At 64.3% G+C, this 115,343-nt stretch carries 91 protein-coding genes, 1 pseudogene and 1 riboswitch (1 of these 93 cut by a window edge); of the genes and pseudogenes, 54 read left to right on the top strand and 38 right to left on the bottom strand.

Annotated elements, in window-relative coordinates:
* Window positions 1–152: 152 nt before the first annotated feature.
* Window positions 153–1,622: a hypothetical protein gene (locus VT84_RS29460; protein WP_082842021.1), complete on the bottom strand. Its 1,470-nt coding sequence runs from the start codon at window positions 1,620–1,622 to the stop codon at window positions 153–155.
* Window positions 1,623–1,834: 212 nt separating this feature from the next.
* Here VT84_RS29460 and VT84_RS29455 point away from each other — a divergent pair, with 212 nt between their 5' ends.
* On the top strand, window positions 1,835–2,749 hold the full coding sequence (locus VT84_RS29455) for a WD40 repeat domain-containing protein (RefSeq protein WP_082842020.1): 915 nt from the start codon (window positions 1,835–1,837) through the stop codon (window positions 2,747–2,749).
* Between the two features lie 42 nt (window positions 2,750–2,791).
* Here VT84_RS29455 and VT84_RS29450 read toward each other — a convergent pair whose 3' ends face one another.
* A complete protein-coding gene (locus tag VT84_RS29450; protein WP_082842019.1) occupies window positions 2,792–4,648 on the bottom strand; it encodes a helicase-associated domain-containing protein in 1,857 nt (618 codons plus the stop codon).
* A 215-nt stretch (window positions 4,649–4,863) separates the two neighbouring features.
* Here VT84_RS29450 and VT84_RS29445 point away from each other — a divergent pair, with 215 nt between their 5' ends.
* Window positions 4,864–5,382: a hypothetical protein gene (locus VT84_RS29445; RefSeq protein WP_082842018.1), complete on the top strand. Its 519-nt coding sequence runs from the start codon at window positions 4,864–4,866 to the stop codon at window positions 5,380–5,382.
* Window positions 5,383–5,646: 264 nt separating this feature from the next.
* On the opposite strand, the gene VT84_RS29440 is transcribed toward VT84_RS29445, so the two are convergent.
* Complete coding sequence (locus VT84_RS29440) at window positions 5,647–6,813, bottom strand: hemolysin family protein (RefSeq protein ID WP_082842017.1); 1,167 nt, start codon at window positions 6,811–6,813, stop codon at window positions 5,647–5,649.
* Between the two features lie 1,238 nt (window positions 6,814–8,051).
* Here VT84_RS29440 and VT84_RS29435 point away from each other — a divergent pair.
* Window positions 8,052–9,512, top strand: a complete 1,461-nt coding sequence (locus VT84_RS29435) for a TolC family protein (RefSeq protein ID WP_162271886.1) — start codon at window positions 8,052–8,054, stop codon at window positions 9,510–9,512.
* 27 nt (window positions 9,513–9,539) lie between these two features.
* On the opposite strand, the gene VT84_RS39005 is transcribed toward VT84_RS29435, so the two are convergent.
* On the bottom strand, window positions 9,540–9,812 hold the full coding sequence (locus tag VT84_RS39005) for a hypothetical protein (protein WP_157469962.1): 273 nt from the start codon (window positions 9,810–9,812) through the stop codon (window positions 9,540–9,542).
* Window positions 9,813–9,918: 106 nt separating this feature from the next.
* On the opposite strand from VT84_RS39005, the gene VT84_RS29430 reads away from it, so the two are divergent.
* The 3 genes from VT84_RS29430 to VT84_RS29420 all read left to right on the top strand — a co-directional run bounded on the left by VT84_RS29430 (window position 9,919) and on the right by VT84_RS29420 (window position 14,067).
* The gene (locus VT84_RS29430) at window positions 9,919–11,454 is read left to right on the top strand and encodes a hypothetical protein (RefSeq protein WP_082842015.1); all 1,536 of its coding nucleotides are present in this window, start codon (window positions 9,919–9,921) and stop codon (window positions 11,452–11,454) included.
* A gap of 178 nt (window positions 11,455–11,632) precedes the next feature.
* Window positions 11,633–11,728, bottom strand: a riboswitch (cyclic di-GMP riboswitch).
* Window positions 11,729–11,970: 242 nt separating this feature from the next.
* The gene (locus VT84_RS29425) at window positions 11,971–12,477 is read left to right on the top strand and encodes a hypothetical protein (protein ID WP_082842014.1); all 507 of its coding nucleotides are present in this window, start codon (window positions 11,971–11,973) and stop codon (window positions 12,475–12,477) included.
* Between the two features lie 54 nt (window positions 12,478–12,531).
* A complete protein-coding gene (locus VT84_RS29420; RefSeq protein WP_082842013.1) occupies window positions 12,532–14,067 on the top strand; it encodes a xylulokinase in 1,536 nt (511 codons plus the stop codon).
* Between the two features lie 12 nt (window positions 14,068–14,079).
* On the opposite strand, the gene VT84_RS29415 is transcribed toward VT84_RS29420, so the two are convergent.
* The 4 genes from VT84_RS29415 to VT84_RS29400 form a co-directional block, all read right to left on the bottom strand.
* On the bottom strand, window positions 14,080–14,475 hold the full coding sequence (locus tag VT84_RS29415) for a hypothetical protein (protein ID WP_082842012.1): 396 nt from the start codon (window positions 14,473–14,475) through the stop codon (window positions 14,080–14,082).
* A 93-nt stretch (window positions 14,476–14,568) separates the two neighbouring features.
* Entirely contained in the window at window positions 14,569–16,389 is a 1,821-nt protein-coding gene (locus tag VT84_RS29410) for a hypothetical protein (protein ID WP_082842011.1), read from the bottom strand.
* Between the two features lie 181 nt (window positions 16,390–16,570).
* Window positions 16,571–17,263, bottom strand: coding sequence for a hypothetical protein (locus VT84_RS41355; protein WP_239465497.1), 693 nt, complete (start codon window positions 17,261–17,263; stop codon window positions 16,571–16,573).
* A 537-nt stretch (window positions 17,264–17,800) separates the two neighbouring features.
* Window positions 17,801–18,775 (bottom strand): DNA integrity scanning protein DisA nucleotide-binding domain protein, encoded by a 975-nt coding sequence (locus VT84_RS29400; protein ID WP_082842010.1) that lies wholly within the window; start codon window positions 18,773–18,775, stop codon window positions 17,801–17,803.
* Between the two features lie 346 nt (window positions 18,776–19,121).
* On the opposite strand from VT84_RS29400, the gene VT84_RS29395 reads away from it, so the two are divergent.
* From VT84_RS29395 to VT84_RS29380, 4 genes are read left to right on the top strand one after another with little or no spacing between them, the layout of a single operon-like run.
* Entirely contained in the window at window positions 19,122–20,471 is a 1,350-nt protein-coding gene (locus tag VT84_RS29395; RefSeq protein WP_082842009.1) for a cystathionine beta-synthase, read from the top strand.
* Window positions 20,472–20,502: 31 nt separating this feature from the next.
* Window positions 20,503–21,243: a DUF4058 family protein gene (locus VT84_RS29390; protein ID WP_162271885.1), complete on the top strand. Its 741-nt coding sequence runs from the start codon at window positions 20,503–20,505 to the stop codon at window positions 21,241–21,243.
* A gap of 20 nt (window positions 21,244–21,263) precedes the next feature.
* Window positions 21,264–21,983, top strand: a complete 720-nt coding sequence (locus VT84_RS29385; RefSeq protein ID WP_082842007.1) for a hypothetical protein — start codon at window positions 21,264–21,266, stop codon at window positions 21,981–21,983.
* Between the two features lie 12 nt (window positions 21,984–21,995).
* The gene (locus tag VT84_RS29380; protein WP_082842006.1) at window positions 21,996–22,691 is read left to right on the top strand and encodes a DUF6629 family protein; all 696 of its coding nucleotides are present in this window, start codon (window positions 21,996–21,998) and stop codon (window positions 22,689–22,691) included.
* Between the two features lie 15 nt (window positions 22,692–22,706).
* Here VT84_RS29380 and VT84_RS29375 read toward each other — a convergent pair whose 3' ends face one another.
* Together VT84_RS29375 and VT84_RS29370 are read right to left on the bottom strand one after the other, a co-directional pair.
* A complete protein-coding gene (locus tag VT84_RS29375) occupies window positions 22,707–23,441 on the bottom strand; it encodes a TIGR02996 domain-containing protein (RefSeq protein WP_162271884.1) in 735 nt (244 codons plus the stop codon).
* Between the two features lie 72 nt (window positions 23,442–23,513).
* A complete protein-coding gene (locus tag VT84_RS29370) occupies window positions 23,514–24,386 on the bottom strand; it encodes a DUF1559 domain-containing protein (protein ID WP_082843444.1) in 873 nt (290 codons plus the stop codon).
* A 146-nt stretch (window positions 24,387–24,532) separates the two neighbouring features.
* Between VT84_RS29370 and VT84_RS29365 the strand changes: the two genes are divergently transcribed.
* Genes VT84_RS29365 through yidD form a run of 3 tightly spaced genes read left to right on the top strand, consistent with a single transcriptional unit; the run spans window position 24,533 to window position 26,439 of the window.
* Window positions 24,533–25,468 carry a DnaJ C-terminal domain-containing protein gene (locus VT84_RS29365; RefSeq protein ID WP_082842004.1) on the top strand — a complete coding sequence of 312 codons (936 nt, stop codon included), beginning with the start codon at window positions 24,533–24,535 and terminating at the stop codon, window positions 25,466–25,468.
* 25 nt (window positions 25,469–25,493) lie between these two features.
* A complete protein-coding gene (gene rnpA, locus VT84_RS29360; protein WP_082842003.1) occupies window positions 25,494–26,162 on the top strand; it encodes a ribonuclease P protein component in 669 nt (222 codons plus the stop codon).
* 28 nt (window positions 26,163–26,190) lie between these two features.
* Window positions 26,191–26,439, top strand: coding sequence for a membrane protein insertion efficiency factor YidD (gene yidD, locus VT84_RS29355; protein WP_157469960.1), 249 nt, complete (start codon window positions 26,191–26,193; stop codon window positions 26,437–26,439).
* A gap of 54 nt (window positions 26,440–26,493) precedes the next feature.
* Here the strand turns inward: yidD and VT84_RS29350 are convergent, their stop codons facing one another.
* Window positions 26,494–27,387 (bottom strand): ThuA domain-containing protein, encoded by an 894-nt coding sequence (locus VT84_RS29350; protein WP_082842002.1) that lies wholly within the window; start codon window positions 27,385–27,387, stop codon window positions 26,494–26,496.
* Between the two features lie 186 nt (window positions 27,388–27,573).
* Between VT84_RS29350 and VT84_RS29345 the strand changes: the two genes are divergently transcribed.
* The 4 genes from VT84_RS29345 (at window position 27,574) to VT84_RS29330 (ending at window position 31,838) form a co-directional block, all read left to right on the top strand.
* Window positions 27,574–29,124 (top strand): serine/threonine-protein kinase, encoded by a 1,551-nt coding sequence (locus tag VT84_RS29345; RefSeq protein ID WP_162271883.1) that lies wholly within the window; start codon window positions 27,574–27,576, stop codon window positions 29,122–29,124.
* Window positions 29,121–29,801 (top strand): hypothetical protein, encoded by a 681-nt coding sequence (locus VT84_RS29340; RefSeq protein WP_082842000.1) that lies wholly within the window; start codon window positions 29,121–29,123, stop codon window positions 29,799–29,801. Before VT84_RS29345 ends, VT84_RS29340 begins: the two co-directional genes overlap by 4 nt.
* 198 nt (window positions 29,802–29,999) lie before the next feature.
* Window positions 30,000–31,244 (top strand): hypothetical protein, encoded by a 1,245-nt coding sequence (locus VT84_RS29335; RefSeq protein WP_082841999.1) that lies wholly within the window; start codon window positions 30,000–30,002, stop codon window positions 31,242–31,244.
* Window positions 31,245–31,469: 225 nt separating this feature from the next.
* Window positions 31,470–31,838 carry a hypothetical protein gene (locus VT84_RS29330; RefSeq protein WP_082841998.1) on the top strand — a complete coding sequence of 123 codons (369 nt, stop codon included), beginning with the start codon at window positions 31,470–31,472 and terminating at the stop codon, window positions 31,836–31,838.
* A 69-nt stretch (window positions 31,839–31,907) separates the two neighbouring features.
* On the opposite strand, the gene VT84_RS29325 is transcribed toward VT84_RS29330, so the two are convergent.
* Genes VT84_RS29325 through VT84_RS29315 form a run of 3 tightly spaced genes read right to left on the bottom strand, consistent with a single transcriptional unit; the run spans window position 31,908 to window position 37,369 of the window.
* A complete protein-coding gene (locus tag VT84_RS29325; RefSeq protein ID WP_082841997.1) occupies window positions 31,908–32,339 on the bottom strand; it encodes a hypothetical protein in 432 nt (143 codons plus the stop codon).
* Between the two features lie 39 nt (window positions 32,340–32,378).
* A complete protein-coding gene (locus tag VT84_RS29320; RefSeq protein WP_082841996.1) occupies window positions 32,379–35,921 on the bottom strand; it encodes an efflux RND transporter permease subunit in 3,543 nt (1,180 codons plus the stop codon).
* 11 nt (window positions 35,922–35,932) lie between these two features.
* Complete coding sequence (locus tag VT84_RS29315; protein WP_162271882.1) at window positions 35,933–37,369, bottom strand: efflux RND transporter periplasmic adaptor subunit; 1,437 nt, start codon at window positions 37,367–37,369, stop codon at window positions 35,933–35,935.
* A 754-nt stretch (window positions 37,370–38,123) separates the two neighbouring features.
* Between VT84_RS29315 and VT84_RS29310 the strand changes: the two genes are divergently transcribed.
* The gene (locus VT84_RS29310) at window positions 38,124–38,606 is read left to right on the top strand and encodes a DUF1579 domain-containing protein (RefSeq protein ID WP_082841994.1); all 483 of its coding nucleotides are present in this window, start codon (window positions 38,124–38,126) and stop codon (window positions 38,604–38,606) included.
* A 115-nt stretch (window positions 38,607–38,721) separates the two neighbouring features.
* Here the strand turns inward: VT84_RS29310 and VT84_RS29305 are convergent, their stop codons facing one another.
* The gene (locus VT84_RS29305; RefSeq protein ID WP_082841993.1) at window positions 38,722–40,347 is read right to left on the bottom strand and encodes a M20/M25/M40 family metallo-hydrolase; all 1,626 of its coding nucleotides are present in this window, start codon (window positions 40,345–40,347) and stop codon (window positions 38,722–38,724) included.
* A gap of 149 nt (window positions 40,348–40,496) precedes the next feature.
* On the opposite strand from VT84_RS29305, the gene VT84_RS29300 reads away from it, so the two are divergent.
* From VT84_RS29300 to VT84_RS29285, 4 genes are all read left to right on the top strand, one after another.
* Window positions 40,497–43,181, top strand: a complete 2,685-nt coding sequence (locus VT84_RS29300; RefSeq protein WP_082841992.1) for a DEAD/DEAH box helicase — start codon at window positions 40,497–40,499, stop codon at window positions 43,179–43,181.
* Between the two features lie 24 nt (window positions 43,182–43,205).
* Window positions 43,206–44,042, top strand: coding sequence for an SWIM zinc finger family protein (locus VT84_RS29295; RefSeq protein WP_082841991.1), 837 nt, complete (start codon window positions 43,206–43,208; stop codon window positions 44,040–44,042).
* A gap of 132 nt (window positions 44,043–44,174) precedes the next feature.
* Window positions 44,175–47,084 carry a DUF1592 domain-containing protein gene (locus VT84_RS29290; RefSeq protein WP_082841990.1) on the top strand — a complete coding sequence of 970 codons (2,910 nt, stop codon included), beginning with the start codon at window positions 44,175–44,177 and terminating at the stop codon, window positions 47,082–47,084.
* Window positions 47,085–47,117: 33 nt separating this feature from the next.
* The gene (locus tag VT84_RS29285) at window positions 47,118–48,458 is read left to right on the top strand and encodes a DUF1552 domain-containing protein (RefSeq protein WP_082841989.1); all 1,341 of its coding nucleotides are present in this window, start codon (window positions 47,118–47,120) and stop codon (window positions 48,456–48,458) included.
* An 85-nt stretch (window positions 48,459–48,543) separates the two neighbouring features.
* On the opposite strand, the gene VT84_RS29280 is transcribed toward VT84_RS29285, so the two are convergent.
* Window positions 48,544–50,442, bottom strand: a complete 1,899-nt coding sequence (locus tag VT84_RS29280) for a G8 domain-containing protein (protein WP_052556522.1) — start codon at window positions 50,440–50,442, stop codon at window positions 48,544–48,546.
* 194 nt (window positions 50,443–50,636) lie between these two features.
* Between VT84_RS29280 and VT84_RS42530 the strand changes: the two genes are divergently transcribed.
* A complete protein-coding gene (locus tag VT84_RS42530) occupies window positions 50,637–51,161 on the top strand; it encodes a helix-turn-helix domain-containing protein (RefSeq protein WP_052552795.1) in 525 nt (174 codons plus the stop codon).
* Window positions 51,139–51,705, top strand: coding sequence for an IS630 family transposase (locus tag VT84_RS42525; protein ID WP_410000371.1), 567 nt, complete (start codon window positions 51,139–51,141; stop codon window positions 51,703–51,705). The genes VT84_RS42530 and VT84_RS42525 overlap by 23 nt, the downstream gene beginning before the upstream one ends.
* Before the next feature lie 125 nt (window positions 51,706–51,830).
* Here the strand turns inward: VT84_RS42525 and VT84_RS29270 are convergent, their stop codons facing one another.
* Entirely contained in the window at window positions 51,831–52,295 is a 465-nt protein-coding gene (locus VT84_RS29270) for a hypothetical protein (protein WP_052556520.1), read from the bottom strand.
* 141 nt (window positions 52,296–52,436) lie between these two features.
* Here VT84_RS29270 and purE point away from each other — a divergent pair, with 141 nt between their 5' ends.
* Both purE and VT84_RS29260 read left to right on the top strand, forming a co-directional pair.
* Window positions 52,437–52,985: a 5-(carboxyamino)imidazole ribonucleotide mutase gene (purE, locus tag VT84_RS29265; protein WP_052556518.1), complete on the top strand. Its 549-nt coding sequence runs from the start codon at window positions 52,437–52,439 to the stop codon at window positions 52,983–52,985.
* Between the two features lie 103 nt (window positions 52,986–53,088).
* On the top strand, window positions 53,089–54,183 hold the full coding sequence (locus tag VT84_RS29260; protein WP_052556516.1) for a 5-(carboxyamino)imidazole ribonucleotide synthase: 1,095 nt from the start codon (window positions 53,089–53,091) through the stop codon (window positions 54,181–54,183).
* A 131-nt stretch (window positions 54,184–54,314) separates the two neighbouring features.
* On the opposite strand, the gene VT84_RS29255 is transcribed toward VT84_RS29260, so the two are convergent.
* Window positions 54,315–54,881 carry a hypothetical protein gene (locus VT84_RS29255; protein WP_082841988.1) on the bottom strand — a complete coding sequence of 189 codons (567 nt, stop codon included), beginning with the start codon at window positions 54,879–54,881 and terminating at the stop codon, window positions 54,315–54,317.
* A 93-nt stretch (window positions 54,882–54,974) separates the two neighbouring features.
* Window positions 54,975–57,347: a heme-binding protein gene (locus VT84_RS29250; protein ID WP_082841987.1), complete on the bottom strand. Its 2,373-nt coding sequence runs from the start codon at window positions 57,345–57,347 to the stop codon at window positions 54,975–54,977.
* Between the two features lie 202 nt (window positions 57,348–57,549).
* Between VT84_RS29250 and VT84_RS29245 the strand changes: the two genes are divergently transcribed.
* A complete protein-coding gene (locus VT84_RS29245) occupies window positions 57,550–59,604 on the top strand; it encodes a hypothetical protein (protein WP_082843442.1) in 2,055 nt (684 codons plus the stop codon).
* A 157-nt stretch (window positions 59,605–59,761) separates the two neighbouring features.
* Here VT84_RS29245 and VT84_RS29240 read toward each other — a convergent pair whose 3' ends face one another.
* Window positions 59,762–60,406 carry an MBL fold metallo-hydrolase gene (locus tag VT84_RS29240; protein ID WP_082841986.1) on the bottom strand — a complete coding sequence of 215 codons (645 nt, stop codon included), beginning with the start codon at window positions 60,404–60,406 and terminating at the stop codon, window positions 59,762–59,764.
* A 157-nt stretch (window positions 60,407–60,563) separates the two neighbouring features.
* Here VT84_RS29240 and VT84_RS29235 point away from each other — a divergent pair, with 157 nt between their 5' ends.
* Window positions 60,564–61,367, top strand: a complete 804-nt coding sequence (locus VT84_RS29235) for a DUF1571 domain-containing protein (RefSeq protein ID WP_082841985.1) — start codon at window positions 60,564–60,566, stop codon at window positions 61,365–61,367.
* A 164-nt stretch (window positions 61,368–61,531) separates the two neighbouring features.
* Here the strand turns inward: VT84_RS29235 and VT84_RS29230 are convergent, their stop codons facing one another.
* On the bottom strand, window positions 61,532–61,813 hold the full coding sequence (locus VT84_RS29230) for a hypothetical protein (RefSeq protein WP_157469953.1): 282 nt from the start codon (window positions 61,811–61,813) through the stop codon (window positions 61,532–61,534).
* A gap of 183 nt (window positions 61,814–61,996) precedes the next feature.
* Between VT84_RS29230 and VT84_RS29225 the strand changes: the two genes are divergently transcribed.
* A complete protein-coding gene (locus VT84_RS29225; protein WP_082841983.1) occupies window positions 61,997–62,986 on the top strand; it encodes a phosphoglycerate dehydrogenase in 990 nt (329 codons plus the stop codon).
* Window positions 62,987–62,990: 4 nt separating this feature from the next.
* Here the strand turns inward: VT84_RS29225 and VT84_RS29220 are convergent, their stop codons facing one another.
* Window positions 62,991–64,790 (bottom strand): sigma-70 family RNA polymerase sigma factor, encoded by a 1,800-nt coding sequence (locus VT84_RS29220; protein ID WP_082841982.1) that lies wholly within the window; start codon window positions 64,788–64,790, stop codon window positions 62,991–62,993.
* 153 nt (window positions 64,791–64,943) lie between these two features.
* On the opposite strand from VT84_RS29220, the gene VT84_RS29215 reads away from it, so the two are divergent.
* From VT84_RS29215 to VT84_RS42520, 10 genes and pseudogenes are all read left to right on the top strand, one after another.
* Window positions 64,944–66,734 (top strand): RNA polymerase sigma factor, encoded by a 1,791-nt coding sequence (locus VT84_RS29215; protein ID WP_082841981.1) that lies wholly within the window; start codon window positions 64,944–64,946, stop codon window positions 66,732–66,734.
* 1,102 nt (window positions 66,735–67,836) lie between these two features.
* On the top strand, window positions 67,837–67,992 hold the full coding sequence (locus tag VT84_RS39000) for a hypothetical protein (RefSeq protein ID WP_157469950.1): 156 nt from the start codon (window positions 67,837–67,839) through the stop codon (window positions 67,990–67,992).
* A 10-nt stretch (window positions 67,993–68,002) separates the two neighbouring features.
* Window positions 68,003–68,377 (top strand): hypothetical protein, encoded by a 375-nt coding sequence (locus VT84_RS29205; RefSeq protein WP_157469948.1) that lies wholly within the window; start codon window positions 68,003–68,005, stop codon window positions 68,375–68,377.
* 689 nt (window positions 68,378–69,066) lie between these two features.
* Window positions 69,067–72,489, top strand: a complete 3,423-nt coding sequence (locus tag VT84_RS29200) for an ABC transporter permease (RefSeq protein ID WP_082841978.1) — start codon at window positions 69,067–69,069, stop codon at window positions 72,487–72,489.
* Window positions 72,490–72,539: 50 nt separating this feature from the next.
* Window positions 72,540–74,846 (top strand): GMC family oxidoreductase, encoded by a 2,307-nt coding sequence (locus VT84_RS29195; protein ID WP_082841977.1) that lies wholly within the window; start codon window positions 72,540–72,542, stop codon window positions 74,844–74,846.
* Window positions 74,847–77,459, top strand: a complete 2,613-nt coding sequence (locus tag VT84_RS29190) for a hypothetical protein (RefSeq protein ID WP_082841976.1) — start codon at window positions 74,847–74,849, stop codon at window positions 77,457–77,459. It begins immediately after the preceding gene.
* Window positions 77,456–78,814, top strand: coding sequence for a DUF4331 family protein (locus VT84_RS29185; protein WP_082841975.1), 1,359 nt, complete (start codon window positions 77,456–77,458; stop codon window positions 78,812–78,814). The genes VT84_RS29190 and VT84_RS29185 overlap by 4 nt, the downstream gene beginning before the upstream one ends.
* Window positions 78,811–79,902 carry a hypothetical protein gene (locus tag VT84_RS29180; RefSeq protein WP_082841974.1) on the top strand — a complete coding sequence of 364 codons (1,092 nt, stop codon included), beginning with the start codon at window positions 78,811–78,813 and terminating at the stop codon, window positions 79,900–79,902. The genes VT84_RS29185 and VT84_RS29180 overlap by 4 nt, the downstream gene beginning before the upstream one ends.
* Window positions 79,903–79,942: 40 nt before the next feature.
* On the top strand, window positions 79,943–80,464 hold the full coding sequence (locus VT84_RS29175) for an alpha-amylase family glycosyl hydrolase (protein ID WP_082841973.1): 522 nt from the start codon (window positions 79,943–79,945) through the stop codon (window positions 80,462–80,464).
* Between the two features lie 29 nt (window positions 80,465–80,493).
* Window positions 80,494–80,985, top strand: a pseudogene (locus VT84_RS42520) (alpha/beta fold hydrolase); the annotation flags it as partial.
* A 546-nt stretch (window positions 80,986–81,531) separates the two neighbouring features.
* Here VT84_RS42520 and VT84_RS29165 read toward each other — a convergent pair.
* Together VT84_RS29165 and VT84_RS29160 are read right to left on the bottom strand one after the other, a co-directional pair.
* On the bottom strand, window positions 81,532–82,086 hold the full coding sequence (locus tag VT84_RS29165; RefSeq protein WP_052554770.1) for a transposase: 555 nt from the start codon (window positions 82,084–82,086) through the stop codon (window positions 81,532–81,534).
* A gap of 16 nt (window positions 82,087–82,102) precedes the next feature.
* Window positions 82,103–82,594: a winged helix-turn-helix domain-containing protein gene (locus tag VT84_RS29160; RefSeq protein ID WP_082838205.1), complete on the bottom strand. Its 492-nt coding sequence runs from the start codon at window positions 82,592–82,594 to the stop codon at window positions 82,103–82,105.
* 64 nt (window positions 82,595–82,658) lie between these two features.
* Between VT84_RS29160 and VT84_RS38995 the strand changes: the two genes are divergently transcribed.
* From VT84_RS38995 to VT84_RS29150, 3 genes are all read left to right on the top strand, one after another.
* The gene (locus VT84_RS38995) at window positions 82,659–82,832 is read left to right on the top strand and encodes a hypothetical protein (RefSeq protein ID WP_157469946.1); all 174 of its coding nucleotides are present in this window, start codon (window positions 82,659–82,661) and stop codon (window positions 82,830–82,832) included.
* Window positions 82,833–82,834: 2 nt separating this feature from the next.
* Entirely contained in the window at window positions 82,835–83,368 is a 534-nt protein-coding gene (locus VT84_RS29155) for a hypothetical protein (RefSeq protein ID WP_157469944.1), read from the top strand.
* A 154-nt stretch (window positions 83,369–83,522) separates the two neighbouring features.
* Window positions 83,523–84,341, top strand: coding sequence for an RNA polymerase sigma factor RpoD/SigA (locus tag VT84_RS29150; RefSeq protein ID WP_052556481.1), 819 nt, complete (start codon window positions 83,523–83,525; stop codon window positions 84,339–84,341).
* Window positions 84,342–84,351: 10 nt separating this feature from the next.
* Here the strand turns inward: VT84_RS29150 and VT84_RS29145 are convergent, their stop codons facing one another.
* The 3 genes from VT84_RS29145 to VT84_RS29135 form a co-directional block, all read right to left on the bottom strand.
* The gene (locus VT84_RS29145; protein WP_082840381.1) at window positions 84,352–85,341 is read right to left on the bottom strand and encodes a transposase; all 990 of its coding nucleotides are present in this window, start codon (window positions 85,339–85,341) and stop codon (window positions 84,352–84,354) included.
* Between the two features lie 147 nt (window positions 85,342–85,488).
* Window positions 85,489–88,158, bottom strand: a complete 2,670-nt coding sequence (locus tag VT84_RS29140) for a PAS domain-containing sensor histidine kinase (protein WP_082841970.1) — start codon at window positions 88,156–88,158, stop codon at window positions 85,489–85,491.
* Window positions 88,159–88,357: 199 nt separating this feature from the next.
* Entirely contained in the window at window positions 88,358–89,620 is a 1,263-nt protein-coding gene (locus VT84_RS29135; protein WP_082841969.1) for a PQQ-binding-like beta-propeller repeat protein, read from the bottom strand.
* 451 nt (window positions 89,621–90,071) lie between these two features.
* On the opposite strand from VT84_RS29135, the gene VT84_RS29130 reads away from it, so the two are divergent.
* Complete coding sequence (locus VT84_RS29130; RefSeq protein WP_082841968.1) at window positions 90,072–90,698, top strand: thioredoxin family protein; 627 nt, start codon at window positions 90,072–90,074, stop codon at window positions 90,696–90,698.
* Between the two features lie 80 nt (window positions 90,699–90,778).
* On the opposite strand, the gene VT84_RS38990 is transcribed toward VT84_RS29130, so the two are convergent.
* The 5 genes from VT84_RS38990 to VT84_RS29110 all read right to left on the bottom strand — a co-directional run bounded on the left by VT84_RS38990 (window position 90,779) and on the right by VT84_RS29110 (window position 99,102).
* Window positions 90,779–91,213, bottom strand: a complete 435-nt coding sequence (locus VT84_RS38990) for a hypothetical protein (protein ID WP_204249661.1) — start codon at window positions 91,211–91,213, stop codon at window positions 90,779–90,781.
* A 270-nt stretch (window positions 91,214–91,483) separates the two neighbouring features.
* Complete coding sequence (locus VT84_RS29125; protein ID WP_157469940.1) at window positions 91,484–94,096, bottom strand: S41 family peptidase; 2,613 nt, start codon at window positions 94,094–94,096, stop codon at window positions 91,484–91,486.
* A gap of 504 nt (window positions 94,097–94,600) precedes the next feature.
* Window positions 94,601–95,737 (bottom strand): pyridoxal phosphate-dependent aminotransferase, encoded by a 1,137-nt coding sequence (locus VT84_RS29120; RefSeq protein WP_082841966.1) that lies wholly within the window; start codon window positions 95,735–95,737, stop codon window positions 94,601–94,603.
* A gap of 368 nt (window positions 95,738–96,105) precedes the next feature.
* Complete coding sequence (locus VT84_RS29115; RefSeq protein WP_082841965.1) at window positions 96,106–97,338, bottom strand: DUF3754 domain-containing protein; 1,233 nt, start codon at window positions 97,336–97,338, stop codon at window positions 96,106–96,108.
* A 240-nt stretch (window positions 97,339–97,578) separates the two neighbouring features.
* On the bottom strand, window positions 97,579–99,102 hold the full coding sequence (locus VT84_RS29110) for an MFS transporter (RefSeq protein WP_239465496.1): 1,524 nt from the start codon (window positions 99,100–99,102) through the stop codon (window positions 97,579–97,581).
* Window positions 99,103–99,341: 239 nt separating this feature from the next.
* Between VT84_RS29110 and VT84_RS29105 the strand changes: the two genes are divergently transcribed.
* Window positions 99,342–99,998: a DUF1080 domain-containing protein gene (locus VT84_RS29105; RefSeq protein ID WP_082841963.1), complete on the top strand. Its 657-nt coding sequence runs from the start codon at window positions 99,342–99,344 to the stop codon at window positions 99,996–99,998.
* Window positions 99,999–100,181: 183 nt separating this feature from the next.
* On the opposite strand, the gene csrA is transcribed toward VT84_RS29105, so the two are convergent.
* Window positions 100,182–100,394 (bottom strand): carbon storage regulator CsrA, encoded by a 213-nt coding sequence (gene csrA, locus VT84_RS29100; protein WP_052556462.1) that lies wholly within the window; start codon window positions 100,392–100,394, stop codon window positions 100,182–100,184.
* Between the two features lie 473 nt (window positions 100,395–100,867).
* A complete protein-coding gene (locus VT84_RS29095; RefSeq protein ID WP_082841962.1) occupies window positions 100,868–101,908 on the bottom strand; it encodes a hypothetical protein in 1,041 nt (346 codons plus the stop codon).
* 292 nt (window positions 101,909–102,200) lie between these two features.
* On the opposite strand from VT84_RS29095, the gene VT84_RS29090 reads away from it, so the two are divergent.
* From VT84_RS29090 to VT84_RS29075, 4 genes are all read left to right on the top strand, one after another.
* The gene (locus VT84_RS29090) at window positions 102,201–102,959 is read left to right on the top strand and encodes a hypothetical protein (protein WP_157469938.1); all 759 of its coding nucleotides are present in this window, start codon (window positions 102,201–102,203) and stop codon (window positions 102,957–102,959) included.
* A gap of 290 nt (window positions 102,960–103,249) precedes the next feature.
* Window positions 103,250–104,167 carry a DUF1559 domain-containing protein gene (locus VT84_RS29085; RefSeq protein ID WP_162271881.1) on the top strand — a complete coding sequence of 306 codons (918 nt, stop codon included), beginning with the start codon at window positions 103,250–103,252 and terminating at the stop codon, window positions 104,165–104,167.
* A gap of 7 nt (window positions 104,168–104,174) precedes the next feature.
* Window positions 104,175–105,158 (top strand): WD40 repeat domain-containing protein, encoded by a 984-nt coding sequence (locus VT84_RS29080; protein ID WP_082841959.1) that lies wholly within the window; start codon window positions 104,175–104,177, stop codon window positions 105,156–105,158.
* Window positions 105,159–105,397: 239 nt separating this feature from the next.
* A complete protein-coding gene (locus tag VT84_RS29075; protein WP_082838323.1) occupies window positions 105,398–106,684 on the top strand; it encodes an IS701 family transposase in 1,287 nt (428 codons plus the stop codon).
* Between the two features lie 9 nt (window positions 106,685–106,693).
* Here VT84_RS29075 and VT84_RS29070 read toward each other — a convergent pair whose 3' ends face one another.
* From VT84_RS29070 to VT84_RS29055, 4 genes are all read right to left on the bottom strand, one after another.
* Window positions 106,694–107,209 (bottom strand): TIGR02996 domain-containing protein, encoded by a 516-nt coding sequence (locus tag VT84_RS29070; RefSeq protein ID WP_082841958.1) that lies wholly within the window; start codon window positions 107,207–107,209, stop codon window positions 106,694–106,696.
* A gap of 4 nt (window positions 107,210–107,213) precedes the next feature.
* A complete protein-coding gene (locus VT84_RS29065) occupies window positions 107,214–107,708 on the bottom strand; it encodes a glutathione peroxidase (RefSeq protein ID WP_082841957.1) in 495 nt (164 codons plus the stop codon).
* A 51-nt stretch (window positions 107,709–107,759) separates the two neighbouring features.
* Window positions 107,760–108,779: a 3'-5' exoribonuclease YhaM family protein gene (locus VT84_RS29060; RefSeq protein WP_082841956.1), complete on the bottom strand. Its 1,020-nt coding sequence runs from the start codon at window positions 108,777–108,779 to the stop codon at window positions 107,760–107,762.
* Between the two features lie 78 nt (window positions 108,780–108,857).
* Window positions 108,858–109,547, bottom strand: coding sequence for a hypothetical protein (locus VT84_RS29055; protein WP_082841955.1), 690 nt, complete (start codon window positions 109,545–109,547; stop codon window positions 108,858–108,860).
* A gap of 173 nt (window positions 109,548–109,720) precedes the next feature.
* Between VT84_RS29055 and VT84_RS29050 the strand changes: the two genes are divergently transcribed.
* The 6 genes from VT84_RS29050 to VT84_RS29025 all read left to right on the top strand — a co-directional run.
* Window positions 109,721–110,545, top strand: coding sequence for a DUF72 domain-containing protein (locus tag VT84_RS29050; protein WP_082841954.1), 825 nt, complete (start codon window positions 109,721–109,723; stop codon window positions 110,543–110,545).
* A gap of 197 nt (window positions 110,546–110,742) precedes the next feature.
* Window positions 110,743–111,225, top strand: coding sequence for a hypothetical protein (locus VT84_RS41350; protein ID WP_239465494.1), 483 nt, complete (start codon window positions 110,743–110,745; stop codon window positions 111,223–111,225).
* A 76-nt stretch (window positions 111,226–111,301) separates the two neighbouring features.
* Window positions 111,302–112,144 (top strand): CPBP family intramembrane glutamic endopeptidase, encoded by an 843-nt coding sequence (locus tag VT84_RS29040; RefSeq protein WP_082841953.1) that lies wholly within the window; start codon window positions 111,302–111,304, stop codon window positions 112,142–112,144.
* Between the two features lie 122 nt (window positions 112,145–112,266).
* Entirely contained in the window at window positions 112,267–113,211 is a 945-nt protein-coding gene (locus tag VT84_RS29035; protein ID WP_082841952.1) for an ATP-binding cassette domain-containing protein, read from the top strand.
* 88 nt (window positions 113,212–113,299) lie between these two features.
* Window positions 113,300–114,346, top strand: a complete 1,047-nt coding sequence (locus VT84_RS29030) for an ABC transporter permease (RefSeq protein WP_052556441.1) — start codon at window positions 113,300–113,302, stop codon at window positions 114,344–114,346.
* 140 nt (window positions 114,347–114,486) lie between these two features.
* Window positions 114,487–115,343 carry the 5' portion of an SDR family oxidoreductase gene (locus VT84_RS29025; protein WP_082841951.1) on the top strand. 25 nt of this gene lie beyond the right edge of the window, so the window shows 857 of its 882 coding nt (coding positions 1–857); it begins with the start codon at window positions 114,487–114,489; its stop codon lies off the right edge, out of view.

Below are 115,343 nucleotides of genomic sequence, written 5' to 3'. Positions count from 1 at the left end.
GGAGCGCTCGGACGACGCAACATCGTCCTGCTGCAAAGCAGCGAGCTAAACCGATCCGAGAACATGCGAGCAAGGTAGCCGACCGGCGCGGTTACCGCAATCACGGATACGACAAACGGCCGGTGCATCGTGGCACCGACCGTTCTCGTGGGTTAGCGGCGGGTGCTTTTCACCAGGAACGAGATCCCGCCCTTCGATCCGCCGGCGGAGAGGTGCGCGGTCTGATCGAAGCCGTAAGCCTTCATCACGCGGACGATGGTTTCGCCCTCTTGGGCGCTCGCCACTTCAAAGACTTGCCGACCCGCGTCCGTGACCGCCCACTTGTTGTTGATCTGCTGAACCTTCAGGGCCGCGGGGTCGAAATTGCGGCCCTGGGCGTTGAACGGTGCGCGCGTGGGCGCCTTCTCGTTCGTGAGGAAGAACGTCACCCCGGTCGAACCGCTGAGCTTGCAGAACTCGGTGAACTTCGCGTCCCGGATCGTGCGCGCGGCCTCGCGCGCGGACCACTCCGTTGGCCCGAAGCGGCCCAGCACTTCTGGGCCGAACGCGACCACCCACTCGGCGCCGTCTTTTCGCGCTTCCACCTTGTTCGGATCGAGCTTCACCATCTCGCCGGTGAAGCCCACGCCCGGGATCGGGATACCGGTCCGCGAGAGGGCGTCGATTTGGGCGCTCAGCATCAGTTGACCGCCGGGCACGGCCTTCGGCTGTTCGAGCGAGACGAACAGGTAGCTCATGACCGGTTGGGTGGGCGTGCCGACCACGCCCATACGGTTGAACCCGTACTTCTGAATGGCCGCGCTCGCCTGTTCCGCGCCGCCCTTGTCGGTGCCGAAGTTGAGCAGAATGTTGTTCTCGTCGCGCACGCACCACACGCCGCGGATCGCCTCGACGCGGGTCGAGCGGAGGTCGATCTGCTGAACGAACTGCGCCGCGGTCGCGCCCATTTGAAGCGTGGTGCCGCTCGCGTTTGCCACGCTCCCGAAGTTGCCATTTTTGCTGTCTTTAGACTCAACAGGGGGCGTGCCCGAGACCGCCGGGCGCCCGTTGGTGAGGCCGTACTCGACGACCGGTTTCGTCGCGCCGACGGTGATCCATTCCGTCGGCCGGAGTTCGCGCATCACGCGGGCCACGTCGCGTGCGCCGGTCTCGTTGTCGCCGGTGTTGCGCAGCACGTGTTGCCCGGCCCAAACCTCCCACCCGCCCACGACGCGCTTGACGGCCACGTCCGTCGCACGCATCGCGATCTTCCGTTCCTGTTGTGGCAGCGGAAGTTCGGAGGGCGACACCGCCACGGGTGGTTTTGGCAGTACGGACGTCCCCGGGGCCGTTGTTGGCGTGCTCGGCATGAAGTTACCGGGCGCGCCGGGCGGGAACGTCGGTGAGGGCGCCCCAATCGGGAGCTTGTTCGGTGCCAGTGGCGGCAGTAATCCCGGTGCTGTCGGGGTGTTTGGGACTGTCGGAGATCCGGGGAACGCGGGCAAACCGGCCGGTGCGGGAAGCGTCGAGCCGGGCAGCGGGTAGGTCGCTGGCGGATACGTAGCCGGCGGAACAGGTTGCGCGCTGACGCTGGTTGTGCCGAGAAGTACCCCCAACCCCGCCGCCGCGATTCGCTTGCGCATCTGCTCACCCCCGAACGAGACGGATTACGGCTGCTCGGGTTGTATCGACCGCGCGGCGCGTAGGAATTGAGGAGAAGAATCGTCTGTCACGCGCACGTTCATCATGCTGCTGTGTGAATGCGTTCGGCTCCGATTTGGCGAAGAGCAACCGCGTTCCCGACCCGCAACTCGGTGTGCTACACTCCCCCTCTCTCCAAACACGAGGGCGGGCCATGATGGTGATGCGGGCCGGTGCGCCAAAAGTGCGGATCGACGAGCTACTCTTCGCCCCCACCGGGGCCACGCTGGTTACTCCGATTGGGGCCGCCGGGGTATCCCTTTGGCGGACGTTCGCGAACGGGGCAAAGGCCGAAATCCTTCACCCACCAGTTCCGTCCGCGAAGCGACTCGCGTTCGCTCCGGACGGGCGCACCTTGTTCGTCGGGAACGATCGCCTCTGCGCGCTCGACTTGGTCAGCGGGGCGGGTGTGCCCGTTGAGGTTCCGGCGTGGGCGTCGCTCTGGTTCGGTGTGTCGCCCGATGGGACGCGCCTGGTTATTGTCGAATCGCCGAAGCCGACCGAGGGAACCCGGTTAACCCTTCGGGCAACAAACGCTCTCGGCGCACCGACCCGCGAAGTGCTTTTTTCGTCGCTCGTTTACTCGCCCCCGCTCTTCCTGCCGACCGGGGACCATTTCGTGCTGTTGGAAGGGACGCTGCTGCCGTCCCGTCAGTGGGAATACCGGGGCGTCACTCGAATGACCGCGACCGGAGAGATGTCGGCGAGCACGGAGCCGTTTGCCGACGCCCCGGACCAAATGATACTGTCGCCGGACGGTCGGACCCTCGCGTGCCGGACGCGCGAAACGATTCGCCTCTACCCGATCGGTGGCGGACCGGTGACCGTGATTACGAACGACGGGAAGAAACAGTTTACTGGCATCGCGTACCACCCGTCCGGGGCGCACCTGGCGGCGACGAACAACGACAAAACGGTGAAACTGTACGCGGCGGCGACGGGGCAGATCGCGCGCACCCTGACCTGGGACATCGGCCGGATGCGGTCGGTCGCGTTCAGCCCCGACGGGGCACTGGCCGCAGCGGGTAGCGACACGGGAAAGGTCGTCGTTTGGGACGTGGACGAATAGCCGCGCCGGAACCGGATCGCGTGTCGGGGCGACACCGCACGGTCACTCGCCCGCGAGGGGCCAGACGTACCCGAGCTTGCGAATCGCCTTCCGCACGGCCGCGAGATCGGCTTCCCGGACCACGATTAACCGGTCCCCGGCCAGCACACACTTTCCCTTCAACTGTCGATCGTGCGCCAGTTCTGCGGCAACGTGTTCGGTCGCGCACTCGATCAACCGCGCCGGTCCGCCATCCTTTAACTGCCCGGCCTTCTGGTGAAGGTCGCTCAGAAACGTCTCGACCGTGGCCGGGAGGTCGTCCGCCGAGCGCGCCGTCAGGAACTCGCGCAACTCCTCGACGCGCCCGCCCTGTTCGACCACGCCCATGATCTTCGCCGCGGACAGTTTCCAGACCGCGGGGGAGATTTCGTCGGCGAAGCGCTCCAACATCAACCGGTCCGCGGCCGCAGCCGGCGGGCGCGTCGCGACCACGTCCAGATTCGCCAGGATACGGAGCGTGTCTGTTTTCTGCGGGGCTACGGGCTGGTATTCCTCAACAAGCCCCAAACACCACGCGCCGAGTGGGTTGATGCGAAAGAACAACAACCCGTCGTACCGGCTGAAGCACGACAGATCGTCGGCCCCCCATCGCTCCCGGAAATCGTCCCGGGCGCCTTGGGGTGGGATGAAGGCCACATCGAGTAACCCGACGGTCGCCGCGATCTCGAACAGGAACGCGAGAATGAACCGGCCCTGAAACTGCTCCCAGGCGTGCGTGTCGTCGTACCCGAGGCTGCCGTACTCCTGCTCCGAGAGGTAGAGTTCCCAGGCGTCCCGTTCCCCGACGAGCGAGAACCCGCGCCCGGTGCCGCGCATGAGGCGCCAGAAGTCCTCGATCGCGACCCACTCGCCCGGCGGACAGTCCTTTAGCACGTTGAGTACGGCCTTGCGCCGAGTGGCGACCGACGTAAAATCGACGCGCCCTTGGCCCTTGATGACGTCGATCCGCGCGAACTCGTCGATCAAGTGCGTTTTCTGCCACGCGGCCCAGACCTTGTCCAGTAGGTCGGCGGGCGGTTTGTTCAAGGCGTCACGCCCGGCCGCGGTGAGCTTCAGTGCGTCCCCGCGCTTCTCCGCGAGCCCCGCGGCCTGGACCAACATCGGCCACGCGAACGCCTTGATGGTCACGTCGTGGGCCGGGTCGTCGCGCTGCTCGTCTGCGTCCGCGGCCGTGTAGAAATCTCCGCCGGAGAGTACGCCCGTTATCGCTTTGCGTGTCGCCTCGGTCGGGACGTGCTTCTTGTCGGTTACACGAATTTTGCCGGCGTCGATCAGCCGGAGAACGGCGGGCAGGTCCGCTTCGGCTTCGCGGGCCGTTTCGCGCACGCGGATCGGAACCGACTCGTCCGATGGCTTCTCGGACCAGCGGGGCCAGACGAGCGCCCGGTCGGTCGGGAGTTCAACGCTCGTTCGGATCTGGAACGGGTCCGGGGTCGGCACGAACGTGAGCAAGATCGAGCGCACGTTCGTGGGCAAGTAGTCGTAGTTGGGGAAGAACAGGACCGCGTGGGTCGGGTCGCTGCGCTGGTCGTACCAACCCGACTTGCGCTCCGGCGCGGGTTCGTGCCAGGCCACCTCGCGGCCGTACTTGGCCACGAATCGGGTGCGCGAATAGTGCCCGTTCGGGTCGTGGGTCGCTTCACGGACCGCGAGTTGAGTGATGCGGTCGAGCTGGTCGTAGAGGGCACGCACACGGTCCAGGTCGGTCATCGCTCGCGTCAGGACGGCGACGAGGTCGCCCTTCTTCTTCGGCGGGTTCGGCGCGAGGAGCGCGACCAGTGGCCGAAGTCCGTCGATCGTCAGCCGGTTGAACTCCTGTTCCGCGGTCCGCGTCTCGTGGGTCTGCCCGGCCCGTGCCATAACGCCTCCCGTGTGATGGAGTTCCGGGCGTCATTGTAGGAACACCTGCCGCTCGTTCTCGGCGATTTAGTCGAGCGCCCTCCGTTACGAAATGGGCACGTTCTGTGGTCTTTTCCCGGTGCGGAGTGCTTTTTGGAAATTTGGTTGCAAGGTGCAACTGGTGACGCGGTAGATCTCTTCAGTTGCAAGTTGAAACCGACGAAACGGAGACAGCCATGACCGCCCTCACCATCGCACACACCGCCGTGAGCATCCTGCCGATCGGGTTCGGGCTCGTATCCTTTGCCCGGTACGGGAAGATCGACCCGAAGACCCGGCTCGGTAAGTGGTACCTCGGCACCATGCTGGCGGGCACCGTGTCCGGGTTCGGGTTCATCTTCACGCTCGGGTTCACCCCGGGACAGGTGTTCGGGCTCTTCACACTCGCGCTGCTCGCGATCGGAAGCCTGACGACTCGTGGGGCATGGCGCAAGGCCGGTTACACGCAGGCCGTCGCACTTTCGATGAGCTTCCTGATGCTCATGGTCTTCACCACGACCGAAACGCTGAAGCGGTTCCCGACCGGTCGGCCGTTCGCAAGCGGGCCGAATGACCCGTCGTTGATCCCGGTCCGGCTCGCGCTGCTCGCCCTGTTCGTGATGGGAGTTGCTTACCAGGTGCTGAAGATCCGCGCGGCCACCCGCCCGGCGGCCCGGCTCGAACGGGTGCTGGCCCAGTATCCCCACGCGGTGTAACCACACGAGATTCGGAGAGCGGGTTACGAGAAACGATCGAAGCGAGGCCATGTCGCACGCTCGGAACGGGGGAGACCTTGTTCCGAGCGTTTTCTGTAGCCGGACTCTGTCAACGAATTGCAAACGCGGAGTGTTTTGGGTCGTGCCTTCTCTAGCCCGGGGTTGAAACCCCGGGCTATTCCCGGTGACCCCATTTGGGGTCACAAAGGCATTTGGCCTGGTTGGAGCACAAACCCCATTCGTTGTTTTCGGACCCCGAAGGGGTCACCGGGAATAGCCCGGGGTTTCAACCCCCGGGTGTTGACTCAGCATCGGTCGGCGCCCGAGGCGCAAGCGGGGCGTCGGCCGGTCGTGTTCGTCTTCCAACTGGCCGACGATCTGTTCCAGCACATCCTCTACGGTAATGAGGCCGAGTACCTGACCCGTCTTGTCCCGCACCACGGCCAGCGGGCGCCGTTCCTTGCGAAACAGCTCCAGCGCGTCGGCCACGCAGTCGTTGGGGTCCAGGTACAGCGGCGGGTAGAGCGCGTCTTCCAGAACCACCAGTCCGCGCAAACTGAACAGGTGAAACAGATCCTTGGTGTTGACCACGCCGACCACTTTGTCGAGCGTGCCGTCGTACACCGGCATCCGTGTGTGGGCGCCGGACCGGACCGCTTCGAGTATGCGGTCCGGCGGGGTGCTGAGGTCCAGGGCCGCCATCCGCTCGCGCGGCACCATGCAGTCGCCCACCTTTCGGCCGGACAGCGTGAACACCTTGCGCACGAACTCGGCCTGTTGCGCCGAGAGCACGCCCGACTCGCGCGTCTCCTCGATCAGCATCGCCAGTTCTTCGACCGAGTGAACGTTGCTCTCGGACCCGGCGGGCGCGGAGCCGCACCACCGGAGGATCTGGTTGCCGGTGCCGTTCAGGAGCGCGACGAACGGTCGAGTCAGCCGGACGAACACGTTGAGCGGGGCCGCGACCCACAGTGACGTTTGGTCCGGGGTCTGAAGCGCGAGCGTCTTGGGGATGAGTTCCCCGAAGACGACGTGCATGAACGTGATGAGGGCGAACGCGAGGGTAAACGCGATGGCGTGGGCCGCGGTCGCCGCCCACGCGCCGGGCAGTAGTGCTTCGGTGAGCGGTTCGATCAGCCGGGCCAGGGCCGGTTCGCCGACCCACCCTAGCGCGATGCTGGCCAGCGTGATGCCGAGTTGAGTTGCGGCGATGGTGCGGTCCAGGTGGGTGACCGCGTCGAGCGCGGCTTTGGCGCCACTCGCGTTTCGGTTGACCAGTTCTTCGAGGCGCGTTCGGCGCACCGCGACGAGTGCGAACTCGGCGGCGACGAAGAACCCGTTTAGCGCAACCAGAGCGGGAACGGCGAGCAACCCGGCGACGGTCCACGCCCAGTGGGTGCTAGCCGGATCGCCGACGGCGAAACAGGTCATGGCTCTTCCTCGTTCGAGATTCGGGCCGTGGAACCCCGTGCCGGCTGGTCCGGTACGGGTGAGACGGAATGAGGGGGCCGACTAACAGCGAAGGTAGAACGGAGCCGATTGAAGGGCAGGGTGGGTGGAAGAGGAGAGCGATTGGGCCAGCGCGCAGTGCGCGTACAGTCGGACGGTGCGATAAGTTTGCGACTCGGCCGCATGAGGAGCTGCGTGCGTGACGCGCGTGGCCGTCGAGACCATTTCTGGCTCGGGGCCGCTTTCCTCACTGGAGGAAGTCGATTCGCTCGGAGCGGCAACGGTACCAAGGGCCGCGGACGGAAGTGTGACGACGCTCGCAAAGAGGTACGTTAAAACCACTGCGACGCTGACGTGTCGCGCCAGCACCGACCGAGAAACCGTTGTACGCGGTTGTACCTCCATGCTGTTTAGTATCGGTTTTTGCGGTCAATTGGCCACCGACCCGACGCCGGCGCGCTTCCGAGTCCACACCCGGGGTTGAAACCCCGGGCTATTCCCGGTGACCCCTTCGGGGTCCGAAAACAACGAATGGGGTTTGTGCTCCAACCAGGCCAAATGCCTTTGTGACCCCAAATGGGGTCACCGGTACATAGCCCGGGGTTTCAACCCCGGGCTGGAAGTCGTATGAAGTTCGTCGCCCACGACGGCCGATGAGTGTAGCGGTTATGCGGGCTGTGTGCCCCAGCGCCACCATTTGGGCGAATGGCAATGTTTCGAGCGATTGTCGCGTGGGTGCTGACGGCGGCTTTCCTGGTGACCGGGATGGTCACCGGGGCCGGTCTATGCCCGTGCCGTTTCGTGAAGGAGCTCAGCGAGCCGGCTTCTTCCGCGCCGGTCACGCTCAAGTGTAAGTGCTGCCACGCTTCTCACGCGAATGTCCCGAGCCATTCGGACGAGCACGCGCAAGAGCCGTCTTCGCCGTGCGAATCGCCCGGTGAACCGTGTGACCACCACACGATGGGGAACGCGGCCGTCGTAGCCGGATCGCAGCCGCGTTCGGATCACGGTCACGGCGACCAGAGCATTGATTCGCCGGTTTCCGATGAACGCGCCTTTGTCGTTGCGCCTCTAGTTGGCGCGACCTTCTTGTTTTCCGCCTCCACTTCATGCCCCGGGCGAGATGCTTTGCGGTACGCCCATTCCTTCCGCTGCTAGTTGGTTCTCACTCACGAATTGAGGGAAATCAATCTCTGCTAGAAGCACGCGGAGGGTTCGTCATGTGGGTATTCAGGCTCCGAGAACTACCGAAACGGTCACTCGTGTGGACCGGCGGGTTGGCGGCTCTTGCTTGTGGCTGCACGACACCCGAGACGCGGTCGCCGCTCACCGCGCCTGTGCCGGGACCGCGTGCGACCGCAACGCGACCGGTCCCCGCGGGGCCGATCCAACAAGCGGCGTACCAGAAGCCGGCGCCGCCGACGGGTTCCGATCAGCCTGTCGCCGCCGCTCCCACCGGGGTCGATGATTTCGTTCGGCTGGCGGTTGAACGGAACCCGCGCCTCGCGCGGGCTAATCTCGCTATCGACGCGGCGCGGGGGCGGCACGTTCAAGCGGGGCTGTATCCGAACCCCGAAGTCGCGGTTAACTGGGACGAAATCGGCGACCGGTCCAGCAGCGACCGCCTCGGTATCCTCACCGCTCCGAAACTCACGCAGACGATCGTGACGGGCAAGAAGCTCACGCTCGCGCAGGCGGTCGCGGCGCGGGAAATCGATCAGGCGACGCTCGAACTGGTCGCCGAACGGTACGCGATCGCCGGTTCGGTCCGATCCGCGTTCTACGAGGCCCTCGCGCTCCAGAAACGCGCCGAGATCCTCGATCATCTGGCCAAGCTCGCGGACGAGGCGGTTTCCAACGGGAAGACCCTGCTCGACGCGAGCCAGCTGGCGCGCCTCGACTACGTCCAACTGGAGATCGAGCGCGAGCGGTTCCGGGCCGAACTCCTGTCGGTGAAACGGGAACTGCCCGGTGTGTACCGGCGCCTGGCGGCCGTCGCGGGCGCGCACGCGGCGATCCCCGCGAGCGTTACGGGCACGTTCGAGGGCCTGCCCGAGTACGAGGCCGATGTGGTGCGCGAAGCGGTGCTGGCGTACCACCCGCAGGTACGTTCTGCGCACGTCGGGATCGAACGCGCGCGGGCGGCCGTGGCCCGTGCCGAAGCGGAACCGATCCCGAACGTGTCGGTCTACACCGGCTTCGTGCGGCAGTTCGAGAACAAGTCCTACGACGGCGCGGTCGGGATCGCGATGCCCGTGCCGGTGTGGAACCGCAACCAGGGGAACATCCAGGCGGCGAAGGCCGAACTCGGCATGGCGATTCAGTCGGTCGGCCAGGTCGAGAACGAGTTGGCCGCGCGCGTCGCGACCGCGTACCAGAGTTATGCGGCGGCCCGTGCCCGCGCCGCGGTGTACCAGAAGGAACTGATCCCGCGCGCGGAAGAAACGTACAAGTTGTCACTGGCCGCGTTTAGGGGTGGGCAGTTCGAGTACCTGAAGGTCATTCAGGCTCAGCGCGCGCTGGCCGAGGCGCAACTGGAAGCCAACCGCGCGCTTGGCGAGGCGTGGCGCGCTGCGGCCGAACTGTCCGGGTTGCTCCTGGAAGACTGGTGGCCCGGACCGCGGCCCGCTCCCGTGACGCCACCCGTTCCGCCGCCGGCCAAAAAAGACAAGGCGCCGTAACTCGCGCTTTGGTTACTCGGTGGGCGCTCAGCCGCCGAAGAAAATGCGCCACAAGTTGCGGATTAGCCCGCGCGGGCTGTCGTCGCGCGGCGGGTCGGCCGGGTCCACGGCACCCGTACCGGCACAGGTGAAGCACTTCTCTACCGCACCCTCCACGGTAACCTCGCGCGTCCCCGAACAGGTGGGGCAAACGAACGGCATCCACCCGCGCGGGCCGGGTTCGTACTCGTAGAACCTCCTCCCGAAACAGAGCCGACAGTCCGGCTCGCCCCGACAGGCGCAGCGGATGTGCTTGGGCACGGATTCGCCTCCGGTGCAGAGACAAGATCATTTTACCGGAAAATGCTCCGCCCAACACGACCGTAAAAGGGTTGATCGATTACGTGGTGTCCGCAATGCTGTTTGCATGATCCCCTACGACACCATTACCGAAACCGCCGACCGCCGGTGGACGTTCCGACTGCTCGACCGGTTTCTCGATCCCGAACTGTCCGCTCAGGAATTAGATGATCTCGTCGCGGCGCAGAATGCCGCGTCGGACCGGAGGAGTGTCCCGATTCTCGAACGGGTACTGGCTGATACCTCGCGTCCGACCGAGATCCGCGAAGCGGCCGGAACGGTCCTGCGAGACATGCTGTACCTCGACGCGGGTTGGTCGGAAGAAACCGTGCGGGGCTGGTGGGCCACGGGCGATCCGGTTCTCAGGCACCACGCCCTCCTTCGCATGGGCGCGGGTACGTGTCCGGACATCTTGCGGCGAGTGGCCACCGATCCGAACGATCCGCTCCGCGCGGCCGCGCTCGGTCGAATAACGTTTTTCTTCGATAGCCCGGCCGATTTGCGACTAAAAGTGGCCGCGCTGACGGACCCGGACCCGACGGTAAGAGAAGCCGCAGCGGCGCTCCTGTATTGGGACGAACCGGTAGCGGCCGAGAGTGCGTTAGTAGCGGCAACGGGCGATCTCGTTAAAGCGGTAGCGACCGAGGCCGCTGCTACTCTCCAGTATTATCCGTCCGTGCGCGTCATCCGTTGCCTACACGGGCTACTCGATCACCCGGCGGAGCAAATACGTGACACCGCCCGCCGGAGCCTAAACGAGATCCGCTACGACTGTTTGCTCCACGCTCGTGACGATAGCCCGAAAGTGGCCGCACACGTGCGCCGGTGGCTCACACCCGTCCGGGATCTTTTGGCCTTCACCGCCGAGGAATTGGCTCCGCCCGCTGAAGCGCCGTGCAAACCGTCCGCGGTTCAGGAAACACGACCACTCGCTTTACCCGATATCCTGCGCCTGCTACTCGATCCGGACACCTCCCCCAAGGTGATCGAGGAGCAGTTGTGGGCGCCTAAATGGAAGCACTATCCTGTCGCTGATCGCAGTCGACTCCGACCTGTTCTGCTCAATCACCCCGATCCATTAATCCGCCAACGGGGAACCACCCCGTTTCAGGAATGGTCCGACGCAAGTGCGTTGCTGGAATTGTTGAGTGACTCCGACGCCGGAGTCCGAAGGTCTGCGATGTACTGCCTCGAGCGACTCCCACAAGACCCGCGTATCGCGGCCGTTGCGTGGGACCACTTGCACCGGCCGAAGACGTTCGGAATTCACGCTTCCGAAACGCTTTCCACGTTCGCAGCCCACGCCGATCGGCGTGACGCGATCCCGAAACTCCTCTCCATCGCCACTGATGCGACCCGAGTCGAGCGCCTACGGGTATCGGCGGTTCGCGAACTTGCGGGCTTGGCTGCTATAGATGAAGTGAAGCAACTGACAACGCTACTGGCCCAACCTCCGGCGGTGACCTGGGGGTTTCACATTGCGATTCTCGATGCCGTCGCTGATTTCGAGCTGACGGTCGCGGAGGCGCCTCAATTACGCGACGCGGACAATTTGCACGTGCGCGTCGCGGTAGCCCGCGCGATTGGTGGTAGTGGCGATTGAAGTGAGACGTGTGGTTCGATTCTTACTGTGTATTGATGCTCAGATCCGACGTGCGTTTCTGAAATAGCGGGGCGTGCGTTGGCACCGGTTTATAAGCCGTGTTCCGCGACGCGGAGGCCGCCGGCCGGTGTGACCCGACCCGTGGCCCAGGGATGGACAGGTTTTCACCGCCAAGCCCTTCGGCAACCAGGCGACCTGCGGGTGGTTTGGTGGGGTACCCCGCAGGCCCGTGGCTTTGCGCCCCCGCCTCGCGGCGGGTTAGCCCTTTCGAGGATGAAAGGTGTGGCGCGCGGAACGCGCCGACGCACGCCCCCGATCGGGCACCCAAAACGCACCCGACCGTTCGCTGAGAGAAGATAGAACGCGATCGCCGGATACGCAAACGCGGCAGAACCAGAATCTCGATCTTCATTTCTCCTTCACCCGGTACCGCCGGTTCCTTGACTTTGATCTCCTGATCGGCTCAGCACTTCGGATCGCATTGAACTGAGCCCGCACGCGCCGCGTAACGCGGGTATGCGGATCTCGTTCGACCTCGACGATACGCTCATCTGCTACCACGCCGGTGCGAAGCACGAACCGAGCCGCGTGCGCTGGTGGTTGCGGCCGTGGGTCTATGAGCCGCTCCGACTCGGGGCGGCGGATCTGCTTCGCGAACTTGTAAAAGACCACGAGATCTGGGTTTACACCACATCTTACCGGGACCCGCGGACGGTTTCGTGGTGGCTCTGGTGCTATGGCACGCGGGTCGGGCGCGTCATCAACCAGGACCACCACGAGCGCGCGTTCGGGCGCCGCGGACCGAGCAAGAACCCCGGTCGGTTCGGGATTCACCTGCACGTCGACGACAGTTGGGGCGTGTGGGCCGAGAACCGCTTCGACCGGAACGTCTGCGTCGTTCTGCCGGACGATCCCGATTGGGCGGACAAAGTGCGCGCGGCCGTCGCGTGCGTCGGGCGGAATGCACCGCCACCACTTCCGCCCGACGTACCGGAGGAATACCGTTCGAGGGGATGGGCGTAAGTCGCTACTCTACTGGTAACGCACCCCGTTTCTCCACGCCGGAGCCTCTCTGACATGCCCGAATTATTGCGCTGCGTTCCGCCGAACGCGATCATCGTCGGTTACGATTTCAGCACCGGCGGCGTGAAGGCGCTCGCGTTCGATCTCTCCGGTAACACCGTCGCCCAGGTCCGGCTCCCTACCGATCTGTGGACCGAGGGCGGCGTTTCCGAACTCAATCTGATGCAACTCGAAGGACAGGCCCGCGCCGCGACCCGCGCGATTGCGGGCGCGCTGGGCACACGGGTGGCCGATTGGGGTACCGGTGGCTGCGGAATCTCGGCCACCCACCACACCGCGGGGCGGATCGATGGGCGCGGGAATCAGGTTCGTCGGGCGATCTGCTGGAACGATCAGACGCTCGCGCAGTACCACGCAGAAGGTTTAAAGCGCCTTGGTGGACAGGGCCGGGTCAAAGAGTTGACCGGCGGACCGTGGGCCGTTCGATATTCGCTCTCGCACCTAGTGAAGGACGAGCACGCTCTCAGTGAAACCGACTGGAAGCGCACCGATGGCGTCGTCCCACACGGCCCGCTCGCGGCGGGTTACCTCACGGGGCGGTTCGACGTCACGAGCGTTTCGTCGGCCGCGTCGACGGGCATCATGGACCTGCGCACGAACCAGTGGCGCAAGGAAATGCTCGACGCCATCGCGAAGCCCGAGTACCGCACCCTCGCGTGGGAGAGCCTCCCCGACATCATCGACATGAACCAGCCCGTTGGTCCGCTGTCCGACTCGGTCGGCCTCGACGCCAATCTTCCGGCCAATTGCCGCCCCCTTGTGTTCCCCACGCTCGACGACCAGGCGGCCGGGCTGATCGGCGGCGGGGCGGTCGAGGCCGGGCAAGTTGCGATCATCCTCGGTAACTCCGCAGTCGTGAACTCGTCGTCAGCTCGGCTCCCGCAATCGGGCACGCTCGACGCGATGAAACTCAACTGGGGGCCGTACCTCTGGATGCGCTGCTACTCCAACGGCGCCCAGTTCCTCGATGAGGTCGCGGGAAAGGATTGGTTCAAGGTCGAAGAGGCGGCCAAGGTTCCGCCGCTCTGCAACGGGACGTCCGTGCTGCCGTTCCTGCTGTCCGAACCGTCGGTGGGGGTCGAAGCGCCGCGTGTCGAGTGGCACCCGGCGAACACCGAGAACCGCGCGGTCAAGGTGCGGGCCTGCTTGGAGGCGCTCGCGTACCTGCTCGCCCGGGCCGTTCGCGAGCACGAACAGGCGGGGCAAATTGTGACGCGGGTCACCGTGTCCGGCGGAATGGCGAAGAGTCAGTTGATGTGCGAGATCCTCGCGAGCGCCCTGAACCGCCCGCTCGAACGGCTCGTGTCCGACGAAGGCCCAGCACTGGGCGCGGCAGTTGCGGCGCTGGCGGGATTGGAGAGCCACCTGCGCAAGCAACAGGGCGTCGCGGAGCCGTACACCGCGGCCGACGCGGTTTCCGCAATGGTTCGGTTCCGCGACCGCGTGGACCCGCGGCCGGAGTGGGTGAAGGATTACGCCCGCGGGCAAGACGTGTTCGAGCGCTGGCTGAACGGCCAGCGCCCGAGTTGAGGATCGTAACGGCTACTTCGCGTTGGTGAGTTTAACGGTGACTTCGGTCTTGGGTGCTGCTGCGCTGCGAACAACGACCGTAACGGCCGTGTTCGCCGGCACGTCAACGGAGAAACTGTCCGCTTGCCCTTGTTTAGAAACGAGGGCTTTTTTCGCGTCGATGATCGGTGCCTCTTCCAGATCTTTGATGTCTTCCTGCTTGAACACCAGCACGCGCACGTCTTTCTCTGAGGAAGAGAACTCCACATTAATCGTCTGTGGTTTCGACTGCGCGTCGAGTTGGATCGTCCCCGCGGAGGTCTTGGCGTCGAGCGTGACTACCGAGGTCTTGTTCAGTTTCCCGGGACCGCACCCGGTCGCGAGGAACAGACCGAGCGCGCACGCGGCGAGAGCGAATCGAGTGGGCATGGATGTCCTTTCTTAATGCGGCTGGCACTTGATGTTCGTCACTTCGCGTATCATCTTATGCCGACATTGCTCGATTCGCGAAATACGCACGCATTATTCAAGGTTCGTGAGCAACCCGGAAACGATCTTGCGCCCGGCGGCGAGCGCGGCCCCGGGGACGAACACGTTCAGGGTCGCGGTGTCGTCCTTGAGTGTGACCGCGACACCGATGAACGCGGGCGGGCCGCTCACCGGCGGCACCTTGCCGATCCGCGGGAACCCGGGGATCGTGTCCTGGAGCGCGCGCAGCGAATCGACCATCCCCGTCACCGCTTGGCCGACTTCCATCATCGTCAACACGCTGGCGTCGGTCGGGAGCTGTTTGCGCGTGAGCTTGAACCCGTCCGTCTCGCCGACCGGCTTCTTGTTATCGCGGTAACCGTCGATCGCTGCGGTCGTAGCGGCCCAATCCTTCGCGACCACTTGCACGACGGTCTTGCCGTCGGTGCCGACCCAGAGGGCCATTTTTTCGGGCACCGACCGCTTGAGTTGCTCCAGGGTAACTTCCTTCGCCCCTTCCGGAAGATCCTTCACTGTGGCCTCGAAATCGAACGCGAGTTGGACCTCGGCAAACGTGAAGCCCGCGTGCTTGCGCGCGTCCTTCTTCACCTTCGGGGCGTCCTTCAGTACGGCACTGTGGATGCGCCCGCCGGCGGCCATTGCCTCGTAGCACCCGAGCCGCGCGTCCACGGCCTTTTTCGGTTCCGCGTACTTGGTGACGGTGATCGACGAGTCCGCGCCGGCCGTCCCCGACACCTCGCCCTGCGGCCCGGCCGCGGCAATTTCGGCCCAGCGCTTTTCGATCGCCTCGTTCCCCTTTGCGTCGTCGTCCGCCGGGGCGAATTCCGGGTTCAGCCCGCGCACCGCGTCGGAGAACTTCGTGCCGACCTTCGAGGCGCCGTACTGCGCCAGCCCCGCGGGGAGTTTGCCAATGTCCACGAGCGCGCCGGGCATTTCGGCCTTCAGCAACTTCACGCTCTCGGTGTTCTCGGCGAACTGGGCCTGCACGCGCAGGTTCAAACCTTCCGGGCGGAACTCGGCACCCACCACCAGCCCGCGGCAATCACCGACGGCCTGGAACAACCCGTGGGCCATCGACTTCACGGCTTCGAGTTGCTTCTTGCCGAGGCCGGGTAACATGCCGCCCATCTGGGCCTGCTGGAACCCGAAATCGATCAACCCCTTGAACCCCCGGATCTGCTCGCCGTACACCTCGTTAATGACGTCGAAGTTGACGTACAGCCCCACATCGGACCCGACGAACGATTTGGCGAGTTCGACGGGCATTGCCGTGGTACTGGCCCGGGTGAACTTGGTCGCGTAGATCTCGGCGGTCGTCTTGTCCGGCGAGAGTGCGACGTATTCTTTTAGGTCCACCATGTGGACCGCGTGTTCTTCGCCCGCAACGGTCAGTTTCACCTCATCGACGCCCTTGCCCTCTTCAAATGTCTTTCGCTCGTCGGCGGTGAGGAACGTAGCGCGGAACTCCTTGTAAGAGGTAACCGGCACCAGCACCGATATCGCCGCGTTGTTCTCGGTCAGGCTCGCGATGTTGTTCACGACGAGGTACACGCGGCCGTCTTTGGGGACGGCCGTGAGCTTGCGGTCGGCGAGGAGTTCTTTCAGCGCGCCGTCGATCTGTTTGTCGATCTGGGCGGCGTCTGGGAACGCGGTCTTGAGCAGCGCGGAGAGGCGCTCGCGCGCGGCCCCGACGCCCGTGATCTGCACAACGATCGGGGCCTTCGCCGGGAACGGGAAGGTAACAGCCTTCCCCCCATCCGGCGGGACCGGAGCGGCGGCGGACGAAGCGGGCACAAACGCGGCAAACGTGCCGATGACGGCGGCCGCGACCGCGGCGCGGAACAGCAAAGACATGGCGTGTCCTCAAGACGGCGGGCGCATTGGCCCACATGTGCCCATCTTAACGGGACGCGCAACCTGTGACGAGTGACGACCAAAACGATGACGAGTGCGCTCGGCTCTTTTCCGAGATCACGTGTCGCGATGTCGCACGACCCGGTGTACTCCCAATGATGTTGCAGCGGACGTGTTTCGACTACGTTTTGCCCAACACCAAGTCCAATGCCCAACAGCCCCGGACGTGCGGGCCATCACTGCGAAGGTGGTTCAGAAGATCGTCGTTGGCGCATCCGGCGTCCATCAGCGCATCGGCGAGGATCGGAAGGCGGTCAAAGGCTTTTTCGGCGTAGATGCCGGTGGCGAGTGCGGTGACAGTGGACGTGAGCCAGGAGGATTCAACGGTGACAGGGCGGAAGGGATTGCCGAAGATGTCACGAAGGACGATTGCCCCGACAACACCAGCTTGTCTTGTAAATTTCTGCCTCGCCGATTTTAGAATTTCATCTTCGTCATCATCGTTGAGAACAGGGTACTGCTCCCGCCACAACTCGCCAAGACGATCGCTTACGAATAACATTACATCCGACACATTGTTTGAATCATAAGTGCGGTGATCGGAAGGGAAACAAACATCAAAGGGGAAAGTGGCGGGGATTTGGTCAACTCTGGTGTACGCTCCGACCTGACCGGCAAAGCTCGGATCGTCGGCGAAGGCTTCACCCAACTCAATAAATGCGGACTCCAGCTTATCGGAAAACAACTGCCACGTCAGCCGGTAGATTCCGCAACTCGCCAAACGGTATTTTCGGGGTCTACTTTTTGCGTTATCCCAGAGATATTCGTGGATCGGCTGGAAATCATCGGTTGAAATCCATTCCGTTTCGGTCATTTCGTCACCCTCTGAGTCGCTCCACCGCAAGGATACCGCATCCGGGGCGGGCACGAAACGACTGAACGGCACGGCATTGGGCTGCGAAGCGTTAACCCCGTGCGAAAGTCACGTTGGGCACAGCCCGATCTACAACGCTTCCGACTGGTAATCATCAACAAATTCGGTCCGCGATCTGCAGCCAAATTAAACTGGACATCTGTCCACAAATCGGCCACAATTGCGTTATTGGCGGGACGAACTCTACGCGCGAAAGATAGAGGTGTGTTCCAACAGTCAGAGGTGCTCGAAGACCAAATAGAGGGAATGTTAGTGTTTGTTAGTCGAGTGAGTCGCTTCGCAATCAACACGCGAATCACCGATCTCTCGAATGAATAACGACTTACGCCACACTCGACGAACCATGCGCCCCCAACGCCCTCTAGGAGCCCAAAAGGTTAGCAAAGGTTAGCATTCGGTCCCTAATCAGACGCAAATCATTACGAGAAAGCAACTTCCGAGCAATAACAATCGTGACACGCGAACACGACCGGTTACTCAAGAGACTTCGTCGCCGCTCTCGTCGGGTTCTGCTGGTGCCTGTTCCTGGTTTTCAAGTCGGAACGGCTGCCACACGTGCGGGCGCGCCAGCGGTTCGATGTGGAGCACCTCTTCGCCCCCCTGGAACACGCGGACGCTCCCACTCGACTGACTGACCGCGAACGCGACCGAGCTCGTCTGCTTACTGATCGCGGCCGCGGCCATGTGCCGACTGCCGAATCCTTTGCGGATGTTTACGCCGTCGCCGCGCCCGCCAAGGTGCAGGCACGCGGCTTCTGCGATCCCGTCGCGTCCGATCAGGACGGCGCCGTCGAGCTTGGCGATTTCCTTGATCTGCTCGCGCACGTCTCGTTTTCGGACGTCGCGCTCCGCGCGCGAGTACCCGCGGAACGGGTTGAAGTTCTGGAAGTGCGAGAGGCTGAGCACCTTCCGCGTGTCGCCGACGACGAGGATGGTGCCGATCGGCTGTCCCTCGCGCCCCTCGCGCCCGATCTCGGTCGCCAGGTCGACGACGGCGCGGAGCACGTCAATGGGGGCCGCGTCGCCGAGCACGCGGAGGTCCTGCGCGGTCATGCGCTCGAGGTGCTCGCCGAGGTGAATCACGCTCAGGCTGTCCACCGGTTCGGGCGCGTCTTCGAGGGTCGCGATCCCGTTGTAGATCGCGACGATGTGCGACCCGGGCTGGAGCAGGTCCTCGGTGACCGCTTTCAGGAGCGCCGCGTTCATCCGCTCCTGGGTGGGGAGCGGTTCGGGGTCGAGGTCGATGACGGTCCAGTCCGGGTTCTCGCGCAGCGACTTGGTGAGCGCCGGGTTCTCGGCCGCGACGAACAGCTTGCAGCCGGCCAGCATGCGCCCCACCTCGTCCCAGTCGATGGACGTTTCGGTGAGCAGCAGCACGGCGTCGGCCGGCAAACTCTTCACAAGGTCGCGTGCTGCTTGGAGCAGAGCGACGCTTTGGCTGGGCAAACTCATATTGGGAAGATTAGCGAATGAGTAGGTTCGGGTCGCGCGGTTCGCGAACGGTCGAACGGCCCAGAGCTTAAAGTCGTAGGGCCGGGTGCGGCCCCGAACGCGGGGCGCCGACTTTGCGACTTTCGAGCTTGCGACCGGTGGACTTCTCGCCGACCTTACGACTTGACACGACCGGAGCGGCAGCGCGGACCGTTGTGCCACTCTACGGCACGGGTGCGCGCGACGCCAACTGCGGATCGCAAAAAAGAACGAGATCGGCGGACTTGTCCAACTTCCCGCCCGCGCCCGACAATACGGTGTCGCGCGCCCGGTGGTTCGCCGCTCCCAATTGATTCTGGAGACACCCATGCTCGAATCCGTTCTCGATACCGTCGGCCGGACGCCCCTGGTGCTCCTCAACCGGCTCACCGAGGGGTTGCAGGCCAAGGTCGCGGTGAAAGTGGAGTTCGCCAATCCCGGTGGGAGCGTGAAGGACCGCGTGGCCCAGGCGATGATCGCGGACGCGGAACTGCGCGGCGCGCTCCGGCCCGGCGGCACCATCATCGAAGCCACCGCGGGCAACACGGGTGTGGGGCTGGCGATGGTCGCGGCGGTGAAGGGCTACCGCTGCATTTTCGTGCTGCCGGACAAGATGTCGAATGAGAAGATCCTGCTGCTGAAGGCTTACGGGGCGGAAGTCGTCATCACGCCGACGGCCGTGGCACCGGACTCCCCCGAGAGCTATAACGGCGTGGCCGATCGACTCGCGCGCGAGATCCCCGGAGCGTGGCGCCCCAACCAGTTCACGAACGCCGCAAACCCGGAAGTCCACTACCGCACGACCGGCCCGGAAATCTGGGAGCAAACCAAGGGCAAGGTAACCGTGTTCGTGTGCGGAGTCGGCACCGGCGGCACCGTGAGCGGGGTCGGCAAGTACCTGAAGGAGATGAACCCGAACATCAAGATCGTCGGCGCCGACCCGGAAGGCTCGGTGCTCTCCGGCGGGACGCCGAAGCCGTGGAAGGTCGAAGGGATCGGCGAGGACTTCGTCCCCAAAACGTTTTCCAGCAAGTACGTGGACGACTGGGTCCGCGTGGGCGACGCGGAGTCGTTCTTTGTCGCGCGCGAACTGGCCCGGCGCGAGGGCATGCTCCTCGGTGGCAGCACCGGTACCAACGTGGCCGCCGCGCTTCGCTACGCCCGCCGACTGGGGCCGGGCCAGCTCGTCGTCGCGCTCGGGTGCGACACCGGGCGCAACTACCTCAGCAAGTTCTTCGACGACCGGTGGCTGTCCGAGAACAACCTCACGTTCACGGAGGCCCCGGCGCACTCGGTCGGCGACCTGCTCAAGAAACGCGGAGATCGCAAACTGGTGATGATTACCCCGGACGCGACCGCGGAACAGGCGATTCAGCTCCTGGAGGCGACCGGCATCTCACAGTTACCCGTCATGGACGCGGGCAAGCCGGTCGGCAGCGTCCAGGAGGTGTCGTTGGCCCGCATTTTGCACGACGGCAAAGACCCGACGAAGGTGACGATCAGCGATCTGATGGCGCGCCCGCTGCCGACGCTCGACGTCCGCACGCACCTGGACGAAGCGTACCGGCTCCTGCTGGCGGGCTACACCGGCGTGCTGGCCACGAACGACGGCGCGGTCGTGGACATCGTCACCCGCATCGACCTGATCCACTACTGGGGCAGCAACCGCGCGAAGTAGAATGGGGCGGGTGTTCTCAGGAGAACGACCGATGCCGCTGCTCGACCACTTTCACGGACCGATTGCGCGCCGCCCGTGGCTCTCGTTTCATTCGCGTTGGGCGAGCGCGCTTTCGGACGATCTGAATCGCCGACTGCCGAAGGAGTTCGTTGCTGACGCCCCAATGTATTTGGGATCGAGCGTCTCGGCCGATGTCGCTGAGTACGAGCAGCGGAACGAGCACCGTGCCGCTAACAGTAATGGTGATGAGCCTACCGGCGCGGTCGCACTCGCGATCGAGACGTATGCACCGCCGGCCACCGCATTGAGCATGCCGGCGAGTTTCCCGACCGAGATTAGGGTGGAAGTCCGGGACGTGAGCGACGACTACAAGTTGCTGGCGGTCGTCGAACTAGTCAGCCCGTCGAACAAGAAAGAGGCCAACGAGCGAGGACAGTTCGCCGCGAAGTGTCTCAGCTACCTTGGTAAGGGGATCGGCCTCGTTGTGGTCGACATCGTGACGTCGCGGCACTGGAACCTGCACAACGAACTCGTCCGCTTGGCCGAGCACGACGACAAATTTCTGATGCCGGACGACCCGTGGATTTATGCCACCGCGTACCGCCCGGTGCGCCGGAACAAAGAAGACCTGATCGACCTCTGGACCTGGCCGCTCGCGGTCGGGACCGCGCTCCCGGCCGTGCCCCTGGCACTCAAGGGCTACGGGTGCGTGCGCCTCGACCTGGAAGCCACTTATGCGGAAGCGTGCACGCGGCTCCGTATTACTGAATAGCCACTATTAAAGGATACCTGATGCCACTGCTCGATATCGACTGGACGAAGAACGACCGCGACCCGTTCGCGTTCTTGGTGAATTGGTCCGCGTGCGTTGCCGACGCACTGAACGCGCAACTGCCGAACGCCGAGCGGTTTCGCGCGGAGCCACTCGATCGCACGCGCCTGAAAACGGGCGAGGAGATCGCGGGCTTCGCCCAAGGGCCGCCGGTGGTGAGCGCCGGCGGGCAGGACACGGACCAGAAGTACCCCGGGTTCGACGCACCGGCGCCGACGTTCGTTGCACCGGCCCGGTTCACCGACCGCGTGGGTGTGAACGTGTCCGACGCGCACCACGGTCGGCGCGTCACGGCCGTGGTGATGTTCGTGACTCCAGACAACAAGGCAGACTCTGATTCGTCGCTCGCGTTTGCGGTGCGCGCGGCCGCGCTCATGTCGCGCGGCGCGGGTGTGGTCATTGTGGACGCGCTGCCCGGTCCCGCGAGCTGGGCCACGCACCTGCACAGTTTGGTGGGGGTGTATCCCATCACTAAGCGGCCGCGCGGTACCGATGCCCCTGTACTCGTCGTTCACCCCCAAGTGCATAACGGCGCAGAACAGTTCGCGGTGTGGCACTACACGGTCGCATCGGCGTTCCCGTTGCCCACGGTCCCGGTCCCGATCCGTGGAGCGATGAACCTGAAGCTCGACCTCGAAGCCACCTACGCGGCGGCTTGCGAGCGCGGCACCGTTTCTTGAAGGGCCGCTGAAATGTGTTTTTCACCCGAAGCGAGTTTCGCGGTCGGAGGGGCGCTGATCCCGGCCGCGGGTTACTGTTTGCGCGCCGCGTGGCTGAAGAACCCGCGCTTGATCCCGATCGCGCTGATGCCAGCGGCATTCGCCGTCCAACAGATCGCGGAAGGGGTCGTGTGGCTCGGGCTGCACGCGAGCGATCCCGCTCAAATTCGTGCGGGGGCGCTCGCGTTCCTGTTCTTCGCGCTCGCGTTCTGGCCCTTCTGGTTGCCGTTGATCGCCGCGGTGAATGAGACACGTCCCGGCCCCAGACGGTTTTTCGTTGCGCTCACCGTGCTATCGTCCGGGTGGTTCTGGGCGTTCTATCTCCCGCTCCTGATCGGGCCGGACTCGCTTTTGTCGGTCCGGGTTGTTCACCACTCGATTTTGTACTCGTACTCCGATGCACCTCTACCGCGGAACGTTCCGCAGTTGGTCTTGCGCGTGCTGTACAGCGTGTCGGTGGTGGTGCCGCTGGTGCTCGGCCCGAAGACTTTGGGGCGGCTCCCGGGGCTTATGCTCCTCAGCGCACTGCTCGTTGCGGTGGCGGCTTACGAGTACGCCTTCGTTTCAGTTTGGTGCTTCTTCGCGGCCGTGCTGACACTCTCACTGTGCGTGTTCTTTTACCGAATGTCCGCGCCTGTGATGGCCCCGGGCGCTACAGCCCAAGCGTAGCGCCCGGATCTTGGGTTAGTCCGTCTCTTCCCAGCTCTCGCGATCGATATTGCAGCGCCGCGATCTGTTGGCGCTTCGGCGATTGAGGCGTTCTTCACGGCTCCGTTCTCTCAGTGGCACAGGCGCCCGCCCCCGTCCTCCGTATCTCTGTTCGGTCAAGACGGCGTAAGTGAAGCCCACCCGGGCTGCGAGCCATTCCGTTCGGCGCGCCCGATCACGTTCTTCTTCTATTTGTTGCCTTCGTTCGCGTTCTTCGGACGCGACAGGCGCGAACACGAGAGATAAATAAAGATCGTCGGAGTAATTTGCCAATGTAAGTGCTAGTGCGAAGCGAATTTCGTTCGTAGCGAGGTGTCGAGCTTCTAACAGCGAATCACAGTAATGAACGCAGTGCTGGCAGGTCTCGCAGTGGCGTATTTGGGGCGCCGCAGTCGGTGTAAGTAGCTTCCATTGTTTTGGGCACGTGTCAGGGTGCGTGGTGCGATGGGCTTCGATTGGGGGATTGCTAATCGTCGCGAGCCACAACGAATCGATTCGCGCGGCACGTTGCCGGAGTTGGTTTTGACCGTAGGTCCGGTCGAGACTTTGTTCGGGCGCGTCAGCAACGCGGAGTTCGAGTCGGATGAAGTCGGCTTTGATTTTGCAGTTCGGGTCGTCTTGTTCGTCGAGCCAGTCGGCGAATACGAGTCGGGCGGTGTTGTCGGCGGGCGATTGGCGGATCACGGACAGGAAACCGGCCTCTTCGTGCATACGCACTCCCGGGGTGTTGTGTTCGTGGACGGAGCCGTGCCGCACGGACACAACCATCGGGCCGCAGGTTCGTCAGTAATCCGCGCTGACGACCATCCCGTCCGCACGCCCCGCCAGCCACCGGAGTTGCGCCGGGTCGCTGGAATCCCGGAGGAGCCGCACGGAGCCGTCGGCGAACCCGAACTGCGCGCCGCCGCTGTGCCGCGAACTGAACGCTTGCGGGGCCGAGCCGTTGACACGCGACGTGTCGGCGTCCAGCCACCACATCGTGTCGCTGGTCTGCACGACCGCACTGGGCTGACCGCTCATCCCGGCCCAGATCGCGGCGCGCTTCTGCGTGGGCGTGTCGAAGATGCACTCGCCGATGAGCAGTGTGTTGGACGTGCCGTCGGTGATGTCCGTAATGCGCGTGCGGCTGTTCTGGTACATGATGCCGCCGAAGTCGAAGTTCATCTGGATCGTCGGGAGCGTGTACGGGCCGCACACCGCGCGGTAGTTCGAGGTCGCGTGGTTTTGTCGCTGTGGGTTGATCTCCGGGGCGCCGTCCGCCGGGCACAAGAACGTCTTGATTTTGACCTGACTCAACCCGCCCGGAACATCGGTTGCGTTAACGAGTACCAGACCGCCGCCGAATCGCGTGTTGGCGCTCACTCCGAGTTGCTTGTAGAGATTGTCCTGTTCGATGTACGGGAGCAAATATGTGGACCAGCTCCACGAGCCGTTGAAATCCGGCCCCGCGAACGCGGACGGAAACCGTTCGTTGTCTCCCGCGAAGGCGTGCAGCGCAAGTGCCGTCTGTTTCAGGTTGTTACTGCACGAGATGCGTGCGGCCGCGGCCCGCACTTTTTGCACCGCGGGAAGCAATAACCCGATAAGTACCGCGATGATCGCGATAACGACCAGTAATTCAATCAGTGTGAATCCGCGCGTCTTGTGAGGCCGCATGAGTTCCCCGATCCGAGGGGCGATACCCTGAATCCGAGCAGGCGCCGTACCAATCTAAACGAACGAGGTTTCGGTTCGGTTGGCCGGACCACTACAATTTACCAAGCCGCGCGGAGCGGCGCTTCATTCACCAACAGTTATCCCCAATGCCCCGCGATCCTTACGAAGTGCTCGGTGTCTCTAAATCCGCCACGCCGGACGAGATCAACAAGGCGTACCGGAAGCTGTCGAAGAAGTACCACCCGGACCGTAATCCGGGCGATAAGCAGGCCGACGCCAGTTACAAGGAAGTCCAGGCCGCGCACGACATTCTCGGCGACGCGAACAAGAAGTCGCAGTACGACCAGTTCGGGTTCGCTGGTCCGCAGAGTGGTTTTACTGGCGGCGGGTTTCCCGGAGGTGGGTTTCCCGGAGGTGGGTTCCCGGGCGCGGGTGGCGGCGCAATGGACCCGGAGGCCGCCCAGCGCCTCTTTGATATGTTCGGTGGGGGGATGGGCGGGCAGGGCGGTCCGGATTTGAGTGACATCTTCGGCGGCGGCAAGCGCAAAACCCGAACGCGGAGCCGACACGCCGAGCCGATCGAGTCCGAAGTGACGGTCCCGTTCGACGTGGCCGCGAACGGCGGGAGCGTCGCACTGGAGGTCGGCGGGCGCCGGATCGACGTGAAGGTGCCCGCCGGGATCGAAGAGGGGAAGCGGCTCCGCGTGCCGGCCGACGCAACCGGCGGACCCGAGGTGCTACTCAAAGTGAAGATTGCCCCGCACCCGTTCTTCCGGCGCGAAGGCAACGATCTCTATCTCGACGTGCCGCTCACGGTGGTCGAAGCGGTTCTCGGCGCGAAGGTGGACATTCCCACGCTCGACGGGAGCAAACTGGCGCTACTGACTGTCACCGTTCCGCCCGGAACGTCAAGCGGTCGGAAGCTGCGTCTGCGTGGGAAGGGGATCTCGGGCGGCGATCAGTATTTGGTCTTCAAGGTGGAAGTGCCGAGCGGGAAAGTCGACGACAAGAGCCGCGAACTGATCGAGGAGTTCGCGAAACTGAATCCACAGAATCTGCGCACGGAAGCCCCGTGGGTGTGATCCCCCTCGTGTAGCGAATTGAGATATGACCGCGCCCGACAAGCCACTGACGTTCCCGCAAACGCACCACATGAAGACTCCTGCGGAGTTCGAGCGGTGCTACGCGCGGAAGCGCTCGTCCGCGGACGGGCTGTTGATCGTGTATGCGTGCGAGAACGACCTCCCGCACCCGCGGCTCGGTTGCTCCGTGTCGCGTAAGGTGGGCAACGCGGTGGTGCGCAACCGCTACAAGCGCCTGTTCCGCGAGGCGTTTCGCCTGGTGCAACATGACCTGCCGCCGGGCGCGGACTTCATCCTGATCCCGCGCCCGGGACCGTACCCAGCCATCGACGCGCTCAAGGCGTCGCTGGTGAAACTGGCGAACCAGGCATCGCGGAAACTGCGAGATGGTCCGCGCCCCAGGCCGGGCCAACCTAACCCCCTAACCCCCTTCCCTAAAAAGGAAGGGGGAACAAAACCATCGGTGGTTTTAAGCCCCTCTCCCCGCTCCGGCCCGCGAGAAGCTCTGCTGACAGGGCCGGAGAGCAAGGAGGGAGGGGTTGGGGAGGGGTTACAGCCGCAACCTACCCCCCATCCCCCCTCCCTAAAGGGAAGGGGGAGAAAGAGCCCGCACGCCCATCAGACTTGGCATCAACCACAGAGGTGCCGAATGCCAGTTCCCCCTTCCCTTCAGGGAAGGGGGATGAGGGGGTAGGTTCTGCCTCCAACGAGGGCAGCCCCTCGTGAAATCTCTCTCCTGGATCTGGCGCGGACCGGCGCTTGCGGTCGGCGCGGTGATGATCGTGTGCGTGCGCGGGTACCAGAAGTTGATTCGCCCGATTCTGCCGCCGATGTGCCGGTTCTATCCGGGGTGCAGCGAATACTTCATTCTCTCGGTGAAGAAGCACGGCCCGATCTACGGGTGCGCGAAAGGCGCGTGGCGCATCTGCCGCTGCAACCCGTGGAATAAGGGTGGGTACGATCCACCGTAGGCGACCGGCCGGTGGGTACGCTCCTCTACCGGCCGGCTCATACCGGTCGTTCGCCTACTTCTTCCCCTTCGGGTCCAAGTTGGCGCGCATGTCCTCTTCGGTCACTTCGGATTTCACGCCGTCTTTCGGTACATCGAGTTTGCAGAGCCACACGAGCGCGTTCAGCACGACCTTGCGGTAGTTGTCGTCCTTCCAGTTGCGGTGGTGGTGCCCACCGGTAAACCCGACGCCGCGTCCGCCGTTCTCGCGTTCGAGCGCCCACATCATCGTTTCGGACCTCCCTTTCGCGTCTTGGATGTGCTTGTACGGCCCCGGCGGGTACACGTAACGACCGTCGCGCACGGTGTCGGCCGGTTTCGCAGAGAGAATGGGCGTGATGCCCTTCATCTCGTCGCGGAACCGCATGTTGAAGTACCACTCGTCCTTCACGCTGAAGGGCTTTACGCCGTTCGCGATCGGGTGCTTGGGGAACTCCTTGAACTCCGGGGACCACATCGGGTTGCACGAGTACATGTGCTCGTAGTACCCGCCGATCCAGTCCTTGAACTCCGGACCACCCAGGTCCTTCGGCACCTCGACGCCGTAGTGCGCGCACATCAGCCCGACGCCCTTTGCCATCAGTTTGCCGATGCGTTCGAGCCGCTTTTCGCGCACGAGCGGGTGGTTCGCCCCGCCGTCCGCGTAGCAGAGGATCGCGTCGGCGGTGTCGAGCGCGGAGTCGTCCTTCGGGTAGCCGTTGAGGAAGACCACCGTTTCCAGCCCCGGGTAATCCTTCAGACACTTATCGAGCAGGCGCACGCCCGCGTTGAACTCGTGGTCACCGGGACCGTGGCTCGGCGACCCCGCGATCATCACGAGCTTCTTTTTCTTGTCCGCAGCATGGGCAAGTGACGAATGAAGGGTGACCGCGGCGCTCGTGGCCAGGAACGCGCGTCGGGAGAGTGACATCGACATTGCTCCTTGAATAATGGCGGTACGCACGGGTTTCGGTCGCGACTGGAACCCGGCGCCCTTTCTCTGTGCCCTATTATGCGGCCGATACCGGCCCGGGGGCTACTCTATCTTTCGTGTGGGTAAGCGGCGCAAGTTGGACGGCGCACGCAGTTTCCTGGTATGAACGCGCACAGGAACCTTGTGAGTGATTCCGGACTCACTCCCGTGATGGGCGAAACGGACCGCGAGGCGGCCCGCGAGCTGAGCCTCCGCGGGATACACCCGCCGGCCAAGGTGCCGGGCTACGATCAGGAGCAGTTCCTCGGCCACGGTGCTTACGGCGAGGTCTGGACCGCGGTGAGCCGGAACAGCGGGCGCCGGGTCGCGATCAAGTTCTTCACGCGGCGCGGCGGGCTCGACTGGTCCGCACTCGCGCGCGAGGTCGAGAAGCTCCGCTACCTGTTCTCCGACCGCTACGTGGTGCAACTCTTCGAGGTGGGGTGGGAGTCTGACCCGCCGTACTACGTGATGGAGTTCATGGAGAACGGGTCGCTCGAAGACCTGCTCCGCACCTACCGCCCCACCGTTCACGACGCCGTTACGATCTTCCGCGAAGTCGCCATCGCGCTCGTTCACGCCCACGATAAGGGCATCCTGCACTGCGACCTGAAACCAGCGAACATCCTCCTCGACCACGAGCGCAAGCCCCGGCTCGCGGACTTCGGCCAGTCGCGCCTCACGAACGAGGTGGCGCCCGCACTCGGTACGCTGTTCTACATGGCTCCCGAACAAGCCGACTTGAGTGCGGCGCCGGACGCGCGCTGGGACGTGTACGCTCTCGGTGCGGTGATGTACCGGACGCTGACAGGCGAACCGCCCCACCGGAACGAACCGGGCGCCACGCACGTCACAACGGGCACGCTCGACGCCCAACTCGCGGCGTACCGCAAATTGATCTTTAGCGCGCCAAAGCCGCGCGCACACCGCGCCGTGCCGGGCGTCGATTCGGGTCTGGCCGCGATCATCGACAAGTGCCTGGAACCGAGCCCGAGCAAGCGCTTCGCGAACCCGCAAGCGGTCCTCGCGGCCCTGGATACGTGGAACCTCCAGCGTGTGCGCCGGCCGCTGCTGTGGGTCACCGGGTTCACGTTCGTGCTGCTCTTTTTCCTCATGGCGCTGCTGGGCCAGTACCTGTTCCGCACCACGGTGAACACGGCCGCACAAGGGGTCGAGAGTCGCGCGCTCGACGCGAACCGGTTCGCCGCACAAACGGAAGCGCGGCAACTCGGGGCACAGGTCCAGCTCCGGTGGGTGCAACTCGAAGCCGCGGCCCGTAACCAACAGCTCCGCGAACTGCTCCAGAAGGGCGAGCAGATGAAGGACATCCCCGGCGCGGGGGCGAAACTCGATCAACTGCTGGCCGAGCGCAAGGAGCGTGGCGACAAACAGTTCTCGGACTCGGAGAAGGCGTCCATCTGGTTCGCGGACGACGCGGGCGGGTACCAGCGCGGCACCTCCCGCCGTCCGAGCCGAGCCGCCACAAGTACCGCGGGTACCGGGACTACTTCAACGGAACGGGCGAGTTTCCGGAAACGGCGTCCGGTACTCCGCCGGGGATCGTCACGCGCCCGCACCGCTCGGTCGCGTACCGCCGCAAGCAGGACACGGGGGGAGCGTGTGGGCGGTGGCGTTCACGGTACCCGTCATGAGCGACGGCCCGAACCCGAAGCCGATCGGCGTCGTGTGGGATGACGATCGACCTTGCGGACGCCGCGCCCGAGGACGCGAACCGGTTCTCGGTGCTGATCGACACGCGGCCGGACTTCAAAACCGGGCGCCGCGGGTTGATCCTGCGGCACCCGTACTGGTCGGCAACGAAGGGTGAGAGTGACCCGCCGCTTTACTACGCGGACGCGGTAGTGAAGTGGGCCGACTCGATGCGCGATACCGGGAACGACGCTCTGCCGTTCGAGAGCAAGGCCGAGTACACCGACCCCGTTGCTGCGGGTGACGACGGCGTGCCCGGCCAGGCGCCTTACGAGGGCAAATGGCTCGCGTCGGCGAACCGCGTGCGCGTGGGGCCTGACAAGGTCGATACGGGTTGGGTGGTGGTCGTTCAGGAGCGCCGGGACGAGGTGCTCCAGCCCGTGCGCAACCTGCAATGGCGCCTCGGTTACGTTGGGCTCGTCGCGTGCGTGGTCGTTCTCGTACTGGTTGCGCTGATGTGGACCGGAATGGTGCTGGTCATGGACACATCGTCGCGGTCACCGGTCACGCGGCTCCTGCGCAAGTGGGCGGGCCTACCAACAAGTGCCACGAGCGGCGCCACGGGCACGTTCGCGCGAGGTAGCTCGCTCCCCGGAGCGGGTACCGCGCGATTGGGTGCGACGATCACCCCGGGAACCGACGGGCCGCGAACGCTCCGGTGAGTCCGCACCGGCGGGTGCGGATCCGCGCCTGTCTCGATCGCCACTTCGCGTACACCTTACCCATCTTTCGCGGTACTTCCCTCGTGCCCCATCAAGTTGGGTCAACCGGCGAATTCGGGCGAACCGATACCTCGCCTACGCACGGAAGCCCGATACGCCAAGGACGGCGCCGCGGGCACGGGCACGGAGGCCGAAATCATGTCACGTTGGTTGTGCAAGCGGTGGGCGTGGGCGGTCGTGGTCGGAGCCACCGTGACCGTCGGTGGCGCGACGAGAGCGGACGCGCCGCCCCAAAAGGTCGGAGCGGTCATCAGCCTGAACATTGATGGTAAGGGCGAGCGCCAGTTCAAGGTGCTCAAGTGCGAGAAGCAGTCCGACGGGTCTTACCAGTCGGAACTGAAGGACACCAAGACGGGCGAGACGATCACGCTCGTCGATCAGCCCGAAACCGCGCCGTCCAAGGGCGCGGAACCTTCCAAGACCCCTGTCAGCGAACCGTCGAAGGGTACCGAGCCGCCGAAGGGCACGGACAGCGGAGCGCCCAAAGCGAAGCCGCGCCCCACGGACGCGATGCCGGACGTGGCGAAAGACAAGGACAAAGAGAAGGACAAGGAAAAAGAGAAGCGCCCGCTCCTCCGCATGTTCGAGAAGGACAAGCCGTCGGATTCGAGCGAAACCAAGAAGCCGGGGATGCTGGCGCGCGTGTTCGGGAAGAAGCCGAGTGGCCCGAACATGGCCGCGCCCGTGACCGGTCCCGCAGTGAAGACGAGTTCGTCCACGCCGCCCCCGGTGTTGCCGGTCCCCTCCGGCGGGTTGGCCGGAGGCAGCACTGCCGAGCCGCCGCGCGTAATGCCCACGAAGCCGGTCACCGTACCGACTGTTCCCCCCGTGCAAACGGTCCCCGTACCGGCGCCGGTCCCGGCCCCCACGACGACCCCGACGCCCATTCCGACCCCGCTCCCGGGCCTCCCGACGCCGATGCCCACGACCCCGGTGCCGATCCCGCAACCGCTGCCGTCGCTGCCCCCGGCCGGGGGCGGGTTGCCGCCGATCCCGGTGCCGCCGAGCGGAACCTCATCGACCAAGCCGATCCAAATCGTGGTGCCGGCCGGGTACGTCCCGCCGCAAGTCGCGTTCGACCGCGAGGTGGAGCCGTTCGTGATCGCGCTCCAGTCGATGGAGTCGCCGTCGGGTCGACTGACCGCGGCGAAGGGGTTGGCCGAGGGCCGGCACGGTTCGACCGAAGGGGTCAAGACCGTGCTGTTCAAGGCCGCGCAAATGGACCCGTGCGGTGAGGTGCGGGCCGCTTGCATCACGCACCTGTGCAACCTCGGGTACTTCAACGGGAACTTTCTGGGTCACATCCAGACCGCGTGCGTGGACACGGACCCGATGGTGCGCGAAGCGGCGAAGGCCGCGTGCGCGAAGATGATCCGGAAGTAAATCTCCGGTAGCACTCCGAATCGACGCCGTGGCGCGGACTCAAATAGGGTCCGCGCCACGACGTCACTGAACCCGACAGCTTCACTTCAACCGCGAACTACATCGCTTCGCGTCTACGTTCGCCACCTGTTCTGCACCACCGGCGCAAGACTCGTAGCCGCCCGCGTCTTACTCATGCGGGGAACGATCCCCGCACATCGCCCACTACACCAAAGGTTCCGCACCATGAAAATTACACTCATCGCGGCCGCGTCCGTCGCGGCCATGACGATTGGTTCCAATACCGCGTCTGCTCAGCCCGCGGTTGTCGTGCCACACCGCAACCACTACCACGTCGTGCCCGCGAACCCGCAGCCGGTGTACGGCTATGGCTACCGCGGTTACTCGTCGGGCTTCTACGCTTCCCCCGGCTACTCGTTTAACAGCTACTCGCCCGGCTTCGGGTATTCGAGCAGCTTCTATTCACCCGGTTTCGGGTACGGGGGCTTCTACGGCGGTTCGTGGGGTGGGCACCATCACCACCACGGGCATCATCATCCCGGCCATCACAATCACGGGCACAACGGACACAACGGACATCACCACCATCGCTAAGCGGTGGGGCGTCCTCGACCGCTCGGCGAGTTAACTCGCCGAGCGGTTTTTGCGTTTACACGGTGGGCATCACTTCTGCTTGAAGTCGCCGCTGTACGGCTTGGTACCGAGCTTCCCGCTGATGGTACCTGCGAGCTTCTTGTCGGTCTTGAACGCATCGTTCTTCGCCACGAACACCGAAGACTTGCCCTGCGGGTCGTCCTTGGCGGGTTTCGCTTCGAGTTTCACGGTCGTCGCCGGGTCGGTAGTCTTGAGCGCGAGAACGAGCGACTTCGCTTCGATCGCTTTGGCCCGGCCCTTGTGCAGATCGCTGTGGTTGCCGTAGACGTACACCGTTACGTCGCCGGTCTTCGCGTCCGCCACGACTTCCAGGTGGTACTCCTCGTCGCCCCACTCGGCGACCGGCCCCTTGTGCGGGCCGACTTCGTCTTCCGCGCGGACCGCTCCGCCGAACCCGAACCCGATGATCGTTGCCAGCCCCATTGCGAGCACCGTGCGCATGGCCACTTCCTCCTGTTGGAAAAAACACTAACTACCACCCTACTCACGACCCTCACGAGCCGTGTTCCCGTCTCCCGCCGCGTTGAGCAGCGGGTTTGGTTCGTGTGTCGCCGGCGGGTCGTCCAACCCGTCGGACCGATCGTCTGCGGCGGCGAGCTTCGCGGCCGCCGTGCCGCTGAAGCGCCAGAAGATCCCGGGGTGAATCAGGAACTCGCAGAACGTCGAGGTCACCAATCCACCCAGAATCACCGTTGCCACCGGGTACAGAATCTCGCGCCCCGGTTGCTGCCCCGCAACGACAAGCGGGATGAGCCCGATCCCGGCCGTGAGCGCGGTCATCAGCACCGGCGAGAGCCGCTCCAAGCTCCCGCGCAGCACCATTTCCTGCGTAAATCCCTCTCTCTCGTGCTTCATCAGGTGAACGTAGTGCGTCACCAGAAGGATGCCGTTGCGCACCGCGATCCCACCGAGCGAGATGAATCCCACCAAGCTCGCTACCGTGAGCGTTTGATTCGTGATAACCAGTGCCAATACGCCACCAATGAACGCTGTCGGGATCGCGTTCAGGATTTGCAGCACGGTGCGAGCGGACGCGAACAGCATGTACAGCACGAAGAACATTCCGACGAGCGCCACGCTCGCCAGCGCCGCAATGAGCCGCGTGGCCCGCTTCTGGCTCTCGAACTGCCCGCCGTACTCGACGAAGTACCCCTCCGTCATCGGCACCTTCTCAGCGATGTTCATCTGAATGTCGCCGACCACCGACGCGAGATCGCGCCCCAGCGCGTTGCACCGGATCACGATCCGCCGCCGCACGTTCTCTCGCTTCACCTGGTTCGCGCCCGCGTCTCCGCCGGTCATCGGGGTTACGTCGGCCAGATCCTTGAGCCGCACCCGCTCCTGGCCGTTGGGCAAATCGAGCCACAATTCCTTCAGGTTCGCCACGTCCGCGCGGTACGGCTCGTCGAGGCGCACCACGAGGTCGAACCGCCGTTGTCCCTCGACCACCTGCGAGACGACCTCGCCGTTCAGAGCGGTCTGCACGAAACTGCCGACGTAGGCCCGGTCCACGCCGTAAAACGCGAGGTCGTCCGGGCGCAACTTGATGTGGATCTCGTCCACCTTGCGGATCGGCTCGACAACAAGTGAACTCACACCCGGCACACCAGCAATCGCGGCCTTGATCTGGTTCGCCATCTTTTCGAGCGTGTCGAGGTCGTCACCGTAGAGCTTGATGGCGATCTGCGCGGTACTACCGGAGATCATGTGACTGATGAGGTGGGCGAGCGGTTGCTCGACCTCGACGTCGACGCCCGGAATTTCTTCCTTGATCTCCTTTTGAAGGGTCGCCAGCACCTCGCCGCGTGATTTTCCGCAATCCGGATTCACCGAGACGAAAAACTCGTTGGCGTTCGGCGGTTCTGCGTGCTCGTCCATCTCGGCACGTCCAGTGCGCCGAAAGAACACCAGTACCTCGCCGTTGGGATTCGTCGGCGACTTCTGAAGGGACTTGAGCTTGGCGTCCACGAGTTTCGCGGTCGCGTTGGAGGCGTCCAGCGACGACCCCGGTGGGAGCGTCACACCCACCTGGACGGTTCCCTCGTCGAAGGGCGGGAGGAAATCGGCGCCGATGGTTGTGAGCCGCCACCCGCAGTACGCGACCAGCCCCCACGTCACGAGTAGGAGCACGCCCGCGCGCTTCATGCTGAAGCGGACCAGGTGCCCGGCCGCCCACTTCAACCCGCGCACCAGGAACCCGTCGTGCTCCGCGTGGGTGGCCTTCGCGTTCGTCAGGAGGTAGGACGCCAGGACCGGCGTAACGGTCAGCGACACGACGAGCGAAGCCAGAATCGACACGATGTAGGCGATCCCGAGCGGGGTGAACAGCCGCCCCTCGACGCCGGTCAGGGCAAACAGCGGCAGGAACACCAGAACGACCACCGCGGTTCCGAACACGATGGACGTGCGGACTTCGACGCTCGCCTCGTAAATCACCCGGAGCGCGGGCTTCGGTTCGGGCGCCTGGTTGTTCTCGCGCAGTCGACGGAAGATGTTCTCCACGTCCACGATCGCGTCATCGACCAGTTCACCGAGCGCGACCGCGATCCCGCCGAGCGTCATGACGTTGATGCTCAACTCGGTGCCGGAAATGGCGCCGATCAGCTTGAAAACGAGCACCGTGACGACCAGCGAGAGCGGGATCGCGGTGAGAGAGATGAACGTGGTGCGGAAATTCAGCAGGAACAGAAACAGCACGATCAGAACCAGTAGGGCTCCGACGACGAGTGCCTCGCCCACGTTGTAGACACCGCGGTCGATGAACTCGCGCAGCTCGTACAGCCCGGTTTCGAGCACCACGTCCGCGGGTAGTGACGGCTCGACGTCCGCGAGCGCGGCCTTGGCTTGATTCGTCAGTTCGCGGGTGTCGGTGCGCGGTTGCTTCGTGACCGTGAGCGCGACCCCGGGGTGCCCGTTGATGCTGGAGTCTCCGCGCTTGATCTGTGCGCCCTCGACCACCTTCGCGACGTCCTTGAGCAGCACCGCGCGCCCCAGCGGTTGGCCCGGTTCGGACCGCGGTGGAGCCTTCACGACAATGAGTTTGAGGTCCGCGACCACTTGCTCCGTGCGAGGGCCGAGCCGCCCAATGACCCGAATCGGCTTCTCGGTCCCGTCCAGGTCCGCAAATCCACCTGTAAAGTTCACGTTGTTGGCTTTGAGTGCCGTGTCCACATCTTGAAGCGTGACCTTGTGTTCGTGGAGTGCGGTCGGGTCCACGAGCACCTGATACTGTTTGCGCCCGCCGCCCATCGTGATGACTTGAGCTACGCCGGACACCTTCAGCAATCGCGGGCGAACGACCCAGTCAGCCAGTGTTCGGAGCGCCAGCGCTCGCTTTGCTGCTGATGGAAACACGAGGTCGCGCACGCGCCCGTCGACCGTAACGCGCACGCGCTGGTCGCCGTCAGCGTCCACCGCGTTCCACTTTGGTTCCCCCATTGTCACCGGTTCCCACGCCGCCGGGTTCTTGCGGTCGGTTACCTTCCATGCGAACAGTCCCGGCTGCGCGCCGGGTGTTGAAACGCGCTCGGCATAGAACGGCGTGTCCGGTACGGGAACTAGTTCGCCGCCCTTCGGCCCCGTTTGCCGGCGCATACCCGCGATGAGGAACTGCCCCATGATCGAGCTGACCGGGGCCATTTGCGGGCGGGTGCCTTCGGGTAAGTCGCCGGAAACGGTCGCGAGGCGCTCCTGCACCGTCTGCCGGGCGGTGCGGATGTCGGTCCCCCACGCAAATTCGACGTACACCACTGACAGCCCGAAACCCGACTGCGTGCGCACGTCCTGCACCCCGCTCGCGCCGAGCATCGCCGATTCGAGCGGGTAGGTGACGAGCGTCTCCACTTCTTCCGGAGCCAGGCCGGGGCACTCGGTCATGATCGTGACGCGCGGCCGGTCCAGGTCCGGGAACACGTCGATCGGCATCGTGGTCGTGGTGTACCCGCCGTACAGGAGCACGATGAGGCTGAGAACCACGACGAGCGGCCGGTGCCGGAGCGCGAGCTTGATAACAGTGTTCAGCACGTCGGCTCCGGTTAGTGGCTGTGGCCCGCGTGGTCGTGCCCGTGCCCGCCCTCGCCCCCAGCGGCTGCGGCCTTCAGCGCGCGGTTGATGGCCGCGGCCTGGTTCTTCACGACGAAGTCGACCTCGGTCACGCTGCCGTCGTTGGCGATCACGGTCTCAGTACGGTTCTCGTGCAGCACCCGCACGGGCTTGCGGACGAACACGTCGCCGGTCTGAACGAACACGAACGCCTCCGGCCCCTCCCGCACTACCGCGCCTGCGGGAAGCACGAACGGTAGCACCTCGGACTTACCGTTCGGGGCCAACACTACGAACCGTTCTACCGGTAACTTGATCCGCACCCGCTGACCGGGTCGGAACCGCCAGACGAAGTGCGTTTTGCCGTCGCGCTCGAAGGTGCGCGGTTGGTTCTCCAGCGGCAGGTAGAAGGCAAACGTGCGCGTGGCCGTGTCCACCTGGTTCGACAGGTGGTGGATGGTGCGCGGCTCTAGTTCCGGCCACTCGCCAGTTGCTTCGTCGGCGAACTCGATACGAACAGGTACTCTCTTCTCCGCGGCGAAGGCTAGTGCCCCGGCCTCGGACTTGAACGCCCGCCCCTCAACGAAGAGCTGTTGGTGATTGGCCAGTTGGCACAGGATCTGACCGACCTGCACCTGATCGCCCAGGCTCACCTTCAGATCCTGAACCTCGTAAAGCGTGACCTGCGGAGCGGGGGAGGGGGAGTTGGTCGAAGTAGGCACGGGAACCGGGAGCCGGTCCGGGGCGGCGATCACCAGCTCGGTGATGACCTCGCCCTTCTCAACCCGGGTCACCTGTTCCGACGTGAGGCCGAATACCTGGAGCTGGCGCCGGTACGCCTGCAACTGGACCGTGAGTCGCTTGATCTGGTTCTCTTCCTCGGTCAGTGCGGCTCCCGGTTGCGTCCCCTGCTTCACGAGGTTGGCCACGCGGTCCCGTTTGGTGATCGCGAACTCGATTTCCCGGGCCGTCTTCGCGAGGTCCGTCTGTGCGGCCTGAATGAACTCACTTGCGAGTTGCAGAGTAAAGAGCGGAGCACCGGCTCGAACCGTGTCGCCCGGTCGTGCCTTGATATCGATCACCACCCCGGCCACTTTCGAGGTCACGCTGCGGTCGCTCTCGCCGGGCCGGTCCACCACCACGCCGGGGATGAGGAGCTTGCGCCAGTAGTCTTCCGGCGTGAGCGTATCCACGTCGAGCCCGAGGTTCTTCTGGGCCTGTGGGGAGAGCTTCACTCGATCGGTGCGGTTGCCGTGGTCGTGCCCCGCGTGATCGTGTCCGCCCTCGTCGTGTGCTCCGTTTTCGGGCGACGCGGTTTTACTCGGGAACACGATCGGCACCCACTTCTCGTGCGTGCGATAACCGACCGCGCCGATCGTTCCCAGAACGACCACGGTGATGGTCGGAGTGACCAGTGGACGGAGCCTCATCGGACCGACCCTCCCTAACGTGCGGGTCTGTGGGCGAATGCTTTGGGTGATGAATGGGAAAATGCGACGACCAACGGCGCGGAACATCTGCGCCGCAAGGTCACAAATCGAAGGGGCTAGTTCCGCAGAGAGCGGAATGAGATGTAGAGCGGAACGCTCGGGACAGGAAATTGTTCAGTCGAGAACACGGCTGTTGGGTCTCGGCCCGAGGCGATGCCTAGCCAAATTGTGGCGGCAACAGCACTAACATCGACGGGAGCGTCGGGCGCGAGTGGCGGAGCGATGTCGCGTGCGATCGGGTTCGCGTTTGCGGCCGGGCAGTCGCTCGCGTGCCGATCGGGTTCCGTTTTACCACACGTGTGATGGTCGACATCAGTGGCCCGCACACGAACACTTTGCTGGTTCTTGGCGGGTAGATGGTGACTGCAGCGACACGCCTTGGCCACGACACGCGGAGCGGGCGCCGGCGGTTCCGTGGGTGCGGGGACCGGGGTGCTCGCTGCACACGTGCAGACACGGAAGGGCATCGACCCTACCAGCATCAGCACAGTGAGAAGCACCCGGACGAGCATCGCGCACCCTTGAACCGCGTTTGGACCAAGGAATTATCACAGGTCGGCCCCGGATGTCAATCGAACGAAGTTACACAGTGGGCCTTGCGCGCACCTCACGGCGCCGGAACCGCACAGCTGACATCGCGTTTCGGTTCCGGCAGGCGTACCTTCCCCACTTCGCTCAACCCAAGGAGATTGCCATGTACGTTGAACCACAGAAAGAGCACAAGTGGCTGGAGCAACTCGTCGGTGAGTGGACCTGCGAGACCGAAGCGCTCATGGGACCGGACCAACCGCCGATGAAGTCCACCGGGGTCGAGACGGTGCGGTCGATCGGGGGCGTATGGATTCAATGCGAGAACCGTTGGCAGATGCCCGACGGCGGGCCGGCGCTCATGATTATCACGGTCGGTTACGACCCGGCCAAAAAGCGCTTCGTCGGCACGTGTATTGGGTCGATGATGACCAACCAGTGGGTCTACGACGGCCAACTGGACGCGGCCGAGAAGGTGCTGGTGCTGGACACGGAGGGACCGAGCTTCACCGATCCGAACAAGACCGCCAAGTACAAGGACTCCATCGAGATCGTATCACCCGATCACCGTATCCTCTCTGCGCAGGTCCAGACCGAGGATGGGACGTGGCACCGCTTCATGACATCGCACTACCGGCGCAAGACATGATGCCAAGTTGTGCCGATGACTCGCTTTCTGTAGCCGGCCTCTGCGAGGTCGGTGAGCCACAAACAGAGGACATCCCGGCCTCGCAGAGGCCGGCTACAGAAAACCATCAAGCCGATCACTTCACCCCACTCTTCTCTCGTGCCGGGCGGAACTCGTCGCCGGGGTTCCACGTCGGCAACCGGTCGGCGTTGGCGACGTCGCGGGCGATGCCGAGCGCGAAATCGGCCAGCGTCACGAACCCGGAGAAGTCCCAATCGGGGCGCACTTCGTCCTGCGGGGAGTGGTACGCCTTGTCGTTGAACTCCTGCGCCGCTTTGCGGGCGAAGTCCGCGGGCTTCCCTTTAATCTTCATCCCGGCCCCGATGGAGAACGCGGGCACCCCCGCGCGGGCCATTGAGAAGTGGTCCGAGCGGTAGAACACCCCCAGATGCGCACGCTGATCGGGTTCGATTTCGAGTTTGGTCTTCTCCGCCGCGGATTTGACAGTCGGCCATGCGGTTGTTCGATCGGCCCCGGTAACAGAAACCGATTCCGGCACGCCGAGCGGCAAAATCATGTCGAAGTTGAGATTCAGAGCCGTCTTCCCGAGCGGCACGATCGGGTTCTGTGCGTAGTATTTTGACCCGAGCAGCCCCTTCTCCTCTGCCGTCACAGCGAGGAAGATCGCGGACCGCTTCGGCTTCGGGTTTTGAGCCGCCCATGCACGAGCGAGTTCGATCAGCAGCGCGCACCCCGTGGCGTTGTCCGCGGCGCCGTTGTAGATCGAATCGCCGACGACCGCGCGGCCCACGCCCAGGTGATCCCAGTGCGCGGTGAAGACGACGACTTCGGATTTGAGTACCGGGTCGCTCCCCTCGACCATGCCGGCGACGTTGTTGCTCACGACCTTTTCGACCGTGGTCGAGATGTTCCCCTTCAGGTTGGCGCCCAGCGAGAACGCTTTGAACCCCTTCGTGTCGGCGGCTTTGAGCGCCTCGTCCACCGTCTTCCCGGATAGGCCGAGGAGCTTCTCACCGGCCTTGCGCGAGAGCCAGCCGGCGAACGCGAGCGCCGGTTGGTTCGGGTCGCGCTTGAGTTGGGCGCCGTCGAGCGGGCGGACGACGGAGTACGGGTACCCGGCCGTTTCGTTCGTGTGGATGATGAAACACGCCTTGGCCCCGCGGCGCGCGGCCTCCTCGAATTTGAACGTCCAGCGCCCGTAGTAAGTGAGCGCCTTACCGCCGAAGAACTTCGGGTCATCCGAGGGCGGTTCGTTCGTGAACAGGACGACGACCTTTCCCTTCACGTCGACGCCCTTGTAGTCGTCCCAGTCGAACTCGGGAGCGGTGATCCCGTGCCCGACAAAAACGACCTCGGCGTCGAACTGTTCGAGTTCCGTTTGCGTTTGGCTCGTGCCGCTGAACTCCTCGTCGCAGAGGATGTCGAACGCCTCGTTCCCCTTCGTCGCGCGGAGCGTGGACTTCGGACTCGTGGCGACGCGGACGAGCGGAACGGGCTGGAGGTACGCACCGGCCGCGCCGATCGGTTTGAGACCCGCTTTCTTGAACTCGCCGGCGATGTGGTCGGTCGCGAGTTCCTCGCCGCGTGTGCCCGGGGCGCGCCCTTCGAGCCGGTCGCTCGCGAGGTACGTAACGTCGGCCTTGATCCGCTCGGGCGAAATGGTCGGCGGGTCGGCCGCTCTCACCGGGAGCGCGGCGACAAAGAACGCGGCACAGAGGGCCGGTAACGATCGGTGATCCACGAGATTTCCTCAATCACGAAGTGCAGCCGAGCGGAGAGGTCGCTCAATACCCATTATGCGAACCGCGTGGCGCGGCGGTGCGGTTCTTTGCGATAGAATGGAATGGCGCCCGTGCCGATCCCTGTCCGAACGTCGCGAGTAGCGGCAAGATGCACGATCTGACGATCACACCGCAAGGGCGGCTCCTCGTCCGCGAGGAGCCGCTCGATGCTTCCAAACAAGAGTCCTCGAAGGGGCTACTTGAGGCCTATCACGCGAGCGCGGCTCGAGGAATGCTTTATTCTGCGAGCGAAGCGGCGGATGCGGTGCTGCCGCCCTCTTTCGAGTTCGCACGCTCGATCGCCCGACTCTACCTGACCACTCTCTGCAAGGCTACCACCGCGGAATCGGGCGAACCTGTTCCTGAGATCCCACCACCCACGGCCGACCTGGACCGGGCCGTCCTCCAAGCTCCGCCCATGACCGGGTTGGAGTACCTGACGCCGGAAGTCCTGGCGGCATGGTGGCGCGATCTCGATTCACTGGTTCGAGGCGAGATCGCAAAGCATTCGGGCGGCGCGTCCGGTTACTTGCGGGAGCGCAATCCACACTGGCGGTTCGTCGGTCGCGTTACGTTCCACCTCGCCGAGAACAAGCAGAACCCGGACTACCCGTTCGCGTTCCTGGCGACGTTCGCCAACGGTCTGACGCCGCAGGGCAAGGTGCGACACGAGCCACTGGGTCGGGCGCTCCAGCAGTACGCCGGGGAGCGGAACCGCGCGGCAATGCTGAACCTGTTGCTGCCGGTTTCCCGGGCGGCCGAGTCCTCGGAACTGGTTCAGCGCCTCGTCGATTCCGGGGAAATTTACTCGCCCCTCGCATGGTCGCCGCGCGAGGCATACGAGTTCCTCCGGGCGATCCCCCTCTTCGAGTCGAGTGGGCTAATTGTGCGGGTGCCGGACTGGTGGCACGCCCAGAAGCCACCCCGACCCCGCGTCAGCGTGAAGATCGACTCGAAAAATACCGCCGGCATCAACGTCGATGCCATGCTGCAATTCTCTGTTGGCGTGAGCCTCGACGGGGAAACACTCGCACCGGACGAGATCGCCCAGTTGCTCGAATCCAGTGGGGGGCTGGTTCCGCTAAAAGGAAAATGGGTCGAGGTGGATCGGGAGAAATTGCAAGAGGCGTTGAAGCACTGGAAGGAAGTCGAGCGGGACGTGCGCCGCGAGGGGCTTTCGTTCTTCGAGGGCATGCGTCTTCTTTCCGGGGCGAACGTCCTGGGAGGGGAGGGCGAAGAACTCCCGGAGGCGACTCGCGAGTGGACCGGTCTGGCTGCCGGGCCGGGGCTGGATGCGGTGCTCGAAAATCTGCGCGCCCCGGACACTCAGCGCGAAGCGGCCCCGCCCGGCTTGAAAGCGGAGCTCCGACCGTACCAGCGGACCGGTTACGGCTGGCTGCGCTTCGCCGCCCGCCTGGGATTGGGGGTGTGCCTGGCCGACGATATGGGCCTCGGCAAAACGATCCAGGTGATCTCGCTACTGCTCGATCTGAAGCGCGACGAGCGGAATAAGGCGAGCCTCCTGGTCGTGCCCGCGTCGCTCATCGCGAACTGGAAATCGGAACTGGCGAAGTTCGCGCCGTCGCTCTCCTTCGCGGTGGCGCACCCGTCGGAAGTGAGTGCCACTGGTGAAATAAGCTCCGACACCGCCGACTCGTTCGACCTGATCGTGACCACTTACGGGATGCTCGTGCGCCAGGACTGGGTGACGCAGCACCACTGGCGGTTGGTCGTTCTCGACGAGGCCCAGGCGATCAAGAACTCCGGCACGAAGCAGACCCGCGCGGCGAAGGAGTTGGCGGCCGACAGCCGGATCGCAGTGACCGGCACGCCCGTCGAGAATCGCCTCTCGGACCTCTGGTCGCTCTTTGATTTCTTGAATCCCGGTCTGCTGGGAACGGCCAAGCAGTTCGGTTCGTTCGTCAAGCGATTGCAAGGTGCCTCAACGCCCTCGTTCGAGCCGCTGCGGAACCTGGTACGGCCCTACGTCCTCCGGCGCCTGAAGACCGACAAGCGCGTGATCTCCGACCTGCCAGACAAGACGGAAGTAAAAGCGTACTGTGCGCTGAGCAAGCACCAGGCGGCCCTTTACCAGCACACGGTCGAGGAACTCGCACGACAACTGGAGGGCGCAGACGGGCTTCGGCGCCGCGGTATTGTTTTGGCACAACTGATGCGGCTGAAGCAGATTTGCAACCACCCCGCTCAGGTGGCCGGCACGGGCGATTACGCGGTCGACCGGAGCGGCAAGTTCCGCCGGCTGGCGGAGATCGCTGAAGAGATCGCGGCCCGGCAGGAGAAGGCCCTCGTCTTCACGCAATTCCGGGAGATCGCGGAGCCGCTGGCGGAATTTCTCGCCACGATCTTCGGCCGGCCCGGATTGATTCTCCACGGGGGAACGAGCGTTAAAAAGCGGAAGGAATTCGTCGACCAGTTCCAGAGCGAAGACGGCCCGCCGTTCTTCGTACTGTCGCTGAAGGCGGGCGGCACCGGCCTGAACCTGACGGCGGCTGCGCACGTGATCCATTTCGATCGTTGGTGGAACCCGGCTATCGAGAACCAGGCCACCGACCGCGCCTTCCGGATCGGCCAGAAGAAGAACGTGCTGGTTCACAAGTTCGTCTGCCGGGGGACGGTCGAAGAGCGGATCGACGAGATGATCGCCCGAAAGAGTCAGGTCGCGGACGAGGCCCTCGGCGGGAGCGACGGCGGGGAAGTCTTGTTGACCGAAATGGACAATGATACGCTGCTAAAATTCGTGAAACTGGACTTGCATCAAGCCACCGACGGCTGATGTGAACCGTTTGGGAGGCCACATATGAGCTGGTACGGCTTCAAACCTTACGTCCCGGTGGCCCAGCGCCGCGCGCAGGCCGCGAAGGAAGTCGCCAAGCGGACGAAAAAGGGGCAGGCCGTTGCCCCCGTGAACGTTCAAGGCAAGGCCATTGCCTCGACGTTTTGGGGGAAGGCCTGGTGTACGAACCTGGAAAGCTACAGCGACTTCGCCAACCGCTTGCCGCGCGGCCGGAGCTACGTCCGCAACGGCTCGGTCGTGGACCTGAAGATCGAGAAGGGCCGCATCAAGGCTCTGGTGAGCGGATCGGAACTGTACGAGGTCGAGGTCGACATCACGACCCTACCGCGGGCGAAGTGGGAGGCGCTGAAAAAGCAGTGCGCGGGCAAGATCGGTACGCTCGTGGAGCTGCTACAGGGCAAGCTGTCGAAAGCGGTGATGGAGTTGGTCACGGACCGGGAGAAGGGGCTGTTTCCGAAGCCGAACGAGATCAAGATGCAGTGCAGTTGCCCGGACTACGCGGGCATGTGCAAGCACGTCGCCGCGACGATGTACGGGGTCGGGAACCGCCTCGATTCCGCGCCAGAGTTGCTATTTATGCTCCGATGCGTGGACCACATGGAGCTGATCGAACAGGCGGTCCCCGCTGCTCCGCTCGCGGGGAAGGGCACCGCCCCCGTGATTGCTGCGGGCGATCTGGGAGCCATCTTCGGTATCGAGATCGGCAGCGCCCCGGTGCCCCCAACTGCTTCGAGCACTCCGAAAAAGCCGACCGCGAAAAAGACCACGAAGAAGACTGTGAAGAAACCCGTGAAAAAGAGCGCCGCCGTGAAGAAGAAACCCACTCCCAAGAAGGGGTAACCTATCGCGGAATCATTCCAACAGGTCGCTCAAATGGGGTGAAGTGTATTGCGATTTCTCTCCCACGCGGGTAGCTTCTTCAGGGACGGAACTCCCGCCGAGTCGCACGTTACCCGCCGCCCCGAGCGCTTCATGATCTCCTTCCGACTTCCGTTCGCCGTACTCGCGCTGCTGTGCGCGGCGGCGCCGGTCCGGGCCGCCGACCCGCTCGAAACCGCGTTCGACCGCGACGTGAAGCCGTTCCTCAAGCAGTATTGCGCCCGCTGCCACAACGCGGACAAGCAGACTTCTGGCGTCCGCGTCGATCACCTCGACGCGAAGTTGGAAGACCGTCACCTCAAACTGTGGGAACACGTCCTGGGGCAGACGAAGGGCGGCGCGATGCCGCCAGAAGACGCCAAACAGCCGACCGCCGACGAGCGCAAGAAGGTGGTCGAATGGGCGGAACAGGCGCTGAAAGTCGCCCGGCTGCGCCCGACGCCGAAGAACGGCAGCGTGCGCCGACTCACGGTCGCGCAGTACCGCAACACGCTCCGCGAACTGCTCCTGCTCGAAGACAACCTCGCAGAGGTGCTGCCGCCGGACGCGGTTTCGCGGGACGGCTTCGTGAACAATCAGGAAACGCTCCAGATCTCCCCGCTGCTTCTGGAGGCGTACTTCGACATCGCGGACCAGGCGCTGACCCGCAGCATCGTCGACCCGAAGGCGGAACCGGTGGTCCAGAACTTCCGCGTGGACCTCGGCGCGGGGATCAACGCGAAGCCGATCGCCGATGAGCTGATCCTCGGCGCGGACAGCTTGCTCCTGGACAAGCGCGATTTCACGGTGGAGCAACTCAAGCCGAACAAGCCGTTCGCTTACGAACCGTTCCTGATGCAGACGAAGTACCGCTTCATCGAGGGTTACCAGGGGAACGACACGGTCCGTGGGTGGCGCGAATACGACAGCATCTATCACTCGGTGTTCGCGTGCATGCGCGGCAGCCACGGGTACCCGAAGGGCCGCGCGTACAGCACGGTGCCGCAAGGGTTACTGCTCCGACCCGCGATCCCGAGTTCGGAAATCTTCGGCCAGGACAGCACCTACGGGCCGAAGGCCAACTTCAAGATCGCGCTGCGGGAACTTCCAGAACACGGGCGATTCCGCGTGACGGTTCTGGCCGCGAAGTACGACGACGGGTTGTTGCTCGACGCGGGCACGAAGCCCGCTGAGACGAACGAAACCGTCTCGATACGCGATCTGAAAGCGCCCCAAACCGTGACCGTTCCGCGTGCCGGCATTTATCAGGTCGATGTGTTCACGACGAAGGCCGCCAAGCCCGCCGAACTCACGCTCACCCTGGGTGCGCGCCACTTCACCGGCACGCCCGGTCAATCCGCGTTCCTCGCGGTGCGCCTGCCGGCCGGGGCGCTCATGGTTGGTGTGAAGGGAGCGGTACCGGAGCGGGTCGCGTTCACCCCACTGGACGCGGACAACGAGTTGGCGAAGCGGTTCGAGACGTTCGAGAAGCGGTCCCCGCAACTCGGCGTTCACCTGGGGTTCCGGCGCGATTGTGGCAGCACGCTCGCGCCCGTCGGCGAACCGCACGCGGTCCGCGACACGAAGCTCACCAAGTTCGTGTTTGAAGGAGCGATTCAGAACTACCCGGACCCGAACGTGGAGAAGGACAACGTCAACTACCTCGCCGGCGTTCGCGAAATCGGGGTACGGAGCGAGTACACCGACGGGCGCGATATGCCGCGGTTGCTGATCCGCGCCGTGGAGTTCGAGGGGCCGCTGTACGACACGTGGCCGCCCGAGTCGCACCGGAGCATCTTCCCGAACGACGATCAGATGCCCGAATCCGCGCGACAGGTGATTCGCGACTTCGCGACACGCGCGTTCCGCCGCCCGGTGACCGCGGAAGAGGAAAGAGCGTTTATCTCGGTGTACGAGAAAGCCACCAAAAGCGGCGCACGCTTCCGAGACGCAGTGAAGGACGCGCTTCAGGCTGTGTTGGTTTCTCCGCAGTTCCTGTTCCTGATCGAAACGAGCCGCACGCCCGAAGCCGAACCACTGGACAGCTACGAGCTGGCGTCGAAGCTCTCGTACTTCCTGTGGAACGGTCCCCCTGACGCCGCACTTCTGAAGTCGGCCGCGAATGGCACGCTACCAAAGACACTGGACGCAGAAGTCGCGCGGATGATCGCCGATCCGCGGTTCCGTCAATTTACGGGTGCGTTCGCTTCACAGTGGTTGGCGCTCGATAAGTTCGCCGTCCTCGAGCCGGACCGCAAGCGGTTCCCGAAGCTCACTCGTGATACTCGTCGGGAACTGGCCGAAGAACCCGTGCGGTTCTTCGAGTACCTACTCCGAAACAACCTACCGGCGCGGAACTTGGTCGCGTCCGATTTCGTGCTCGCGAACGAGGTAGTGGCGAACTACTACGGACTCGGGGACCGGACCGAGAGCGGGTTCCGGTTTGCGCCGATTCGCCACGGCCGACCTGACCTGGGCGGGCTACTTACGCAACCGGCGATCCTCGCCGGGCTGTCCGACGGGCGCGAGTCGAACCCGGTGAAGCGCGGCGCGTGGCTTGCCCGCAAGATCGTGGCCGAACCGCCGGACGATCCGCCGCCGAACGTCCCCGCGCTGAAGGAAGACACGAAATCCGCTTCCCTCCGGGAGCGCCTCGAACGACACCGTAACCAGCCCGGTTGTGCGCAGTGCCACTCGAAGGTCGATCCGTGGGGCGTGCCGTTCGAGGAGTTCGACGCCGCCGGGCGTTTCAAGACGACCAAAGTGGACGCGCGCTCGACGCTGCCGGACAAGACCGAGATCGCGGATTTCGCCGGGTTGCGGAAGTACCTCGCGGACGACCGCGTGGATCAGGTCGCGTTCAGCGTTTTGAAGCACCTGGCGATCTACGCGACCGGCCGCAACCTGACATACGGCGAGCTTGAGTTCCTGCGCAAAGATGCGTTAAGATTGAAGGCCACCGGGTACCGAATGCAGGATATGATCCGCTACATCGTGACCAGCAAGATGTTCCTCGAAAAGTAACCCCGCCCCACCCGCCTCCCTCGGACACGAGCCATGCCCACCGCACCGCAACTGGACCGTCGCGCGTTTCTTCGTGGGATCGGCGGGGCTGCGCTCGCACTGCCGGTACTCGACGCGATGGGCGCCGATGTTACTGCACAAGCGCCCCGCCGGTTCTGTGCGATTTACACCGCGAACGGCATGTCGCTGCCGCAGAAGACGCACGGGATCGACGAGTGGAGCTGGTTCCCGACCGCCGAGAAGAACGGCGCGTTCGTGTTCGGCAAATCGACCGAACCGCTGGCCCCGTTCCGCAAGAACGTCAGCTTCTTGGGCGGGCTGCACCACCCGAGCGGTCCCAAGGCGGACCCGCACGTGTGCTCGGACATGTGGCTCACCGGTGCGCCGCTGCACAACCCGAAGCCGGGCACGTACAACACGGCCAGCCTCGACCAGGTGGTCGCGCAGCACACGAAGAAGCACTGCCGCCAGCCCTCGCTGGTGCTGTCGATCGACGCGGGCACCGGGTTCCTCTCGCGCACGGGTACGATCGCGTACAGCCTCGAGGGGCGCCCGATCCCGGCGGAGAACAACCCGCGCCGCGTCTTTAACCGGCTCTTCCGCGGCGACCGCGACTCGATGAACGCGGAGCGCGAAAAGCTTCAAAAACAGATCAAGCTGGTGGACGCGGTTTCCGCGAGCGCCAAGACCCTCGACAAACAACTCGGCAAGTCCGACCGCGAGCGGATGGACCAGTACCTCACGTCGCTCAACGAACTGGAATCGCGGCTGATCGCGGCGGAGAAATGGGTCGACGTGCCGCTCAAGAAGCAGGACCACGCGCACCTGAAACTGGACGCCACGAACGAGAGCGCCCCGGCTGACTACTACCGCGTGATGTTCGACCTGATCGCGCTCGCGTTCGATGCGGACATCACCCGCTCGGTGGTGTTCATGCTCAACCGCGAGGACGGGATGGGCATCAGCGACACGTTCCCGATCAAGCTCGGGCTGGGTCACACGCACCACACGCTCTCGCACGCCGGGGACAAGGCGGGGCAACTGGCGTTCGCGAAGTACGACCTGTTCCTCAGCCAGCAGCTCGCGCACTTCCTGGGCCGGTTGGCGAAGTATCAGGACCGCGACGGTACCGTGCTGGACAACACCATCGTGCTGTACGGCAGCGGTGCGAGCACGACGCACACTCCCAAGAACCTGCCGACGCTCGTGGCCGGCGGGTCGAAGATGGGCCTCAAGCACGGTACGCACTGGAAGAAGGACGACGCCCGCATGTCCAACATGTACCTCAGCATTCTGCGTGCGCTGGCCATCGAACAGGAATCGTTCGCGGACAGCACGGGCACACTGAGCGATTCGATTTTTACCCGCGCGTGAGCGTGCCATCGGCGCGCCCGGCGTAGTTCAACAGCACGATTCTCAACCGAGCCGTACCGTGCGCTCGACCGTGGCACCTGTGCGCCTATTCGACGATGACGACGTGCGGGCGAACCTCAATGTTCTTCGATTCGTCCTCCGCGTGCGCCTTCAAGCGCAACAATCCCTTGGGTACGCCGTCCAGCGTGACTTCCCATTCGGCGAAATTGTTTCTCACCGAGCGCGCTTCTTTGTTGTTCACGACCACGCGCCGCACGATCCCGTTGTCCGCGGTTGTTCCCTGTACCACGATACGGGCGCCGGCACGGTTCACGTGTGTGATGACCGTCGTGGGGGCCTGCTGATCGAGGATTTTCTCCTTGGAGCCCATTTCGGTCGTGGGATCCTCGTCGCCGTCCATGACCTTATCAATCCGCAGATTCTCGGTCCGTAAGACCGGCAGCCGCGACCAGGTTCCCGTACAAGACCCCCAGATTCGTAGGTCGCGGATGAGAAACGGGTTCCGCGGGTCCGGCCCGACCATCTCCGCTACGTCGGCCGAAACACTGGACCACTCCATTCGGATTCCTTGTGCGTCTGCGCCGTGGGCCTCGTTCCCCTCGAAGCGGACGAACGGTATCCGGCGCAGATCCTCCGTGCGGCGGGTACCGTCGGGTTGCGGCACCTCGAACACCGGGGCCTTGAACCAGTCCCGGGCCATCGGGTGAAAATGGTACCCGTGGTACGTGTCCGCCGACACGTTACGGGTCCACGTGTTGCGGCTGTTGGCCCACCAGAACCCGGCTCCATCGTTGCCGTCGCTGGGTAGCGTCTGCTTGGGCAGGGCGCGGCCCCTCGAAACCCCGGCGGCGAGGTTGTGGTCCAACACGTTGTGGACCTCGGTACCGTCCTCCATGAAGAACCCGTGGCCCACGCTCCGGTACCCGACACAATCACGGACCACGAGGTAGCTGGTGCCGTGAATGGTGAGGAACCGGTTGTGGCTGTCGTGGATCGAGGCCCCGAGGACGTAGCTCCCGCGCATGGTGTCGCCGCACAGGTGGTAGTGCAGGCTGTACCGGCCGAGCACGCCCTGCTTGCCCAGGTGCCGGAACTCGGCGTAACTGATCGCCCCGGTCGAGTGGCGGTGGTACATGGTGTGCCCCCGAGCGTGCTTGGGCTCCGCGGATTCGACGACCACGTTACGGCTGAGGTTGGCGACCACCGAGCGGTACTTCGTCTCCCCCAGGTGCTCGTACTCGAGCTCGCTATTGAGGTCGAGCCTCTTTCCATCGTTTTTTGTAATGACGCGCTCTTCCGTGTGCTTCGGCCCGGATTCGGCCCACCGCGCGGCGGTGATGATGATCCGGTCCCCGACGCGCCAGTCGGGGACCGCTTCGGTGAGGGTGATGAAGCGGTCCTCTTTGTCTGCCGCGGACCCGAGGCGCACCCAGGTCCGCGCCAGCGGGGTGCCGTGGAAGTCCATGCGCCCGCCGCAACAGACAATCGCCGGGGTGGACTCGCCGTCCAGTCCGACGTCGTGCAACCGGATCAGGGCGGTGCGCTTCGCCCCGATGGGCCGGTTCGGGGCGCCCACCTCCAGTACGGGGCGCTCGACCTCCGGGTCGGGCTTGCGGGCGTGGGACTCGCAGTCGAATCCGGACTCGGAATACGTTTCCCCCGCTCGGATCAGGATCAGGCCGACGTCGAGGCGGGTGTCGCGGTCCGGGTCGAAGGTCAGGGTGCCGGCGACGTTAATGGACCGGATCACAACACCGGATTTCGCGTCGTAGACCACGCGGTGCCCGGTCCGGATCTGGACGCGAGCGTCCGCGCCCGGAACCCGCCCACCTTCCCAGGTCGCGGTGGCCGACCACGGCCCGCTCCCCGCCGAACGAATGACCGATGGTAGTTCTTCGGCCGCGCGAGCGCTGTGGGGCGCGGCGAGAAGAACGACGGCGACGGCTAGTCGGGCGCCGGTTGCTGGGAGATACCGAAACGACATGGGCGAGGTCCAGTGAGTGGTGCGAGATCGGGGTACGGGGAAATGGGATTTCGGCGTACTGAACCGGGCGCGAATTGGTGCCCGGCACCTTGCTATTCTCAGCGTACCCTGGAGTGACACAATTTATCCTTGAGGAGCCTGGTGCTGTAGCGGAAGATCGGTGCTCACCGTAATCCGTTACCGGGAGAGGCTCCATGCGTCCCACGTACTCGTTCCCCGAGTCGGTTGTCGAAGCGATTGTGCGCGATCGGTACGGGCACCCGGACCCGCGCGTTCAGGAGCGCATGGAGATCCTGTGGCTCAAGAGCAAGAACGAGTCGCACGGGCGCATCGCCGAACTCGCCAACGTGTCCCGGTCCACGGTTCAGCGGACCTTGCACATCTTCGCGGCGAAGGGCCTCGATGGGATTCGGTCGTTCGGGTGGAAGGGACAACCCAGTGCCCTGACGCCACACGCGGCAACGATCGAACAGGAGTTCCGCAAGCACCCGCCTCACACGGCTCACGAGGCGGCGCGGCGGATCGAGGAGCTGACGGGCGTCCGACGAAAAGTGTCGCGGGTGCGCAAATTCCTCAAGGACGACCTGGGGATGAAGTGCTTGAAGGTGGCACCGATCCCGGTCCCGCCCAAGAAGACGATCGAGGAACACGCCCGAGCGCAGGCGGACTTTTTAAAAGGCGGACCTGGAACCGAAGTTGGCGGAGGCGCGGAGCGGTAAGCGGTCGGTGTACTTCGTGGATGCGTCGCACTTCGTATTGGCGTCGTTCCTGGGTTGGGTGTGGTGCTTCGTGCGGTTGCACGTGCGCGCGGCAAGTGGTCGGCAGCGGTACAACGTGCTGGGCGCGCTGAACGCGGTCACGCACGAACTGGTGACGGAGATCAACACGACGTACATCACCGCCACGTCGGTGTGCGCGTTGCTTCACACGATCGCGCGCCGGGCGGGCTCGGTGCCCGTCACGTTGGTGCTGGACAACGCCCGGTATCAGCGGTGCGTGTTGGTGCAGGACGCGGCCAAGCAGTTGGGGATCGAGCTGCTGTTCCTGCCGTCGTACTCGCCGAACCTGAACTTGATCGAGCGCCTGTGGAAGTTCGTGAAGAAGGACGTGCTCAACAGTCGGCACCATCAGGACTTCAAGAGGTTCCAGAGTGCCATCGACGGGTGCCTCGCGGATCTGCCGACCAAACATCGAGAGAAACTGGCGATTCTGTTGGCCCACAACTTCCAGACCTGGAACAATGTGTCACTCCTGGGCGCGTAAAGCATATCTTAATCCACTCGCTGACCAAGGCGAGGTTGCAATCCTGCTCGCACGGACGTGAGGTAGTAACCCGCGATGTACTAGAGCGAGGCGCCGGGCGACTGGCGGGCGAGATCGGGTACCGACTAAATCATCGGCGCGAACCCGCCGCCGTGTCGCGTGTTGAGCGCCGGTTGGAGTGCTTTCAGCCGTTTCTTCGACTCGGTCGCGACCCGGTTCGCGTTTGCGAACCCCATCGCCAACTCTTTCGATTCCTTCAGGCGCGCCGGGTTGTTGTCGACCATCTCCGCCCGGCGCAGAACGTCTTCTTCGCACTTAATTACGCTCGCCACTGCCGAAATAAGTTCCGCGTCCACGCCGTCGGTGGGCAGCTCGCGGAGCGCGTCGGTTTGTATGCGCACGAGAGCTACGTAGGCCGGCATGGTCTCTGCCTCGGGCTTCCGCGCGAGGATCTCGTTCGCTTGCTTCCAGTAGGCGTGCGTCGGGGAGGGCGGCGGGCCGTCCGTGCGCTGCACGTCCTGTTTCCCGAAGCACCCGCACGCGAACGCCACGAAATACACCGGTACCGCCCGGAGTGTGAACCCGCGCATGACTCGCCTCATCTGTCTGTTTGGGAGCCGGCGATATACCGCGCCGCGCCGGCAACGCAACCCCAACGCTTCCCGGAACGCGCGGGGGCGATACAATCGCGAAGTCGCCACATATACAAGTCACAATTCGGAGGCGACGCTATGACCGATGAACGCCCGACCCCCAACTCGCCGTCCACCGCGACCCTGCCCCCGCGCGTGGGGGTCATCATGGGGTCGCGCTCGGACTGGACCACGATGCAGCACGCGGCCGACGTGCTGAAGGAGCTCAAGATCCCGCACGAGGTGGAAATCGTGTCGGCCCACCGCACGCCGGACAAACTGTTCGACTACGCGGAGAGCGCGGAGGGGCGCGGGATCGAGGTCATCATCGCGGGGGCTGGAGGTGCGGCGCACCTGCCCGGTATGTGTGCCGCGAAGACCGTGCTGCCGGTGCTCGGGGTGCCGGTCGAGTCGGCCGTGTTGCGCGGCGTCGATTCGCTGCTCTCGATCGTGCAGATGCCCGCTGGTATCCCTGTCGGCACGCTGGCTATTGGCAAGGCCGGCGCGATCAACGCGGCGCTCTTTGCCGCTGCGATTCTGGCACTGAAAACGCCGAGCATCCGCGATGCGCTCAAACATTTCCGCGCCGCGCGCACGCAAGAAGTGCTCGACAACCCCAACCCCCGCGTGCAACCGAGCGGCGGGTAGAACACGGGCACAGTGCGCAGGTTAGGCGCCCGCGTTCATAAGAAGAAGGAGAAGCGGATTCCGCTGGGGCGAAGCCAGATCGCTGACGGGTGAACTACCAACTATGAGACTCGGCATTATCGGTGGCGGACAACTCGGGCGGATGATCGCGTTGGCGGGGTATCCGCTCGATATTCGGTCGACCGTTCTGGAACCGGGGACCGGTTCCTCTGCGGGGCAGGTGTGCGAGCACATCGCCGGTGAGTTCGACGACCTCCAGGCGCTCTACAAACTGGCTCAAGCGTCCGACGTGGTGACGTTCGAGTTCGAGAACGTGCCGGTCGAATCCGCCCGTTGGCTCGCCGAGCGCGTGCCAGTGTTCCCCCCGGCCCGTGCGCTTGAAGTGTCGCAAGAGCGGCTCGCGGAGAAACAGTTCTTCCAGTCGCTTGGCATTCCCACACCGCCCTTCGCAGCGATCGAGGACGAGGCCGATTTTCACCGCGCGGTCGCGGAGATCGGCCTGCCCGCCGTTCTGAAAACCCGGCGCTTCGGCTACGACGGGAAGGGGCAGGCGGTGATCCGCACGCCGGACGAGGCGAATGCGGCGTGGCAGAAATTGGGCGGCCGGCCCCTCATTCTCGAAGGGTTCGTGAAGTTCGATCGAGAGTTGTCGCTGGTCGCGGTGCGCGGGCGCGACGGGCAGATCGTCACGTACCCGCTGATCGAAAACGTTCACATCGACGGCATCTTGCACCGGTCGATCGCGCCCGCGCCGGACCTAGGCGAGGAACTAACCGAGCGCGCGGCCGAGTTCGCGGCCCGCGTGCTCACCGAACTGAATTACGTCGGCGTGCTGACGATCGAGTGGTTCCAGGACGGACCCAGATTGCTCGCGAACGAGATGGCCCCGCGGGTTCACAACTCCGGGCACTGGACCATTGAAGGCGCGCTGACGAGTCAGTTCGAGAACCACGTTCGCGCGGTGTGCGGGTTGCCGCTCGGCCGCGCGGACGCGGTCGGGTTCTCCGCGATGTACAACTTCATCGGCGACTCGCTGCCGACCGCAGCGGTGCTCGCGAACCCGGACGCTCACCTACATCTTTACGGCAAGTCCGCGCGCCCGGGCCGCAAAGTCGGACACGTCACGCTTCGTGCGAACAGCGCGGCCGAATTGCAGGAGAAGCTCCCGGAGTGGGACGTGCCGTTCGCTCGGGGGTGAAGAACCGAATCCCCCGGCCCCTTCCCTAAGAAGGAAGGGGGGAGTAGAGCAAATACAAAGACAACCTCAGACTGGTTTTAAGCCCCTCTCTTTTTAGGGGAGGGGTTGGGGAGAGGTTCTTCTTTCCCCGCTCAATGCTCGCCTTTCTTTTCGCCGCCTTCTGGTCCGTGGCCTTCAGCTCCGTGGCCACCGGCGCCGTGTTCTTCTTTCCCGTGGTGCATTTCCTCGGCGTCTTCGCGCCGTTCCAAAACGGCCTTGCGGAGCGGCCGGAGAGCAAACACATCCAGGACGCGCGGGCCGTCGGTGCGGTACGCGAGGTACGCCGGGCGCCCGCGCGACAGGTCGTTCGACGACGCGAGGAACACGCGACCCAAGTGGGCGCGGAACCCGCCGAAGTCCGTTCCGTATGTACCGTCTTGAGTCGGCCCGGTTGCGGAACCGGGGCCGCGTGCGATGAGACTGTTGTTGCGCAGCGACCCGCCGCCGACGTACCCGCCCTGGTCGAATCGCGTGACGCTGGGAATCGCGTGCCGTTTCACGTTCAGCGGATAACCGGCACGCGCCGCAGAGTGCTCGATGTTCACGAGCGGGGCCGGCGTGCGTTCCGCGATCCGCTGAAGGAGCGGGCGGTCGTCGGCCCGTGAGGGCGCGGAAAATACGAAAGATGTAACGCCCACGAGGGCTAGTAAACGCCGCATGAGGGGCACCGGTAGCTTGGGGGAAAGAACGCGGGGGCGCAAGGAGCGACTTCGCCCCCGCGCTTTCGGCGTCACCCCAACTTATCGGCTCGCTCACCCCTCCGGGTTGCGGTTGAATTTTTGGTACGGCAATCGGACCCCGTTTACGAGGAACTGGTCCGCCCGAATCGGGTTCGGCGCCTCGAAGCCGGTCTGCCCGGCCACGGTCGTGACGTCGTCCTGGTCGACGCCGTCGCCGCTGACCCCGAACCCGCCCTGTAGGATGCCCGATCGGTACAGCGGCGAACTCCCGGGGAAGAACACGATCCCGTTCTGGTTGAGGACGTTGAACGGGCTGTGGAAGTTGGTGCCGGGGTTGAAGGAGTCGTGCCCGACCACGCTCTGGTACGCCGACGCCGGCAACGCGGCCCCGGTCAACAAACCGGTAAATCGGTTCGTACCGTTCGGGTCGTCGTTGAGCTGCGAGAACGGTCCCGGCGGGGCGGCGTCGATACCTTCCGGGAACCGCGGTTCGCCGAGGTACCGGAACGTGCGGTTCGTGAGTGCCGCTCCCGTTGGCAGCCCCTGGACCTGGTCGATCAACTGGAGCTGCGTCGGGTTCGCGTAGTAGGCCACGTTGCGCGACTTCGCCACGGCCACGTCGATGGAGAACACGGTCGCGTCCGGCTGGCGGAACAGGCCGACGACGTTGCCCTGGCGGTCGGACACCGCGAACACGAACTTGGCCCGCGTACCGAGCGGCACCCGGATCGCGGCGCGGGTCTGGTTCGCCTGCTGGATCGAGTTGGCGATGATCGCCGTCACTTCGTCGGCGGTGATCCCGTCGCCGTCGTGCGGGGTCACCAGCCACCCTTCCGGGACCGCTTTTCCGCCGCGGAGCGTGATATCGTCGGCGGTGTTGGCGATGCCGTCGGCGCCCGCGTTCACGATCTGGTTGGTGCCGTCGTTCGCGCTCCCGCGGCCCACCAGGTTGGCAACGTTTTGCAGTTGCTTTCCGCCCTCGATCGCACCGCCCTTACCGAACACATCGAGCTGGATGCCGACGAGGTCGAGGCGCCCGGTCGGGAGCCCGAAGCCGGTCGGCAGCGCGACACCGCCGAGGTCGTCCACCGGCATGGTGGGCGTGCCGTCCACGCTCGCGCGGGTTCCGCCCACCGCGGCGAACGCGATCCACTCGGCTTCCAGCGTTCGGTCCGCTTTCGTCGGGTCGAACGTGGCGCTGAGCGACGAGTTCTCCTCGGTCGCGTACCCGGTCTTCCCGGGGAAGAACACGCCGATGCCGCCGACCACCTGCCCGTTCTTGTAAATCGGGATGCCGCCGGGCAGGGTCGCGATCCCGCGGGACTGGGCGCCGGTAAGCAGCCCGCTCTGGAACCCGTAGGAGTCCGGCGAGGTGAGATCCTGACCGGCGGGGACGTAGGTCGGGTCGATGTTGAACCGCTGCTCCAGTCGCACGTCGTCCGCGGTGCCCTTGATCCCGTCGACGCCGACGTGGAACGTGCCGTCGCGGTTCGTGTGCTCGATCTGGAACAAGTCGACTTGCGGCGTGTTCGCCACGCCCGGCGGGAAGTGACCCTTACTGCCGACCGGCGAGACGAACCCCGGCCCGCGCACGGTCGAGTTCGGGTCGGTGATGTTCGGGTTCGAGTTCACCTCGCGCTCGGTGATGGTGGACTGGCTGATGAACTGGACGGTGCGCGAGGTAAGCGGCCCCTGGTTGTTGGCGAAGTACGCCCCCGTGAGCGCTTTCGCATACGCGCCGTCGATCGCGAACACCAAGTTGTTCACGTTACTGGTGATCTCCGCCGCGACCCCGCTCTCGACCCGGACCCCGAGGATCTGACCGTTCCGGTCCGTGATGACGATGATCGCGTCCGAACTGGCGGACGCGGCGGCGGCCCGCTTGAGCAGCGCGTCCACTTCGGACGCGGTCATCGTTTCTTGCGGCGTGGAGACGGTCGTCCCGACCGGGAGCGAGCCGAGTAGTCGGTCCCCCGCGTTCGGCTGCACAACGTCGGTCGGCTTCACCTTGAAGAGATCGTTCTGCCCGCCGGCACCGTTGAAGGTGTTCACCCCGGTCCCGCCGAATAACACGTCGCGCCCGGCTCCGGCCGTAAGGGTAGCGGCCCCTCCACCGGCAATGAGCTTGTTCGTGCCGTCGCCGCTGTTGATCGTCGCCGGCTGCGACACCTTCGGGGAAATTATGATCGAGTCGTTCCCCGCGCCGCCGTTCACCGCGATGCTCGTCACCGAGGACGAGGCGAAGTCACCGATGTTCGTGGTGCCGTCGAACACGCGAAGGGTGCCCCCCTCGTTCACCACGCGGATACGGTCGTTGCCGTCGGTCCCGGTGATCGTCAGCGCACCGGCCGCGAGCGCGGCGGTCGAAAGCAGCGACCGCTCTTCGAGTGATTCGCACTGAAGGGCGGTTCGCCGCGAAGCGGCTCGGTCGGTCGCAGTGTGCATGGCCCGGCCCGCGTGGTCGGAAATGGTTCCTTGATCGGTATCGGACGCGGCGGAATCGTCCTTTATGGATTTCTCGGCTTATTGCTCATTCGTTGCATAATCGGAAGAATCCTCATGACCGTCTCGTCGTGTACCGATGGAGAAGATGAGAGGCACCGGACTCGCGGTGCGACTGTGGGCCAGCGCGACGGGGAGTACGGACATGGGGCGTGCCTGGAAATTGAGCCGCTGTGTCGCGGGCGGTTTGTTGTGCGTCGCGGGCTTCGCTCGCGGGGGCGAACCGGCACCCGCGCCCCTGCCGCATAAAGCTGCCACGAAAGCGCCGGCCGCGCTGCCTCCGCTACCACCCGCTCCGGCCGCACTGCCAGGGGCGGTGCTCCCAGGGGTAGTGGCTCCGCCCGCTTCTCCGTCCAACGCCGCACTGCCGCCCATCCCCGCGATCCCGACAGGTGGAGACGGACCGAAGCCGGCCGCGCAGCCCACCGGGTTGCCGCAAGACACCACGCGGCAGCCCATCGACCGGTTACTGGAGCCGGCGAACCCGCCCAAGCCCGGTGGCCCGCAAGACGCCGCGTCCCCGGCGTCGTATGCGTACTTCCCGACGCTCGGGTTCGCCGGGCAGAGCGGCGTGCTCCCGCGGTCCGGGAGTAACAACGAGTACGAAACCGTTGAGGACCGGTGGCGCACCGGGTTCCCCGCGTGGGACCGCTACGGCCTCAACCACCCGCGCGTGTTCGACTACCCGTACCGGCTCGGGCGCTGGTACGACCCGTACAACCAAAACGTTCTCAAGGGCGACTACCCGATCATCGGGCAGCACACGTTCCTGGCGCTCACCGGCACGAGCAGTACGCTGTTCGAGGGCCGGATGATCCCGACGGCGACGACGCCGTTCGAGAGCACCGCGCGGCCCCTGGAAACGGAGTTCTTCCAGCGCCCGGGCCAGTTCGTGTTCTCCGAGCTGACGACGCTCTCGTTCGACTTGTTCCACGGCGACGCGGCGTTCAAGCCGGCGGACTGGCGGGTGAAGGTGACCCCGGCGTTCAACGCCAACACGCTCAGCGTGTCCGAACTGGGCGTCATCAACCCGGACGTGCGCAAGGGGACGGTGCGGAACCGGTCGTGGACGACGGTGCAAGAGTGGTTCGCGGAGTACAAGATCGCGGACCTCAGCCCGCAGTACGACTTCGTCTCGGTCCGGGCCGGTTCGCAGCCGTTCACGAGCGACTTCCGCGGGTTCATTTTCAGCGACGTGAACCGCGGCGTGCGCCTGTTCGGGAACCTGGACGGGAACCGCACGCAGTTCAACCTCGCGTACTTCCGGCAGTTGGAAAAGGACACCAACAGCCAGCTCAACACGTTCACCGACCGCGACCAGGACATCATCATCGCGAACCTGTACCGGCAGGATTTCATCTTCCCCGGGTACACGTCGTCGGTGAGCTACCACTACAACAACGACGCGCCCTCGACGAAGTTCGACAAGAACGGGTTCCTGGTGCGCCCGGACCCGGCCGGCACGTTCCAGCCGCACCGCGTCGAAGCGCACTATCTGGGGTGGGCCGGGGACGGTCACATCGACCGGTACAACATCTCGCACGCCTTTTATTGGGTGCTCGGGCGCGACAGCCGCAACCCGATCGCGGGCCAGCCGACGTCGATCAGCGCCCAGCTCGCCGCGCTCGAACTGTCCTACGACCGCGACTGGGCGCGGTTCCGCGTGAGCGGCCTGTACCAGTCCGGTGACGGCAACGCCCGCAACGGCCACGCGACCGGCTTCGACTCGATCCTCGACCAGCAGAACTTCGGGGGCGAGTTCAGCTTCTGGCGCCGGAACCGCGTCCCGCTGTTCGGCGTGGGGCTGACGAACGACCAGAGCAATCTGGCGAACCTGCGGTCGAGCCGCATCCAGGGGCAGAGCAACTTCGTGAACCCCGGTTTGTGGCTGATTAACTCCGGGGTGGACTTCGACATCACCCCGCGGTTGCGGTCGATCAACAACGCGAACGCGCTGTTCTTCGACAAGACGAGTTCGCTGGAAGTGTTCACGTTCCAGAGCAACATCGACCGGTTCATCGGCGTCGACCTGAGCACCGGGCTGGAGTACCGCCCGCGCCTGAACAACAACGCGATCTTCATGGGCGGGTTGGCCGTGCTGCTTCCGGGGGGCGGGTTCCGCCAACTGTACAACGACAAGGGCGGCGGGAAGGTGACGAGCCTGTTCTCCGGGTTCGGCGAAATCATCTTCACGTTCTGAGCGCGGATTGAGAGGGAGGAACCTACCCCCTACCCCCCTCCCTAAAGGGAAGGGGAGCAGACTCTTCGAGTCAGCTAGCACAGGCAAATTATCCGAGAGCTCGCGCGCCTGCTCCCCTTCCCTTTAGGGAGGGGGTTGGGGGGTAGGTTCCTCCCTCTCAATCCGCGACGAACGGGTTCGTGCGCTTCTCGTGTCCGACTGTTGTGACCGGTCCGTGACCGGGGTACACCACCGTGTTGTCCGGCAGTGCCCACAGTACGCGGCGGATTCCGGACTTCAGTCGCTCGTGGCTTCCCCCGGGAAAATCGGTCCGCCCCACGCTCCCGCGGAACAGCACGTCGCCGCCCAGTACCGTGGTCGGCTGCGTCTCGCGGATCACGTACACGACGTGACCGGGCGAGTGGCCCGGGATCTCGAACACGTCCAGCGCGAGGCCCGCCACGGTGAACGTTTCGCCTTCCGATACGGTGCGGTCCGCGGGCGGGCTGGTGATGTCGAACCCGAACGGGGCGCTCAGGTTCTGCGTCGAATCGGTGAGCATCGCCGCGTCGCCGGCGCCGATGATGATCGGCACGTCCGGGTGCGCCTGTTTGAGTGCGGCGTTCCCCGCAATGTGGTCACAATGCCCGTGCGTGCAGACGATCGCGACCAGTTTGAGGCTACGTTCCGCGAGCGCTTCGAGGATCAGGTCCGGTTCAAAACCGGGATCGATTACGAATGCGTCCGGGCTGCCGTCCTTCCACACGACGTAAGAGTTCTCGGCAAACGGCTGCGACTCGATGGTGAAAATTTGAACTGGCATAAGCTCCTCGAACGCGCACGCAGACCCATCGTTATTCAATTTTATGCACCCCGCCAATTAGCCCGAAAATTCCGAACATCTCGTCTTCCCTCAACGCGACGGGGGCGGTATACGCCGCGGGTAAAGACTCATTACTTGGTCGTTGGGGGAACGAACCATGCGTGGGAAGAGGTGGGCGTCGGTGGCGTGCGCCGGCTTGTTCGTGGGCGGCGCGGGCATCGCCCAACCGCCGAAGTCGACACCGGTGAAGGCCGAGTTGAATAAGCTCGAAGCGCCGAAGGCGCCCGAGGGCGCGAAGGCCGGCGACGCGCTCGTGACGATGATCGCGGACACTCGCGCGGCACTGGCCAAGACCCGTGACTACACCTGCACGTTCACGCGCCAGGAAGTACGGAACGGGGCGCTCTCGGCCGAACAGGTCGCGGAGATGAAGGTGCGGCTGAACCCGGGCGGCGTGTACGTTCGGTTCGCCCGGCCCGATACGATCGCGGGTATGGAAGTCGCCTACACCGCGGCGCGGAAGAACCAGAAGATGCGGTACCGCCCGGCCGGGGTGGGCGGCGCGAAGGGGTTCCGGACGGTCGACCTCGACGACAGCAAGTTCCTAGCCGAGAACCGGCACCCGGTCACCGAGTGGACCATGAGCGCGGTCATTGATCGCGTGACCGCGGCCACCGCCCGCGAGAAGACGCTGAACAACCCGGTCGAAGTCTACACGGGCGACTTCCAGTTCGCCGGGCGCAACGTGACCCGGTACGAGATCCTGACGCGCCGGCCGCACGCCTTCCGGTACGCGCACCGCATGCTGGTGTACATCGACAAGGAAACGAAGCTCCCGCTCCGGTACGAGGCCTACGACCAGCCGAAGGGCAGCGCGGCCGTGGGCGACCTGTTCGAGGCGTACAGTTTCAGCGACGTGAAGCTCAACGTCGGCCTGGGCGAGAGCAACTTCGACTATTGAGTCGATACCGGGCTGTTGAGTTCTCTCGGTTGCGTCACTCCACCCGCTCGTTATCGCGGTTCGCCAAGAGACTCCAGCGAACCGCGATAACGAGCGGGTGGGCGCCAGTACCGGTCCACTTCCACACATTAAAACAGCCCTGAGCCAGTACCCCGGCGATTGCACTACCGCTTCCGCCGGGGTACTTTGTTCTTGTTCCCGATCGTGTTTAGCTCGTCGCTCTGCGACAGGACGATGTTGCGTCGTCCGAGAAAGTTGCTCGGCACTCGTCTCGGGGAAGGCTGTTCCAGCACCGCTTTCGCGGCGCGCCGGTTCTGGCGCCAGGCGGTCTGGATCAACCCCGCAGTTCGTGGTTCCGCCTGGCGCCAGAACCGGCGCGCCGCGGCGTTGCTGTGAGCCTTCCGCAACCCAGGTTGAGAAGTAGACGCCTCGGGAATATTGGCCATTCGGTCGCACGCGGGCTGGGAGCAATTCCCGGCCCGCGCTGTTTTGTGGCTGGTGGCGCACAAAAAAGGCTCCCGCGCGCTCGCCAAACCGGGTACGGTAGTGCTCCTCCGACCTTCTCCTATACCAACGCGACCCGGGCGCAACCCGGGCGCCCTCAACTCTTCCAATTGGACGTGCAAGAAATGCCCACGGTGCTGATCTCCCCGCGCGAAGTGGCCAAATTCGCAGACAAGTTCCGCAACGTACTCGAAGGGGCTGGCCTGAATGTCGCCGTTCTTCCGCCGGCCGAAGTGAACATGCCGACCGAGGATGAACTGCTCGTCGCCCTCCACGGCGTCGAGGCAGTCGTCGCCGGGTCCGAGCCGTACTCGCCGCGGGTGCTGGCCGCGAATCCTCAGTTGCGTGTGATTGCTCGCGTGGGCGTTGGCTACGACGCGGTTGATTTGCCCGCGGCCACGGCCGGCGGGGTGGCGGTCACGATCGCACCGGGCACCAATCAGGGGTCGGTCGCCGAACACGCATTCGCACTCATGCTCGGGTTCACGCGGCACGTCCCCGCGCGCCACGCGGCTTTAGCTTCCGGCGGGTGGAACCGACTCATGAGCACCCCTCTGCGCGGGCTCACGCTCGGGTTGGCTGGGTTGGGGCGCATTGGGAAGGCCGTTGCGACGCGCGCGGCCGCGTTCGAGATGCGGGTAATCGCCTACGATCCGTTTCCGGATACTGCGTTCTGTATCGCCCACGGGATCGAACTCGTGTCGTTCGACCACCTGCTCGCCGAGTCCGATTTCCTCTCACTGCACTTACCGCTCACCGCGGAGACGCGGCACGTCATCAACCGCACGACACTGGCGCAAATGAAGCCGGGCGCGGTGCTGGTGAACACGTCGCGTGGTGGGTTGGTGTGCGAAGCCGATCTCGTCCCGGCGCTCCGGGACGGGCACTTGGGTGGGGCCGGGCTGGACGTGTTCGAGGTGGAACCGACGCCGGCCGATAACCCGCTTCGCACGCTGCCGAACGTGGTGCTGACGCCGCACGCGGCGGGTGTGGACGTGCGCTCGCTCGAAGACATGGCTCGGTCCGCGGCGGAAGCGATCGCGTCGCTGCGCCGCGGGGAGTGGCCGACGGAGAAGGTAGTGAATCCCGACGTCCGGTCCGCGTTCCGCTGGTAACTCGCTATTTGCGCGGGCGGTTTCCGGTCGGAATGTCTACGTCGAGCTTTTCGAGCAGCTTCGATACCTCCTGAAACAGTTCTGCATCGGCCCGGACGATCAACTGGTTCGTTCGGGCTTCGGCGGTGATCTCCGCGTTCGGGAACACTTTCTTCAGCACCGGCACCAGTTCTTCCGCAGTCGCGTGTTTCAGTACGACCACTTTCAATCCCGCACTCCCACGAGCACCGCCCGGCATCATCCCCGCGCCGGACGCACCGCCCGGCAATCCACCGAACAGTGGCCCCGATCCTTCGGCCCCCGGTGTCGGTTCACTTCCCGGTCCCATTGGCACGACCACTTTCAATCCCGCGCCCACACTGGCACCGCCGGTGCCCGGCAATCCGCCGAGCGTTCCTCCCGATCCTTCTGCTCCCGGCGCCGGCCCGCTTCCCGGTCCCATCGGCCCGGCCCCACGGCCACCCGGCAACCTGGAGCCGTCCATTGGCATTGGCCCGCCGATTCCCGGCCCCGAGCCGGGGACTCCGAGCATACCGCCCGGACCCATCATAACTGGTCCCGGCATGCCACCGAAGACGGGAGTCGGATCTCCGCCCTTCCGCTTCTTGAAGACGAGTACCAAATCATTTTGCCCGAAGAGGTTGGACGAGCAGAATTCCCACCCGTCTTTGCCGTGCTGCGTGATGACCTTCTCGAAGTCCCTGCGGTCGTTATTCACGTCTACGAACTTGTAGTCCCATACCGTTTTGGGAGCTACTGCCGAGCCTCCCGGTCCCGGCATACCCGGCATTCCAGGACTAAAACCCGTAACCCCGCCCGGAGCACCCGGAGGCAATCCTCCCGCTCCAGGAGCGCCCGCGCCCGGAGGAGGGCCACCGGCTCCCACCCCAGGACCACCGAGTCCCGGAGGTGCGCCACCGGGCGCGCCAGGAAATCCGGCTCCTGGCCCGGGACGACCGGGGCCACCCCCGGGTTGCTGGGCGTCGACTTTCGACACCCAGACCGCGCCGCCCGTTAATCCGAAGACCAGCGCGACTACCCCGGTAGCCGCAAACAGCTTCATTCGCATCGTCACACCCTCCGTAAGTCCACGAGCCAGCGCGGTCGCGGTACTCGATGCCGCGACCGGCGAGACGGGAAACGTTTTCACCGCGTTAAACAATTTGGCCGGCAGCGCGCTCGCGGCGCCGGCGGTCAGTCCGATGCCCACCACGGCCGCGGGCGCGACCCCGCGAGCAGTGAGCCGGCTCAACAAGAACTGCCGCGCCTTGCACAACCGTCCCGACACCGAACCGAGCGGCCAGCCGAGTCGAGTGGCCGCGTCCGACTGCGAAACGCCTTCGAGTTCGCACAGCACGAACACGGTTCGTTCCGCTTCCGGGAGTTGCTGTACTTCTTCGTGAACGGTCGCGACGAGCGCGCCCCACGCCGCGTCCGACACCGACGGAGCGACTTCGGAGTGGGCCGCGTTGCGCTCGCGCGCCCGCCGGCGCGCGAACTCCCGTTTCGCCCGCGTCGCGACGCGGATCGAGACCCCGTGTAGCCATGCTGGTATCGTGCGCCCGTTGCGGATGCGCGGGGCCGAACGCACCAGCGCGAGAAAGACCGCCTGGAATGCGTCTTCGGCGTCGGCATTGTGAGGAAGCAACTGGCGACACACGGCCCACACGAGCGGTCCGTGCCGGCGCACGATCTCCTCGAACGCGGGCTCGTCGCGCTCCCGAACGAACCGGGCGAGCAACTCCGCGTCGGAGGTGACGGCCTCGATCTTTCGAGTCACCGCATGTAGCAGGGCCGTTATCATCGCGGATAAGTTCCCGCACCGAGAAAATTCCTACGGCTCTCGAAAATTTATCTTCGCGCGCCCGGTTCCGGTCCGGACGGTCAAATACTCGAAATTGTTCCGCCGTTCTTTGTTGGCGGGGAAAATACAAGCAGTGCGGACGAGGGACGAGCGATGCGGAAGGCCCAAACGAACCCGACCCTCCGGTACATCCGAGGGCTGGCGCAGGCGACCGAAGACACCCGCGTCGCGGACCGAGAGCTCCTCGTTCGGATCGCCGCACGCGATGAAACCGCGACCGCGGCGCTGGTTCGCCGGCACGGGGCGATGGTTCTGGGAGTGTGCCTTCGTGTCCTCCGACACCAGCAGGATGCCGAGGACGCATTCCAGGCCACATTCGTCGCATTGGCTCGTGCGGCTGCCTCGCTTCGCCCGCGCGAATCGGTCGGTGGGTGGCTCCACAGTGTGGCTTACCGGACCGCCCAGAAGATGCGGGTCGCGGTCGCTCGTCGCCGGAAGCACGAAGAGCGGGCCGCTGACCGGGTACACGCGGACCCGCTCGACCAACTCACCGTGCGAGAGGCGAACGACGTCCTCGATGCGGAACTCGCCCGGCTCCCCGACAAATTTCGCGTGCCGCTCGTTCTTTGCTACCTCGAAGGGCTCACGCGAGACGAAGCGGCTACTCGGCTCGGGTGGCCGGAGAGCACGCTGAAAAGTCGACTGGAACAGGCCCGGGAACGGCTCGGTGCCCGCCTCTCGGTTCGCGGGCTGACACTATCCGGGGTGCTCGTCGCCGCCTTCTTCACCGGTGGGTCAGCAACGGCCGTTACTCCCGCACTTCTGGTTTCAACAGTTGGTGCTGCAACAGCGCAGGCGGGGGCACACCTGCCCGCTGTTTCGGCCCCCGTTTCCGCTCTGGCGGAAGGAGTGAAAACAATGTCTGCGGCCAAACTCAAGATCGTGACGACGGTCCTGCTCGGAATCGCGGCACTCGGTACCTGGGCGGGGATCGGTCTTTCCTCAGCCACCCTCGAGGTGCCGACGCAACGCGCCGCCGTGGATGTTCCGAAACCCGATTCTCCCGCGCCGGAAAAGGCACGCGGAGCAGAGAACGAACTCGGCAAGATCGAGCGCACGATCGCGAAGGAGCCGAAGTACACGTCCAAGACTCCCAAGTATTGCCTGCTCGTATTTGGCCCCGAGGCGAAGACCCGCGTTTGGCTCGTTCACGACGGTGACAACCTCTACGTCGACCGAAACGGGAACGGTGATCTCACGGAAGAGGACGACCGCGTCGTCGCGACGAACGACCTAGCTCGGTTCGATGATGCCTCGGAGAAAAACGAGACCCGCACGGGTACCACCTTGCTGAAAGCTCCGTTCAAGGTCGGCACCATCACCGAACGCGACGGAAAGACGAAACACAATCTGTGGGTGGTCTACGCTGAAAAAAGCGAGGACATGAGCGAGCGATACGGCATCTGGGCCGAAGTGAACGGGAAGTACATTCAGGCGACCGAGTACGCATTCAGCTTCGGTGGCCGGCCGAAGGATGCTCCGATCGTTCACCTGAACGGCCCGCTCGCGTTTCATCCCTGGGTACCCGACTACGCTCTCCCGCGTGGTGACAAACCGGGGCAACTTATCGTCCGCGTGGGGACCGACGGGGTGGGCAAATGGGCGGGGGCGTGGCTGAATCCGTTCCGCGGCATCCCCGACGACATCCACCCGATCGCGGACATCGAGTTCCCGAACAAACAGGTCGGGGGGAAGGCGATCCAAGTCCAGATCCCGCTGACAAAGCGCGGTTCCGGAGATGACTTGTTCTCTGATGATCTGCCGGTCCCCGACGACGCGGGAGAGGGTAAGGCGAAAGTGACCGTTCATTTCAAGGACTGGCGGGGCGCGCAGGTGAAGCCGCTCACCTTTGAAGTCCCCATCGAACCACTGAAGAAGCCCTGAGCTTCAACTTCTGCTGTGACTTGTTTCTGGCGTGGGTTTGGTTGTGGCTGGGAGATCGTGGACCGGTGAAAACGAAACCGCCCGCGTCGGGTGGTGGGCGAATGGGCGCCCGACGCGGGCGGGGTTCCGAGGGCGACCCGGAACGGAATATCGATGATGTTGGGTTGTTCACATGAAACCCGGTCGTGGGCGCGACCGGGTTACTTTGGGCGAGGGCGACACACTTTTGGGCGATCGGGCGACTACAGGCGGGCGAACTCGGGCGAACCGTGGGCGAAAACTTTGGGCGATAATGGGCGAACCGTGGGCGACTTCGGACAGCGGGCGAACCAGTGCTGGGCGAAAATTGGGCGATTCTTTTTGGGCGATCCTGGGCGACGTATCAGCTAAAAGCACGACCCGTACCACCGACGAAAATAAATGCTAAATTAGTTGCAAGTTGAATTGGAGTTGGTATTTACGATTTTGACTCGAAATGGTGAGGAAAAATTAGGCGCGGCGAAAGCCGTCGTGGAATCCGACATCCGAGGAAAATGCGTCGGGCTTTCCGTCGTCGGAAGTTTGACTCTGTGGGGTGATGTGGCGTAGTATGTCTACAGACCGGCCGCGGTTCCCGAACTGATTGGGCGACAGTTCGGTATATCGCGGCCGGTTCTTTTATTTCTGCTGCTTATCTCACTGCAATTCTTCCGCACTCAATCCCGTAATAACCCATTGGTTTGCTGACGTGTTCCGTCGCGTTATAGTGGCGGCTATGTCCGATGCTTCTGCCGTGCCCGATTCGCAGCAACTCAAAGCTGCGGGGACGTTTTGCACGCACGCACTTGCGTGCCCGGTTCGTGGCCCTCAAACGACCCGATTTTGGTCGAGTCGGATCACACCGTTCCGAAGCTCGTGCGTGCCGGCGCGGACGTCGTCGCGACCACACGGTTCCCGAAGGACGCGGCGCGCCGGTTCGCGACCTCTCTCGCTCAGCAGGTGAGCCACCTCGACATCTTTGTGTCGAACGCCGCACAAACAGTTCGCCGCCCGCTCGCTTACTACCACGCGCTCGTTGCGGGCGAGCATTTCGCGCGCGAGCCTGCCCGTCCTCGCGCGCGAAATGCTCGCCCCAGTCGTAAACTCGGGCGCGCTGATTCCCGCTTCGGACGCGACACTCGCGAGTGCGAACTGGCACGCGAAACTCGCGCTCCTTCCGCTCGTTGCGGGCGACGAGGTCACCGAAGCGTTTCCCGGGGCAACTGGCTCCCGACGGTGAACCACTGGATTTGCGTGCAGAGAACAGTTGGGGCTTGGCCCACGAGGACGTGAGCACCGTCGAACTGGTCGAAGTTCACGCGGTGAATTGTCTGGCACCGTTCTTACTTTTGCGAGCCCTGCGGCCTCTATTTCGCGCCGGCCCGCCGCGTGACCGGTTCGCGGTGATGGTGTCCGCGGTGGAGGGGCAGCTCGCGAGCGAAAAGAACGGGCGCCACCCCCACACGAACATGGCGAAGGCCAGGCTGAACATGATGGTCCGCATGTCCGCGCCGGAGTTCGCCGCGGACCGCGTGTTCCTGACGGCGGTCGATCCGACCCTGTGCCACGCCGAGCAGCGGTTGCTAAAAAGGGGCCTACGTCGCCCTCGCGCTGTGTGCCACTAAGTCCGCACGGGGCCGCGCCCTGAACACCGAGGTCCCAACCGACGCAGCGATAGGACCGAGTTGGAGAACCGACACCGCGTGGTACTCGCTTCAAGCGAGCCGGGTGTAAGATCTCCTCGCGCCTGTGGACCAAACTCACTTTACGGTGCGTCCCTGTCGACGGAGAGCCGGCACCCTTAAACAAATGCTACCGGCCGTAAGTACGTCCCGCGCCGCCTGATCTTTGCGTCTTAGTTTATCTAAAATTAGTCGGACCATGTCGGTCGAATAGTGCGACGGGGCTCGCTACACGATTCATCCCTTTCTCGTATTGCCCCTAACTTAGGGGAAGTAAGTGATTCGGCGCAGTCAGTTCATCAATTCTCACCTTGTGTTCAGTTCCGAACGGGTACCGCACTTTGTTGTCCGGAATGGAACGACACGCACGTTAGAGAAGATAGGCATCAAGTCAACTCGCCCAGAAAATTAGCAGATCGACGTGGCACGACCAACCTCCAGCCAAGAGCGCGTCAAGTGCCGCACGGGTACCTGCGGTCACGTTCTCAAAAATGTCATTTTTATTGGTCCGCGCGAGCACGGGCGTCGCTTGTATGGGTGGGCCCCATCCACCCCGAGAAGCCCGTCTCCGAATGTGTGATCGCACGGATCGAAACGTTTAACAGAACCACTCAACCGACGAGCCGAATTTCATGCGCAAGACGACTACCCTGGGGTTGTTGGTGGCACTGTCCGCGGCGCTCGTCATCGGGTGCGCGGGGGATAGCGGGAAGAACATTCCCCCGGACGAGGCCCTGGCGCGAGTGCGCAAATACGGCGGCGAGTACGGCTCACTCGGTAAAGGGGCGGACGCGAAAACCTGGGAGAAGGCCGCTTACGAATACTACCGCCCCGCGTCCCTGAACTACTTCGAGGACATGGACGCGATGGGGACAACGGATGTCGTGGGGGCGAAAAAGCTTGCGCTCTCGCCGGAGGCCATCAAGGGGCGGAATGCGTGGGTGATCTGGACCGCTGGGAACGAGGCGTGGTGGAACTGGCTCGCCCAGTACGGCTACGGCACGATCGACCTACTCAAACTCGTAGACCACACGAACCGGAACGTCCGCTTCAACCGCACGGGGCTGATGAACGAGCCCGCCACGCGCCCGCCGACCGATGCAGAAACAGAGAAAACATACGGGGTCCGCTTTGCGCGCCCCGGAACCACGGACAGCCCCGCGCCCGGGGGCAAAATTCACGTCGAGTACCGCAAGGACCGCGACGGCTGGCACCCGTCGAGCAGCTTCGACCCCGAGAAGCCCTACTCGGATGGCGGTTACAACAAGTCCGAACCCGAACACCGCTACCCGGTTTACGGCTACCCGTCGGGCGTTGTCGGGCTGCGCCTGTTCCCGAACCCCGACTTCACCAAGGACGCCGCAGCGCGGTGGAACCCGAAGCTCTACTACGAGGACAGTGACGAGGGGCGCAAGTACGCCAAGCAGCCCGACACGATCCGCCCGTACCGCGTGGGGATGAGCTGCGGGTTCTGCCACATCGCGCCGCACCCGCTCAACCCGCCCGCGGACGCGAATGCCCCGGAGTGGGCGAACCTGTCCAACAACATCGGCAACCAGTTCATGCGCATCCGCGCGGTATTCGGGAACACCCTCAAGCCGGACAACTACCTCTACCACGTGTTCGATTCACAGCTCCCGGGCGCGGTCGATACGTCGGGCTACCCGTCGGACAACAACAACAACCCGAACACTATCAACTCGTTCTTCGGGCTCGCGGGGCGCCTCAACCGCGCCCAACACATCCCGAAGGAAACGATCAGCGCGGACACCCTCACGTACCTCCGCACCTACGTCGATCCGAAGTTCGAGAGCCCCCGCAACGTCCCCCGCGTGCTGCTCGACGGCTCTGACAGCGTCGGCGTCCACATCGCCCTGTCGCGCGTGTACCTGAACATCGGCACGCACCACCAGCAGTGGATCCGCACGCAGAACCCGCTGATCGGGTTCCGCAAGCAGGAGCCGTTCAAGCTCCACGACATCGCCGAGAACTCGCTCTACTGGCACGCGACCCTGCTCCGCATCGACCCGATGGCCGCGTTCTTCACGGCCTCGACTGACCCGATGCGGCTGAAGGACGTCGTCCGACCCGCCGCACCGAACGAGGCGCAGGCGCTCGACAAGCTGCTGAAAGAGAACCTGCGCGGAACGGGGCTCCCGTGGTACACCGCGGCCAAAACCGAACCCGAACCGAAGAAGGATGACGCCAAGAAAGACGTGCCCCCTAAGAAGGCGGAACCCGAAAAGTCCCTCCCGATCGTCGGCGGTGCCGGCGATTACGCGAAGGGGCGCCAGGTGTTCGCCAAGGGGTGCATCGCGTGCCACTCCAGTGTTCAGCCGGGCGACCTGATCTACCTGGAACAGAAACTGGTTGCCGGCCCGGGCCGGGAGCGGCTCCCGGCGTTGGGTGAATTACCTCCGGATTGGGAAATGCGCCCGCCTGCGGAACGAGAGCAATTGCTGGCCAAGGCGCTCGCCCCGCGCCAAACCCTCCGCCTCACCGAGGCCGATCGCGCTCGATTGACGCGGGGCGACGGCGAACTTCCCCCGGCGTACAAGCAATGGGCCGACGCCGCTGTGCATTACCCCGAGTTCTGGGAATACACGGCGAAGGTCCGGGACAAGAACGGGCAGGTGGTCAAGGACGGCGCGGGGAAGGAGCAGGCCACGACGGTCCACAACTTCCTGTCCATTGACGAGCGCGTCTCGATCACGCTCCCCCACACGAACTCCGGGCGCGCGGTCGCGACCAACGCCCTCCACGGGAACGTGTGGGAAGACTTCGCATCCGAAACGTACAAGGAACTCGCACCCGTCGGGGCGATCCGTTACCACGACCCGTTCTCCGGCGCAGAGAAGACGTACACGCCCCCCGGTGGAGGGCCGGGCTACTACCGCGTGCCCACGCTCATCAGTATTTGGGCCACCGCGCCGTTCTTGCACAACAATTCGCGGGGGATGTTCAACAACGACCCTTCCGCCGCGGGGCGCCTGAAAGTGTTCGACGACGCCATCGCCCGGCACCTGTCGCCCGAGCTGAACCGGGTGCCCAGCAAGCAAGTGTACTGGAGCGGCGAGGGGAACGAGCGGACGATCGATGACGGGTGGTACTCGGGGAAATCCGGGGACCAAGTCACAGACACCACCAAGTCCGCGGCGCGGCGTGCAACTGACAACGGGTGGATCTGGCGAACGACGGACGAGAGCTGGCTGCAGTTTGAAGGGCCGCACGTTCCCACGCTCGTCGGCGGGGTGCTCGGGCTGTCGCCGTTCTGGATGAGCGTTCTCCCCTGGGTGCCCGCGCTTGCCTTCTTACTGCTCGGGATCTTGCTCCTGCTGAGTGAACGGCTGATCGTGGTCCGCGAACGATACTTTGCGTGGCTGTGGTGGCTTCTCGCGCCAATTTGGTGGATCGTCGGGTTCGTCGGGATCGTCTTGGCGATCGGTGGTACCGTGTTCGCACTCCACCGGTTCTGGCCGTTCGTCATGCTCCTCGACGTGGCGACGCAGGAATCGATTTGGGGCCTGCGCTTCCTGGCCGTCGTGCTCCCGTTCGTGCTGTTCGGATCGCTCGCTCTCCTGTTCACCATCCACCGCATCCGGGCCGGGAGCCCGCGCCGCCGAATCGGGCAGTTCGTGGGCGCGGTGTGCCTCGTGCTGGCGCTCGTCTCCGCGCTCAGCTTCGGCCGGTTCCTTTCGGGGCGCGGGGAAGGGGTGCGGCTCGGGCCGATCCCGGAAGGCGTGCCGATCAACATCATCGCTAACACCAACCCGAACGCGACGCGCGAGCAGAAGCTCGAAGCCCTCACCGCGCTCACGGACTTCTTCTTGAAGTACCGGAACGTGAAACCCGGCGCGTCCGAAGGGAACCGGGAAGCAAGTAAAGGCGAGCGCGAGGCCCGGCGCATTGAGTTCGAGCAAACGGTCGGCCCCGCGCTGCTGCGTGCGAGCAAGTGCCCGGACTACGTCACGGACCGCGGGCACGACTACGAGTTCATTCGCCACCTGACGGCCGAGGAGAAGGCCGAACTGATCGCGCTCCTCAAAACGTTCTGATCGTTTCACGGGTCCGGTCCGCGACAGGCTTCAACCGAGAAAGACGACACATGGCCGATATCAGACCCGAGTGGACCGACCCCGCACGCACCCCGATCGACTTCATCATCGTCGGCGCGGGGGCCGGCGGTGCGCCACTCGCAGCGCGGCTCGCCGAGCGCGGGTACACGGTCCTCGTCACCGAAATGGGGCCGAAACAGCCCCCCAAGCCCGCGGACGCGGTCGTCGAGAACACCGAGGTGCCGCTCCTCCACCCCGAAGTCACCGAAGACCCGCGGCACGCGCTGCGGTTCTTCGTGAAGCACTTCGATACCGACCCGACCGGGAGCCACGACCCGAAACAGTACGTACCGCCCCAGAACTCGACGGCCATTCACCCGGAGGACGAACACGGCATTTTCTACCCGCGTGCGCAGGGTGTGGGCGGTTGCACGGTTCACAACGCGATGATTACGGTGTCGGGACCATCGGAGGACTGGGACCAGATCACCGAAGCGACCGGCGACGAGAGCTGGCGCGGCGAGCGCATGCGGTCCTACTTCGAGCGCGTCGAGCACTGCCACTACAACAAGCCGTCGCGCATTCGGCGCATCCTCAAGAAATACTTCCGCGTGCCGACCGGCTGGGAAGACGACCGACACGGCAAACGCGGGTGGCTGAACACGACCGTGGCCGATCTGGGGCTGTTGTTCCATGATTGGCGGCTCCTGAAAGTGGTCGCGGGGGCCGCGTTCGGCGCGCTCCGGGCGGGCGTCGAAACCCTGCGTAACCTCCTGCGCTGGGCGTGGCTCACGGACAAATCGTTCCCGAACCTCGATCCGAACCACTGGCGGCGGATGCGAACGGGCGGCGAGGGGCTACTCCGCATCCCGTGCGCGATCTCACCGGACGGCACGCGGTCCGATCCGCGTGCGCGACTCTTCGCCGTGCTCGCGAACCCTCACCACGGCCCGCGCGTTCAACTGCTGACGGGCGTGTGCGTCACCGGGATCGAGTTCAAAACAGACGTACCCGCGGCAGTTGTGGGTGGGGTCCAAACGACCCTCCAGGCGATCGGCGTCCGGTGCGTTCCGCAGGAACACGTTTACGAGGCGGACCCGGTCGCGCGCACCGTTGACGGGTGGGAAGCGAAACAGGTCCGGCTGTACTGTCGGCGCGAAGTGCTCCTGTGCGGCGGGGCGTTCAACACGCCGCAGCTCCTGATGCTCTCCGGGATCGGTTGCCAGAAACACCTCACCGAGCAGGGCATCGAAACCCGCGTGAATGTGCCCGGAGTGGGGCAGAACCTTCAGGACCGGTACGAGGTGCCGGTGGTCGCGACCGTGACGGGCGCGTTCGAGAGCCTCGCCGGACTCGGGACCACCTCCCACGGCAAGGTCGGAGAAGACGATCCGTACCTGAAGCGCTGGCGCGAGCAACCCCGGCACTCGGCCGCGGAACGCGGGGTTTATTCGACCAACGGCGGGCTGATCGGCATCCTGAAGCGATCGAACCAGGAGGATTCGGTACCGGACTTATTCATCTTCGCGCTGGCCGGGTATTTTCCGGGCTACCACGTCGGCTACTCGAAGCCCGCCGCGTTCGTGCGGCAACTCACGCCGGCCGAAGCCGCTAAGACACTGCCCCCCGAAGAGCAAGCCGCGCAAGACGCAAAGGCGGCCGCGACGCCAAAAAGGACTGTCACCTGGCTGATCCTTAAATCGCGCACGCGGCACCACGGCGGCGAGGTGCGGCTCCGTTCGACCAGCCCGTTCCGCAGGCCCGACATCAACTTCCGCTCGTTCCCGCTCGGTACGAGCGACAAGGACGCACTCGCACTGGCCGACGGCATCACGTTCATCGAGGAGTTTCTCGAAAGTGGCAAGCGGAAGGGGATCATCGAGAGCTACGGGTGCCCGGGCCTCAGCGACCCACCGTTCTCCGGGGACCGGAGCAAGTGGGTGCGGAGCATCGCCTGGGGTCACCACGCTTGCGGCACCTGTCGCATCGGCAGCGACGCAGACGACGACGCGGTGCTCGACAGCCGGTTCCGCGTGCGCGGGGTCCAGGGGCTGCGAGTGGTGGATGCGTGCGTGTTCCCGCGCATTCCGGGCATCTTCATCGTCACCAACGTGTACATGGTGGCCGAGAAAGCCGCCGACGTGCTCACCGAGGACCACCCGTTGACCAACTTACCCGCCGAGTGCCGGGCGGCACTGGCCGACGAACCGGTAATGCGGTCGCGCCCCGAGTACGAGGAGCGGCGCGTGTACCCGAAGGAACTGGAAGCGGCCGAGGCCGCACTGGTCTGGCAGCGGCGCGAGGCCGCGTATCGAGCGCCGGCCGGGGCGAAGAAACAACCGGCGGAGGCCCCCTAAATGAGCGCCGACCAGACCGCGAAACCGTGGCTGTTGGAACTCGGCCCCCCGGAACACCCGTCAGGGGTTCCGGCCGCCGATTCGTCCACAAATCGGTCACTGACTGAGCACGGAAAGGCCACAGATGCGCTGCCCCACGACGCACTCGGGCTGGCACTCTCTGGGGGCGGAATCCGGAGCGCTTCATTTTGTTTGGGGCTGGTGCAGGCACTCGCCCGTTCCAAGTGGCTCCCCAAGGTGGACTTTCTCTCCACCGTGTCGGGCGGCGGCTACACCGGCGCGTTCCTCGGGCGGTTCTTCGACCAGTGCGGTAAGCCGGACGGCCTGACCGGGGCCGTACCCGATACGGCCGACGGCGCGGGGCAGGACCGCGTCGCACGGGATCTGGTCGATTCGCGGTCCGCGTCGATCAGTTGGCTCCGGCGGCACGCGAACTACCTGTCCCCGAGCGGCCACGGTGAGATGGCCACCAACATCGCCGGGTTCTGGCGCAATCTGATCTCCGTGTACTTCGTCCTCGCGTTCTTTCTCGTCACCGTTTTCGGGCTGTTGAACGCGATCGAGTACAGCTCCCTTTTGGGTTCATACGACCGCGGTCCGTTGGCCGGCGTGCTAAATGACGTACTCGATGCGCTGACCCCGATAACCGGCTCGCTCATGGTCCACGCCGGGCCGTGGGCGGTCATCGCGGAACTGGTGCTGTGGCTAGGCGTTCTCCCACTGATGCTCGCGTACTGGCTCGTCTCGCAGGATTTGCCGGAAACGTTCATCGCCCCCGTACTGGCAAGCGCCGCGATCCTGGCCGGGGCAATCCTACTGGCGGCACAAAGCCCACTCGGATTAGTGGTGCTCGCGAGTGCGGTAATTTGGGCGCTCATCGTTTGGGCCATCGTGCGCCGCGATGAGGGACACTTTGATCAATTTAACCCGTCGCGCCTCGCACTGGCCCGCAACCACCTGACGCAGTGGCTCGCGTTCTGGCTCACGGCGACGGTCGGGTTGCTCGCGCTGGCTGTGATCGACGGCTTGGGGCGCTGGCTCGCGTGGCGCATGCTTCAGGGCGGATTGACCGTTCCGAACATCGCGAGTTGGCTCCTGTCCGCGGGGGCGAGTGTGTTCGGGTTGGCCACGGGATTACGGGTCGCGATCCGGTTCCTGGTGGGCGAGTCGCCGAAGGGCTCCTCGGTGCTCATGTTCTCGCGCCCCTTCCTGGTCGCAGCGCTCATTACCTTCATCGGCGTGGTTCCCCCGCTCGTGGTGCTGGCGTTCATTAGCCAGACCGCATACGAACTCGGGAACACGTACAACCGTGGGCTCGCCTTCACCGGCGTCACGCTGGTCGTGAGCTTGCTTCTCGGGCTGCGGGCGTGCGTGGAGTTCATCAACCGGTCCGGGCCGCTCAACATCTACGCCAGCCGACTGGCCCGGGCGTTTCTCGGTGCGGTGAATCCCGCGCGCCGGACGCACCCCGAGGGCCGTAACGTAACGCACGTTGTGCCGGGCGACGACGTGCCACTAACCGAATACGCGCCGCACGCGGCCGGCGGACCGCTCCACCTCATCAACTGTGCGGTGAACGAAACAATCGACGTCGCCTCGCAGCGCGGGTTGCGCGACCGGCAGGCGGAAAATATGGCCGTCGGGCCGGCGGGGGTGAGCGTCGCTCAAAACTGGCACGCACTCTGGCTACCGAACGGGACCGACCCGCAACTCGTCCCGCTCGCCGAACCCGGTGAAGTTCGGCCGCACCCGTTTCTCGCAAAGGGCAATGGCCCGGTCCGAGTTGAAGGGCTTTCGCTGCGCGAGTGGATGGCGATCTCGGGCGCGGCGTTCGGGCCTGGAATGGGCCGCCGAACCGGACTGGCTCACGCGCTCCTTCTGACGCTCGCGAACCTGCGGCTCGGGTACTGGTGGAACTCCGGCCTAAACACGAGCCGGCGCGCCAACATTCCCGGAACGCGCGGGATCGGGCGCCGACTCACGGTGCTGTTCTCGACGCTGTTTCAGGCGCAAGCGCTTTTACTGTCAGAACTAACGGGGCGGTTCGCCGGGCCGTGGGAGCGGTACTGGAACCTATCCGACGGCGGGAACTTCGAGAATACTGGCGCTTACGAGTTGTTGCGTCGGCGGGTGCCCTTTGTGATCGCGTGCGACGCCGGGGAAGACCCGCAACACCGTGGTTCGGACCTCGCGCGGCTCGTGCGCCTCGCGCGGATCGATTTGGGGGCTGAAATCACCGAAGTGGCCCCGACGCCCGCTGCGTTCCCCGCGGGTGTCGCGCCGCACATCGGTACCCTCGCCGACCTCCTCGTGCCCGCCGGTCAACCGTCGCGGGCGCACGCGGCCCTGTTCCTCGTTCGCTACCCACAACCGGCGGACAGCGCGAGCACCGACCCGTGGGCGCGCCGAACGCACACCTGGCTGCTGTACATCAAGGCCACGGTTACGGGGGACGAACCGCCGGACGTGCTCAACTACGAAGCCACGCACCCCGACTTCCCGAACGAAACGACCCTCGACCAAGTGTTCGACGAGCCGCAGTGGGAGAGCTACCGCGCGCTGGGCGACCACATCGGCACCAACCTCTTCGTTCAACCGAGGGAACCAGCATGATTACGTTGAACCACCGGCCCCTCGGTTGGATCGCGGCCGCGCTCCTCGTCGCGCTGATCGCCACCCCGGTGTCCGCGTCCGACCACGCGGACCCCATCGATCCGCTGCGAATGAGTACGGACGACGACCGCGGGCTCACCGGCTTGTTCGCATTTCCGACGAAGGAGGGAAAGCGCGTCGACGATCCGAAGGACGGCGACAGCCTCGTATTGGTCCTTTGTGTCAACCGGTTGCTGAGTGTTCCGCCGCCGTACAAGGGGCTGGATACGTACACGTTCAAGATCCACGTCGACACGCAGCGCGAGGTGCGCATCAATTACCCCAAAGACCTCGCCAACCCGATGCGCCCGGAAGAGCGCGATACGGCCCGGTACGGGGGCGTCGTGGTCAACCCCGAGTTGATCGACCCGACATTCAGCATCACCATGCGGTTGAAGAACGACCTGGGGCCGTTCTCCGAAGAAAATTTCATCGAGCGGGTCGTCACAGTCAACAACGGCGATGGTGAAAAGACACTCACCCCGGCCGAAATGGGCAAGACGGTTCCGCAGTGGGGGGCTGGGGTGCGTGACGACCCGTTCATCTTCCCGCCGTTCTTCGGAACGAACGTAATTGCGATGGTGGTGCGCATCCCGTTCGCCAACATCCCGGCGCCGCGCGGAACGTTCATCACGTGGGCCACTGTCGAGCGGAACGGCGCCCAGTTCGACCACGTCGGGCGCAGCCAGCGGACCCAGTTACCGCGGTTCGATTTCTTGAACACGATCCCGCCCAAAGAGCACGTGAGCACTATCAAGAAAATGCGAACCGACCCGTCGCTCCGGTTGGACGTGCTGCGGTATCTCTTCCCGTCCGAGTTCGCGTTCCGGGGGTTCGACGATCAGCCCGACGTGATGGTCTTCACCAAGGACCGCGTTACGGGGTTCCCGAACGGGCGCAGGCTCCAGGACGACGTCGCGAAACTCACCTGCGAACAGGGCGACTGCCAGTTGTACGAGCTGTCGTTCGCGAAACCGCGACTGCCCGAGTCCGAGCGCCTCTCCCAGTACAAGGCGGGGCGCCCGACTGCCAACGACAAGGAATTCTCCGACACCTGGCCGTACCTGGCCGAGCCGTGGCCCGATATGGACCCGGTTCCACCGCCCGGGCTCTCGACCAAGAACCAGATTTATGTGGGCAGCGCCCTCGCGCTTACCGCTGTGGTCTTTTTGTTCCCCTGGGTGTTGTACTTCCGCTCAAAGGCGCAACTCCGTCGATTGCGCGCAACGCTCCCGGCCCGCGTGCCCCAACCACCGGTACCGCCCATGCCGCTCGGCCCGGTTACAAGCACACAGCCCGTGGGAGGAGCGCAATGAGTGCCGAGGACGACCCGCTCACCGCGTTCCAGGGGGACCAGGCGTTCGGCTCCGAAGATCGGGTCTACGAGGGATCGACGTTTCGTGAGGTGCGCGACGCCGTCTTCGCCGAATCGCGGTACTTCGATGTGTGGCCTGGACCGGGAAAGGCGCTGCTGCCGAACTACCCGCTCACGCTCGGCACGCTGCTCCGCCGGTTCCTGAATTCCAGGAAGTACCCGTTCTTTCAGGCCGCGCAACGAACGGTCGATTCCAAAGCGGATTTACGATGGGGACCGGACCGTAAGGGCGTGCGCCGGCTTCTGCACCCGAACGGCGTGTGTCTCACGGGTACCTGGGAAATCACCGAACCCAACGATCACACCGGCTACTTTCGGCAAGGTAGCAAGGGGTTGGTGATCGCGCGGTATTCGGTTGGGGGCGGTACCCGGCGCGGCGATCCGCGGTCACTCGCGATGGTCGGCAAACTCTACCCCACCACCGACCCCAACAGCCCGGACCGCGTGCGCCCAGCCGCCTTCATCACACAGGAAGATTTCGGCGGTACCGACGTTTCGCACATCAACGACGCGGAACTCCGGAACGCGCCCGATACGCGCGCTTGGCGCCGCGGACTGGTCGTGTTCGCGATGCTGAGTGTCACCGGGTTGGTGTTCAGCCGCGCGGACACGCACCCCACGTTCCGCCAACTGTACGAGATCGCGGAACTCGGCAAGCCTCCGACCGAGCCGACCCGTGCGCCGGAGTTTCTCCGGTTCTTGGTCCACGAGGACCAGCCTCGAATCCCGGGTACCGGCCTCGATTTCCGGGACGAGGTCCTGGCGCAGATCTACGACGGCGGCGACCCCGTTCCGAAGCGCCAACTGGTCTTCCACATCGAGGTATCGGACACCGGCTACACGCGCGGGCCGGCGTTCTATCAGCGGCGCACGATCTCGAACTGGAAGCGCATCGGGCGCCTCGTCTTCACCGAAGCGGTGACGTCGTACAACGGCGACTTCGTCGTTCACTTCCACCACCCCGGCTGGCGCGCGGACCGAAACGACCCGGCGACCGCGCTCCGTCAGGGCGGGCGCCGGGTCCGATGACTCCGCACGAACTTTCGTTGCCCATAAACACGAGGATCTCATGGCGGTCCGCGACGAACTGCTCGCCCACACGCGCCCGGACCGCGTCCGGACCGTCCCGCGCGTCCCGTCGGGCAGCGCCCACCCCTCGTCGAGCGACTGGCGCGACGAGGTGCTCTACTTCCTGCTCCAGGACCGGTTCAGCGACGGCGGCGAAGCCGGTCGACCGCTCCTGGGTCGCAACGACCGCAACGCGGCGCGCCCGGCGCCCACCGGGGCCACGACCTGGCGCTGGGACCGGTGGGCCGCGTCCGGCTCGGACCGGTGGCAGGGCGGGACGATCCGGGGGATCACGTCGAAGCTGGACTACATCAAGCAACTCGGGGCGACCACGATCTGGGTCGGGCCGGTGTTCAAGCAGCGCGGGCACCTGAACTCGTACCACGGGTACGGCATCCAGGACTTCCTGAACGTCGACCCGCGGTTCGGCACCCGTCAGGATCTCGTCGATGACGGTACGGCGTTCATCGAAGTGCGCGCCCACGGCCCGTCCGAGTGCCTCGTCCTGCTCAACCACCCGTGAAACGAACCCGTTCCGAGTGCGAGGGCATAATGGGCGACACGAGAATTACAGAAAGCGGAACCGAACTGTTCTTGAGTGCGGAAGTGCTGTGGCACGAAACCCCGACCGCGCGAATCGCGTACCAGCGGGTGGGCCGGGGACCGGCGCTTGTGTTTTTCCACGGGTGGCCGCTTTGGAGCTTCACGTTCCGGGAGCTCCTGCCGCACCTCGTTGATAACTACACGTGCTACTTGATCGATCTGCCGGGCGGCGGGAACACGGTTTGGACCCGGGACACCGATTCCACCTGGCCCGGTCAGGCCGCGAGCGTGAAATCGCTGCTCGAAGAACTGGCACTGGAAGAGTATTTCCTGTCCGGCCAGGACTCGGGTGCAATGGTCGCGCGCCACCTGTGCTTGCTCGACGGCCGGCGCGTCCGGAAGTTCGTGATGACCAACACGGAGGTGCCGGGTCACCGCCCACCCTACCTCCCAACGTACCGCAGGCTGGCGTACTTTCCCGGTGCGAGTGCGTTCACCCGCATCGCCCTGGCAATGGGTGGGCTCTTGCGGTCGGATCTTGGGTTCGGCGCCTCGATTTCCCCCGAGCGGATCGACGGCGAGTTCCGCGATCACATTATCCGCCCATTAGTGCGGTCACGGTACCGAGCGCGCGGGCACCTCCGGTTCTTGCGGGGGGGGGAGCTGGAGGGTGTTGGACCACTGGCGCGCGTTCCACGCGCGAATCCCCGCGCCGGTTCTCTTGATTTGGGGCGCTGCGGACCGAACGTTTTCGCTCGCACTCGCCAACACGATGGCCGAGCAATGATCCAGCCGAGCCGAAGTGTGCGATCGAAGGCGCGCACCTATTTGTTCACGAGGAACAGCCCGAACGAGTGGCCGCCGAGGTCCGGCGGTTCCTCAGCGCGTATCGCTTGTTGTCGCGACCAATCGATTCCTCAATGTCGTTCGCTCGATTCCGGTACTCGGGACCGGGCGCCGGAGCTCGTTTGTCTTTACTCACTCCCTTGCTCCCACGGATCTATTTCGTGGGAGCAACTGATACCAAATCCGGTTGATCCGTAACCGTCAGGCGGCGACGGCCCAGTGGAACCCAACGGCCCCGCCGACAACCATCGGGTGTTCGGTCAGCCACTGGCACCGCGTCGTGAGCGTCGCGGTTAGCCCGTTGAGATCGTTGAACACTTGGTTGGCCAAGCCCTCGCGGACCAACGGCCACAAGTGCTCGGCGGGCTGCAATTCCGGGGTGCAACTGGGCTGGCGGTGGAGTACGACGTTGGGCGGCACCCGCAATCCCTTGGCCGTGTGCCCACCCGACCCATCGAGGATCACCACCAGCACCTTACGTCCATCCGGGTCCGCCCACCCCGCGAAGTCCGCCAGGGCTTGACCCATGCACTCGGCGTTCGCCTTCGGGAGGATCAGGAACCGGCTCCGCCCGCTGTTGGGATGGGCGAACCCGTACACGAACAGGGACTCGAACTTGTGCCGCCCGTTGCTCCTCGGGCGCGTTCCCTTCAGTGCCCACGCGCGCCGCACCACCGGCTTGAGCCCAAGCCGGGCCTCATCTTCACACCACAGTTCGACCTCTTTGTCGTGGTGGCTCTGGCGCAGTTCAGCCATGAGACCGACCAGCTCGTCAAAGCCACGCCCGTTGCTGGGAACGTGTGGCCGCCTTGGGGTGCCGGGGGCGTGGGACCACCAAGCGGAACCCCAGTTCCTTGAGCCACTGCCACCCGGTCTGCTTGACGATCGCGATGCCGAACCGGTCTTTGACGAAGGCGGAGACCTTGGGTCCGCTCCATAACCCGTGGTCAGGAGGGGGCTTCTGGAGCGTGGCGAACAGCTCCGCTTGTTGAGGGGGCGTCAACTTGAAGGCGGCCCCGTTATTCCGGCGTCGGTCGATGAGTGCCTCGGGTCCGCGCGCGTTGTACCGCTTGAGGATGGCACGGCCCCAGGCGGGCGTGAATCCGACCAACTGTGCGGCCGCCGTAGCCGAGAGCGATTGGTCAGGGCGTGTGACCAACCACAGGACATGCCACCGGCTCTTCTCGGCCCCGTCGGGACAACTCCGGTATCGCAGATCGATCTCTTCGTGTGTCAAGTGCGGAACAACAGGTAGTCGCGTCATGATAAACCCTCCCCAACATTGGAGAGGGTTACGGATCAATCGGATTCGGTATGACGCCCAAAAGGTGCGCAACACGGAATCGGGCGAACTGGTTCAGCTCGCGCACGGGGCCGCGGAGCTGACCGGGACCGACTTCGAGTACCGGAAGCGCCGCTACCAGCGGATCGATGCCGAGTCCCTCTTCAAAGATGTGGCCGCGGAAAGCGCCCTGATCCTTCGAGTGCGTTCACGCGCTTGATCGTGAGGTATTCCGCGTTCATACGCGATGGCGGTCAGCTCGGTACCGTGGGCGCTGACGAACTCGAGCGCTGGTACCGGTTCCACCTCGGGTGCGGGAACTGCATGCGGCGCTCGCACCCTCAGCGCTACGTCAGGAAGCGATGGAACCCTGGCCGATCGGCGCCCGATCCCAGAGGGCGGATCGCCAGTTCGTGCCGGGCGCACGAAACGTTGTGGCTACAGCTCCGCGGTGCCCACGAGTTGGTGCTCCCGCCTCTCACCAACATGACCGCGGGTGCCCCGCTTGGTCCGTTCCTCCTCGCCGAACCGCTGATGGACAACCTGTCCGAGTTCACGAGTTCGCTCGACGGCGGGTGGGTTCAGCGGCTCATGAGTCAAAAGGGTGAAGTGATCGACAAAGCGGCCCGCGTTCTGATCAAGAGCCTGGGCGGGTTACTCGTGCTCCAGGAGCGCCTCACCGAGCAGTGGAACGCGGAACGGGCGCTGGCTCGGCCTCCGGAACAGGAGCCGGGCGCGCCGGCCCCACGCGCTTAGAGCGCGGCGGACGGTTCCGGCAAATGGAAATCGGTTGTGTCGAATATTCCGATTTGACCGGAGCAATTTCCTGTCGCAAGTTAACGAGTCCCTCGGGTTCCGGCCCGGCCTGAGCGCGCTGTTAATTCGATCACCGACTTATCAGAGAGCTACCGTGAGAACTGAAAATAACGCCCGTACCGCGTTCTCCACGTACCTCAGCGAGATCGATCACACGCCACTGCTTTCCGCTCCCGAAGAGCGCGAACTCGGGGCGCGCGTGCTGAACGGGGACGTCCAGGCCCGCGACCGCATGGTGCGCGCGAACCTGCGCCTCGTGGTCAACATCGCGCGCGGGTACACGGGCAAAGGGCTGGCGCTCGATGACCTTGTGTCCGAGGGGAACATGGGGTTGCTGCGGGCGGTCGAGGGGTTCGAGCCGTCGATGAACACGCGGTTCAGCACCTACGCGAGCTACTGGATCAAGCAGAGTATCAAGCGCGCGATCGTGAACACCGCGAAGACGATCCGCATCCCGGCGTACATGGCGGAACTGCTCACCAAGTGGCGCCGGGCCACTAACCAGCTCAGCGACGAACTCGGGCGCCCGCCGACCCACGACGAGATCGCCAAGTTCCTGGGGCTGTCGAAGAAGAAGTTGGCGATCATCAAGAAGGCGATCCGGGTCGCGAACGCGGGGTCGCAAGCCGATCAGGGCGACGCCGGGTGGAGCATCGAGGAAATGCTCATGGACGGCCGGTCCGATACGCCCGAGTCCGAAATGGGTAAGTCGGACGATTTGAAACAAGTGCTCCACCTGTTGGACAAGATGGACCCGCGCGAGGCGACGGTTCTGCGCATGCGGTTCGGGCTGAACGACGAGGAGCCGAGAACCCTGAAGGAAATCGGTGAGTGCCTCGGGCTGACCCGCGAGCGCGTGCGCCAGATCGAGAACGAAGCGCTTTCCAAGTTGAGCGACGGGATGACTGTGTAAGCGGTAGGAGTTACGCAGTTGGCAGTCGGTAGACCGGTTGCGCGAGGAATTGGCGCACGGCCTCTCGGATGATGGCGAGTTTGGCGGCGAACCAGGTAACCCCGGTGTTGAACCGATGCCACTCCAACCGGACGAACGCGCGGAGAGCGAACCCGATGTGGTTCCGTTGCGCGCGCCCCATCCGGGTCTGGCACCGGTCCACCGCGGTGTGCTGTTTCAGGCCCCGGTGGAACTCCTCGATCCCCCACGCCCGCTCCGCGAACATCAACCGCGCCCCCTCGTCCATCGACAGGTCGTTGGTGATCCAGTGCTCCGTGCCACCGTCTGTGGTGGCGATCCGGAACGCTTTCACCCGACCGAACCCCTCCAAGTGCACCACCGTGCCGCTCGCCGCGATGTCGCATTCCTCGATGGGTCGGTTGCCCGTGCGGTCCGGGTTCACCTTGCGGTTGCACCGCACCTGGGTCACGAACGTCCACCCCAACGCGCGCACCGCTTTCAGGTTGTCCTTGCCCGAATACCAGCAATCGAAGCACACGCACCGGGGCGCGAGCCCGCGCCCGGCGGCCACCCGGAGCATGTCCCGGAACTGATCGTTCTTGGTGCCGTCCCCGGCCGCTTTATCAACGAGGCGGTAGTCGCACGGCCACAGGGCATCACCGTCGGTCCACAGGGCGGTGACCAAGTTGATGCCCGGAACCACGCGCTTGTGGCGCCCGGACCAGAACCGGCCCACCAGTCCCATGTGCCGGGCGAATGGTTTGTCCAGAACGGTGTCGTCGAACACCAGCACCCCGTCGGTGGGAAGCAACGGGCGCACTTCGTCCCACAGGGCCTCGGGTTCCGGTTCGAGGCGGTTCAGGAGCCGGGTAAAGGCATCGTGAGCCGGAGCATCGGGGCGAGCCGGTTGGCACCGCCCCATCTCGGTTGCCGTGCCCTCACCCGGTGTGGCGACCAGGAACGCGATATAATCCTCGGCGGTGGCGCGGGGTGGGTTCATGGGGTACCAACTTACCTGCACAAGCCACCGAACGTCACCCCCAAACGGCCAACTGCGTAACTCCTAAGCGGGACACAAGTACGCGATACTGCGGCCCGCGCTCGGTTCCTGGACCTATTGTCCGGGAGCCGAGCGCGGGCCGCGGCGTTATACGACCGTCAACATTTCCTGAACGACCGCGGCGAGCTGGCTGGGAATGTACGGCTTGTTGAGGCGCCGGGTGCCGGGCGGCTCGTCCTCGGGGAGCAGGCCGCCCCCGTGGTAGCCGCTGGCGAACAGCACCTTGACCTCCGGGTTGATGCGCCGGATCGCCTCAAACACTTGCCGCCCGGACAGCTTCGGCATGCTCGCGTCGAGGACCGCGAGCTTCACCCGTCCGTTCGCCTGTTGGAACGTGTTGACGGCTTCGGCGCCGTCGCCGGCCAAGAGGACGTTGTACCCGGACATCTCCAGCGCTACTCGTGCCAGGTCGCGGACCCCGGCCTCGTCGTCGGCAACCAGAACGGTTTCGCCGCCCCCACGGGGGAAGTCGGTGCGGACCTCGCTTCGGAACCCGGTGCGCTCGTCGGACGCGATCCCGCGCGGCAGGTAGACGTCGAACCGGCTCCCGGCGCCGGGCGCGGAAGTCACCTCCACCAATCCGCCGTGGGCCGTCGCCACCCCGTACACGACTGCCAGACCCAGGCCGGTCCCCTGGCCCACGCCCTTTGTGGTGAAGAACGGGTCGAAGATCTTCGCCCGCACCTCTTCGGTCATCCCCGAGCCCGTGTCCGAGACGCTCAGGCGCACGAACCGCCCCGCGCCCGCGTCACTCGGCGGGTCCGCGTCGGCGGTTTCCAGCGTGAGCGTCCCCCCGTCGGGCATCGCGTCGCGCGCGTTCAGGCACAGGTTCATGACCACCTGTTGGACCTGCACCGGGTCGGCCGCGACGGGGCGCAGGTCCGGGTCCGGAGCGAACCGAACCGTGATCCGCGGGTCGATGCTGCGGCGGAACAGCTCCAGTGACTCGCGCACGAGCGCGTTCAGGTCCACGACCGCGGTCCGGAGCGGTTGCCGGCGGGCGAACCCGAGCATCTGTTTGGTTAGCTCCGCGGCTTGCTTGGCCGCGCGCTCGGTCGCGAGAAGCAGCTCGGCCGCGTCGGGGCCGGTTGCTGCGCCGCACCGTACCAGTTCGAGGTTCCCCAGCACGACGGTGAGCAGGTTGTTGAAGTCGTGAGCGATACCGCCCGCGAGCCGCCCCACCGCTTCCATCTTCTGCGACTGGCGCAGGGCGTCTTCGAGGCGCTCCTGGTCGGTCACGTCGCGCCCGACCACGATCAGTCCGACGGTGGCGCCGTCCTCGTCCCCCCGGAGCGGGGCGATGACGGTATCGAGCAGTGCCTTGCGCCCGGTCGGGTAGGTCACCCATTCCTTGCAGCGCTCGGTGCGCCCGGTCGCGGTCACCAGTTCCTCGGCGGCGCGCATGCGCACCGCCCACTCGTCCGTGAAGACCTCGTCGCACCGGCGCCCGACGAGGGCCGCGGTCGGCTGCCCGGCGAACTCCTCGAACGCGGGATTCCCGCCGAGGAACCGCCCCTCGCGGTCCTTGTAGCACACCACGTCCGGTACGGACGCGAACAGCCCCTCGAGGAGCGCGTGCTGCTCCGCCAGCTCGCGCGTGGTCGCGTCGCGCTCGGTCACGTCGCGGTAATTCACCACCACCGCCTGAACGCTCGGGTCGTCGAGCCGGTTCACCGCGTTCATCTCGATCGCGCGCGCGCCGCCGTCGGCCGCGATCGCGCGGTACGTGCCCGGGACGTCTTCCCCCGGGTGCCCCAAACTGTACGCGAAGCGCTTGCGCGCGCCCGCGGCGTCGTCCGGGTGGACGAACGCGAACATGTTCAGCCCGGTGACCGCTTCGGGGGGGAACCCCAGAATGAGTTTCACGGCTGAGGTCGCGTACTTGATCGTCCCGCGGTCGTCGAGCAGCAGGATCCCGTCGCGGCTCTTTTCTACCAGCGCGCGGAACCGCTCCTCGCTCTGGCGCACGGCGTCTTCCGCGGCCCGCTGCTCGGTCACGTCGGTCACGCACCCGTCGAGGCGCGTCGGGCGCCCGGTCGCGTCGCGCACCACCTGCAACCGGTCACGCACCCAACGTGCCCCCCCCTCGGCGGTCTGCACGCGGTAGACTTGTTCGCAATCGTCGCCCCAGGTGAGCAACCGGTGCAGCGTCTGTCGGTACGCCTCGCGCTCGCCCGGGTGAACGACGTCGGCCCACTTAAAGGGGTGATCGAAGAACTCGGGCGGGCGCCCGGCGATCCGGGCCAGGAGCGGCGAAACGTATCGGAACAGCCAACCGGAGAACACGTCCGGTCCGGGCGCGCGTTCGGCGCTCCAGAGGGCGGCCGGGGAGCTGCTCAGAACGGTGCGCAGTTCGGACTCGACGCGCCGCGCCTGGGCCAGGGCCGACCGGCGCTCGCGGTCGTCCCGCGCGATGATGAGGCCCAATGGCCGCGGCGGGAGGTGCAACCGCGAGACGGTCAGGCTCACCGGGAGCCACGGGCCGCTCTTCGTGCGGAGCAGGAACCCGTCCTGGCCGTGGAACACGACCGTTTTGGTGAACGCACCTTTGAGACGTTGGGTGCCGCCGACCGCTTCAAATCGGAACAGGTGGGTGGCGGAGAGTTGCAGCACTTCGGCCCGCGAGAACCCCGTGAGCCGGAGCGCGACCGGGTTCACCTCGAGCAACCGGTCCGTGTCCGGGTCGAGCAGAAACAGGGCGTCCCCGATTTCGGAGAGCAGCGCCTGCGCGAGTTCTGCCTGGTCATACGCGGTCATGCGCGCCGGGGCGGTGTGGGGAGGGTCGCGCCCGCGGGCGAGGGGAGCCGCGGGCCGCGAGATATGGCGTCCGAAGCAATATAGCTTACGCTAATTGCCCGGCTACACATCGGTACGGGAAACGTCACGGAAACGTGCAAGGCTCTCCGATATAAACCGACGATCGTTCGTTCACCTGAGAACGGAACTTGGCCCGTACTCAATTCGTACCTAGACAATAGAGCTTCTCCTCGCGCCGGCCCTTATCTTTAGTCGCGACCCGCATGAAAACGCGCCCGCCGCTCACGGCGGGGGTGGCGAACACCTCGTCGCCCAGCCGGTTCTCGGCCAGGATCTCAAACTCTGTGGGCGTTGCTTTGAAGACGAACGTGCGCCCGATCTCATTCACCGCGAGGACGTGTTCACCGACCATAACCGGCGACGCGCTGAACGTACCACCGAGGCGCCCCTTCCAGACTTCGGCCCCGGTGTCACTTCGTAGGCAAATGGCGTTCCCTTCATCCATCACAGCATAAAGGTGCCCGGCGTGAAAGAGCATTGACGGCACATATACGCGAGATTTGTTCTCCCAGGCGACACCGGAGCCGTCGATCTTAACTGCGGCAACGTGGTTTTTGGGGTACCCGCCGCTCGTGAAAACGTGCTTGCCGTCGGTCACGGTGGACGTCACACATTCGGTCGTTGCTCCTTTAATCTCCCAGTTTTCTTTCCCCGTGAGCGGGTCGAGGCTCGTAACGAGGTCGCAACCCGTGAGAACGAGTTGGTCCTTTCCGTCTACTTTCACAATGATCGGCGAGGCGTAGTTCGGCGCTTTGGGGCGCTTCCGGCTCCACACGACCTTGCCGGTTTCGCGATCGAGGCCGGCGAGTAGCCCGCTCTCCTTATTATCTGCGGTCACGAGCAGCAACGGACCGAATACGGTCGGGGACGAGCCGAAGCCCTGGTGCAGGGCGTAGTCCGTTACTTTCGTCTGCCACACCTTCTTGCCATTCAGATCGAAGGCAGTCGCGTAAACCGCTCCTCCGTTCAGGAAGTTGATGTGCACCCGTTCGCCATCGCACGCAGGGCTCGATGAGGCGTGCGAGCTTTTGGCGTTTCCACCCTTCACAAAGTTCCCTTTGTGGACCTCAGTCTGCCAAATTTGTCGACCCGTTTTGCGGTCCAAGCAGAGTAACAGTTGCGTCTCGGCGTCTTGATCGGCCGTAGCGAGGAACACGCGGTCTGCCACAACAATGGGCGAACCGTGCCCGCGGCCTGGTATCGGCGATTCCCAAACCACGTTCTTGTCCTTCGACCATTCCAGCGGCACTTTCTGCCCCGGCGCCGCGATCCCGTCGCGGGTGAACCCGCGCCACCACGGCCAATCCGTCGCTGCGACCGCGATCTTGCTCGACTCCGCTACTGACAGTTGGGCCGCGAGTGCTGAGGCGGGGAGTGACGTAAGAAACGCGCGGCGGTGCATGTCGATGTTCCGAGTGGGTGGGATGAGATGCGTGGTTACTTAGTGGAGAAGGACGAAGCGTAAGTATCGGACCGGAGCGTTGCGTCCTGCTTGGACCCCGGCCCGACCTTGGTGGGCGGAACTGAGACTACGGGAGTCGAATGACGAACGCAAGACACCGAGCCGCTGAATCAATGACGGATTTTGGCTCTTAAAGGTAGGGTGAAATCCCCCGTAGTATCCGGAGTTCGCTCATAATTTCCAAAATGGTCAAATCGCCTATTTTTCCCAGTCGAAAATGCGGTAAATGTCCAGTCTTGTTTCACTCTGAAGATTAATTATTCCGAATATTCCTTTTTTGTGGGTAGATTAGGTTCCCGATGGCGGCAGTTTCGTCTATAAACGGCACTTCACCGCGGCGCGTATGGCGCGGTGTCGCCCATCATGTGGTACACCAGGAGGTACGAGAAGGATGACCACTACGATTCTGGCTGTAATCGCCCTATCCGGTTCGCTGGTCCCCGCGGCTAAGCCCGAGTTCCAGGCCCAAACCGATTACAGCCAGGCTCTGCGGCAGGCTGCCGCCGAAGGGAAGCCGATGGCGGTGCTGATCGGGAACGGCAATGCGTTCGCCAAAGTGATGGGCGACGCGGCTCTCCCCGAAGCGACCGCGAAGCTTCTCCGCGATAAATTCGTCTGCGTGACCGTGGACGTGAACACTGTGGCCGGCAAAGAATTGGCCGGTCAGTTCCAGCTCACCGACGGGCTGGTCATCAGCAGCGCCGGTGGGACGCACCAGGCGCTGCGGCAGTCGGGCTCGATCAGCACGAGCGACCTGACGAAGCACACCGCGACCTTCGCGAACGCGACCGGCACTCCGGCCATGACCGTGACGGTCGGCGCGCCGTACACGGTTTACCCGACCGGCTATTCCCCGGTGTACCGCGGGACCGTCATCCAGGGCGGGTGCTCGGGCGGGAGCTGCGGGACGGTTATTCAAGGCTGCTCCGGTGGGAGCTGCGGGACGATCATTCAGGGTGGGTACTCGTTCCCGTCGATCGGCAGCTGCCCGAACGGGCGCTGCCCGACCCCGCGCTAATCATTGACGTGATGTGAAAAAGACACGGCCGGTGGTCTCCGACCACCGGCCGTGTCGTAGGGTCACCCTCCCGGGTGATCTCACTTGTTCGAGCCGTTCTTTACTGGCGTGCCGGGCGTCGTTGGAAACGGCAGTACCACGTTGTTGTTGGTTTCTCCCGGAGCCGGAAGTGGGATAGCCGGCGCGGGAATGAGGCCATTTTCCGCAGGCATGGGCAGTATGTCCGTGCGCGGACCGCCGGGCACGACCGAGGGGAACGCCCCTCCGGGAACCACGTTGGCTGGCGTTCCAGGGGGGCAGGGGACCGGTTGACCGGTTGCCATGTCGAAGCACCCGCTGTTACGGCCAACCGTTTGTCCCGGTGCCGCGGACCGCGAGTGCGATGTGAACCACCCCGGGCGCCAGTCGCTGCAATTCGACCGACAGCCCGTTTGAGCCGCAACGAGGACCGCAGCAGCGGCGATCAGAACCGACCGGCGGAGCATCGTAGAACCCTTTCGCGTGGTTGCAGCCACCTGCCGCCCGTCTCCTCCATCCCCCAACTTCACTAATTTTGCTCTGAGCCCTAATTTCCGCAACAGTTCGCGCGCAACAAATGCGCAGCGCGCAAGAACCGCGCCGGGCGTATGCCGTGCAATTTGTTCGGACGAACTAATCGACACAATAAGTGCAACAAGAAGAGTTCAGCCACTTTAACTGACGTGGAAACGGTTTCTGGCATCGCGGGTGGAAACGAAAACACCTCCGGGTGCTTCCCCGGAGGCGTTGGTTTGCGGTGGAACCGCTTACTTCTTGTCCTTGATTAGCCCTCGCAGGTGCTCCAGAGCCTTGGACAGTTGCTTGTCCTTCGCGGGATCAACGACCGGGGGCTTCTTACCCGCAGGCGGGATGATTTCGAGGTCGCGACTGTACTCGAACCAGTCGGTGAGTTCCTCGCGGGTCATCTTGATCTCGAAGCCGGCGTCGGGCTTCACGCCCCACTCGTCCTTCGTCTTCAGTTCCGTGGATTGCTCCATCGCGACCTTGTCGATGTTCCGGCCGCTCGGCGGGTAGTAGCGGGCCACGGTGTACTTGATGCGTCCGTCGGTCGGGTCGTAAGGCTCGACGTGCTGGACACTGCCTTTGCCGTAAGTTCTTTCGCCGATGATAGTTGCGCGACTGTGATCCTGGAGACACGCGGCGAGGATCTCGCTGGCGCTCGCGCTGTTGCCGTTGATGAGCACCGCGATCGGGAAGCTCTTATCGCCGGCCGCGCGACCGGAGTAGGTGAAGGTCGCGCCCGCACCGCCGCGCTCCTTCGTGGTCACGATCGCTTCGCGCCCCACGAACAGTTCGCAGATGTCGATAACGCCCTTCAGCGACCCGCCGGGGTTGTTGCGCACGTCGATGACCAGGCCGTTCAGCCCGGATCGCTTCATGCTCGCGAGCGCCCGCTTGATGTCGGCCGTCGTGCCCATGTCGTCCGAGATGGAGATGAACTGGCTCAGGTGCAGGTAGCCGATCTTGCTCTTCTCGTCGATGTAGTACGACCAGTCGTTCTTCTCGTCGCGCTTCACGCCGTGAACGGTTTCCACCATCACGTAGTTACGGGTGAGGCGGAACACCTTCGGTTCCTTTTCGCCCTCGCGCTGGATCACGAGCGCGACCGGGGTGTCCGGCTTGCCGGTGATGAGGTTCACCGCGTCGTCGGTCTTCAGCCCCTTGGTGCTGTGGACCTTCTTGGCGTCGTCCGGCAGCGCCTTGCCCTGCTTGTCCACTTCCAGGCGGATTTCGGTGATGAGGTCGCCGGCCTGGATGCCCGCACGGAACGCCGGGCTGCCCTTGATCGGCGTCACGACGAGCAAGCCGTCGCGGACTGCTTCGCGGCGGATGATGATGCCCACGCCGGGGAACCGGCCGAACAGTTGGCCCTGCGTGCGGAGCCATTCTTCCTTGGTGAAGTAACCGGCGTAGGGGTCGTGGAGCGAGCCGATGAGCGCGCGGATGGTCACGTCGGCAGCCTTTTCGCCGTCGAGGTCTTCGCGCTTGCCGAGCCGGAGGCGGGCCTCTGCGAGCAGTTCCCGGCCGCGCTCGTCGCTGATCTCCTGGGGGGCCTTGATCGCGGCCGCGATGTCGGCGGGGATCGCTTCATCGGCCTCGGTGAACACGCCGCGGATCGCCAGGGCGGTCAGTTCGCCGCGCGACAGCGGCTTGATGTACTCGGCCGACAGTTTGGAGATCGCCGGGGCCACCTTCTTGGCGTATTCGGTCGCGTCCTCGGTTTGCAGCTTCAGCCCTTCGAGCAGTTTCTTGCGGGCCGCTTCGAGGTCGGCCACGGTGCCGCCGTCCGCGAGCTTCTGGTACGCTTTGCGGAGTTCCTGCGACCACTTCAGTTTCGGCATCTGGAACAGGAGGTTGACCGCTTCTTTCGAGAGGTCCGGCGTGAGCTTGTTGTCCTTGGTGAGCGTCTCAACGGTTTCGATCCGCTTCTTGACGGACGCGGTCTCGGCCGGGTTGCGGGTCAGCCAGAACTTGCTCGCGCCGCGACCAACGAAGACCGGTTCGAGTTCCTTTTCCTTGTCGGTCTTGCCCGTCGCGCGGGCGGCGGCGGGGATCTCTTTTTCCAGGTACTTGAGCAGTTCGCGCGTGGTGACGATCCCGTCCGACTCGTAGCCCTCGTTGTACGGGGCCTGGTCCGCCTTCCCGCCGAGGCCGGCGGAGAGCACCGAGTAGAACAGCCCGTGGTCGCCCTGCGTGAGCGCGTCCTGGAACGGCGGGTTGCCGAGGATCATCACGCGGTTGGGCGGGAGCATGTTGTCGTCTTTTTCGTCGCCGAAGACGAGCTTCATGATCTCGCCCCAACTCGGCTCGACGATCTTCTCGGTCCCGGCGTCGATCCCGCCCCGGTACTGGATGTCCATCATCAGGAGCAGGTTCTGGTTCTTCAGCTTCTTGAACGCCGGTTCCAGGTCGGTGATCTGGAGGGCGGTTTTGGCCCGCTCCTTCACCGTGCTGTCCGAGGTGAAGATGCACGGCTTGTCGCCGGCAGAGGTGCCGCGCCCGAAGAACGCGAGAACCACCGTGTCTTCCGGCCCGGTGGAACCCACTGCCGTTTCAACGGCCTTCACGACCGCTTCGCGGGTGGCGTCTTTCGAGAGGAGCAGTTTGGCGCGGTCGGCCGAGACGCCGAGGTACTTCTTGTCGGTGAGCATCGCGTGGAGGGCCTTGGCGTCCGCGTCGGCCGTCGGGCGCGGGCTGATGGCCTTGTCCTTGAACTCCCCGACGCCGACGATGACGACGTAGGGGCCTTGCGCCTTGGCTGCGCCCTCGCGCCCCTCGGCGGCCGAAGCCCGGGGCTGCGGGCCGACCGCCAGCGCTACCGCGGCGATCGCGCCCAGAATCCACACGCGCGCGTTCATCAAGATATCCTCTCCTGTGGGTCCGGCACGGCCGGTCACTATTCGGGCCATTGTCACCATTGAGCGGAACCCGTCAATCGCATTTACGCAGCGGTTACGCCGCGGCAATGAGCCTAGTCAATGATCCGGAATACAAGCGATTTCCGATGTTCGTACTGCTGAAACGGTGATTGTGGCGTGGCACTTCGGAGCAACTTTCGGGCCGCCTTAGTTGATGCGGCACGCGGGTCTGCAGCCGAAGATTCAGACGACGGTTGAACTTGTTTTGGAATACCCCGCGGCTAACATTTGCTAACGTTTTGGGCCTGGCCCGTAGTTGGTCGATCGTCGTAAGTGTAGATTTTGTAGGTGATTGCGAAAATTGAGGATTGTTAACAAAGGTACTCGGTATTAGTTCGGGTTTGCTCTGCTCCTGGGAGCGCGGGCATCTTGCCCGCTCTCGGTTGCCACAACCAAGAGAGCGGGCAAGATGCCCGCGCTCCCAGGGGATAGAGATACGACGCTTCACTTCTTCTTTGCCAACGTGCGAAGGATCTCGATGCCGCGGGTGAGCGTTTCATCGGTAGCGGCGTATGATACGCGGAAGTGCGTGTCGCGCTCGCTGAATACGCTGCCCGGGATAATGAGCAGGTTGTGTTTGACGGCTTCCGTGACGAACTCGGTCGCGGTTCCCCACGGTGCCTTCGGGTACAGGTAGAACGCCCCGCCCGGCACCACGAACTCGAACGCCCCCTTCAGCCCCTCGACCAGCAGATCGCGCTTGCGCTTGTAGTCCGCAACGATCCCGGACACGTCAAAATCAAGTGCGGCAATGCCGCCCCATTGTACGATGCTCGGAGCGCAAACGAATGTACATTGTTGCAGTTTCGCCATTTCCTGAATCAATCGCTTCGGGCCGTGTGCCCAACCCAGGCGCCAGCCGGTGATGCCGTAGGTCTTCCCAAAACCCTCGATCACGAGCACGTTCGGGTCGTAAGTCGCGGGCGATTGGGGGGCGCCGTCGTAGTGAAAACCGCGGTAAATCTCGTCACTGATGAGGAGGATACCGCGGTCGCGTGCGAGTTCGGCGAGTGCTTTTTGAGTGGCCGCATTGAGAACCGCGCCGGTGGGGTTCGACGGCGACGAAAGCACAATGGCTTTCGTCCGCGGGGTGATCGCGGCGGCTACTTTGTCAACATCGAGCCGGAAATCCGGGTAAGTGTCCACCGTGACGAGTTTCCCGCCCGCGAGCGCGACCACGTTCGGGTACGCGACGAAGTACGGGTCCGCGGTGATGACCTCGTCGCCGGGGTTCACAACCGCGAGCAGCGCGAGCACCAGTCCGCCGCTGGTCCCGCTCGTGACCAGGACGTCGCGCTCGCCGCCCGGCGGCACTTGTGCGGGTGCGGGGAAGCGGGCCTGCGCGTCCGCGAGTAGCCGCGAGCACAGTTCCGGGATGCCCTGCGTGACGGTGTACCCGTTCCGGTTCCCGTCGATGGCCGCCTTCGCCGCGTTCTTGATGGCTTCGGGCACGTCGAAGTGCGGTTGCCCGATACTGAGGTTAACCGGGTCTTTCAGCGACCGGGACAGCTCGAACACCTTCCGCACGCCGGACACTTCGACCGCTCGCGTGCGGTCCGCTAGCAACGATTCGGGAAACACGGCGACTCCTGGCGAACGGCCGGTGTGAGCCGGCTGGTGAGAACGATTTGAGGTGCGTGCCGGTTACGTGCCGGCGCTGTTTCTAGTTTATGAACCACTCTCGCCGCCCGGCGCTCCGTTGAAGTCAGTACACCCGGGGTTGAAGCTATTCCCGGTGACCCCATTTGGGGTCACAAAGACATTGGCGCTCGTTGAGGCGCAAACACCATGCGTTGTTTTTGGACCCCGAATGGGGTCACCGGGAATAGCTTCAACCCCGGGTGTGTGAACTCCGGGCCGGCTCACCTGTTTGCTATTACGTCGCGACTGCCAACAATCATCAGGCCGGTACAAGCGTGTGAACTCCGGGCCGGCTCACCTGTTCGCCATCACTCACCCGGCAGGAGGTGGGGAGGGCCGTTGCGGGCGTAGCCGTCCCAGATCGCGTTGAGCTTCGCTTGGGCCTCGTGGATGGGGACCGCGCGGTAGCGGTGGTTGTGCTTTCGGACCAAGCCGCCGCGGATCAGCTTCGTGAGCGCGTCGATGATCTCGAAGTTCACGTGGGCGGGGAGTCGGTTCTTCAGATCCTGCTCGATGTAGAAATCGAGTTGCTCGGTGGTCCAACCCTCATCGCCGCCGTACCGCCACAGGTAGAAGTACGCGAGCAGCGCCTCACGGATCTCCTGTTCTTCGGCTTCGTCGAGCAGCCGGAACATCACGCCGCTGTTGTTGTCGAGGTTTTGGTAGTACAGGCTCTGAGTGAGCTGGTGCGTGTACGTCTGGCGCGACGACTGGAAGCTGTACCACGTCTTGTACCCGTAACCGCCAATAAGTGCGATCGGGGTCCAGAGAGCGAAAAGGGTACTCGTCGCGAACCCGCCCAGGAGCGATAAGAGCGGGAACGTGCTCAACTTCCAGACGACGTAAGCGGCCGAACTGGTGAGCGAGCCGCCGAGCTTCAGCCGGTCGAGCTTCAGCATCCGGATGCGCCCGCCGGGGAGTAGCATCTCGATGTCGATCTGCGGCATGTCCTTAAACAGCTTCAGGAAGACGCTTTTGGTGTCCGCGTCGTCGCCGAGGCGCTTGTGTGCGCGCTGTTTGAAGATGACCGCGACGCGCGCGAACGTGGGGAGTTCGATCGCGTACTTGCGCCAGAACCGGACCAGCCCGCGCTTGGTGCGCTTGCCGTAACCCCTACCGCGGTAGAACACTTCGACCTTCTCGAAGGCGTCCCAGGTCACGTCCATGTCCACGCCCCAGGCGCTCGCGCCACGGGTGATCTGCTCCATTTCGTCGCGCGTGACCCGGCGATAGTTGGCGCGCCCCATCAGGTGGATGAAGGTGTCGAACAGCCGGTCGAGCGCCGCGGCGCGCTTCTCGCCGGTCGGCGGGTCGAGCGGCTTCGGGTCGGCGTCCGGGTCGAACGCGGCGTAGGCGTCTTTGAGTTGGCGGATCTCGGTTTGGTAGATGGTGTGAACGTGGGACGCGACCGTGCTCGCGAACCGGCGGAACGCGGCCTGTTCTTCGGCGGTAAGCACCTGATTGTGCAGCGGTCCCGATTCCGCGCACAGGAAGCCGATCAGGTCGGCCACGCGGACCGGGATGTAGTGCTCACGGAGCATGGAGCTGTGGAAGGAAAAAGGAGAAAGGTAAAAGGAAAACGGGGAAGGAATTGCAAGAAGTATACCAGCCGCCGGCCCCGTTCTCCCATTCGTCCGCGGAGCGGTCGCGTTTCTACCGAATTTCTGTTTTCTTTGTCCTTTTAGTAACGAGCAGAACGCACAAACGAAAACACAGGGCAGAAGCCCTGTGTTACGAACGTTGCCCCAGACAAGGGGCGACGACCAAAATCGTCGGTGCCCTTACGCGGCCGGCGGCGCGGGCGGAGTTTCTTCCTTCGGTGTGGGAAGCATGAAGGACAAGAGCAGCGCGATCGCGTACACGGCCGAGCCGATGATCGCGGCGGCCTTCGCGACCTTCGCCGGGTTCCCCTCACCGCTGAGCATCGGCGCCAGTAGTTCCGTGTTCAGGGTCGCGGCCATCGTACCAAGCATGCGGCCCCCCACGTTCGTTGCGAACCCGCTACCGGTGCCGCGCAGGTGAACCGGGAACACTTTGGGCAGGTACTCGCTCACGTAGCTGAACTGTGCGATCGTGACGAGCCCGCAGAGGAAAATCGCCGCCGCGAAAACCGTGTAATCGCCCTGGTAGAGCACGAGGTAGGCGACCGGGAACAGCACCACTCCGGGCAGCAGGAAAATGCGTATCAGCACGCGACTCGCGACGTACAGGAGCAGAATGGCGAACAGGATGCGCCCGGTCAAGCCGCCGAGTTCCTGCCACCGCTGGATGTTCCCGCGCGTCGCGTTGATCTCGTCGGTGATCGGCTTCTGAGCGGCGCGAAGCTCTTTTTGGGCCGCAGTTTTCTGTTCGGTCGCGGCTGCCTTGTCGCTTTCGGTTTCGGCTTTACCAAGCTTTTCGTCGGCTGCTTTGACCTTCCCGGTCGCCGCCTTCACTGCGGGGCCGTGTTCTTTCTTAATCGGGTCGAGAACTGGCAGGCCCGGTGTCATTTGGAGCGGGGTGAGCTGTAGCGCGCCGAACGCGGCCGCGTACCCGCAGGCCGAGAGCAGGGTCGTCACGATGGTGGTTTTGCGAAGTCCCGGCGAGAACAGTTCCCCGAAGCTCGGCCGCTTCAGCGTACCTGCCAGTTTCCGCTCTTTCCACACACGACTCTCGGGAACGAACGGCATCAGGAGCAGAATCAGCGCGCCGGGAATCAGCCCCGTCAGGAGCGTGTACCGCCACGCGGCCGGCGGAACCGGCAACCACGACACCCCCTCGGGGTGCAATCGCATGAACGCGGCGATCTCGTTGAATACTTCCGTGACGAAGATGCCGCCGAGCGAGGCGCACGCGAGCGTCCACCCGATTACCATCTCTCGTTGGCGCTTGTCGGTGAACAGTTCCGCTAACCAAGTGACCGCCGCGACCAGTTCCACGCACACGCCGATGAACGTGGTGCAGCGGAACAGAATCAGTTGCCACAGCTCGGTGCTGTACGCGGCAGCGACCGGTGAGAGCGAGTACGCGAGGATGCTCCCGACCATCACCGTTTTGCGCCCGAGGCGGTCGATGAGCATGCCGCCGAGCAGCCCGAACACGCCACCGGCCAGCGCCGCGATCCACAGCATCCGGCCCGACCACAGGCGCACCGCGTCGCTGTCCGGCGCCACCTTTAGCAGTTCGGAAAGTGCCTGTGCCCCGATCACCGGGAACATGAGCAGTTCGTAGGTGTCGAAGAGGAAGCCGATGGCAGCGACGGTGACCACGAGCCAGCGAGTAACGGCAGACAGACCGGCGATGGCGCCGGGAGGGGGGGACGACACGAGCAGCCTCCGAGGAATCGGGTATGTCGGGTGTGTCGGGACTCGGGCACCAGTAAGAGGGCGGGCGGGTAATAATGGTTCTGCGGGAGTCGACCGGTGTCCGACATACCCGACATACCCGCCGCACCCGATCGCGGCCAGCCCCTTGCGTTCCGGCGCGCGCGACGTAACCATGTCACCGTCCCGCCTCCAGTTACCCACCGGGACTTCTGGTCCTTACACTCTCACGGAGTTCAGTCATGCGCCGTCCCCGCCTCTTCCGCGCCGCGCCGCTCGCGGTCGTCGCGCTCGTCCTCGCGCCGCAATTCGTTCGCGCCGATGATACCGAAGACTTCCTCAAGCCGGAGAACTGGGAGGGCCGCACCGATCTCTGGAAAGTCGACCCGAAGGCCAAGACCGTTGTCGGCGAAACCACCGAAGACCCGAAGTACAACACGTTCTTTTGCTCGAAGAAGAAGTACAGCGACTTCGAGCTCTCGTGCAAGGTCCAGCTCCGCGACGGCGTCGGCAACAGCGGCGTGCAGATCCGCAGCGAACTGTTCGACGCCAAGATGTTCAAAGTGAAGGGGCCGCAAGTGGACGTGGGCAAGGGCTACTGGGGCAGCCTTTACGGGGAAGGCGTCGGCGGGATGATGAAGGCGTCCAGCCCGGACACGATCAAGAAGGCCGTGAAGGAAAGCGAGTTCAACGACTATCTCATCGTCGCGAAGGGCACCAAGATCACGATCAAGATCAACGGCGAGACGATGGTTGACCAGGACTTCGCCAAGCTCCCGGGGAAGGACGCAAAGGACGCCCCCAAGGACGGCATCATCGCGTTCCAGGTCCACTCCGGCTATCCGAAGATGCGCGTCGAGTTCAAGGACATCAAGTTCACGGACTTGTCGAAGAAGTGAGTAACGTGCGGTGAACAAGATGGGCCGAGGCACTCAGCGGCTTCGGTCCTCGTCTTTTACTCAGTTAATTGCAGTTCGCGATGTGCTTGCGATCTCGTTGCGAGACTGTGTTGAGGGGTCACAAACGAGTAAGTGAACCGTCCCGGAGCCGGGCGGGTGCGTGGCGGGTGACAGTCGTGCGCTTCAGGCCGTGGGTTCGGTGTCGTCCGTTTTCGTTGCGACTACCGGAGCCTTTGAGCCGTGAATCGCCTCGAACACCTCTTGGCGGTGAACGGGCACGTCCTTCGGGGCTTCGATGCCGAGGCGCACCTTATCCCCGCGGATCTCGACCACCGTAATAACGATGTCGTTGTTGATCACAATCGACTCGTTTTTTTTCCTGGACAGCACGAGCATTGGTGTCTATCTTTCCGTGAGTAATTCCAGGGTTGGTGCATCAAACACCACACCCAAATGCTCTGTTCCTCCGAGAGCGAACCCACACCTCCGCGACCGAACAGCGGTTGTGGCGAACCGGTTTCGGCGTCCCGTCCCGATCCACATCACGGGAAGGGTGCGGACCTGTTTAGGATTACACCTCTTTGTGAGTGTAAACCTTCAGGCGCGCGCTCATCTAACTTCCACTGTAAAAGCGGGTAAGTTGCGCCGTCAAGGAGCAATGTGTCCAAGAACGACGGATTTTTTCATATTTCCGTTGACGGCGCGGTCCGGATGTGGATCAAGAGAAGAATACTAGAATATTGATCGGGCGCGTGAACTAACCATATTTGCTTGTGATTGCAGTGAAAACAGATCGCACACTACTATTTTCTGATTCATAGGGAATTCGCCCGCCGCATTGACAAACGTGCGGGCTACTTTCCGCAAGATCATTTTTGAGGGAGTCCGCCGGCCGGGACGACTCCGTTGGGGGGCGTCACCGGGAGCTGCCGGTAGTACGTCGCGACGAACCGCACGGTCGGGTGAACGTCGCCGTCGGTGACCCGGGCGATCCAGGCGGGGCAGGGGATCTTTCGCAGCGCCGCGACCTCGGCCATCACCCGCGCGGCACCGGCTCGCACGGCCGGCTCGGGGTCGCGGCTCAGGCGCTCCAACCACGGCTCCGGGTCGGCGACGTCGTTGTCGTACCGCAGATCGAGGAGCAGCTTCAGCCGTTCGTTCGGGTCGGTGTGAGTGAGGCGCCGGCCGAGCGCGATGTCCACTTCGGAGCGTTCGCGGCCCACGAGCGCATCGTAACACACCTTACGCACGCCGGCGTCCGGGTCGTGGAGCCACCGGAACAGTTCCTCGTCACCGAGCACCTGATCCCCATCGGAATTGGCCGCGACCGCGAACAGGCTCGCGCCGCGAAGTTCCGGTTCCTTCGCCGACAGAAACGGAACGACTTCGGTCCGCAGCCCGATCTCGGGGTGGATCGCGAGGCGCACTGCGGCGAGTCGCGACTCCAGGTCCGGGAGCTTCAGCCCTTCAGCAACGACCCCTCGGCAGCGATCTGCGTGCGCGCTACCGGTGCGCTTCAGGACGACGGGCACGAGCGTTAGTATCGCGCGCTTCCCGGCCTCGTTCGCACTCGGGAATGCCTCAAGGACCGAGCCGCTGATGTTGATCGCCCGAGCGTCTTCGTCCGGGAGCGAGTTCAGGTGCTTGTCGAGTGCGGCCGTGGCCGCTGCGCGCGGAGCCTCGTCACCCGACTTCACGAAATCGATGAGTTGATCGAATCCCGGCGTGCCGTAGCCCACGAGTTGGTCGGCGAGTCGCGTGCGTTCTTCGTCGGTGGTCGCGCCGGCGAGCTGCCGGGCGGTGAGTTTTGCGCGAATGACGGAAGCGTTGAACCCGGCCCAGATGCCGCCGACCACCACGACCAGCGCCAGCCCCCCGCCCGCGCGCACCATCCACTGCTTGCGTGTCATTTGCCGGTCCTCCTGACCTTCGCTGAACTTCCGCCGCACTTCTCATCGTGGCCCGGTCACTCGGAACCGGGGTGACAAAGCGAAGAACGGCCGCGCCGGTAAGCTGCGCTCGCGGTGGGAGGGTACCCCGTTTACTCGCGCCGCGGCAAGGGCAACCGGACTGGGTAACCAGAATTGTTCATGATCGCGGTCGCGCCGGTTCGATCCTTTATGACGTATCGCGCGGTCCTCCCTTTGGTGGTTCGGCCCCCAACCGACCCGTGCCGCGCGCCTATCACGGACGAGGTGCCCAATGACCGGACCTGCGAAGGTACTGGGCGTGCTGTTGGGTGGTACGGTAGCGGGAGTGGTGCAGGCCGCGCCCCCCGCGTCTACGTCTGACGATCCCGGGGCTCCAACCCCCGCAATGCCGGCCGCGATGCCGGCGGCCCTTCCGAACACCGCCGGCGCGGTCCGCGTGAACCTCGCCGATGTCGTCCATGCGGACTACCGCGACGCCGTCATGAAGGTGGTGCAGAAGCCGACCGTGTCCACTCGCGCGAGTGCCCCGGACGTTATCTGCACGGTTTCGATGTACGAGTGGCTATTCGACCACCCGGACCGCGTCGCAGCGGCGTGGCACCGGATGAAGGTGCCGGCCGTGCCCATTTCCGACGCCGGGAACGGGCTATTCGCCTGGACCGACGAGCACGGTAGCGAGGTCGTGTGGCGCACGGTCGGCACGTTCCAGGACGGCCGTGTGTGGTACGCCACGGGTAAAGTGAAGCCCGGCGCTGCCGCCCCAGCCGTTCCGGTGAAGGCAGTTGCGATCCTCACGCACCCGCGGAAAGCGACAAAGGACGGTGTCGCGTCGTTCAGCACCAGCGTGCAGGTCTTCCTCGTCAGCGACAGTAAGGCCGCGACTCTGGCGCTGCGGCTAATCGGACCGGCCGCTCCCCGCGTGGCGGAGCAGGGTGCGGAGCAGTTCCTGGAATTCTTCAACGGCATCGCGGACTACGTGCAGAAGAACCCGACGAAGGCCGACGCGCTGCTCGCCCCCGCGAAAAAGTAACTGCAATTTCAACACGGGTAGGGCCACAGGGCTCCCGCCCTGTGCTACGGAAGCCGGCCGCTCCGGGGCGAAAAGCAACAACCAATAACCGCATTGGCCTTCACCACGTTCTCGATGTGGTGAAGGCCAATGTCTTTCACGCCGCGGAGCGGCCGGCTTCCGTAGCACAGGGCGGGAGCCCTGTGTCTTCGTTGAGTGCAGGAATAAAATTGGCGAAAGTAGTTTTACTTTGAACTACTCTGTCTGTATCTTCGTATTGAGGGTTATTGATTGCTCGCGGAGGTCATACGGTGTCGAAGTATCATCCGAAGTCGCCGCGCGGGTTCACGCTGATTGAACTGCTGGTCGTGATTGCCATCATCGCGATCCTCATCGGGTTGCTTTTGCCGGCCGTGCAGAAGGTGCGCGAAGCCGCGGCCCGGATGAAGTGTCAGAACAACTTGAAGCAAATCGGCCTCGCGATGCACAGCTACCATTCGCGGATGGAGCGGTTCCCGGCGGGGTTCAGCTCTGGTGCCGCTTCGACCAACGGTGACGGTACCGGGCCGGGCTGGGGGTGGGCCGCGGTATTGCTCCCCGATCTGGAGCAAGACAACCTCGCTCGCACTATCAACTACGCCCTGGACATCCGCGATTCTGCCAACGCTTCGGCGCGCGTGCGGCAGATCCCGGTGTTCCTGTGCCCGTCGGACAACCCGACTTCGCCGACGTTCAACGCGGTGGACGAGAGCGGCACCGTGCTGACGACAGTCGCGTTTGCCAATTACGTCGGTGTGGGCGGCACGTTCGAGGTAACGGGGTACCCGGACACGGCTAACGGTGTGCTGTACCGCAACAGCAAGGTTCGTGCGGGCGACATCACCGACGGTCTGAGCAACACGCTCATGGTCGGTGAGCGCGGGAGCAAGCGGTCGCCGCAAACGACGTGGGTGGGAGCGGTGACCGGGTGCGCGAACCCTCCGGTGAACCCGGCTTACGAGTTCGAGGGGCCGCCGACGCTGTGCCTGACGAACACGGGAGAAGCGGTCGACGGGCGCGTCCCGAACAACGCGCTCGATCACGTCGAAGATTCCAACAGCAACCACACGCAGGGCGTGAACTTTCTTCTGTGCGACGGGTCCGTGCGGGTCATCCAGAACACTGTCAACCCGGTGACCTGGGAGCGGCTCGGAACCCGTGCGGGCGGGGAAGTGATCGGGGATTATTGAGCCATCTATGACCACAGATACTGCCACGTCTTCGCGCCGCGGATGGGTTCGCGGCGCGGCTTTTCTCCTGCCCGTTATTCTCGTCAGTGCGGGAGTGTGGCTGCTGTGGCCACGCGGTCAGGAGCGCGTCAGCTTGAGTGCCGGCGGGAGCGTTCGCGTGGTCGCGGTGTCACCTGATGGGGCACTGATCGCCGCGGCGGGTGAAGACAAAGTGATCCGCGTGTGGGATGCGGGTGCGACCACCACGAAATTCACGCTCGAAGGCCACACGGGTAAGGTGTTCGGCCTCGCCTTTTCCCCCGACTCTAAAACACTGAGTTCCTGCGGCGACGACCGGACCGTGCGTCTGTGGGACGCGGCGACGGGAGCGCCTGGCGCGGTCATCAACGCTTCGGACGCGACTGTTGAATGTGTCGCGTTCGCTCCGGATGGCAAAACGCTGGCTTCAGCGGGTGGCGATCACATCGTTCGGCTGTGGACCGTGCCGGACGGGAAGCCGATTCGCACTCTGAAAGGCCACACGCGACGGATTCACGCGCTCGCGTTCGCGGACAGCAAGACGCTGGCCTCCGCAGGTGAAGATGGCGGCGTGCGATTGTGGAACTGGTTGGCCGGCGCACTAATCGGTCCGTTGCCAGTTGAGAAGCACCGCGTTTACGCTTTGGCCGTTTCTGCGGACGGTAAAACACTCGCGGCGGCTGCCACGGGCGGCACGCGGTGGTGGACACTGGCCGACAAATCCGAGCGCCCGAAACTGGGCAGCGCTGGTGGCACGCGGGCGGTCGCGTTCGATTGCGACGGTAAGTTCCTGGCAACCGGTCACGAAGATGGCACCGTGAAGTTGTGGACCGCGGCCGACGGTGCGGAAGTGAAGACGCTGACCGGTCACCGCGGCGCCGTGTTCGGCGTGGGGTTCACCCCGGACGGCAAGACGCTCGTCTCCGCGGGCAGCGATGGCACCGTGAAGCTGTGGGACGTGCCGGTGAAGTGACGTCACCAACTGAAATCATGTGCGTGCTGATTCCAGTCAAGGGCGCGGATCTGTTCGCGCACACCGGGATCAATTGGGAATGCGTACTCGTCTTGAAACCAGATGATTGTGAGTTCGGAGGCGTTCTGGTTTGGGGTTCGTGCGGATTGGAATGATTGAAACCGTCCGACGCACACGATCGTAGCACTACAGCGCGGGTTCGCGGCCGGTGAATAAGATGGGCCATCGGAGGGCATCCGATGACGGACCAGGAAATCGCAAGGTTAGGGCCGGCGTTCGCCCACTATCTGGGTCGGTATCGCGGCTGCTTCTTACAGAAGCGGACGGCCGACCACTTCGACAACTACGGTCGTGGTTTGCTCTCGGAGCTGCCGCGCAAGAGCGTCGAGCCGATCGCCCTGGCCTGTGGAACGGCGGTCCGCACCCTCCAGGAGTTCCTCACGACCGCCGACTGGCAACACGAGTCGGCGCGTGAGCAACTCCAACGGCGATGCGCCGAGGTGCTCGACGGGTTGCCCGGCGATGACCTGGGCACGGTCGGGGTGATCGACGAGACCAGTGCCGTGAAGAAGGGGGATCGGACGCCGGGCGTGCAACGACAGTACCTGGGGTGCGTCGGGAAGATCGACAACGGCATCGTGACCGTGCACGTGGGCGTCGCCAAGGGCACGTTCCAGGCCCTGTTGGACGCGGACCTGTACCTGCCCGAGTCGTGGAACGCGGATCGCCCGCGGTGCCAGGCGGCGGGCATCCCCGACGAGGTCCGCTATCGCCCCAAGTGGCGGATCGCCTACGAGCAGTTGGTGCGCCTGGATGCCCACGGGGTGCGGTTCGACTGGCTCGTGTTCGATGAAGGGTACGGGTCGAAGGTGCCGTTCTTGCGCGCCCTCGACGCCGTGGGCCAGCCGTTCGTGGGCGAAGTGCCCGTGAGCTTCTCGGTGACAACGGCCGCGCGCGACGAGCCGCGGCGCGCGGATTCGGTGCTGCGTGCCGACGACGCCCGGCGGGGCCGACGATTCCGGGTGTCGCGCAAGACCGTTGGCGACACCCGGTGGCGTGCGACGAGCCGGTTGATCGAGGTGCGTGGGTGCCGCTGGATGCTGGTGGTGGCGCAGAACGAATCGACGGCCGAGGTCAAGTACTTCGTCACCAACGCGACCGACGAACCGCTGGCGCGTGTGCTGCGGGTGGCGTTCCGGCGCGCGACGATCGAGCACCAGTTCCGGGTGGCCAAGAGCGAAGCGGGGATGACGCACTACGAGGGCCGGCAGTACGTCGGGTTGGTGCGGCATCTGATCTTGGGCCTGGTGGTGCTCGGGTTCGTGTCGATCCACACGGACCGGCTGCGGGGGGAAAAAACCGCAGGTGACGATGGAGCAGGTGTGCCGGGCGCTGAACGCCCGATGTGCGGTGACGTTCCGTCGGAGGCGCGGGACGCCGGAACTACTGCACGTCGGAGAGGTCATCCGCTACCACCAACGGCGGAACGAGCAGGCCACGAGAGCGCACAAAAAATGGCGACATAGATGCATCATCTAAACCCGCGCTGTAGTGGTAGGCAACGTCACCCCCAACGACTCACTTGTAGGTAGAAATTCCCATAACCCATCTGTAGGTAGCATTTCCAGTGGCTTAATCGAAGATGGTCTTTCTTGTTCGATGTGCTGAATGAGATAAGGGCGCTGCCCCTGTCGCGATTCTTCCTCTGCGACAATGCGCTGGACCTCTTCGATCATCGAACGATCTTCCAGTAAACTCGCATAAAAATCCCACTGTCGTAGCTCGCACAACGTGAGTACGCGCCTTGTTCGCAAGGTGAACTGAAGTGATTCGGTACGAACGTTTCCAATCGCAGTCAGCCACTTCGCATCGAGTTGCCCGCCGAGTTCGATGAGCCGGGTGTTCATTTCCTCGATCTGGAACTGCACTTTCAGGAATTCAGCTTCTTGGGGGCGCCCGTTCTCCTCCAGCCAATCGGCATAGGCGAGCCGCGTGGCGCGCTCGCCCGGTCGGTCTGCGATCGCTTTCAGGAAGCCGGCTTCGTCGCTCATTCCGTTACCCCAACAGGCGTTCGATATCGGCGGTGAGTTGGTGCGGGGCGGTCATCGGCCCGTATCGCGCGACCACGTTCCCGGCGCGGTCCACGAGGAACTTGGTGAAGTTCCATTTGATGCCGCGCGTTCCCAGCGTACCGCGAGCCGCGTCCTTGAGGTGCGAGTACAGCGGGTGCTCGTTCTTCCCGTTTACGTCCACCTTCGCGAACATCGGGAACGTCACGTCGTACTTCAGCGAGCAGAACGACTGAATCTCTTCCGCGTTGCCCGGTTCCTGGGCCATGAACTGGTTGCACGGGAACCCGAGCAGTACCAGCCCGCGCTCCTTGTACTTGCGGTACAGTTCTTCCAGCCCCTTGTACTGCCCGGTGAACCCGCACTTACTGGCGACGTTCACGACGAGCAGCACCTTACCGCGGTGCTGTTCCAGTGTGGTCGGCGTGTTGTCGATCGTGGTAACGGGGACGTCGTAGAGGTTCGTTACAGTCGCGCTCACGTGGGTTCTCCGCGGTTGGTTCTTTCACTTCTCTCGCGACAAGAGATACCGTCACACCTTGCGCGCTTTTAACAGCGGGCGCCCGAGGATGGGATCGCGGTCGGTGAACGGGCCTTCGGACGTGTCGCGGGTGAGGCACCGGACGTGCATTTCCAATTTCCCGTCGAGTTCGTCCGCGTGGTGGAGAATCAGGGCTTCGGGGATGCACGGAAACCGCGACGCCCCGCGCTCAGGGAGCCGCAACGGAGTGATGACGCAGTGTAACAGCAGGTCGAGTAGTTCGGGATCGAGATCGGGTACCGCGTGCGCGGCCGTGCGGATCATGTCGTAGCCGAGGAACAGGTGCCCGAATAACTCACCGGGAACATTCACATGACCGGGCTGGCCGGGCGGCAGGTCCACTCCGCGGACCCGGCCGATGTCGTGCAGCACGGCGGCCGCGACCACCAGCCCGCGATTGAGCGGCGGGTTCAGTTCGGGGAATTGAGCCGCGTACCGGTCCGATAGCCAGATGCACGAGCGCGTGACCGAAAGCGTGTGTTCGAGCCAACCGCCCGCGAACGTGTAGAAGTGCCGCGTGGAGGCCGGGAGCGTTTTGAGCGTCGCGGCATGTGTGGTGAGCAGGTTCAGCACGAGCACGCGGAGCGGGCCGTCGACGATCTCGCCGTTCACGATGGTTTCGAGTTCCGCGAACATCTCGGCCGGATCGTGCCGGGAGCGCTCCACGAAATCGAGTTCACTGAACCCGTCCGCGCGGTCGCGGTCCTCGACCTGTCGGATCTGCTCGACGTCGAGTTGCGGGCCGTATTTTTCGTGCTCGGTGTAGGTCGCACGCACCTTGAAGAACTGCCCGACCTGCCAATCCAGGGCCTGCTCGAATAACGGTGCGTCGCCCCAAATGGGCACGGCCCCAACGGTTCGCTTGGCATCGCGGTACTTGCAGGTGACGAACGGTTTGCCGTCCGCCAGTGTTTTGCGCTGTTTTTCCGCGAGTTGCACGAAGCAATCGACGTAATTCCCTTGTTGGAGGTCGGACAGCTTCGCCAGTACCGGCTTCTTGGCTTTCGACATGATGCGACTCTCAGTGGTGAGTGTGCATCGTACCGTGCGGTAACCCAAATGGCGATGGCGTAGAGAGAACACGCACCATTACGGCTTGTGGATCTCGAAGCGGAAGGAATCGATGAGCCGTTGGGACTTGCGATCGAGTTCGATATCGGGTGGGTTCACCGCGATCGCGCGGTAGACGCGCGAGCCGTTGATGAACACCTTGATCCGCGTGACGAACTGGTGCCCGACCGCGATGTGGTATTCGTGACCGGGGAAGCCGTGTTCGTTGAGCACGTGCTCATCGAGTAGCAACGGCGTCGTGCTACCCGACGACTTGCCCATATAGTGCTCGCGGAGCCTGTTGAACTGTTCTTCGAGTGGAATGTCTTTCCATTCCGGGACATCCGAGAACGTGAGTGAATAATTCACATTGCGGTCCGAGAGAGATACCACGAGTCGGTCCTCCTCTCCCTCGGAACCTACATCGTGTTGCGGGGCGTGCGGGAATTCGACACTGCACGCTCCGTCTGTGGTGGTGTGGCGGCTCCAGCCATCGGCCGTCTGCGACCAATGTTTGCCGGTTGTTGCGACGAGTGACACGAGGCCGCCGAGCACGATCACCGGACCGAGGAGTTTGAACCACTTCCCAATCTTCGCGTGCCATCGGTCAGCTTCTTCACTCGTGCCCGGCTTCTTCCCGAAGACGCGAAAACCGACCAGCGTTACACAGATGCCGATGAGAATGGAGACGCCGTTCGGGAGCACGTCGCCGAACATCTGAGCGGACATGAACGGTCTCCGGGGGGCTTGTGGATGTGCTCAGTGTAACCGCGGCAGTGGTTGGTGGCGCGCAACCGAACCGTAACGGCGCGTGCGCACTGACTCACCGAGTTTCCGTGCGTGGCAGAGTGCGGTTAGAATAATCTTCTCGCCCGCTCCGTGCACACAACCTACAAACCGGAATGAACGTTCGGATCGGTACGGCGGGCTATGCGTACCCCGCGTGGGTCGGCGGGTTCTACCCGCGCGGCACCACACAACACGACATGCTGCCGTATTACGCGACGCGGTTCGCGGCCGTCGAAATCAACTCGTCGTTCTACCGCCCGCCGACGCGCGAGCAGATTACGAAGATGGCCCGTCGGTCACCGCCCGGGTTCGGCTACACGCTCAAGGTGCCGAAGTCCGTGAGCCACGAGAGATCGGTCGACGACATCCCGGCGTTCAAACAGGCCGCCGACCACCTCGTCGCGACGGGCAAGTCGCTCGGGCTGATCTTCCAAATACCGGAAGCGTTCCACAACACCGTCGACAACCGCGCGTGGCTCACGCACGTCGGCGCGCAACTGAAGCCGCATCGAGTGGCAGTGGAGTTCCGGCACCGCTCCTGGAACGCGCCGAACTTGCGCGAGTGGATGGAACACGTCGATCTGGACCTTGTGAGTGTGGGCGTCCCGGACGTTCCCACGCTGTTCCCGCGCGGGCTACGAATCGCGAACCGCCGCATCTACGCCCGGCTCCATTCTCAGAACGCCGACAATTGGTACCAGGACGGTAAGCTGCGTTACGCTTACGACTACACTGAGGCCGAGCTGCGCGAGTGGGCGGTGGGGCTGAAGACTGCGGCCGAAAAGGATCGTGCGGACGAGGCACTGATTTTCTTCAACAACTGCGTGGGGATTCAGGCGATCACCAACGCCGAACGACTCTGCGCCATCCTGAAGGAAATCGCGCCCGCCGTTCGCGTGATCGACCCGCCGCAACCACCGAGCTTGTTCGATGAGTAGACTCGCGGTGCCGGATCGGTCATGCTGGGGGCGGTTCCAGGGGGCGACCGATGACCGAAGCGGAATGGCTGGCGTCTACTGACCCGGAAAGCATAGAGCCTTTCGCTGAGACCCTTGATCTGAACGGTTTTATCTGTTCGGCAGATCGGCAACTGCGGCTATATGTGTGTGGGTGTTGTCGTCGCCTCGGCACTGTGTTGCCGGAGAACATTTCCGGTTCTGTTATCGAAGTCGCTGAGCGTTTTGCGGATGACCGCGCTTCGGAAGTCGAACTCGAAGAAGCGACTCAGTGCTACTGCTACCAAGAATACGATTGGCTCGCCTACCTGCTCCTCCCTGACCTCCGGGTCGTCGCAGCCATCGGCAATGCGACTGACCGTGCTGCCCGGATGCACCCTGCCGGTTTCGAGAGCGAGCGGCGGTCACAAAGCGACATCCTACGGGACATCTTCGGCAACCCGTTTCGCGCCGTCATGTTCGATCCGGGCTGGCGCACGAGTGCCGCAGCAGCGCTGGCGTCCCAGATGTACGAGTCCCGCGACTTCAGCGCGATGCCGATCTTGGGCGACGCGCTCCAGGACGCCGGGTGCGACAACGACGACATCCTGAGTCATTGCCGCGGTGAGGGGCCGCACGTGCGCGGGTGCTGGGTTGTGGATCTGGTGCTGGGTAAAGGGTAGCGCTCTTTCTCATTTCTCGGAGCGCCAGTACACTTTCGCAGACGCTCCCGTTCGTTCTCCGCGGTGATTCGGGCCGATGACCAAACTGTTGCTGCACGTTTGGCAAACGTGGTTCGGCGAGCCGCTCCGTCGGGTCGAAGCGGAATCGCTCGCGTACCGGCTTTCCGACGAGGGCCGCCGGGTCGACTGGAAGACGCCCACGGTTCTGCTCACCGCCGCGATTTGCCTCACGCTCCAGCAATACACCGCGACCCCCGGTCAGGTGCTCGGGACGACCCGGTTCCTGGCGTCCACGTTCGGTGGGCCGGAATCCGGCGCCGAGGTCGACGCGCTGCTCCGCAAATGGAGCGGCGACCAGCTCGCTGCCCGCCTGTGGTGGGCGGGTATCGCGGTCCTCACGTATGCGATCATTCCGCTACTGGTTCTCACGATCGGGTTTCGTGCGCGCCCGGCCGATTACGGGCTGAAGTTGCGCGGCGTCCTCAATGCGTGGCCGCTGTACGTGGTGTTCACGCTGGTCATGGTCCCGCTCGTGTGGGTCTGCTCGGGCGAGGACCGGTTCCAGCAAACGTACCCGTTCTTTCGGTTCGGTTCGCCCGAGCACGTTCGGAAAGACTTGTGGAAGTGGGAACTCGCCTACGCCGCACAGTTCGTGAGCCTGGAATTCTTCTTCCGCGGGTTCATCATTCACGGTACCAAGCACCGCTTCGGCATGTACGCGGTGTTCGTCTCGGTCGTGCCCTATGTCCTCATTCACTTCGGTAAGCCCATGCCGGAAGCGACCGCGTCGATTATTGCGGGCGTCGTGCTCGGGTTCATGAGCCTCGTTACGCGGTCGGTCTGGCTCGGCGCTGCGCTTCACATTGGCGTCGCGTGGGGAATGGATTTCGCGTGCTTGGCGCGCCGCGGATTTCTGTGAACCTCATTGTGCGCGGCTGTGTCTGTGTCGGTCGCCCGACCCCGAACGGATTTGACACCGGGTCACATTTCTCGCGCCCAAAGCGGTGACCGTTTCGTTCCCGTTTCCCTAAAACTGAACGTATGACCTCTGCCATTCGCGTTAGCGGCCTCGTGAAGACGTACCCCGCTCGACCGCCGGTCGAGGCCGTGCGCGGTCTCGATCTGGAGGTGAATGTCGGGGAGTGCTTCGGGCTGCTCGGTCCCAACGGGGCCGGAAAGACCACGACCCTCGAAATCATCGAGGGGCTGCTCGACCCGACCGCGGGCGAGGTGGAGATCCTCGGGCTGAAGTGGGGCACAAACGACACCGAGATCCGCAACAAGATCGGGATCTCGCTTCAGGAAACGCGGCTCTCGGACAAACTCACGGTGCGCGAAACGGTTACGCTGTTTCGCTCGTTCTACTCGGTCGGCATCGCGCCGGACGAGGCCATCGGCCGCGTGAGCCTCGAAGAGAAGGCCAACGCTTACGTCGACAAACTCTCCGGCGGGCAGCGCCAGCGCCTCGCGGTCGCGACCGCACTCGTCGGCGACCCGGAGTTGCTCTTCCTCGACGAGCCGACTACGGGGCTTGACCCGCAATCCCGGCGCCAGCTCTGGGACGTGATTCGCTCGATCAAGGACCGCGGGCGCACGGTCGTTATCACCACGCACTACATGGACGAAGCCGAGCGGTTGTGCGACCGCGTCGCGGTGATCGACCACGGAAAGGTGATCGCGCTCGGCACGCCCGCGGAACTGATCGCCCGCGTTGGTGGGGAGCACGTCATCGATCTCGATATCGATCCGACCAGTTCAACTCGCCCCCGAACCGCCGAACTCTCGAATCTGCCTACCGTGAACTCGGTGCGAGAAGAGGGCGACCACGTTACGATCACCGCGAGCGAGCCGCACCGCGCGCTTCCCGCACTTCTCGACCTTGTGCGAACGGTCGGAGTGAAGATCGCGGGCCTCACGACTCGCACTGCAACCCTCGAAGACGTGTTCGTAACGCTTACCGGGCGCCACCTGCGCGACGAATCATAGTTCCGAGTTCCAGGTTCTGAGTTGAAAACCGACTCGAACCGGAACGTGTGTTTTTAACTCTGGAACTGGGCACCTGGAACTCGGAACTATGTCTCCACTCTGGCAACTGACGCTGGCCCGGTTCCGCGAGTTCTACCGCGAGCCGGCCGCGCTCTTCTGGGTGTACGGGTTCCCGCTGATTCTCGCGTGCGTGCTCGGGATGGCGTTCAGCGAGAAGCCCGTGCCCGCATCGAACGTGGACATCTTGTTCGACCCGGCGAACCCCAGCGCGGCCGAGAAGTTGCGCGAGAAGCTCGGGGCCGATCCGGGGCTCAATGTCGCGTTCAACGACGAAGCGACCAGCCGCAAGCGGCTCCGCACGTCGAAAACGGACGTGATCGTCATCCCGCGCCCGGGAACCGCGGGCGGTCACGAGTACCTGTTCGATGAGACTCGCTCTGAAAGCGTGCTCGCGCGCAACGCCGCAGACCGCGCCCTGTTACGGTCCGCGCACCCGACTCAGGCGCTCCCGACCGAAACCGCTGTGACTGAACCGGGTGGGCGCTACATCGACTTCCTGATCCCCGGCTTGCTCGGCATGAACTTGCTCGGGGGTGGGTTGTTCGGTGTGGGGTTCGCGGTCGGTGACCTGCGCGTGCGCAAGCTCTTGAAGCGCTTCCAGGCGACGCCGATGCGCCGGTCCGATTTTCTGCTGAGTATGATGTTGAGTCGGCTCATCTTCACGTTCATCGATATTGGGCTTTTGCTCGGGGTCACGTACCTCGTGTTCGACATCCGCGTGCGCGGGAACCCGCTCGTTTTTCTCGCGCTCGTCGCGATCGGGGGAGCCGGGTTCGCCGGGCTGGGGTTACTCATCGGTTCGCGCGCGCGCACGATGGAAACGGTCGCGGGGCTGGTGAACGCGGTCATGCTTCCGATGTACGTGCTTTCGGGCGTGTTTTTCTCCGCGGCACGGTTCCCGGAGGGGATGCAGCCGTTCATTCAGGCGCTGCCGCTTACCGCGCTGAACGACGGGCTGCGTGCGGTCATGAACGATGGTGCCGGTTGGGAGGCGCTCCCGCACCCGCTGATCGTGCTTACTTTGTGGGGCGGTATCAGTTTCGCGATCGCGCTTCGCATTTTCCGCTGGCGCTAGGCCACCGTTTGGGTACGGCTTGAACTTGTACTCGGCGCCGGGGCGTAGGAGCCAGGAGCGGAAGCCGTCGCAGAACCGGATCAATAAAACGGCACGCGGACAAGAACGGTCCGCGTGCCGTGTCATTTTCAGAGGCTCTCATGCTCCCCATTAATCTCTCGGGCAAAGTCGCACTCGTCTCCGGCGTCGGCGACAACATTAGCTTCGCGTGGTACATCGGGAAAACGCTCCAGGCGGCCGGAGCCACGGTCGTGCTCGCGTGCCACCCGCGCGTGATGGGGATCGTCGAGGGGGTGCTCACCCGCGACGTGGACCGGGAGTCGCGCCTGCTGCCGGACGGGAGCGAGTTCAAGCCGGCGAAGCTGTTCCCGTGCGACGCGAGCTACGACACGATGGCCGACGTGCCGGACGAGATCCGCACCAACCGTCGCTACGCGCAGTTCCCGGAATACTCGATCCAGGGCACCGTGGACGCGGTTGCGAAGGAGTTCGGCGGGATCGACATCCTCATCCACTCGATCGCGTTCAGCTCGGAAATCAAGAAGTCGCTGATCGAGACGAGTCGGAAGGCGTACCACGAGGCGATGGGGATCTCGGCGTACTCGCTCGTGAGCATGGTTCGGGCGGCGGCGCCGCACATGGCGAACCGCCCGGGCGGGGCGAGCGTGGTGGGGCTGACCTACGTCGCCGGGGAGCGGGTGGTCCCGCACTACGGGGGCGGCATGGGGACGTGCAAGGCCGCGCTCCAGATGGACGCGAAGCAGCTCTCGTGGTTCGTGGGCGACAAGAACGTCCGCGTGAACCTGATCTCCGCCGGCCCCTACGCCAGTCGCGCGGCGCGGGCGATCAACCCGGACTTCGACAAGCTCATCACGCACGCGGCCGAGCACTCCCCGCTGCGCCGGCCGATCGAGCCGGAAGAGGTCGCGAACGCGGCCCTCTACCTGTGCAGCCCGTTCGCCAGCGCCGTGACCGGTCAGATCCTCTACGTGGACTG

The sequence above is a fragment of the Gemmata sp. SH-PL17 genome (assembly GCF_001610855.1).
GTDB lineage: Bacteria > Planctomycetota > Planctomycetia > Gemmatales > Gemmataceae > Gemmata > Gemmata massiliana.
This window is presented reverse-complemented; position numbering and strand designations above follow the sequence as displayed.

Coding starts and splice junctions, on each gene's coding strand:
- VT84_RS29290 (WP_082841990.1), top strand. CDS start 44,175: ATGATCTCCTTCCGACTTCCGTTCGCCGTACTCGCGCTGCTGTGCGCG.
- VT84_RS29030 (WP_052556441.1), top strand. CDS start 113,300: ATGTCTCCACTCTGGCAACTGACGCTGGCCCGGTTCCGCGAGTTCTAC.
- VT84_RS29125 (WP_157469940.1), bottom strand. CDS start 94,096: ATGAACGCGCGCGTGTGGATTCTGGGCGCGATCGCCGCGGTAGCGCTG.
- VT84_RS29235 (WP_082841985.1), top strand. CDS start 60,564: ATGCGTGGGAAGAGGTGGGCGTCGGTGGCGTGCGCCGGCTTGTTCGTG.
- VT84_RS29310 (WP_082841994.1), top strand. CDS start 38,124: ATGTACGTTGAACCACAGAAAGAGCACAAGTGGCTGGAGCAACTCGTC.
- VT84_RS29395 (WP_082842009.1), top strand. CDS start 19,122: ATGCTCGAATCCGTTCTCGATACCGTCGGCCGGACGCCCCTGGTGCTC.
- VT84_RS29440 (WP_082842017.1), bottom strand. CDS start 6,813: ATGACCTGTTTCGCCGTCGGCGATCCGGCTAGCACCCACTGGGCGTGG.
- VT84_RS42530 (WP_052552795.1), top strand. CDS start 50,637: ATGCGTCCCACGTACTCGTTCCCCGAGTCGGTTGTCGAAGCGATTGTG.
- VT84_RS29145 (WP_082840381.1), bottom strand. CDS start 85,341: ATGAACCCACCCCGCGCCACCGCCGAGGATTATATCGCGTTCCTGGTC.
- VT84_RS29250 (WP_082841987.1), bottom strand. CDS start 57,347: ATGCACACTGCGACCGACCGAGCCGCTTCGCGGCGAACCGCCCTTCAG.
- VT84_RS29285 (WP_082841989.1), top strand. CDS start 47,118: ATGCCCACCGCACCGCAACTGGACCGTCGCGCGTTTCTTCGTGGGATC.
- VT84_RS29365 (WP_082842004.1), top strand. CDS start 24,533: ATGCCCCGCGATCCTTACGAAGTGCTCGGTGTCTCTAAATCCGCCACG.
- VT84_RS29325 (WP_082841997.1), bottom strand. CDS start 32,339: ATGCGCACGGTGCTCGCAATGGGGCTGGCAACGATCATCGGGTTCGGG.
- VT84_RS29260 (WP_052556516.1), top strand. CDS start 53,089: ATGAGACTCGGCATTATCGGTGGCGGACAACTCGGGCGGATGATCGCG.
- VT84_RS29370 (WP_082843444.1), bottom strand. CDS start 24,386: ATGCGGCCTCACAAGACGCGCGGATTCACACTGATTGAATTACTGGTC.
- VT84_RS39000 (WP_157469950.1), top strand. CDS start 67,837: ATGCTCGCCCCAGTCGTAAACTCGGGCGCGCTGATTCCCGCTTCGGAC.
- VT84_RS29420 (WP_082842013.1), top strand. CDS start 12,532: ATGCCCGAATTATTGCGCTGCGTTCCGCCGAACGCGATCATCGTCGGT.
- VT84_RS29050 (WP_082841954.1), top strand. CDS start 109,721: ATGAACGTTCGGATCGGTACGGCGGGCTATGCGTACCCCGCGTGGGTC.
- VT84_RS29460 (WP_082842021.1), bottom strand. CDS start 1,622: ATGCGCAAGCGAATCGCGGCGGCGGGGTTGGGGGTACTTCTCGGCACA.
- VT84_RS29190 (WP_082841976.1), top strand. CDS start 74,847: ATGAGCGCCGACCAGACCGCGAAACCGTGGCTGTTGGAACTCGGCCCC.
- VT84_RS29060 (WP_082841956.1), bottom strand. CDS start 108,779: ATGTCGAAAGCCAAGAAGCCGGTACTGGCGAAGCTGTCCGACCTCCAA.
- VT84_RS29220 (WP_082841982.1), bottom strand. CDS start 64,790: ATGATAACGGCCCTGCTACATGCGGTGACTCGAAAGATCGAGGCCGTC.
- VT84_RS29055 (WP_082841955.1), bottom strand. CDS start 109,547: ATGTCCGCTCAGATGTTCGGCGACGTGCTCCCGAACGGCGTCTCCATT.
- VT84_RS29335 (WP_082841999.1), top strand. CDS start 30,000: ATGTCACGTTGGTTGTGCAAGCGGTGGGCGTGGGCGGTCGTGGTCGGA.
- VT84_RS29200 (WP_082841978.1), top strand. CDS start 69,067: ATGCGCAAGACGACTACCCTGGGGTTGTTGGTGGCACTGTCCGCGGCG.
- VT84_RS29130 (WP_082841968.1), top strand. CDS start 90,072: ATGACCACTACGATTCTGGCTGTAATCGCCCTATCCGGTTCGCTGGTC.
- VT84_RS29095 (WP_082841962.1), bottom strand. CDS start 101,908: ATGACACGCAAGCAGTGGATGGTGCGCGCGGGCGGGGGGCTGGCGCTG.
- VT84_RS29400 (WP_082842010.1), bottom strand. CDS start 18,775: ATGAGTTTGCCCAGCCAAAGCGTCGCTCTGCTCCAAGCAGCACGCGAC.
- VT84_RS29445 (WP_082842018.1), top strand. CDS start 4,864: ATGACCGCCCTCACCATCGCACACACCGCCGTGAGCATCCTGCCGATC.
- VT84_RS29270 (WP_052556520.1), bottom strand. CDS start 52,295: ATGCGCGGGTTCACACTCCGGGCGGTACCGGTGTATTTCGTGGCGTTC.
- VT84_RS29415 (WP_082842012.1), bottom strand. CDS start 14,475: ATGCCCACTCGATTCGCTCTCGCCGCGTGCGCGCTCGGTCTGTTCCTC.
- VT84_RS29115 (WP_082841965.1), bottom strand. CDS start 97,338: ATGCTCCGTGAGCACTACATCCCGGTCCGCGTGGCCGACCTGATCGGC.
- VT84_RS29410 (WP_082842011.1), bottom strand. CDS start 16,389: ATGTCTTTGCTGTTCCGCGCCGCGGTCGCGGCCGCCGTCATCGGCACG.
- purE (WP_052556518.1), top strand. CDS start 52,437: ATGACCGATGAACGCCCGACCCCCAACTCGCCGTCCACCGCGACCCTG.
- VT84_RS29140 (WP_082841970.1), bottom strand. CDS start 88,158: ATGACCGCGTATGACCAGGCAGAACTCGCGCAGGCGCTGCTCTCCGAA.
- VT84_RS29300 (WP_082841992.1), top strand. CDS start 40,497: ATGCACGATCTGACGATCACACCGCAAGGGCGGCTCCTCGTCCGCGAG.
- VT84_RS29350 (WP_082842002.1), bottom strand. CDS start 27,387: ATGTCACTCTCCCGACGCGCGTTCCTGGCCACGAGCGCCGCGGTCACC.
- VT84_RS29280 (WP_052556522.1), bottom strand. CDS start 50,442: ATGTCGTTTCGGTATCTCCCAGCAACCGGCGCCCGACTAGCCGTCGCC.
- rnpA (WP_082842003.1), top strand. CDS start 25,494: ATGACCGCGCCCGACAAGCCACTGACGTTCCCGCAAACGCACCACATG.
- VT84_RS29135 (WP_082841969.1), bottom strand. CDS start 89,620: ATGCACCGCCGCGCGTTTCTTACGTCACTCCCCGCCTCAGCACTCGCG.
- VT84_RS29215 (WP_082841981.1), top strand. CDS start 64,944: ATGCGGAAGGCCCAAACGAACCCGACCCTCCGGTACATCCGAGGGCTG.
- VT84_RS29070 (WP_082841958.1), bottom strand. CDS start 107,209: ATGAGCGACGAAGCCGGCTTCCTGAAAGCGATCGCAGACCGACCGGGC.
- VT84_RS29385 (WP_082842007.1), top strand. CDS start 21,264: ATGCCACTGCTCGATATCGACTGGACGAAGAACGACCGCGACCCGTTC.
- VT84_RS29230 (WP_157469953.1), bottom strand. CDS start 61,813: ATGGCCAATATTCCCGAGGCGTCTACTTCTCAACCTGGGTTGCGGAAG.
- VT84_RS29080 (WP_082841959.1), top strand. CDS start 104,175: ATGACCACAGATACTGCCACGTCTTCGCGCCGCGGATGGGTTCGCGGC.
- VT84_RS29035 (WP_082841952.1), top strand. CDS start 112,267: ATGACCTCTGCCATTCGCGTTAGCGGCCTCGTGAAGACGTACCCCGCT.
- VT84_RS29450 (WP_082842019.1), bottom strand. CDS start 4,648: ATGGCACGGGCCGGGCAGACCCACGAGACGCGGACCGCGGAACAGGAG.
- VT84_RS29185 (WP_082841975.1), top strand. CDS start 77,456: ATGATTACGTTGAACCACCGGCCCCTCGGTTGGATCGCGGCCGCGCTC.
- VT84_RS29425 (WP_082842014.1), top strand. CDS start 11,971: ATGCGGATCTCGTTCGACCTCGACGATACGCTCATCTGCTACCACGCC.
- VT84_RS29225 (WP_082841983.1), top strand. CDS start 61,997: ATGCCCACGGTGCTGATCTCCCCGCGCGAAGTGGCCAAATTCGCAGAC.
- VT84_RS29255 (WP_082841988.1), bottom strand. CDS start 54,881: ATGCGGCGTTTACTAGCCCTCGTGGGCGTTACATCTTTCGTATTTTCC.
- VT84_RS29245 (WP_082843442.1), top strand. CDS start 57,550: ATGGGGCGTGCCTGGAAATTGAGCCGCTGTGTCGCGGGCGGTTTGTTG.
- VT84_RS29435 (WP_162271886.1), top strand. CDS start 8,052: ATGTGGGTATTCAGGCTCCGAGAACTACCGAAACGGTCACTCGTGTGG.
- VT84_RS29380 (WP_082842006.1), top strand. CDS start 21,996: ATGTGTTTTTCACCCGAAGCGAGTTTCGCGGTCGGAGGGGCGCTGATC.
- VT84_RS29075 (WP_082838323.1), top strand. CDS start 105,398: ATGACGGACCAGGAAATCGCAAGGTTAGGGCCGGCGTTCGCCCACTAT.
- VT84_RS29240 (WP_082841986.1), bottom strand. CDS start 60,406: ATGCCAGTTCAAATTTTCACCATCGAGTCGCAGCCGTTTGCCGAGAAC.
- VT84_RS29390 (WP_162271885.1), top strand. CDS start 20,503: ATGCCGCTGCTCGACCACTTTCACGGACCGATTGCGCGCCGCCCGTGG.
- VT84_RS29315 (WP_162271882.1), bottom strand. CDS start 37,369: ATGAGGCTCCGTCCACTGGTCACTCCGACCATCACCGTGGTCGTTCTG.
- VT84_RS29160 (WP_082838205.1), bottom strand. CDS start 82,594: ATGACGCGACTACCTGTTGTTCCGCACTTGACACACGAAGAGATCGAT.
- VT84_RS29295 (WP_082841991.1), top strand. CDS start 43,206: ATGAGCTGGTACGGCTTCAAACCTTACGTCCCGGTGGCCCAGCGCCGC.
- VT84_RS29090 (WP_157469938.1), top strand. CDS start 102,201: ATGACCGGACCTGCGAAGGTACTGGGCGTGCTGTTGGGTGGTACGGTA.
- VT84_RS41355 (WP_239465497.1), bottom strand. CDS start 17,263: ATGACCGAAACGGAATGGATTTCAACCGATGATTTCCAGCCGATCCAC.
- VT84_RS29330 (WP_082841998.1), top strand. CDS start 31,470: ATGAAAATTACACTCATCGCGGCCGCGTCCGTCGCGGCCATGACGATT.
- VT84_RS29105 (WP_082841963.1), top strand. CDS start 99,342: ATGCGCCGTCCCCGCCTCTTCCGCGCCGCGCCGCTCGCGGTCGTCGCG.
- VT84_RS29040 (WP_082841953.1), top strand. CDS start 111,302: ATGACCAAACTGTTGCTGCACGTTTGGCAAACGTGGTTCGGCGAGCCG.
- VT84_RS29340 (WP_082842000.1), top strand. CDS start 29,121: ATGACGATCGACCTTGCGGACGCCGCGCCCGAGGACGCGAACCGGTTC.
- csrA (WP_052556462.1), bottom strand. CDS start 100,394: ATGCTCGTGCTGTCCAGGAAAAAAAACGAGTCGATTGTGATCAACAAC.
- VT84_RS29195 (WP_082841977.1), top strand. CDS start 72,540: ATGGCCGATATCAGACCCGAGTGGACCGACCCCGCACGCACCCCGATC.
- VT84_RS29165 (WP_052554770.1), bottom strand. CDS start 82,086: ATGGCTGAACTGCGCCAGAGCCACCACGACAAAGAGGTCGAACTGTGG.
- VT84_RS29375 (WP_162271884.1), bottom strand. CDS start 23,441: ATGCACGAAGAGGCCGGTTTCCTGTCCGTGATCCGCCAATCGCCCGCC.
- VT84_RS29430 (WP_082842015.1), top strand. CDS start 9,919: ATGATCCCCTACGACACCATTACCGAAACCGCCGACCGCCGGTGGACG.
- VT84_RS29180 (WP_082841974.1), top strand. CDS start 78,811: ATGAGTGCCGAGGACGACCCGCTCACCGCGTTCCAGGGGGACCAGGCG.
- VT84_RS29175 (WP_082841973.1), top strand. CDS start 79,943: ATGGCGGTCCGCGACGAACTGCTCGCCCACACGCGCCCGGACCGCGTC.
- VT84_RS29455 (WP_082842020.1), top strand. CDS start 1,835: ATGATGGTGATGCGGGCCGGTGCGCCAAAAGTGCGGATCGACGAGCTA.